This window comes from Variovorax sp. DAIF25 (genome assembly GCF_050711835.1).
GTDB lineage: Bacteria > Pseudomonadota > Gammaproteobacteria > Burkholderiales > Burkholderiaceae_C > Variovorax.
Genome location: NZ_CP136636.1, coordinates 5390862 through 5506204 on the forward strand (window position 1 = coordinate 5390862; position 115343 = coordinate 5506204).

66 protein-coding genes (2 of these 66 cut by a window edge) are annotated in these 115343 nt (G+C 69.8%); 29 read left to right on the forward strand and 37 right to left on the reverse strand.

The features are described from left to right. The 4 genes from R0232_RS24980 to R0232_RS24995 form a co-directional block, all read right to left on the reverse strand. Nucleotides 1-277 carry the 5' portion of a haloacid dehalogenase type II gene (locus tag R0232_RS24980; protein WP_431509797.1) on the reverse strand. It extends 455 nt beyond the left edge of the window, so the window shows 277 of its 732 coding nt (coding positions 1-277); the start codon lies at nucleotides 275-277; its stop codon lies beyond the left edge, outside the window. A 7-nt stretch (nucleotides 278-284) separates the two neighbouring features. Further along, complete coding sequence (eda, locus tag R0232_RS24985; RefSeq protein ID WP_203202136.1) at nucleotides 285-932, reverse strand: bifunctional 4-hydroxy-2-oxoglutarate aldolase/2-dehydro-3-deoxy-phosphogluconate aldolase; 648 nt, start codon at nucleotides 930-932, stop codon at nucleotides 285-287. Beyond that, a complete protein-coding gene (gene edd, locus R0232_RS24990; RefSeq protein WP_431509798.1) occupies nucleotides 923-2761 on the reverse strand; it encodes a phosphogluconate dehydratase in 1839 nt (612 codons plus the stop codon). Before edd ends, eda begins: the two co-directional genes overlap by 10 nt. A gap of 222 nt (nucleotides 2762-2983) precedes the next feature. Beyond that, nucleotides 2984-3538, reverse strand: coding sequence for an OmpA family protein (locus tag R0232_RS24995; RefSeq protein ID WP_431509799.1), 555 nt, complete (start codon nucleotides 3536-3538; stop codon nucleotides 2984-2986). A gap of 156 nt (nucleotides 3539-3694) precedes the next feature. Here R0232_RS24995 and R0232_RS25000 point away from each other — a divergent pair, with 156 nt between their 5' ends. After that, nucleotides 3695-4429: a gamma-glutamylcyclotransferase gene (locus tag R0232_RS25000; RefSeq protein ID WP_057597180.1), complete on the forward strand. Its 735-nt coding sequence runs from the start codon at nucleotides 3695-3697 to the stop codon at nucleotides 4427-4429. Then, entirely contained in the window at nucleotides 4426-4968 is a 543-nt protein-coding gene (locus R0232_RS25005; protein WP_057597176.1) for a superoxide dismutase family protein, read from the forward strand. The genes R0232_RS25000 and R0232_RS25005 overlap by 4 nt, the downstream gene beginning before the upstream one ends. A gap of 6 nt (nucleotides 4969-4974) precedes the next feature. On the opposite strand, the gene R0232_RS25010 is transcribed toward R0232_RS25005, so the two are convergent. Further along, nucleotides 4975-5559, reverse strand: coding sequence for a nucleotidyltransferase family protein (locus R0232_RS25010; protein WP_431509800.1), 585 nt, complete (start codon nucleotides 5557-5559; stop codon nucleotides 4975-4977). A gap of 32 nt (nucleotides 5560-5591) precedes the next feature. On the opposite strand from R0232_RS25010, the gene pdxH reads away from it, so the two are divergent. Then, nucleotides 5592-6245 carry a pyridoxamine 5'-phosphate oxidase gene (gene pdxH, locus R0232_RS25015; protein WP_057598633.1) on the forward strand — a complete coding sequence of 218 codons (654 nt, stop codon included), beginning with the start codon at nucleotides 5592-5594 and terminating at the stop codon, nucleotides 6243-6245. A gap of 4 nt (nucleotides 6246-6249) precedes the next feature. Here the strand turns inward: pdxH and R0232_RS25020 are convergent, their stop codons facing one another. From R0232_RS25020 to msrA, 8 genes are all read right to left on the reverse strand, one after another. Then, complete coding sequence (locus R0232_RS25020; protein WP_203202143.1) at nucleotides 6250-7458, reverse strand: OmpA family protein; 1209 nt, start codon at nucleotides 7456-7458, stop codon at nucleotides 6250-6252. Further along, the gene (locus tag R0232_RS25025) at nucleotides 7458-7844 is read right to left on the reverse strand and encodes a hypothetical protein (RefSeq protein WP_177239219.1); all 387 of its coding nucleotides are present in this window, start codon (nucleotides 7842-7844) and stop codon (nucleotides 7458-7460) included. The genes R0232_RS25020 and R0232_RS25025 overlap by 1 nt, the downstream gene beginning before the upstream one ends. 151 nt (nucleotides 7845-7995) lie before the next feature. After that, the gene (locus R0232_RS25030; RefSeq protein WP_093340103.1) at nucleotides 7996-8946 is read right to left on the reverse strand and encodes an AEC family transporter; all 951 of its coding nucleotides are present in this window, start codon (nucleotides 8944-8946) and stop codon (nucleotides 7996-7998) included. A 67-nt stretch (nucleotides 8947-9013) separates the two neighbouring features. After that, nucleotides 9014-11113: a TonB-dependent receptor gene (locus R0232_RS25035; RefSeq protein WP_431509801.1), complete on the reverse strand. Its 2100-nt coding sequence runs from the start codon at nucleotides 11111-11113 to the stop codon at nucleotides 9014-9016. A 77-nt stretch (nucleotides 11114-11190) separates the two neighbouring features. Next, nucleotides 11191-11601, reverse strand: coding sequence for a hypothetical protein (locus R0232_RS25040; RefSeq protein WP_431509802.1), 411 nt, complete (start codon nucleotides 11599-11601; stop codon nucleotides 11191-11193). After that, a complete protein-coding gene (locus R0232_RS25045) occupies nucleotides 11601-13790 on the reverse strand; it encodes a TonB-dependent receptor (protein WP_431509803.1) in 2190 nt (729 codons plus the stop codon). The genes R0232_RS25040 and R0232_RS25045 overlap by 1 nt, the downstream gene beginning before the upstream one ends. 81 nt (nucleotides 13791-13871) lie before the next feature. Continuing rightward, nucleotides 13872-14264 (reverse strand): hypothetical protein, encoded by a 393-nt coding sequence (locus R0232_RS25050; RefSeq protein ID WP_431509804.1) that lies wholly within the window; start codon nucleotides 14262-14264, stop codon nucleotides 13872-13874. Between the two features lie 19 nt (nucleotides 14265-14283). Further along, complete coding sequence (msrA, locus tag R0232_RS25055) at nucleotides 14284-14835, reverse strand: peptide-methionine (S)-S-oxide reductase MsrA (RefSeq protein ID WP_431509805.1); 552 nt, start codon at nucleotides 14833-14835, stop codon at nucleotides 14284-14286. Between the two features lie 100 nt (nucleotides 14836-14935). On the opposite strand from msrA, the gene R0232_RS25060 reads away from it, so the two are divergent. From R0232_RS25060 to R0232_RS25075, 4 genes are read left to right on the forward strand one after another with little or no spacing between them, the layout of a single operon-like run. Further along, entirely contained in the window at nucleotides 14936-15649 is a 714-nt protein-coding gene (locus R0232_RS25060) for a TetR/AcrR family transcriptional regulator (protein ID WP_093340115.1), read from the forward strand. 41 nt (nucleotides 15650-15690) lie between these two features. Beyond that, the gene (locus R0232_RS25065) at nucleotides 15691-16368 is read left to right on the forward strand and encodes a protein-L-isoaspartate O-methyltransferase family protein (RefSeq protein WP_093340116.1); all 678 of its coding nucleotides are present in this window, start codon (nucleotides 15691-15693) and stop codon (nucleotides 16366-16368) included. A 14-nt stretch (nucleotides 16369-16382) separates the two neighbouring features. After that, a complete protein-coding gene (locus R0232_RS25070) occupies nucleotides 16383-16721 on the forward strand; it encodes a rhodanese-like domain-containing protein (RefSeq protein WP_057596286.1) in 339 nt (112 codons plus the stop codon). Between the two features lie 24 nt (nucleotides 16722-16745). Further along, nucleotides 16746-18284 (forward strand): TolC family outer membrane protein, encoded by a 1539-nt coding sequence (locus R0232_RS25075; RefSeq protein ID WP_296781302.1) that lies wholly within the window; start codon nucleotides 16746-16748, stop codon nucleotides 18282-18284. A gap of 4 nt (nucleotides 18285-18288) precedes the next feature. Here the strand turns inward: R0232_RS25075 and R0232_RS25080 are convergent, their stop codons facing one another. Beyond that, entirely contained in the window at nucleotides 18289-19719 is a 1431-nt protein-coding gene (locus tag R0232_RS25080; RefSeq protein WP_431509806.1) for a 3-deoxy-D-manno-octulosonic acid transferase, read from the reverse strand. Between the two features lie 12 nt (nucleotides 19720-19731). Beyond that, on the reverse strand, nucleotides 19732-21114 hold the full coding sequence (locus R0232_RS25085; protein ID WP_431509807.1) for a phosphomannomutase/phosphoglucomutase: 1383 nt from the start codon (nucleotides 21112-21114) through the stop codon (nucleotides 19732-19734). A gap of 113 nt (nucleotides 21115-21227) precedes the next feature. Here R0232_RS25085 and R0232_RS25090 point away from each other — a divergent pair, with 113 nt between their 5' ends. The 3 genes from R0232_RS25090 to R0232_RS25100 all read left to right on the forward strand — a co-directional run bounded on the left by R0232_RS25090 (nucleotide 21228) and on the right by R0232_RS25100 (nucleotide 24342). After that, a complete protein-coding gene (locus R0232_RS25090; RefSeq protein ID WP_431509808.1) occupies nucleotides 21228-22841 on the forward strand; it encodes a DNA-3-methyladenine glycosylase 2 family protein in 1614 nt (537 codons plus the stop codon). 6 nt (nucleotides 22842-22847) lie between these two features. Beyond that, complete coding sequence (locus R0232_RS25095) at nucleotides 22848-23345, forward strand: methylated-DNA--[protein]-cysteine S-methyltransferase (protein ID WP_093340123.1); 498 nt, start codon at nucleotides 22848-22850, stop codon at nucleotides 23343-23345. Nucleotides 23346-23409: 64 nt separating this feature from the next. After that, on the forward strand, nucleotides 23410-24342 hold the full coding sequence (locus tag R0232_RS25100; RefSeq protein ID WP_296781298.1) for a DMT family transporter: 933 nt from the start codon (nucleotides 23410-23412) through the stop codon (nucleotides 24340-24342). A gap of 7 nt (nucleotides 24343-24349) precedes the next feature. Here R0232_RS25100 and R0232_RS25105 read toward each other — a convergent pair whose 3' ends face one another. Then, nucleotides 24350-25012 carry a DUF1345 domain-containing protein gene (locus R0232_RS25105; protein ID WP_296781297.1) on the reverse strand — a complete coding sequence of 221 codons (663 nt, stop codon included), beginning with the start codon at nucleotides 25010-25012 and terminating at the stop codon, nucleotides 24350-24352. A 190-nt stretch (nucleotides 25013-25202) separates the two neighbouring features. Between R0232_RS25105 and R0232_RS25110 the strand changes: the two genes are divergently transcribed. The 3 genes from R0232_RS25110 to R0232_RS25120 all read left to right on the forward strand — a co-directional run bounded on the left by R0232_RS25110 (nucleotide 25203) and on the right by R0232_RS25120 (nucleotide 28338). Next, a complete protein-coding gene (locus R0232_RS25110; protein WP_431509809.1) occupies nucleotides 25203-25943 on the forward strand; it encodes a c-type cytochrome in 741 nt (246 codons plus the stop codon). Between the two features lie 10 nt (nucleotides 25944-25953). Further along, nucleotides 25954-27246 carry a c-type cytochrome gene (locus R0232_RS25115; RefSeq protein ID WP_431509810.1) on the forward strand — a complete coding sequence of 431 codons (1293 nt, stop codon included), beginning with the start codon at nucleotides 25954-25956 and terminating at the stop codon, nucleotides 27244-27246. A 261-nt stretch (nucleotides 27247-27507) separates the two neighbouring features. Beyond that, nucleotides 27508-28338 carry a hypothetical protein gene (locus R0232_RS25120; RefSeq protein WP_431509811.1) on the forward strand — a complete coding sequence of 277 codons (831 nt, stop codon included), beginning with the start codon at nucleotides 27508-27510 and terminating at the stop codon, nucleotides 28336-28338. A 42-nt stretch (nucleotides 28339-28380) separates the two neighbouring features. Here the strand turns inward: R0232_RS25120 and R0232_RS25125 are convergent, their stop codons facing one another. From R0232_RS25125 to R0232_RS25135, 3 genes are read right to left on the reverse strand one after another with little or no spacing between them, the layout of a single operon-like run. Beyond that, a complete protein-coding gene (locus tag R0232_RS25125; RefSeq protein ID WP_431509812.1) occupies nucleotides 28381-29934 on the reverse strand; it encodes an AMP-binding protein in 1554 nt (517 codons plus the stop codon). Between the two features lie 5 nt (nucleotides 29935-29939). After that, nucleotides 29940-31076, reverse strand: coding sequence for a DUF5938 domain-containing protein (locus R0232_RS25130; protein WP_431509813.1), 1137 nt, complete (start codon nucleotides 31074-31076; stop codon nucleotides 29940-29942). Between the two features lie 55 nt (nucleotides 31077-31131). Beyond that, on the reverse strand, nucleotides 31132-31935 hold the full coding sequence (locus tag R0232_RS25135; protein WP_093340144.1) for an SDR family NAD(P)-dependent oxidoreductase: 804 nt from the start codon (nucleotides 31933-31935) through the stop codon (nucleotides 31132-31134). 213 nt (nucleotides 31936-32148) lie between these two features. Between R0232_RS25135 and R0232_RS25140 the strand changes: the two genes are divergently transcribed. Next, entirely contained in the window at nucleotides 32149-32832 is a 684-nt protein-coding gene (locus R0232_RS25140; protein ID WP_093340146.1) for a TetR/AcrR family transcriptional regulator, read from the forward strand. 1 nt (nucleotide 32833) lies between these two features. Here R0232_RS25140 and R0232_RS25145 read toward each other — a convergent pair whose 3' ends face one another. The 4 genes from R0232_RS25145 to R0232_RS25160 form a co-directional block, all read right to left on the reverse strand. Further along, complete coding sequence (locus R0232_RS25145) at nucleotides 32834-33796, reverse strand: LysR substrate-binding domain-containing protein (protein WP_093340148.1); 963 nt, start codon at nucleotides 33794-33796, stop codon at nucleotides 32834-32836. Between the two features lie 92 nt (nucleotides 33797-33888). Continuing rightward, nucleotides 33889-35514, reverse strand: coding sequence for a tannase/feruloyl esterase family alpha/beta hydrolase (locus R0232_RS25150; RefSeq protein ID WP_431509814.1), 1626 nt, complete (start codon nucleotides 35512-35514; stop codon nucleotides 33889-33891). 35 nt (nucleotides 35515-35549) lie between these two features. Next, entirely contained in the window at nucleotides 35550-36965 is a 1416-nt protein-coding gene (locus R0232_RS25155) for an FAD-binding oxidoreductase (RefSeq protein ID WP_431509815.1), read from the reverse strand. A gap of 73 nt (nucleotides 36966-37038) precedes the next feature. Next, nucleotides 37039-38355 carry an MFS transporter gene (locus tag R0232_RS25160; RefSeq protein WP_431509816.1) on the reverse strand — a complete coding sequence of 439 codons (1317 nt, stop codon included), beginning with the start codon at nucleotides 38353-38355 and terminating at the stop codon, nucleotides 37039-37041. Between the two features lie 209 nt (nucleotides 38356-38564). Between R0232_RS25160 and R0232_RS25165 the strand changes: the two genes are divergently transcribed. After that, nucleotides 38565-39521: a TIGR03571 family LLM class oxidoreductase gene (locus tag R0232_RS25165; RefSeq protein WP_431509817.1), complete on the forward strand. Its 957-nt coding sequence runs from the start codon at nucleotides 38565-38567 to the stop codon at nucleotides 39519-39521. Between the two features lie 3 nt (nucleotides 39522-39524). Here R0232_RS25165 and R0232_RS25170 read toward each other — a convergent pair whose 3' ends face one another. Together R0232_RS25170 and R0232_RS25175 are read right to left on the reverse strand one after the other, a co-directional pair. Then, nucleotides 39525-40766: a glutamate carboxypeptidase gene (locus R0232_RS25170; RefSeq protein WP_431509818.1), complete on the reverse strand. Its 1242-nt coding sequence runs from the start codon at nucleotides 40764-40766 to the stop codon at nucleotides 39525-39527. Between the two features lie 113 nt (nucleotides 40767-40879). Next, nucleotides 40880-41743, reverse strand: a complete 864-nt coding sequence (locus R0232_RS25175; RefSeq protein ID WP_431509819.1) for an IclR family transcriptional regulator — start codon at nucleotides 41741-41743, stop codon at nucleotides 40880-40882. Between the two features lie 171 nt (nucleotides 41744-41914). On the opposite strand from R0232_RS25175, the gene R0232_RS25180 reads away from it, so the two are divergent. From R0232_RS25180 to R0232_RS25215, 8 genes are all read left to right on the forward strand, one after another. After that, nucleotides 41915-42904, forward strand: coding sequence for a Bug family tripartite tricarboxylate transporter substrate binding protein (locus R0232_RS25180; protein WP_208514135.1), 990 nt, complete (start codon nucleotides 41915-41917; stop codon nucleotides 42902-42904). Between the two features lie 26 nt (nucleotides 42905-42930). Then, the gene (locus R0232_RS25185) at nucleotides 42931-45288 is read left to right on the forward strand and encodes a cytochrome P450/oxidoreductase (protein ID WP_431509820.1); all 2358 of its coding nucleotides are present in this window, start codon (nucleotides 42931-42933) and stop codon (nucleotides 45286-45288) included. Between the two features lie 221 nt (nucleotides 45289-45509). Continuing rightward, nucleotides 45510-47726 carry a type I secretion system permease/ATPase gene (locus tag R0232_RS25190; RefSeq protein WP_431509821.1) on the forward strand — a complete coding sequence of 739 codons (2217 nt, stop codon included), beginning with the start codon at nucleotides 45510-45512 and terminating at the stop codon, nucleotides 47724-47726. Beyond that, complete coding sequence (locus R0232_RS25195) at nucleotides 47723-49201, forward strand: HlyD family type I secretion periplasmic adaptor subunit (protein WP_431509822.1); 1479 nt, start codon at nucleotides 47723-47725, stop codon at nucleotides 49199-49201. Before R0232_RS25190 ends, R0232_RS25195 begins: the two co-directional genes overlap by 4 nt. A 71-nt stretch (nucleotides 49202-49272) precedes the next feature. Continuing rightward, nucleotides 49273-50088 (forward strand): hypothetical protein, encoded by an 816-nt coding sequence (locus tag R0232_RS25200; RefSeq protein ID WP_431509823.1) that lies wholly within the window; start codon nucleotides 49273-49275, stop codon nucleotides 50086-50088. Between the two features lie 3 nt (nucleotides 50089-50091). Then, nucleotides 50092-56850, forward strand: coding sequence for a calcium-binding protein (locus tag R0232_RS25205; RefSeq protein ID WP_431509824.1), 6759 nt, complete (start codon nucleotides 50092-50094; stop codon nucleotides 56848-56850). A gap of 10 nt (nucleotides 56851-56860) precedes the next feature. Further along, entirely contained in the window at nucleotides 56861-57676 is an 816-nt protein-coding gene (locus R0232_RS25210) for a tetratricopeptide repeat protein (RefSeq protein WP_431509825.1), read from the forward strand. Further along, nucleotides 57673-58266: an esterase/lipase family protein gene (locus R0232_RS25215; protein ID WP_431509826.1), complete on the forward strand. Its 594-nt coding sequence runs from the start codon at nucleotides 57673-57675 to the stop codon at nucleotides 58264-58266. Before R0232_RS25210 ends, R0232_RS25215 begins: the two co-directional genes overlap by 4 nt. Nucleotides 58267-58276: 10 nt before the next feature. Here R0232_RS25215 and R0232_RS25220 read toward each other — a convergent pair whose 3' ends face one another. The 6 genes from R0232_RS25220 to R0232_RS25245 form a co-directional block, all read right to left on the reverse strand. Next, nucleotides 58277-60760: a penicillin acylase family protein gene (locus R0232_RS25220; protein WP_431509827.1), complete on the reverse strand. Its 2484-nt coding sequence runs from the start codon at nucleotides 60758-60760 to the stop codon at nucleotides 58277-58279. 99 nt (nucleotides 60761-60859) lie between these two features. Beyond that, a complete protein-coding gene (locus R0232_RS25225) occupies nucleotides 60860-62338 on the reverse strand; it encodes an efflux transporter outer membrane subunit (protein WP_431509828.1) in 1479 nt (492 codons plus the stop codon). Between the two features lie 38 nt (nucleotides 62339-62376). Further along, nucleotides 62377-64362, reverse strand: a complete 1986-nt coding sequence (locus R0232_RS25230) for a MacB family efflux pump subunit (RefSeq protein ID WP_431509829.1) — start codon at nucleotides 64360-64362, stop codon at nucleotides 62377-62379. Between the two features lie 61 nt (nucleotides 64363-64423). Continuing rightward, nucleotides 64424-65581 (reverse strand): efflux RND transporter periplasmic adaptor subunit, encoded by a 1158-nt coding sequence (locus R0232_RS25235; RefSeq protein WP_431509830.1) that lies wholly within the window; start codon nucleotides 65579-65581, stop codon nucleotides 64424-64426. A gap of 165 nt (nucleotides 65582-65746) precedes the next feature. After that, complete coding sequence (locus R0232_RS25240; RefSeq protein ID WP_431509831.1) at nucleotides 65747-67426, reverse strand: cyclic peptide export ABC transporter; 1680 nt, start codon at nucleotides 67424-67426, stop codon at nucleotides 65747-65749. Nucleotides 67427-67463: 37 nt separating this feature from the next. Continuing rightward, on the reverse strand, nucleotides 67464-67703 hold the full coding sequence (locus R0232_RS25245; RefSeq protein WP_208513701.1) for a hypothetical protein: 240 nt from the start codon (nucleotides 67701-67703) through the stop codon (nucleotides 67464-67466). Nucleotides 67704-67880: 177 nt separating this feature from the next. Here R0232_RS25245 and fhuF point away from each other — a divergent pair, with 177 nt between their 5' ends. From fhuF to R0232_RS25275, 6 genes are all read left to right on the forward strand, one after another. Then, nucleotides 67881-68633 carry a siderophore-iron reductase FhuF gene (fhuF, locus tag R0232_RS25250; RefSeq protein ID WP_431509832.1) on the forward strand — a complete coding sequence of 251 codons (753 nt, stop codon included), beginning with the start codon at nucleotides 67881-67883 and terminating at the stop codon, nucleotides 68631-68633. An 80-nt stretch (nucleotides 68634-68713) separates the two neighbouring features. After that, entirely contained in the window at nucleotides 68714-70810 is a 2097-nt protein-coding gene (locus R0232_RS25255) for a GNAT family N-acetyltransferase (RefSeq protein WP_431509833.1), read from the forward strand. After that, nucleotides 70792-72102 carry a lysine N(6)-hydroxylase/L-ornithine N(5)-oxygenase family protein gene (locus tag R0232_RS25260; protein WP_431509834.1) on the forward strand — a complete coding sequence of 437 codons (1311 nt, stop codon included), beginning with the start codon at nucleotides 70792-70794 and terminating at the stop codon, nucleotides 72100-72102. Before R0232_RS25255 ends, R0232_RS25260 begins: the two co-directional genes overlap by 19 nt. A gap of 184 nt (nucleotides 72103-72286) precedes the next feature. Further along, the gene (locus tag R0232_RS25265) at nucleotides 72287-72883 is read left to right on the forward strand and encodes an RNA polymerase sigma factor (protein WP_296791139.1); all 597 of its coding nucleotides are present in this window, start codon (nucleotides 72287-72289) and stop codon (nucleotides 72881-72883) included. A 5-nt stretch (nucleotides 72884-72888) separates the two neighbouring features. Continuing rightward, nucleotides 72889-73926 carry a FecR family protein gene (locus tag R0232_RS25270; protein ID WP_431509835.1) on the forward strand — a complete coding sequence of 346 codons (1038 nt, stop codon included), beginning with the start codon at nucleotides 72889-72891 and terminating at the stop codon, nucleotides 73924-73926. Nucleotides 73927-74093: 167 nt separating this feature from the next. Next, entirely contained in the window at nucleotides 74094-76481 is a 2388-nt protein-coding gene (locus R0232_RS25275; RefSeq protein WP_093340181.1) for a TonB-dependent receptor, read from the forward strand. Between the two features lie 111 nt (nucleotides 76482-76592). Here R0232_RS25275 and R0232_RS25280 read toward each other — a convergent pair whose 3' ends face one another. The 6 genes from R0232_RS25280 to R0232_RS25305 all read right to left on the reverse strand — a co-directional run. Then, nucleotides 76593-95099 (reverse strand): non-ribosomal peptide synthase/polyketide synthase, encoded by an 18507-nt coding sequence (locus tag R0232_RS25280; RefSeq protein WP_431509836.1) that lies wholly within the window; start codon nucleotides 95097-95099, stop codon nucleotides 76593-76595. Continuing rightward, the gene (locus R0232_RS25285) at nucleotides 95099-98419 is read right to left on the reverse strand and encodes an amino acid adenylation domain-containing protein (RefSeq protein ID WP_431509837.1); all 3321 of its coding nucleotides are present in this window, start codon (nucleotides 98417-98419) and stop codon (nucleotides 95099-95101) included. Before R0232_RS25285 ends, R0232_RS25280 begins: the two co-directional genes overlap by 1 nt. 84 nt (nucleotides 98420-98503) lie before the next feature. Further along, nucleotides 98504-103117 carry an SDR family NAD(P)-dependent oxidoreductase gene (locus tag R0232_RS25290; protein ID WP_431509838.1) on the reverse strand — a complete coding sequence of 1538 codons (4614 nt, stop codon included), beginning with the start codon at nucleotides 103115-103117 and terminating at the stop codon, nucleotides 98504-98506. Further along, nucleotides 103117-106371 (reverse strand): amino acid adenylation domain-containing protein, encoded by a 3255-nt coding sequence (locus tag R0232_RS25295; RefSeq protein WP_431509839.1) that lies wholly within the window; start codon nucleotides 106369-106371, stop codon nucleotides 103117-103119. Before R0232_RS25295 ends, R0232_RS25290 begins: the two co-directional genes overlap by 1 nt. Then, nucleotides 106368-109472: a non-ribosomal peptide synthetase gene (locus tag R0232_RS25300; protein WP_431509840.1), complete on the reverse strand. Its 3105-nt coding sequence runs from the start codon at nucleotides 109470-109472 to the stop codon at nucleotides 106368-106370. Before R0232_RS25300 ends, R0232_RS25295 begins: the two co-directional genes overlap by 4 nt. Continuing rightward, nucleotides 109469-115343 carry the 3' portion of an SDR family NAD(P)-dependent oxidoreductase gene (locus R0232_RS25305; protein WP_431509841.1) on the reverse strand. Its footprint extends 1202 nt past the window's final position, so only the last 5875 of its 7077 coding nucleotides appear in the window; its start codon lies beyond the right edge, outside the window; it ends in the stop codon at nucleotides 109469-109471. Before R0232_RS25305 ends, R0232_RS25300 begins: the two co-directional genes overlap by 4 nt.

The following is a 115343-nucleotide window of genomic DNA, read 5'->3' on the forward strand; positions in this document are numbered from 1 at the left end:
CGCTGAGGCCGAAGTCGCGCAGCACCTGCTCGAGCATGCTCAGGTGCAGCTCGTCGAGCAGGGTGAAGCCGCCCTCGCCCGCGGCGATGCGCTCCATCACCTGCTTCATCGCGGGCTGGTAGCCGGCGCGCCAGGCCAGCGCGAAGGTCGCGCCGTCGACGCCCGGCAGGGCCTGCTCGGCCTCGGCGGCGATGCCGCTGTGCCAGTCGACCACGGTGCCGAAGACGTCGAAGGCCACGACCTTGAGGTCGCTGGCGTCGAAATCCGCGTTGCCCACGGCGGCCTCAGCGCGAAAGCTGGCTCGCGGCGCGCGCGAGCTGTTCGATGCGGGCCCAGTCGCCGTCGCGGATGGCGTCGGTCGGCACGATCCACGAGCCGCCCACGCAGGCCACGTTCGACAGCGCGAGGAACTCGGCCGCGTTGCCCGCATGGATGCCGCCCGTGGGGCAGAAGACGACATCGCCGAACGGACCCTGCCAGGCCTTGAGCATCGGCAGGCCGCCGGCCTGCAGCGCGGGGAAGAACTTGAGCTGGGTGTAGCCGTCTTCCTGCGCCGACATGATCTCGCTGCCGGTGGCCACGCCGGGCAACAGCGGCAGGCCGAGGTCGTGGCAGGCCTTGCCGACCGCGCGCGTGTAGCCCGGGCTCACGCCGAACTTCGCGCCGGCCAGCGCCGAGGCCTGGGCATCGGCCGCGCTGCGGATGGTGCCCGCGCCGGCCACGGCCTCGGGCACTTCCTTGGCGATGATCTCGATGCATTCGAGCGCCTGCGGCGTGCGCAGCGTCACCTCGAGCATGCGGATGCCGCCGGCGACCAGCGCGCGCGCGAGCGGCACGGCGTGCTTCACGTCGTTGAGCACGATCACCGGGATCACCGGCGCGTCGCGCATCACGTCGAGGGAAGTCAGTGCGTTCTTGTCGTTTACAGCCATGAGCAGGCTCCTTCTTCAGCAGTCAATGCATTGCGCCGCATGCCGGCGAACAGTTCGCGCCCCAGGCCGTGGCCGTCGGCGAAGCGCTGGGCCTCCGACAGCGTGGCGACCTCGCGCTCGGCCCACTCGTCGGCGGGCAGCAGGACCTCGAGCGTACCCGCGACCGCGTCCAGGCGTATGACGTCGCCGTCGCGCACCTTGGCCAGCGGCCCGCCCGCGGCCGCCTCGGGCGACACGTGGATGGCGGCCGGTATCTTGCCCGAGGCGCCGCTCATGCGGCCGTCGGTGACCAGCGCCACGCGGAATCCCTTGCCCTGCAGCACCGACAGCGGCGGCGTGAGCTTGTGCAGCTCGGGCATGCCGTTGGCCTGCGGGCCCTGCCAGCGCACCACGCAGACCACGTCGCGCTCGAGCTCGCCGGCCGTGAAGGCTTTCTGCAGCGCGGCCTGCGAATCGAACACCCGCGCGGGCGCCTCGACCACATGGCGGTCGTCGGGCACCGACGAGACCTTGATGACGCTGCGGCCGAGGTTGCCGCTCAGCAGCTTCAGGCCGCCGGTGGCGCTGAAGGGCGCGGCGGCGGGCCGCGTGACGGCATCGTTCTGCAGCGCGGCGGCCGGCGTCCAGCGCAGGCGCTTGGCATCGGCCTCGCCCTCGAGCGACGGCACGCCGGCGAATTCGCGGATGCCGCCCGAGCGCACCGTCAGCACATCGGCATGCATCAGGCCGGCCTCGACCAGCTCGCCGATCACGAAGCCGGGGCCGCCCGAGGCCTGGAACTCGTTCACGTCGGCGCTGCCGTTGGGGTACACGCGCGTGAGCAGCGGCACCACGTCCGACAGCTTCGAGAAATCGTCCCAGTCGATCACGATGCCCGCGGCGCGCGCCACGGCCACCCAGTGGATCAGGTGGTTGGTGGAGCCGCCGGTGGCGAGCAGCGCGGCCATGGCGTTGACGATGCAGCGCTCGTCGACCATCTCGCCGATGGGCGGGCACTGGAAGGCGGCTTCGCCGGCCTTGCCCAGCACCGTGCGCACGGCCTCGCGCGTGAGCGTCTCGCGCATCGCGTCGCCCGGTTGCACGAAGGCCGTGCCGGGCACGTGCAGGCCCATGGCCTCGAGCAGCATCTGGTTGCTGTTGGCGGTGCCGTAGAAGGTGCAGGTGCCGAGCGTGTGATAGGCGGCCATCTCGGCCTCGAGCAGGCCCTGGCGGCCCACGAGCCCCTGCGCGGCCTGCTCGCGCACCTTCGACTTCGCGTTGTTCGACAGGCCCGAGGGCATCGGGCCCGCGGGCACGAACACGGTGGGCAGGTGGCCGAAGTGCAGCGCGCCGATCAAGAGGCCCGGCACGATCTTGTCGCACACGCCGAGCATCAGCGCGGCATCGAACATGTCGTGCGTGAGCGCGACCGCGGTGCTCATCGCGATCAGGTCGCGGCTGAACAGGCTCAGCTCCATGCCGGGCGTGCCCTGCGTGACGCCGTCGCACATGGCGGGCACGCCGCCGGCCACCTGCGCGGTGGCGCCGAGGCGGCGCGCCTCGTGCTTGATGATGTCGGGGTAGCTCTGGTACGGCGCATGGGCCGAGAGCATGTCGTTGTAGGCGGTGACGATGCCGATGTTGGGCGCGCGCTCGGCGACCACGCGGAACTTGTCGTTGGCCGGGATGCCGGCCACGGCATGCGCCACGTTGGCGCAGCCCATGCGGTCGGAGCCGCGGTCGCGCTGCCGCAGCTCGGCGAGGCGCGCGAGGTAGGCGCCGCGCTGCGCCTTGCTGCGATCGCGGATGCGATCGGTGACGTCGAGGACGGTGGGGTGTGTGCTGCTCATGGGGATGTTGTCGGTGGCTCTGCCGATGGGGTCGCCACTGTCGCGTGGGCGACCTCGAGATGGGTTCATCGTAGCAAGGACGACGCCAGGCCTCGATGGAAATCGGGCACCGTGCCAATACGAATCCACGCCCGGATACGGATGCTTGCAAAACACCCGGACGCGGGCTCGCGCGAGCCCGCGTGGCGGCGCATTCCGCGCGCCGCGGCGGCTTGCCCGGCCTCAGTCGAGCAGCTTGACCTCGACCCGGCGCGCCTGCGCGTCGTTGCCGCTGCCGGCCGTGACGGGCGGGCGCAGCAGGTCGATCTTGTCGGCCGGCACGCCGAGGCCGACGAGCACGTCGCGCACCGTCTCGGCACGCTTCTTCGCGAGCTGTTCGTTGACCGCCGCATCGCCGGTGGTGTCGTGGAAGCCCGAGACCACCGCCTTGCGGCCGGCCTCGACGCCCTTGATGACCGCGGCCAGCGCTTCCGCGGCACCGGGCGCGAGGTCGGCACTGCCGGTGGCGAAGTAGAAGTTCACCACGCCGTTGGCGACGCGGATGCTGGCGCCGTCGGGGATCGTGACGGTGACCGTCTCGGTCACCTCGGCCACGGTGGTCTGGGTGGCTGGCGCCGCGGCCGGCACCGTGATGGCGGTTTGTGCCGTCGCGGAGGCCTTGGCGGGCGTCTTGTGCCACGCCGCGAAGCCGATCACCCCACCGACGATCAGCACCAGCAGGATCGCGATCAGCCCGAGGGCGAAATTCTGCTGGCTGTCGTCGGTGTTGTTCGTCACGCGTGCTCCGTAGGATGAAAGCGGCCGGTAAATAATGGGGTGGTCAACCATGATCAGGAAATTGTAGGCATGGGTCCTTCTCCCGACACTGTAGGCGCTGGCCCCACCTCGGGCTCGGACCCGGCGCCCAATCCCGGGCCGCCGGGTCTGGATCCGATGCCCAAGCCACTGCGCGACCCTCAGCCGATGCTCGAGCGCACCATCGCCGAATGGGGCGGCCACGAGGACCTCTGGCTGTTCGGCTACGGCTCGCTGATCTGGCGGCCCGAGTTCGATTTCATCGAGCGTCGCCCGGCCTGGGTGCGCGGCTGGCACCGCGCGCTGAAGATGTGGAGCCGCGTCAACCGCGGCAGCGTGCAGACGCCGGGCCTGGTGTTCGGCCTGCTCTCGGGCGGCAGCGTGCGCGGCATGGTGTTCCGCGTGCCGGCCGCGCAGGGCCTGGACACGCTGCGCCGGCTCTGGCTGCGCGAGATGCCCACCGGCGTCTACGACCCCAAGTGGCTGCGCTGCACCACCGCCTCGGGGCCGGTGAGCGCGCTGGCCTTCACGCTGTCGCGGCGCAGCCCCAACTTCACGGGCGAGCTCAGCGACGAGCGCTACCGCCACATCTTCGCCAATGCCGTGGGCCGCTACGGCAGCTCGCTCGACTATGCGCAGCAGACGCTCGAGGAGCTGCGCCGCCATGCGATCCACGACGTGGCGCTCGCGCGGCTGGTGGCGCTGGCCGTCCCGCCTGCCGTGGCCTCCGACACATCGACCGGGCACACTGCATCGCCGGCCCCGACCGATTGCGATGTGGTGCCGCCTCCGGTATACGTCGCAGGGTCTTCCGACAAGAAATCCTCTCAACCTTCCGGACCCTCCGGATCTCCCGACAAGGACCAACAATGAAGAACTCCTCCCGCCGCCTCGCCGGCGCCGCCACCGCCGTGCTCGCGGCCTCGCTGCTGGCCGCCTGCGGCACGCTGGGCGGCAAGCCCGCCACCACCGTCGAGCTGGTGCCCACCGGCGCGATCACGCCGAACCCGACCACGGGCACCGTCACCTTCACCGCGCTCGAGCATGGCGTGCGCGTGGCCGGCATCGTGCGCGGCCTGCCGCCGAACACCGAGCACGGCTTCCACATCCACGAGAAGGGCGACTGCGGCGACAACGGCAATGCCTCGGGCGGCCACTTCAACCCCAGCGGCGGCACGCACGGCAAGTTCGCCGCGCCGGGCAGCCATGCGGGCGAACTGCCGAGCCTGGTGGCCAACGGCGCCGGCGAGGCACGCTTCAGCGTCGAGAACCATGCGATCTCGCTGACGCCGGGCGCCGCCAACAGCGTGATCGGCCGTGCGCTGGTGGTGCACCGCGACAAGGACGACTTCACGACCCAGCCGGCCGGCAACTCGGGCCCGCGCATCGCCTGCGCGGTGATCGGCAAGTAAGAAGGCTCAGCCGGCGTCGGGTGCGCCGGCCGCCTCGCGCGCGCGCCACAGCGCCTCGGCGCGCGCCAGGGCCTCGGGGGTGTCGATGTCGGTCACGACGCCGGCATCGTCGAGTGCCAGGTCAGCTACCGAATCCATAGCACGCAAAGCCCGCAGGACGGGCGCCGCGCCAAAGTTGCCTTCGAGCGCGGCGAGCGCCGCCTGGCATCCGGCGGCAAAGCCCACCGGATGGCCGCGCTCCCCCTGGTAGCTCGGCTGCGCCGCCTGCACGCCGCCCGCGAGCGCCGCGGCCACGGCGCGCATCGTCCGCGGCAGCACCAGCGGCAGGTCGCCCGGCAGGATCAGCCAGCCGGCCGCGCCCGCCGTGGCGCGCACCGCGGCCGCGATCGAATCGCCCATGCCCGGATGGCCCGCATCCTCCACATGCCAGGGCAGGCCGCTCGCGCGCACGGCGTCGAGCGTGCGCTCGAGCACCGGCCTGCCGGCCAGCGGCGCGCGCAGCTTGGAGCCGCTGCCGCCGGCGGCCACGAAGCGTTCGCCGCGGCCCGAGGCCAGCACGATCACGGTCGGGGGATTCGCGAGGGAGGTCACGGCGCGAGTATCGCTTGGGCAACAATGCCGCCATGACTTCCCCGACTTCCCAAGAATCGCTGGCCGCGCTGCGCAAGAGCTACGAGCGCGCCGAGCTCGGCGAGGCGCACAGCGCCGACGATCCGCTGCGCCAGTTCGAGCGCTGGCTCGACGAGGCCATCGACGCCCAGGTGCCCGAACCCAACGCGATGACCTTGTGCACCGTCGGCAGCGACCTGCGGCCCTCGAGCCGCATCGTGCTGATCAAGGGCTACGACGCGCGCGGCCTGGTCTGGTACACCAACTACGAGAGCCGCAAGGGCCGCGAGCTCGCGGGCAACCCCTATGCCTCGCTGCAGTTCCACTGGGTCGAGCTCGAGCGCGTGGTGCGCATCGAGGGCCGGGTCGAGAAGGCCGGCGCCGACGAGAGCGACGCCTACTACGCGAGCCGCCCGCTCGATTCGCGCCTGGGCGCCTGGGCCAGCCCGCAAAGCGAGGTGATCGGCGGGCGCGAGGTGCTGGTGAAGAATGCCGCCGTCGCCGCGGCGAAGTACCTGCTCTCGCCGCCGCGCCCGCCGCACTGGGGCGGCTACCGGCTGGTGCCCGACCGCTGGGAGTTCTGGCAGGGCCGCAAGAGCCGGCTGCACGACCGGCTGCGCTACCGGCTCGAGGCCGGCCAGTGGGTGCGCGAGCGGCTCGCGCCCTAAACCATCAGGCCTCGCAGGCCGTCACCTTGAATTCGACGCGGCGATCGAGCGCGTCGCTCGCATCGTCGGCGCCCGTGCCCACGATGTTCTCGCGGAAGCCCGCGCCGGCTTCGCGCAGCTTCTTCGCCAGCGGCGGGGCCTCGCCCACCAGCCGGGTCTTGACGGTCACCGCGCGCTGCAGCGACAGCCGCTCGTTGACCGCCTCCGAGCCCGTGCGGCTGGTGTGGCCGGTCACGACCACGCAGGAATCGATCTGCGCCGCCTGGCGCGCGATCTGGCGCAGCCACATCGGGTAGGCGGCGCTGATCTTCGGGTCGGCCAGGAAGTCGGTCGAGCCCGGCTTGAACAGGAACTTCACGCTGAGGTTGTTGGTTTCGAGCCCCAGCCGCGCGAGCGTGCCGAAGGTCTTCTCGGCATCGGCGGTGCGACCCAGCTGCGACTGCGTGAGGTACAGGCCGCTGTAGACGCGCAGCTGCTGCCCGTCGGGGCGGCGCGAGGCGGCGTCGTAGCGCGCCAGCGCCTCCTGCAGCCGGCCGGCCTCGTAGGCGGCGGTGGCCTCCTGCATCACGGTCGCGGTCGGCAGGCGCTCGAGGTAGAGCGCGTCGGCGGCCTGGCCCGGCTGGGTCTCGGCGGTGCGGATGTAGCCCTCGACGCCGCGGTCCTTGCCGTTGACCGGGCTGTCGCGGAAGAAGGCCGTGGGCCGGGTGTCGAGCGAGGCATCGCTGATGCGCGCCACCGACTGCGCGATCACCACGCCGCTCTTGATCTCGGTCAGCGCGAGGTTCAGCCGGTAGGGCGAGCCGCCCGCCTCCTTGTCGCGCACCAGCGTGCCGTTGAGCACGTACTGCGCGGTGGCGATCTCGGTGCTGTTGAACGGCGTCACGGTGAACTGCTTGAACTGCGCCTGCATGCGCTGGACGATGCGCTGCTCGGCCACGCGCGTGACCTCGGTCTGCTGGCCGCTGGCACTCTCGAGCAGCGGGTCGATGACGATGCGGCTCTGCTTCATCGAGGACTCGACCTTGGCGAGGAAGCCCGGCAGCTTCTTGGTCTGCACCATCAGGTCGTCCACGGCCTGGTCGACGGCCTGTTCGAAGGGCATCGCGTTGCCCGGCTGCGGGCGCTGTGCCGCGCAGGCCGCGAGCAGCACGGCGGCGGCGCCGAGCGCCATCGCGCGCAGCGCGCCGCGCAGGCTGGAGGGGATCTTCATCATCAGCATTGGCTCCTCAAGTACGTCATGTCCTGGTCCGACAGCGGCTCGCCCACGGCGGCGCGCATGTTGATCTCGGTGCAGCGCTTCGTCGGCGCCGGCCGGCGCACGGGCGCGGGCCGGTCGGCCTCGTGCTCCGCCACGCGGGCCGGCGGCGCCTCGGCCGGCGCGCGCGGCTTCGGCGGCGGCCGCGCGGCCGCCTTCTCGCTCGGCCGGTCGACGGCGGCCGGCGGCTTCGCCGGTTCGGGCGCCGGTTTCTCCTCCGGCTTGGGCACGGCCAGACAGGGCGTGCGGCACGGCTTGGCCTGCGCCGCCGCCGGCGTGGCGGCGCCCAGCAGCAGCCATGGCGCGATCGCCGTCGCGATCAGCACCATCGCAGCAACGGGCATGGATCGCGTCTGGCAAATCATCAGCGGGGAAATGTAGAGCGGCCGGCGGCGCTCCACATCTCGCCAAACGGCCACCCTGCCGAACGGCATAGGGGGCGCGGGGCGGGCAGGAGATCGAAAGGCTACGGTTTCGCGTGGCCCGGGACGGATGTCAGGGCAACCACTGCACCCAGAGCATCACCAGCGTGAGCGTGACCAGCGCCAGCAGCGTGGAGACCGCGACGCTGGCGGTCACCAGGTCCTCGGCGCTGCGGTAGCGCTGCGAGAACAGGAACACGTTGGCGCCGATCGGCAGCGCGGCCGCGACCACCATCACCGTGAGCGGAATGCCGCGCACGCCGAGCGCCCAGCCGATGATCGCCACCAGCAGCGGATGCAGCAGGTTCTTGACGCCGGCCTGCACCATGGCACTGCGCCAGTGGCGCCCCACCGGCGTGAGCGCCAGCGTGATGCCCACCATCACCAGCGCCACCGGGCCGAAGGCCTGGCCCAGCAGCTCGATGGTGCGGTCGACCGGCTGCGGCATGACCCAGCCGCTCTGCGCGAACAGCAGGCCCGCGATGATCGGCAGCGGCACCGGATGGATGATCGCATTGCGCAGCGCGCGCAGCACGGTGCGCAGCATCGAGCGCTTCTCGGCGCCGCCGACCACCGCATGCTCGCGCGCCACCGCGAGTTCGAGCACCACGGTGGCGCTGGTCATCAGCACCAGCGAATGCAGCGAGATCAAGGTCAGCAGCACCACCATGCCGGCCTCGCCATAGGCCAGGCCGACCAGCACGATGCCGATCATCACGGTGTTGCTGTAGGTGTTGGCGAGCGCGAGCACCGCGCCCGTGCGATTGAAGCCGCGCAGCGCCAAGGTGGCCGCGAACAGCAGCCCCGAGGCGATGAAGTAGGCGGCCACCGGCTTGAAGCGCAGTTCCTCGACGTGCACGCCGCTCATCGCGCGGAACAGCAGCGCCGGCGCGAGCAGCAGGAAGATCAGGTTGGAGAGGTCCTTGACCGCGGGGCCGCCGATCCAGCGGCGCCTCCCGGCCAGGTAGCCCGCCGCGATCAGCAGCACGACGGGCAGGAGGGATGAGATGACGAACGAATTCACCGGTCGAGGATAGCCGAGCGTTCTCGCCCGCCTCCCTCCCCCGCCGGGGGAAGGAGGCCCCGTCCGGTCAGAAGGTCACGCGCACGCCCACCTTCAGCGACCGCCCCGGCAGCGGCGCGGCCGGGTACACCGTCGTCGTCAGGATCGAGGTCGCGCTGTAAGCCAGCTTGTTGCCGATGTTGTCGACGCGCGCATACCAGGTGAGGTTGGCGCGCTGCACCTTCATGCGGTAGGCGATCGAGGCGTTCCACAGCGTGTAGGCATCGGTCTCGCGCGCGCCGACGCCCGGCACGCGGTGCTGCGCGGCGTTGTAGTCGAAGCCGACGCGGCCGCTCCACGGGCCGTTGCCGTAGACCAGCGTGGCGCCCACGCGGACCGGCGCGATGCGCGGCAGCGGCTCGCCGGTGTCGGTGTTCTTCGCGCGCACCAGGTCGCCGCGCCACTCGAGGTCGAGCGTGCCGGCGTCGGCCATGCGCGCGAAGCCGTCGCTGCCCAGCAGGCGCAGGTTGCCGCTGGCCTCGATGCCGGTGAAGCGCGCGCGCACGCCGTTGTAGAGGTACTCGGCCAGCGTGTCGCTGACCTCGGGGTCGGTCACGACCTGGCCTTCCTCGTCGAGCGTGCGGCCCGAGGCGGTCAGGCCGATGTAGTTGCGAAAGCGCGTGACGTAGGCGTTGACGCGCGCCGTGTTCGGCCCCGACTTCCATTGCGCGCCGAGGTCGAAGCCGGTCGACTGCTCCTTGCTGAGGTTCGGGTTGCCGACCTCCCACGCGGCCGTGGCCACGTGCGGGCCGTTGGCCAGCAGCTCGTAGTCCTTGGGCGCGCGCTCGGTGTAGGCGATGTTCGAGGTCAGCTGCCACTGCGGCGCGAGGTTGACCAGGGCGCCGAAGGCGGCGCTGTTCGGGTTGAAGGTGCGCTCGCCGATCGCGAAGCGGTTGATGCTGGGATCGTCGGGATAGCCGAGCGAGCGCACCGTGACGCGCTCGGTGCGCGCGCCGAAGCTCAGTTTGCCCCACGAGGTGCCCATCTCCTCGTAGAGGAACAGCGCGCGCGAGCGCGTGCGGCTGTGCGGCGCGAAGGCTTCCTCGCCGTCGGCGGCGAAGCGGTTGGTCTCGGCGCTGAAGCCCATCAGGCCTTCCAGCGGGCCGATCTTCTCGTGCCGCACCTCGACGCGCAGGTCGTTGCTCATGTTCGAGAAGGTGGTGCCGGCCTCGGCGCCCTCGAACTCGGTGTGGCGGTAGTTGGTGTGGCTGAGCTTGGCGTGGACGCTGCGGATGATGCCGCCCGGGCGCCATTCGCCCTCGATCGCGTAGCGGTCGGACTTCATCGCGATGGTCACGTCGTCCTCGGCCACGGTGCCGTAGTTGCTGCGGTAGGTGCTGGCCGAGGCACCGATCCAGCCCCGGTCGAAGAACAGCGTGCCGCCGATCGCGCCGCCGTGCGCCTCGTTGGCCGAGTTGCAGATCTTGCGCGCGCGCCAGGGCGAGCCGGGCTTCTCGCAGTTCAGGTCGATCGGCGCCGAGACGTCGCTCGAGTCGCGCTTGAAGGCATCGGCATGCAGCGCGAAGCGGCCGTTGCCGCCCTCGAGCATCACGGCGCCGTTCTTCTCGCGGTTGCCGGTGGCATAGCCGAGGTCGGCACGGCCGCCGAAGCCCTCGATCGGCTCGCTCGGGATGCGGTTGTCGATCAGGTTGACCACGCCGCCGACCGCGCTGCCGCCGTACTGCAGCGCCGACGGGCCGCGCAGCACCTCGACACGCTCGGTGACCAGCGCGTCGACCGGCACCGCGTGGTCGTAGCTCAGCGCCGAGGCGTCGGGCGCGCCGCCGCCGTTCTGCAGGATGCGGATGCGGTCGCCGTCCTGGCCGCGGATGATCGGCCGGCTGGCGTTGGGGCCGAAGTAGGTGCTGCTGACGCCGGGGATGTTGTCGAGCGTCTGGCCCAGCGTGGACTGCGAGCGCAGCAGCAGTTCGTCGCCCGAGAGCGTGGTGGTGGGCGCGATCAGGTCGCTGGCGCCCAGCGGGTTGCCGGTGACGGTGATCTCGCGCAGGCTGGTGGTGGGTTGCGGGTTCGGCGAGGGATCGGCGGGTGCAGTCTGGGCCAGGGCCGCGGCCGAGGCGAGCGAGAGGACGGCAGCGCCGATGGCGTTGCGACGGAATTGGGGGGTCATGATGAAAACTCGTTGAATCGATGAGCGACCGCCGGCCACCCGTGCGCGACGGGGGCGGCGAATCGGAAACGGAAAATTCAGCGAGCGACAGGCGGCCCGCGGGCCTCGAACGGCGCGACCCAGCGGACGATGGCCTCGCCCTGCAGGTAGGCGAAGCTCGCCGCCGGCAGCTGCATCGGCAGCAGCACCAGCGGCACGCCCAGGGCGCCGGAGCCGTGCGCGAGCCGGTCGTACAGCCGGCATTCGGCGTCGGTGCGATCGCCGAACAGGGCATGCAGCCAGCCGTGCCGCGCGGCGGAAGCATGCGCCTGCGCCTCGTGCACGCCCTGCGTCGCGCCGGCGGCCGCGGCCGTGCGCCGGGCCTCCACGGTCCGGGTCCAGTCGCCCGGCACGTGCAGCGTGGCATGCACGAGCCCGAGGGTCGACGCCGCCCACACCGCAAGCAGCAGCGTGAGAACGACGGCGCGCGACAGCCTCGAGTGCTTCATCAGAAGTGCGTGGTCATGCTCATGTAGACGCTGCGCCGCGTGCCGTATTGCGGTGCGCCCACGCCGACGCCGGTGCCGTCGCGCAGCAGGTAGCTCTTGTCGAACAGGTTCAGGATCGCGACGCGGCCGACCACGTCGCTGCCCGAGGCGTACTTCCAGGTGTGGGCGTAGGCGGCGTTGACCACCGTGTAGTTCGGCAGCGCGGCGCTGTTGGGCGCACCGCCGTCGGGCGTGCGGCGCAGGCCGCTGCCGAAGATCACGTCGCCGCTGATCTGGTCGTCGCCGAAGCGGTAGCTGGCGCCGGCCGAGGCCGTCCAGGTCTGGTCATGGTCCAGGTACACGTCATGGTTGGCGATGTAGCCCAGCTCGTCGGCGCCGAACAGCGACTGGCTCGACACGATGTTCCTGCCCATCGCCTTCTGGTGGGCCAGGTTCGCATAGGCCGACCAGTGCTCGTCGTTGTAGCGCGCCGACAGCTCCACGCCGCGCGCGAAGCCATCGGCGTAGTTGAACGGCGACAGGATCAGCGCCTGGCCGAACTGGCCTTCGTCGACCAGGTTCGTGATGTTCTTGTAGTAGACGTCGGCCGACAGCGACAGGTTCGGGCTCAGCTTGTGGTCCACGCCCAGGTCGAAGTAGTGGGTGCGCTCAGCCTTCACCGGATCGGAGACCGCGATCTCCGGCTGGTTGCTGGTGCCCGCGTAGAGGTTGATGCTCTGCTGCGACGCCAGCTCCTGCGGCGGCGGCGTGAAGTAGCGCGCGTAGCCCGCGTGCAGCGCCGTGTCGTCCGACAGCTTGTATGCGAGGTTCAGCCGCGGGCTCCACTGGTGCTCCTTGGTGAAGGCATCGACGCTGTCGTAGCGCAGGCCGTAGTTGAGCGTGAGCTTCGGGTCGATGCGCCACTCGTCCTGCAGATAGAGGCTGGCGAGCTGGCCGACCTTGCCGGAGTCGTCGTTGATCAGCAGCGGCGTGTCGCCGGCCTGCGCGCCGCTGTCGTCGACCGGGAACACGTTCACCGCATTGATGCTGCGCGTGGTCTGCCGCGTGTAGGCGCCGCCGAAGCGCAGCGTGTGCGCGCTGCCGAGCTTGTACGAGGCATCGGCCTGGAGGCCGTTGGACGAGTTCGAGCGCAGGGTGTCCGAGGCCACGCCGTTGTAGACCAGGTCGCCCACGGGGTCCGGCAGGTAGTGCAGGTTCGAGTACTGGTGGAAGGCCGAGACCTGGAAGTCGAGCGCGCCGAGCGTCTTCTGGAACGACAGCGCGACGAAGCGCGTGGCCTCGGTCTGCCGCTCGCGCACGTCGGACGACGGCAGCGCGTTGAAGCCCGAGCCCAGGTCGCTGAAGCCGGCGAGCGAGAAGGCCGGGGCCTGGCCGGGGTTGGTCGGGATCTGGAACTTGCCGTTGTAGGTGCCGAACATCAGGCCCAGCCGCGTGTCGGCGTCGAGGTAGTAGGACAAGGTGCCGAAGGTCTTGCCCTGGCGCGTGCGGTCGTTCTGCGCGTTGAGCGTGGGCTGGGGGTTCTCGATGCCGCTGGTGTTGGACACCAGGCTGCCCGACAGGTAGTAGCTCAGGTTGCCGCTCGTGCCGTAGAACGATGCGTTCTCCTCCAGCGTGTTGTGGCTGCCGAAGGTGAAGCCGAGCGAGCCGCCGGGCTTGCCGAGGCCCTGCCTGGTCTGGATGTCGACGATGCCGGCGGTGCGCAGGCCGTACTGCGCGGGCAAGGCGCCGGTGAGGAAATCGACCGAGTCGATGTAGCGCGTGTCGAGCGACTGGCCGAAGCCCGAGATGCCCTCGGGCAGCTGCACGCCGTTGACGCGGTACTGCACGTTGCCGTGGTCGTCGCGCACGTGCAGCGAACCCGAGGCCTTGGAATCCTTGGCGACGCCCGGCAGGGTCAGCAGCACGTCGTCCAGCGGCGTGGCGTCGCCCTTGCCGAGCGCGTCGATGGCCGAGCGGTCGATGCGGTAGACGGTGGCGCCGACCGCGGGCGACAGCTCCATGCGCGCTTTCTTGAGGCGCTCGGACTGCGCCTCCACCGTCACCGCCGGCAGGGCGCCGGCGGCGGGCAGCGCGCCCGCGGAAGCATCGGCGGCAGGCGCCGGCGCGGCGAGCTCCTGCGCGACGGCTGCCAGCGAGAGCAGGGAAAGAACGGCAACGCCGATGGCATTGCGACGGAAATGGGGAATCATGAATGGACACTCGTTGAATCGATGGGCGACCCGCCGCCACCCGTGGCGAACGGGTGCGGCGAGCCGGAACACAAGGGGGATTCAGCGAGAGGAAGGCGGGCCGCGCGCGTCGAACAGCGCGACCCAGCGGGCGAGAACCTCGCCCTGCAGGTAGGCGAAGGTGGCCGTCGGCAACAGCATCGGCAGCACCACCAGCGGCACGCCCGGTGCGCTGGAGCCATGCGAGAGCTGGTCGTACAGGCGGCACTCGGCATCGGTGTGCTCGCCGAACAGGCTCGCCAGACCGTGCGCGGCATGGTCGTGCCCGGCGTGGTCGTGGTCCACGTGCGCGGCCGCGGCCGCCGCGGGCAGGCCCGGCGCGTGCAGCGAACGGTGCATCAGCCCGAGCGTGCCCGCGAGCCACAGCGCGATCGCCAGCGCGAAGACGAGCACGCGCTGCGAGCGGGTCGGGCCGGACGAAAGGGCGAGGTGCACGGGCGCGGCGGAAAGAGGATCAGGCCTTGACGCGCGCGGCGAAGGTCTTCTGGAACTTCTCGACCTTCGGCCCCACGACGAAGGCGCAGTAGCCCTGGTTCGGGTGGTTCAGGAAGTAGTCCTGGTGGTAGGCCTCGGCGGTCGAGTAGTTGTCGAGCGGCTTGACCTCGGTCACCACCGGCGAGGCGTAGGTCTTGCCGGCCTCGATCTCGCGGATGACCTCGTCGGCCACCTGCTTCTGCGCCTCGGTCGTGTAGTAGATGCCGCTGCGGTACTGGGTGCCGAGGTCGTTGCCCTGGCGATTGAGCGTCGTGGGGTCGTGAACCACGAAGAAGATCTCGAGGATCTCGCGCAGGGCGATCTGCGCCGGGTCGAAAGTCAGCTTCACCACCTCGTTGTGGCCGGTGCGGCCGGTGCAGACCTGCTCGTAGCTGGGATTGACCGTCTGGCCGTTCGAATAGCCCGATTCCACGTCGACCACCCCCTGCACGCGGTCGAACACCGCCTCGGTGCACCAGAAGCAGCCGCCGCCGAGCACGATGGTTTCGGTGGTGGAAGGCGAAGAGGTCATGGGGGACTCCAGGAACGGACTGACAAGGGAACCCGATATTGTCGCGGCTTGACGCATTCGATGCGGCTCACTACATTACTAACCCGCGAGTCATTAAATAATGCCCACTCCCCGATTCCTTGCCGACAAGATCTGCCCGGTCCGCGCCAAGCGCGAGCGGCGCAAGGAGGCGCGCCCCGGCGAACTGCTGGCGGCGGCGCTCGATCTGTTCGTCGAGAAGGGCTATGCCGCCACCCGCTCGGAAGAAGTGGCGGTGCGCGCCGGCGTCTCCAAGGGCACGCTGTTCCTCTATTTCCCGAGCAAGGAAGAGCTGTTCAAGGCCGTGGTGGTCGAGAACCTCGGCGGCCGCTTCACCGAGTGGAACCAGGAATTCGAGACCTTCGAGGGCACCACGGCCCAGATGCTGCGCTACTGCATGCGCGTGTGGTGGGAGCGCGTGGGCCTGACCCAGGCCTCGGGCCTCACCAAGCTGATGATGAGCGAAGGCGCCAACTTCCCCGAGCTGGCCGACTTCTACCGCCAGGAGGTGGTGCGGCCGGGCCATGCGTTGCTTCGGCGCATCATCCAGCGCGGCATTGACCGCGGCGAGTTCCGGCCGGTCGACGTCGACCACACCATCTACTCGGTGGTCGCGCCGATGATCTTCCTGATGCTCTGGAAGCACTCGGCCAACCTGTGCGTCGACGAGGGCGACAACTTCGACCCGCTCAAGTACATCGAGATGCAGGCCGACGTGGTGCTCTACGGCCTCAGCACCCAGCCGCGGGCGCAGGCGGAACCCGACGAAGCCGCTGGCCCGTCGGGTGCCGCCTAAAATTGAAGGTTTGTCCTGACCCGCCCCCAGAAGGAAAACCCATGAGCACCGCCCCCACCCTCGAGCGCTTGCGCTTCAACATGATCGAACAGCAGATCCGCCCCTGGGATGTGCTGGACCTGGAAATCCTCGACCTGCTGGCGGTCATCCGCCGCGAGGACTACGTGCCCGAGGCGCACCGCGCGCTGTCCTTCTTCGACATGGAGCTGCCGCTGCTCGACGGCTCGGTGCCCGGCGAATTCATGCTGTCGCCCAAGGTCGAGGCGCGCACGCTGCAGGACCTGCACGTGCAGAAGCACGAATCGGTGCTCGAGATCGGCACCGGTTCCGGCTTCATGGCCGCCCTGCTCGGCGCCCGCGCCGCCAAGGTGCTGTCGCTCGAGATCAACCCCGAGCTGGCCGCCCGCGCCGCCGAGACCCTGCGCCAGAACGGCGTGACCAATGTCGAGGTGCGCCATGCCGACGGCGCCGTGCCGCTGCCCAGCGGCCCGAGCTTCGACGTGATCGTGCTCAGCGGCTCGGTCGCGCGCATTCCGCAGAACCTGCTCGGCTCGCTCAAGGTCGGTGGCCGCCTGGCGGCGATCGTCGGCGACGAACCCATGATGCGCGCCCACTTCGTGACCCGCAGCAGCGAGAGCAAGTGGGACACGATCCAGCCCTGGGACACGGTGGCGCCGCGCCTGCTGAACTTCCCCGAGCCGTCGCGCTTCGCGTTCTGATCCGGGCCCACCGCATGATCGATCAAGTCCGCCCCGCCGACCTCGCCGCCTGGTTTGCACAGGACGCCGACGCACCCGCCGTGCTGCTCGACGTCCGCGAGCCCTGGGAGCTGCAGACCGCGAGCGTCGCCCCGGCGGGCTTCACGCTGCTGGCGATCCCGATGAACGAGATCCCCGCGCGCCTGTCCGAGCTCGACGAGAACCAGCGCATCGCCTGCCTGTGCCACCACGGCGCCCGCAGCCAGCGCGTGGCCGCCTTCCTGCACCAGAACGGCTTTGCGCAACTGGCCAACGTGGCCGGCGGCATCGACGCCTGGTCCGCGCAGCACGACCCCGCCGTGCCGCGCTACTGATTCTTCCGCTCCCAAGGACTTTCAATGCCTCCCAGGCCCCGGCTCCTGCCTCTTTCCGCAGCCATCGCAAGCCTTCTTGCCACGCTGCTCGCATCGCCGGCCCAGGGCCAGACACTGAACGAACTCTACGAATCGGCGCGTGGCTTCGATGCCACCTACCAGGGCGCGCGCGCCCAGTACGACGCCAGCGTGGCGCGCGCGGCGCAGGCCAAGGCCGGCATCCTGCCGGCCGTCGGGCTCAGCGCGGGCGTGAACCGCAACAACCTCGACATCGACGTCATCACTGGCAACCAGCAGGGCAGTTCCTCGCGCGACTTCACGCAGCAGAACGTCGGCATCAACGCCACCCAGCCGCTGTACCGGCCCGCCAACTGGGCCACCTGGGAGCAGGGCAAGCGCCAGGCCGAGATCGCGCAGTCGGTGTTCACCATCGCCGAGCAGGACCTGATCGTGCGCGTGAGCCAAGCCTATTTCGACGTGCTCGCGAGCCAGGACAGCCTGTCGCTGGTGCGCGCGCAGAAGGCGGCCGTGTCCGAGCAGCTCGCCTCGGCCAAGCGCAACTTCGAGGTCGGCACCTCCACCATCACCGACTCGCGCGAGGCCCAGGCCCGCTACGACCTCGTGGTGGCGCAGGAGATCGCGGCCGAGAACGACCTGCGCGTGAAGAAGATCGTGCTCGACCAGCTGGTGGGCCGCCCCGGCAGCGTGCCGGTGCCGCTGGCCGTGCCGGTGGTGCTGCCGACCGCGCAGCCGGCCGACATCGAGGCCTGGGTCTCGCAGGCCGACGCCGGGCATCCGGCGATCCGCCAGGCGCAGCTCGGCGTCGACGTGGCGGGCCTCGAGATCGAGAAGGCGCGCGCCGGCCACAAGCCCACGCTGGACGCCAACCTCGGCTACAACGTCACGCGCAACCCGAACGGCACCAGCACCAGCACCGTGGGCACGCGCATCAACGCCGCCACCGTGGGCGTGACCTTCAACCTGCCGCTGTTCGCGGGCTTCGCGACCGAGAACCGCATCAAGGAAACGCTGGCCCTCGAGGACCAGTCGCGCAGCGTGCTCGACGGCACGCGCCGCAACGTGGCGCAGGCCACGCGCGCGGCCTACCTCGGGCTGGTCTCGGGCGCGGGCCAGGTCAAGGCGCTCGAGGCCGCCGAGGCCTCGAGCCAGAGCGCGCTCGACGCCAACCGCCTGGGCTACCAGGTGGGCGTGCGCATCAACATCGACGTGCTCAATTCGCAGAGCCAGCTCTACCAGACCAAGCGCGACCTCGCGCAGGCGCGCTACAACGTGCTTTTGGGCAACCTGAAGCTGCGCCAGGCCAACGGCACGCTGACCGTGGCCGACATGGACGCCATCAACGCCACGCTGGCGAAGAACGGCAGCGTGCCCGCGGTGCCGGCCCCATCGACCACGCCGGCCGATCCGAACGCCGTGGCCGTGCCGCCCGCGCGGCCCAGCGTGCCGGTGGTGCCGCCGGTGCCGGTGGCGCCGTTCAATCCGCCGCCGCCCGCGATCCCCGTGGCACCGCCGCCGCCGCCGGTGCTGAACCCGGGGCGCTGAAACCCTAGTCGAGCGTGGGCTCCGCGCGTTCGCGCGGGCCTTCAGCTGCCGGCTGCGCAGCCTGGGCCGGCGGCTTCGCCGGCTCGTCGGCCAGCGCCGGCTCCACCGGTTCCTCGGGCTCGGCCGCCATCGCGATCGTGAGCACCGCGGCCGCCGTGCGCTCGGCCGCGCCGCGGTTCGAGGACGAGAAGGCCTGCGCGGCCTGCGACATCGCCTCGCGGCGCTCGCGGTTCTCGACCAGCTTGAGCGCGCTGGTCACGGCCTGTTCCATGGTCTCGACACGCAGCGAGGCACCGGCCGCGAGCGACAACTGCGCGGCCTCCGCGAAATTGAAGGTCGACGGTCCCATCACGACCGGGCAGCCGCAGGCCGCGGGCTCGATCAGGTTCTGGCCACCCAGGGGTTCGAAGCTGCCGCCGAGCAGCGCGACGTCGGCCAGGCCGTAGTACAGCGCCATCTCGCCGAGCGAATCGCCGAGCCAGATCTCGGCCTCGGCCGGCTGGCCCGCCGTGCTGCGGCGCGCCACCGCGAAGCCCTCGGCCTCGATCAGCGCAGCCACCTCGTCGAAGCGCTGCGGATGGCGCGGCACGATCATCCACTGCACGTCGTGCACCCGCTTCGAGATCGAGCGGACCGCACCCTGCTCGGGCGGCACCGGCGCGGTGGCGCCGAAGCGCCGCAGCACCTCGAGCAGCAGGCGTTCCTCGCCGTCGCGCGAACTGGCCAGCACCACGATCGGCTTGGGCAGCGTGCCGCGCAGCTTGGCGGCCGCATGCAGCTGCCGCACGTCGGGCGTGGCGTCGAACTTGAGATTGCCGTAGATGCCCGAGACCTTGGCGCCCAGCGACACCAGCCGGTGCGCGTCGGCCTCGGTCTGGGCCCAGACCGCGCTCAGCGCCGAATAGGCCGGCCGCGCCAGCCAGCCCAGCCGCTCGGCCGAAGCCAGCGATTTCTCGTTGAGCCGCGCATTGGCCAGCACCAGCGGGATGCGGCGCTCGGCGCAGGCCGCGGCCATCTCGGGCCAGACCTCGGTTTCCATCAGCACGCCGATGCGCGGCTGGAAGCGGTCGAGGAAGCGCGCCACGGCGCCCGGCGTGTCCCAGGGCTGCCAGACCTGCGTGTCGCCCTCGCGCAGCAGCTTGGCGCCCTCCTCGCGGCCGGTGGCGGTGCCGTGCGTGAGCAGGATCGGGATCTCGGGGAACTGGCGCCGCAGCTCCTCGATGAGGATGGCGGCGGCGCGCGTCTCGCCGAGCGAGACCGCGTGCACCCAGCACTGGGCGTGGCCGGTGGTGGCGGCGTCGTAGTGGCCGAAGCGCTCCTCGACCGCCACCGCGTAGCCGGGCTCGGCCGCCGCGCGGCGCCGCAGCTTGCGGCGCACCAGCGGCTGGGCCAGGGTGGTGAAGGCGCCGTACAGGCGCAGCAGCAATGAACGCACGGTGCTCTTGCCCTAGTGCGCCGCGGCGGCGAGCGCAGCGTCGGATTTGACGGTCTGGAGCAGCGCCAGCATGCGGGCCTGGATGCGTTCGAGCGCCGCCTGGGTCTGGCCCTCGAAGCGCAGCACCAGCACCGGCGTGGTGTTGGAGGCGCGGATCAGGCCGAAGCCGTCGGGCCAATCGACGCGCAGGCCGTCGATGGTCGACACCTGCGCCGGAGCCTCGAAGCTCGCCGCCTTCAGCAGTTGTTCGACCACCGCGTGCGGCTCGCCCTCGGCGCATTTCACGTTGAGCTCGGGCGTGGAGAAACTCGTGGGCAGCGCGTTGAGCACGTCGCTCGCGTTCGGGCTCCTGCTGAGGATCTCGAGCATGCGGCAGCCGGCATAGGTGCCGTCGTCGAAGCCGAACCAGCGTTCCTTGAAGAAGATGTGGCCGCTCATCTCGCCGCCCAGCGGCGAATCGAGTTCCTTCATCTTCGCCTTGATCAGCGAATGGCCGGTCTTGAAGATCAGCGGCTTGCCGCCCGCGGCCTCGATCGCCGGGCCCAGGCGCTGCGAGCACTTCACGTCGTAGACGATGGTGCCGCCCGGCACGCGCGACAGCACGTCCTGCGCGAACACCTGCATCTGGCGGTCGGGGAAGATGTTCTGGCCATCCCTGGTGACGATGCCCAGCCGGTCGCCGTCGCCGTCGAAGGCCAGGCCCAGCTCGGCGTCGCCCTGTTGCAGCGCGGCGATCAGGTCCTTCAGGTTCTCGGGCTTGCTGGGGTCGGGATGGTGGTTCGGGAAGTTGCCGTCGACCTCGCTGAACAGCTCGGTCACCTCGCAGCCCAGGGCGCGGAAGATCGCGGGAGCCGTCGCACCGGCGATGCCGTTGCCCGAATCGACCACGATCTTCATCGGCCGCGCGAGCCGCACGTCGCCCACGATGCGCTGCACGTAGGCCTCGGTCACGTCGACCCGGCGCACGCTGCCGCCGGGCGCGAGCGTCGCGCTGCCGTCTTCCATGGCCTTGCGCAGCGCCTGGATCTCGTCGCCATGGATCGCGCGGCCAGCCAGCACCATCTTGAAACCGTTGTAGTCCTTGGGGTTGTGGCTGCCCGTGACCTGGATGCCGCTGGTGGCAAGCGTGTGGGCCGCGAAGTACAGCATGGGCGTGGTGACCGCGCCCACGTCGATCACCTCGATGCCGGCGGCCACCAGGCCACGGATCAGCGCTTCGGAGAGCGCAGGGCCCGACAGGCGGCCATCGCGCCCCACGGCCACGGATTTTTCGCCGGCGGCGCGGGCCGCGCTGCCGAAGGCCCGACCCAAGGCTTGTGCCACTTCGGCGTCCAGCGTGGAGGGCACCACGCCGCGAATGTCATAGGCCTTGAAGATCGAGGCGCTGAACTGCATGAAAAAGGATTCCCCTCAGGATTCGTGGACCCGGGGATTGTAGGCATCGCCAGGGGTACCCACATGTCCGAAAACGGCCAGTCGAAACGCCTCGAAACCTTAATATTTGGCCCATGACAAACGCCAACGCCTCCCCCGACGTGCTCGAGAGCGATGCCTGCTACCTGGCGCTGAAGACGCACGACGCGCGCTTCGACGGCTCGTTCTTCACCGCGGTGACCTCCACCGGCATCTACTGCCGCCCGGTCTGCCGCGTGAAGCTGCCGCGGCGCGAGAACTGCCGCTTCTTCCGCCATGCGGCCCAGGCCGAGGCCGAGGGCTTCCGCCCCTGCCTGCGCTGCCGGCCCGAACTGGCGCCGCGGCCCATGGGCACGGCCAACTGGTCGACCGAGGATGCCTCGCGCATCCTCGCGCAGCAGGCGGCGCGGCTGATCGACGAGCCCGACGCCTGGACCGACGAGGGCCCGGGCGCCGCGCAGATCGCGGCCCGGCTCGGTGTCAGCGACCGCCACCTGCGCCGCATCTTCGAGGCCCAGTTCGGCGTCTCGCCGCTGCAGTACCTGCAGACGCGCCGCCTGCTCGCGGCCAAGCAGCTGATCGCCGACACCCGCCTGCCGATGACGCAGGTGGCGCTGGCCAGCGGCTTCGCGAGCGTGCGCCGCTTCAACGCGGCCTTCGTCGAGCACTACGGGCTCAATCCGAGCGCCTTGCGGCGCGCCGGCGGCGCCGAGGGCGGCGACGGCCGCGCGATCGAGGTGCGGCTGGGCTTTCGCCCGCCCTACGACCCGAACGCGATGCTCGGCTTCTTCGCGCGGCGCGCGCTGCGCGGGGTCGAGAGCATCACGGCCGAGGACGGCAAGGTGCCCACCGCCGGCAAGAACGCCAAGGCGCCGGCCCCGGCCTTCACGCGGCTGGCGCGCACGCTGCGCGTGCAGCACGGTGCGCAGGTGCATGCGGGCTGGCTGCAATTGCGCTTCGACATGGCGCGCGAACAGATGCTGCTGTCGGTCAGCAATTCGCTGGCCCCGGTGCTGCCGGTGGTGATCAGCCGCGCCCGCGCCATGCTCGACATCGACGCCGACCCGATGGCCATCAACGCCGCGCTGCACGACGCCTTTCCGCATGGCGACGGGCTGCGCGTGCCGGGCACGGTCGACGGCTTCGAGCTCGCGGTGCGCGCGGTGCTGGGCCAGCAGATCACGGTGGCCGCGGCGCGCACGCTGGGCTCGCGGCTGGTCGAGGCCTTCGGCGAACCGATCGCCACGCCCATCGACGGGCTCGACCGCCTGTTCCCCACGCCCGCCGCCATCGCGGCCGCCAGCGGCGATGCGCTGGGCCAGCTCGGCATCGTGCGCCAGCGCCAGGCCGCGCTGCATGCGCTGGCGCGCGCCGCGGCCGAAGGCCGGCTGCCGCTGCACGCGGGCGCCGACGTGCCCTCGACCATCGCCGCGCTGCAGGAACTGCCGGGCATCGGCGCCTGGACCGCGCAGTACATCGCGATGCGCGCGCTGCGCTGGCCCGATGCCTTTCCGGCCGGCGACGTCGCGCTGCAGAAGGCGCTGGGCGTGAGCACCGCGCGCGCCGCGAGCGAGGCCTCGCAGGCCTGGCGCCCGTGGCGCAGCTATGCGGTGCTGCGCGCCTGGCACGCACCCGTCCCTTCCACGCCGTCCGTCGAGCCAGCCGCCGCGGATATCCCTTCCAACCCAACGGCAGGCCTCACCGCCTGAAAAGCCATGAAGTTCAAGAAGACCGTCATCTACACCTCGCACTACGACAGCCCGCTCGGCGGCATCACCATGGCCGCCACCGACGCCGGCCTGGCCGGTGTCTGGTTCGACCAGCAGCGCCACTGGCCCGACACCACGGGCTGGCAGACGCGCGACGACCACCCGGTGTTCGTCGAAACGGCCGCACAGCTGCGCGACTATTTCGCCGGCAAGCGCGACCGCTTCGAGCTGCCGCTCGACCTGTCGCACGGCACCGCGTTCCAGCAGAGCGTGTGGCAGGCGCTGCTCGCGATCCCCGCGGGCGCCACCACCAGCTACGGCGCGCTGAGCGCGAACGTCGGCAACCCGGCCGCGGTGCGCGCGGTGGGTGCGGCCGTGGGCCGCAACCCGATCAGCGTGATCGTGCCCTGCCACCGCGTGCTCGGCGCCAACGGCTCGCTGACCGGCTATGCCGGCGGGCTCGAGCGCAAGAGCGCGCTGCTCGAGCTCGAAGGCGTGCGTTAGGCTCGCGGGTCGGGAACGCCTGGCCCACGGCCAGGCGCAAGAGAACACACAACGACAACACCGCATGACCACCTCCACCACCACTGCCGCCGGCGCACCCAAGCCCAAGGGCTGGCTCGTCGACCTCGTGCTGCTCGGCGCGCTCTGGGGCGCCTCCTTCCTGTTCATGCGCATCGGCGCCGCCGAGTTCGGCGCGCTGCCGACCGCGGCGGTGCGCGTGAGCATCGCCGCGCTGTTCCTGCTGCCGATCGCGCTGCTGCGCGGCCAGGGCCCCGCGCTCGCGCGCCACTGGAAGCCCAGCTTCTCGGTCGGCGTCTTCAACTCGGGCCTGCCCTTCGCGCTGTTCAGCTTCGCGGTGCTCAGCATCAACAGCAGCCTCGCCGCCGTGCTCAACGCGGCCACGCCGATGTTCGGCGCGCTGGTGGCCTGGGCCTGGTTCCGCGAGCGGCCCGACGGCTCGCGGCTGGTCGGCCTGGTGATCGGCTTCATCGGCGTCGCCATGCTCGCCAGCGGCGGCGCCGGCCTGCACACCGGCGCCAGCAACCTCGCGGCGCTGTGGGCCATGCTGGCCTGCCTCGCGGCCTGCCTGTGCTACGGCATCTCGGCCAGCGCCACGCGGCGCTTCCTCACCGGCGTGCCGCCGCTCGCCACTGCCACCGGCAGCCAGATCGGCGCTTCGCTGTTCCTCGCCGTGCCCGCGATCTGGCTCTGGCCCGCGCAGATGCCCGGTGCGCGCGCCTGGCTCGCGCTGCTCGCGCTCGGCATCGCCTGCACCGGCGTGGCCTACATCCTGTTCTTCCGGCTGATCGAGCGCGCCGGCCCTGCGCGCGCCTTGACCGTGACCTTCCTGGTGCCGGTGTTCGCGGCCTTCTACGGCGCCGTGTTCCTCGGCGAGACCATCACGCAGTGGATGCTGACCTGCGCCGTGGTGATCGTCTGCGGCGTGGCGCTGTCGACCGGCCTCGTGAAGCTCTGGCCCCGCCCCGCCAAGGCCTGAGCCGAAATCAGATCGCGCCGGCCACCACGTTGACCGACAGCGCGAGCACCAGCATGTTGAAGGCGAAGGCCAGCACGCTGTGGATCAGCGTGATGCGCCGCATCTCGCGCGAGGTGGCCTGCACGTCCGACACCTGCGAGGTCATGCCGATCACGTAGGCGTAGTAGAGGAAGTCGAAGTAGTCGGGGTCCTGCTTGCCCGGGAAGTCCAAGCCGCCCGCGTCGGGCCCACGGTGCTTCTCGTCGTTGTAGTAGCGGTGCGCGTAGTGGAAGGCGTAGATGGAATGCATCATCAGCCACGAGCCCGCGAGCGCCACCAGCCCGAGCCCGATGTGGACCGCGCGCTCGATGCCGCTCAACTGCTTGACCTGCTGCAGCAGCATCGCGATCGCCACCACGCTCGCGCCCACCACCACCAGCATCGACACCAGGATCATCAGGTTCGGCTGGTCGAGCGACTGCGCGCGTTCGCGCGTGCGCTTGGCGTCGAAGGTGTCGGCCAGCCACCAGGTCAGCACCTGGTAGACCAGCACGGCCGCGCACCAGCCGGCCAGGCCGCGCGCCATCAGGCCCAGTGGCCAGGGGATCGCCGCGATGGCGACGCCGACGATGCCGCCATACAGCAGGCGCTGCGGACCGGTGGTGGTGGACAGGGGGTGGAGCGTGGACATGGGACGCAGCTTAGCGCCGTGGCTACGGCGCTGCGCGGTGCGGCGCGCCCGATGGGACTTTTTGTCCCAGCGTACGCCGCGGCGTGCGCGCGCTGGTATGGTCACGACGTCCCCGGGGCACCGCGCCGGGCCCGACGACGTTTTCCCACGAAGCAACGACGTGCGGCCGATGCAGCCGCGCCCTTCCGCCATGAGACACGTGCGACTTCCTTCGCGACCACTGCACCACGGGCTGCGCGCCACGCTGGCGGCGCTGGCCGTTGCGACCTTCGGCCTGCAGCCCGCGCGCGCGGCCGAACCGGCCGGCGTCCCCGACACCATCGAGCAGCGCGTGGCCGCCTGCATCGCCTGCCATGGCCGCCAGGGCTCGACCGGCAACGCGGCCTTCTTCCCGCGGCTGGCCGGGAAGCCCGCGGGCTACCTGTTCAACCAGCTGCGCAGCTTCCGCGACGGCCGGCGCTCCAACACCGACATGAACTACATGGTGCGCCACATGTCCGACGCCTACCTGCAGGAGATCGCGGACTACTTCGCCGGCCTCGACCTGCCCTATGCCGCGGTCTCGCCGACCAGCGATGCGCCGCCCGCCCAGCTCGCGCGCGGCCGCCAGCTCGCGCTCGAGGGCGACGCCACGCGCAACATCCCGGCCTGCGTGCATTGCCACGGCGCCGCACTCACTGGCGTGCAGCCCGCGATCCCGGGCCTGCTGGGGCTGCCGCGCCTGTACGTCTCCTCGCAGCTCGGCGCCTGGCTCACCAACGAGCGCCATGCGCTCGCGCCCGACTGCATGGCCGAGATCGGACGGCGCATGACCACCGCCGACATCAACGCCGTCGCGAGCTGGCTCGCGGTGCAGCCGATGCCCGCCAACCCCAAGCCGGTGTCCGCGCCGGCCGCGCCGCTGCCGATGGCCTGCGGCGGCATGCAGTGAGGCCGCGACGATGACCGCGCTCAAACGCCTGTTCTGGACCCTGCTCGTGCTCGTGCTGCTGCTGGCCGCCGTGGCCGGCGGCGTGGTCGCGCTCAACCTGCGCGGCGAAGCCGCCATTCCCGAGCAGGCCGAGGCCTTCGAGGCCACGCCGCAGCGCATCGAGCGCGGCCGCTACCTCGCGCTGGCCGGCAACTGCGCGGGCTGCCACACCACGCGCGGCGGCCAGGCCTACGCGGGCGGCCTGCCGATCGAGACGCCCTTCGGCACCATCCACTCGACCAACCTCACGCCCGATGCCCAGCACGGCATCGGCGGCTGGAGCAGCGCGCACTTCTGGCGCGCGATGCACAACGGCCGCTCGAAGGACGGCCGGCTGCTCTACCCCGCCTTCCCGTATCCGAGCTTCACGCGCGTCACGCGCGAGGACTCCGACGCGATCTACGCCTACCTGCGCAGCCTGCCGGCCGCCGACACGCCGAACCGGCCGCACCGCCTGCGCTTCCCCTACGACACGCAGGCCGCCCTCGGCGTCTGGCGCGCCCTCTTCTTCACGCCGCAGACCTTCGTCGCCGACGCGGGCAAGCCGGCCGAATGGAACCGCGGCGCCTACCTGGTCGACGGCCTGGGCCACTGCATCGCCTGCCACGGCAGCCGCAATGCCTTCGGCGCCACCGAGACGCAGCGCGGCCTCTCGGGCGGCCTGATCGCGGTGCAGAACTGGTATGCGCCCTCGCTGGCCGATCCGCGCGAGGCCGGCGTGTCCGGCTGGCCCGCCACCGAGGTGGTGGCGCTGCTGAAGAACGGCAGCGCGCCGCGCGGCTCGGTGATGGGCCCGATGGCCGACGTGGTGTTCGAGAGCACGCAGCATCTGTCCGAGGCCGATCTGTCGGCGATGGCCGCCTACCTCAAGGACCTGCCGGCCGTCGCGCAGGAGGCCGCAGACGCCAAGCCCGCGCGCCCCTCCACCTACCGGCGCGATGCCGGCGAGATGGCGCGCGGCAACCGCATCTACGACCAGCGCTGCGCCTACTGCCATGGCGACCAGGGCCAGGGCGCGCCGGGCGCCTACCCGCCGCTCGCGGGCAGCCGCGCCGTCAACATGGCACGACCCGTCAACCTGATCCAGGTCGTGAGCCATGGCGGCTTCCTGCCGACTACCGCGGGCAATCCGCGCCCCTACGGCATGCCGCCCTTCGGAGAGACGCTCGACGGCACCGACCTCGCGGCCGTGCTGACCTACATCCGCGGCTCGTGGGGCAACGACAGCGCGCCGGTCACGCAGCTCGACATCGCGCGGCGCTGAGGCGCGAACCGCGTCGCGCCCTAGGCTGGCGCGCGGCACATCGCCGTCGGCTGAAGGCGAACGCGGGCATGGCGAATCTCCTACAGGCGCTGACGGCTTCGACGCATACGCGCGGGGAGCCGCACCTAATAACTTGGGGGTCAACAACAGGGAGCAGCGCCCCGGAACCCCGAGCGACACCGCAGGCCGACCGGCCTCGCGGCGTAGCGAACGCAGGTCCGAGGGTTTCAGTTTTTGCCTCTTCTTCGAAGGACCTTCTTCATGCCCTTGCTCCGTTCGCGCGCCCGCGGCCACGCCACCCTCGTCGCCGCCCTGGCCGGCGGCGGCCTGCTCGCAGCCGCCACGCCCGCCCTCGCCGACCCGTCGCCGGCGCTCGACCGCTTCAGCCTTTCCGTCGGCGCCTATGCCGCCGATCCCAAGTTCGACGCCTCGGTGGGCACGCCCTACGGCTCGCTGCGCACCGGCGACATCAAGCCCGGTCGCGTGACCATGCCGCGCATCACGGCCGACGTGCTGCTCGGCGACACGCAGGGCCTCTCGTTCGACTACTTCCGCTACAAGCGCGACTATTCCGGCGGCCTCTCGGGCGGCACCTCTCTCGGCGGGCTCGGCACCATCGCGGCCTTCGGCAATGCCAACGTCGACACGCAGGTCGATTTCGCCAAGCTCTCGTACAAGTGGTGGATCGGCTCGGGCAACACGGTGCTGGGCCTCGGTGCCGGCGCGGCCTACTACCGCATCAAGCTCGGCGTGAGCGCGCTCGCGGGCGTCAACGGCCAGTTCGGCACGCTCAACGAGAGCTCGAGCCGCGATGCGATCGCACCGCTGCTCGAGATCGGCGTGCGTCATGCGATCACGCCCGACCTGCGGCTGTTCGCCGACGCCTCGGGCGTGTGGAAGAACGGCGGCAGCTCGCACGGCAACATCTACAACGCCGCGGCCGGCGTGGAGTGGTTCCCGGTCAAGAACGTGGGCCTGGTGCTGGCCTACAACGTGACCAACATCGACATCACGCGCGACAGCGGCACGGCCGACGCGCGGCTGAAGATTCGCCTGCAGGGGCCGACGGCCTCGCTCAAGGCGCGCTTCTGATCGCGGGGAGATCGGCAGCGCAGTGCCGCCGATCTCCCGCCTCTATTCGCCCGGCTCGCGCGTCGAGGCCGCGAGCAGGATGGTGCGCACGTCCTTCTTGAGCACCTTGCCGACCTTCGAGCGCGGCAGGTCGCTCCACACCTCGACCTGCTTGGGCGCTTTCACGCTGCCGATGCGCGCCTTGACGAAGGCCTTGATCGCCTCGGCGTCGATGCTGCGGCCCGCCTGCGGCTGCAGCACCGCCACGACGCGCTCGCCCCACTTCTCGTCGGGCAGGCCGATCACCGCGCTGTCCTGCACGTCGGGGTGCTGCATCAACGCCTGCTCGACCTCGGCCGAATAGACGTTGAAGCCGCCCGAGATGATCATGTCCTTGGCGCGGTCGACGATGTAGAGGAAGCCGTCGTCGTCGAGCCGGCCGATGTCGCCCGTGTGGTGCCAGCCGAAGCGCGAGGCCTCCTGCGTGGCCTTCGGGTCCTTGTAGTAGCCCTGCATCACGAGCGAGCCGCGCACCACGATCTCGCCGCTCTCGCCCGTGGGCAGCAGCTCGCCCTCGGCGTTCATCACGCCCACCTGCACCAGCGGCCCGGGCCGTCCCGCCGAGGCGAGGCGGTGCTTCGCCACCGAGCCGTCGGCATTGAAGTGCTCGCGCGGCGACATCATCGAGATCATCATCGGCGCCTCGGTCTGGCCGAAGAGCTGCGCCATCACCGGGCCGATCTTCGTGAGCGCCTCCTCGAGCCGCGCGGCCGACATCGGCGCCGCGCCGTACCAGAAGCACTGCAGCGAATCGCGCTTCGTCGCCGCGAGTTCCGGATGCTGCAGCAGCATGTAGATCAGCGTCGGCGGCAGGAAGGCGTGGGTGATGCGGTGGCGCTCGATCAGCGCGAGGAACTCGCCGAGGTCGGGCTTGGGCATGATGACCACGCGCCCGCCGAGCGCCATCACCGGCAGGCACAGCACGCCGGCCGCGTGCGTGAGCGGCGCGAGCGCGAGGTAGGCGGGCCGGCCCTCGAAGGGATAGCCCATCAGCGTGAGCGCCGACATCGCCTCGAGGTTGCGCCCCGTGAGCATCACGCCCTTGGGCTGGCCCGTGGTGCCGCCGGTGCCCGCGATCATCGCCACGTCGTCGGGCGGCGCGATGTCGAGCGGCGCGTCGTCCAGGCCCTCGAGCCAGTCGTCCATCGAAGGCGCGAAGGGTTGCCGCGCATCGAGGCAGACCAGCGCACGCAGCTTGGGCAGCTGCGAACGCATCTGCTCGACCATGGGCGCGTAGTTGCCGTGGAACACCAGGCAGGCGCAGTCGAAGGCATCGAGCACGAAGGCGTTCTCGCTCGCTTCGTTGCGCGGGTTGATCGGGCACCACACGCCGCCCGCGCGCGAGATGCCGAACACCGTCGCGAAGGCCATCGCATCGTTGCTCGAGAGCACGGCCACCTTGTCGCCGGGCTGCAGGCCGGCGCGCTGCAGGCCGCGCGCCACGCGCCAGCTGATGCGCTGCACCTGGGCATAGCTGAGGTCGGTCTCGCCCAGGGTCAGGCAGGGCGCATCGGCGCCCAGCTGGGCGCCCTTGTCGAGGTAGTCGACGAGACGCATCGGGGTCAGCCCATGCGCGTGAGCACGGGTTCCTGCACCAGGCCGAAGCCGCGCAGCGCGCCCAGCAGCTCGCGATGCCCGAAGGCCTGGCAGCCCGAGGCGAAGCCGGCGCGGCGCGGCGGCTGCTGCAGCAGCGAGGCCGCCGCATAGGCCTGCAGCAGGCCGGTCTGCTTGTAGTTGCAGTTGCCGAAGATCACGCAGTGCACGCGGCCCAGCGGACCGGAGGCATGCACCGAATCGACCGACTTGTTGATGCGCGGGTTCTCGCGCGGCGGCATGGTGTTCATCACGCTCGAAGCCGTCTGCGCCAGCGCCGCGTAGCGGTCCTCCTCGTTCATGCCCTCGGTGGCCTTGAGCGCGGCCGCCACGATCTGCGGCACGCCCATCATCAGCGGCTTGTTGAAGACGCCGCCGAGCACCTTGACGTTGGCCACGCGCGGATCGCGCTTGAACCACACGGGGTGCGAGGTGCCGCCCCAGGGCAGCGCCAGCGCGGCCTCGTGCTGGCCCGGGATCGACAGGTGGTAGAGACCGGCATCGGGCTGCCACTCGACGTACTCGTTCTGCTCGAGGTAGTAGGCCTTCGACGTCGCTGCATTGACCAGGATGGTCTGCGTCGACGCGATGGTCGGGCTGCCGCCCCAGAACACGGCGATGTCGAGCGTGTCGAGCCCGGGCGTCTCGAGGCACAGCTGCGCCGCGATCTCGCCCGTGGTGTACATGTGGGCCAGGCCCGGCGACAGCAGCAGCCCCGCGGCGGCGAACTTGGCGCCCCATTGCTGGTCGAGCGTGATCAGCCAGTCCTGCTCACCCGTGGTGTCGGTGTAGTGGCAGCCGGCGTTGAGGCAGGCCTCGACCACCTCGGGGCCGAACTTGGCGAACGGCCCCACCGTGTTGAGCACCACCGAGGCGCCGGTGAAGAGCTCGGTGAGCGCCTCCACCGAATGCGCCACCTCCACCACCTCGTAGCGCGCGGTCTCGATGCCGGGCACGTTCGATTTCATCGCGGCGTCGAGCTTCTCCTTGCTGCGGCCCGCGGCGATGAACGGGATGTTGTACTCGCGCAGGTACTCGCAGACCAGCCGCCCGGTGTAGCCCGAGGCGCCGTACACGATGACCGGCTTCTTGTTCTTGCTGCTCATGTCGTCTCTCCTTTTTCTTGCCTGATGTGTGACTTGTTCTGTTCGCGCATGGCCTTCACATGCCCATGCCGCCGTCCACCGCGAGGCCGGCGCCGGTGATGAACCGGGCCGCGTCGGAGCAGAGGAAGACCACCACGTCGGCCATGTCGCCGACCTCGCCGAGCCGGCCCAGCGGCGTCTGGCCGATCACGTCGCCGACGGCCGCCTCCACGCTGGGCGCGAGGCCCGCGGCGACGATGTCGTTCGCGAGCTTCATGCCCATGTCGGTGGGCACCAGCCCCGGGTAGATGCAGTTGACGCGCACGCCGTAGCCCAGCTTGCCGGACTCCATCGCGGCCACGCGGGTCGCGCGGTCGACAGCCGACTTGGTGGCCGAGTAGCCCGCGATGGCGGGAAAGGCGATGGTCGCGGCGACCGAGGCGATGTTGACCACCGCGCCGCCCGCGCCCGCGGCGCCGCCGGGGCGCATCGCGCGGAACGCGTGTTTCATGCCCAGCAGGGTGCCGGTCACGTTCACGTCGAGCATGCGGCGCAGGTCCTCGGCCTGCACGTCGACCACCAGCGAGGTGATCTCGATGCCCGCGTTGTTGACCACGATGTCGAGCCCGCCGAGCTCCTTCACCGTGGTCTCGACGGCGGCGGCCCAGGCCGCATCGTCGGTGACGTCGAGCGGCACGAAGCCCGCCTTCGCCCCGCCGGACGAGAGGCGCTGGGCGGTCGCCCGCCCCACGTCGGCGAGCACGTCGCCGATCATCACCGCCGCGCCGGCCTCGGTCAGCGCCTGCGCAATGCTGGCGCCGATACCGCGCGCGCCACCCGTCACGAGCGCCTTGCGCCCCTTCAGATCGAACTGTCCCATCGCTTGTCTCCTGTGGTCTGGTTGTGAGATGGAGCGGCCATCCTAGAAATCGTCTTGACGAGTGTCAAGATTTTCTTTGACGACCGTCCAGATTTTTTAGAATGGTGCCCGGAACAGGCTGGAACGCCGTTTCGCACGGGCGTGCCATGCGTGCTATGGTTTGCAGATCAACGGACAACGAGAGCGGCTCGCGCATCGCGCGGCGCGGTGGAAATGACGACACGACAGCAGGAACAACCGTCGACGGCCCGGGTGCCGAAGGCCAGGGTCGACAAGTTCGAGGAGCGGCGCGCCGAGCTCGGCGAGGCCGCGCTGACCACGCTCGCCACGCTCGGCTACGCACGCACCAGCCTGCGCGAGATCGCGCAGAACACCGAGTTCTCGCACGGCGTGCTGCACTACTACTTCACCGACAAGGTCGACCTGATCGTCTGCAGCGTGAAGCAGTACAAGGCGCGCTGCGTCAAGCGCTACGACCACGCGGTCGACAGCGCCACCAGCTTCGACGAACTGACGGAAGGCTTCCTGCAGAGCCTGGCCGACACGCTGCGCGACGAGGGCCACATGCACCGCCTCTGGTACGACCTGCGCTCGCAGGCGCTGTTCGAGGCCGCCTTCCGCGACGACGTGACCGAGATCGACAAGAGCCTCGAGGCGATGATCTGGCGCATCATGGTCCGCTTCGAGGAGCTCGCGGGTGTGCCCACGGGCCTGCCGCCCGCCGCGGCCTATTCGCTGTTCGACGGCCTGTTCCAGCAGGCGCTGCTGCGCCACCTGTCGGGCGAGGCCGATGCGGCCGAGCGCATGAAGGACGACGTGCGCGCGGCGATCCTGCGTCTCTTCCCGAGGCCTGCCGAGCTCCGCAAGCCGGCCGCCGCGCGCAAGCGTCGCGCCTGACTCAGGCCTTCGTCTTCTTCGCGGCCTGCACGGCCCGCGCGCCGGCCCATTCGCCCGACGCGCACAGGCCCTGCATCACCTCGGCGATCAGCGCGCAGATCGCGCGCTTGGCATTGCCGGTCGGCAGGTGCACCGACACGCACAGCCCCAGCGTGCGAAACATCGCGCCGGAGGCGATGCGGTGCGCCGCGAGTCGGCCTTCGCTGACTTCGCGCTGTGCGAGTCCCAGCGGCATGATGGTCGGCCCCAGCCCCGCCTCGACCGCGGCCTTGAGCGTGTAGACCGAATTGATCTCGGCCGCCACGCGCGCGGCCGGCTGGCCCGCGGCCTCGAGCACCGCGTCGACCAGCCAGCGCGTGCAGTGCCCGTGCGCATTGGCGGGCCACACCAGCGGCCGCGCGGTCGCCTGTTCGATGCTCACCTCGCCCTCGGGCAGCGCATGCGGGCTCTGCGGCGATTCGAGGAATACGAAGTCCTCCTCCACCAGCGGCGTGAAGGCCACGTCCTCGGCGGGCATGGTCGGCGAGAACACGGCCACGTCGACGCGGCCGCGCGTGAGCTGGTCGGCCATGTTGCCCGTGAGCTCCTCGTTGAGGTGCAGCACCACGTCGGGATAGCGGCGCGCGGCCGCGCGCATCAGCGGCAGCGCGATCATCGGCGACACGCTCTGCGGCAAGGCCGCCACCACCGAACCCACCACCGAGTCGGCCGCCACGTGCACCGCGGCGCGTGCATCGCTGACCTGCTTGGTGATGCCCTGCGCGTATTCGTAGAACACCTTGCCGGCCTCGGTCATCGCCACGCCGTTGCGGCTGCGCAGCAGCAGCTGGGTGTCGAGCTCGGCCTCGAGTTCGGCCATCTGTTTGCTCAGCGCCGACTGCGCCACGTAGAGCTGCTGCGCGGCGCGCGAGAGGCTGCCGCAGTCGACGATGGCAACGAAATACTTGAACTGGCGCAGTTCCATCGGCGGGGGGTCTCCGGCCATTCGCCACAGGGTTGCGGGAACGGCCGGCCATTCTAGGCCGCGCGTTCGCGGCCTATGGGGCGGACAAGGCTTCAATTCACGCAGTCGAAGCTCTTCGCATCCTTCGTGTCGCCCGCGCCCTTGTAGCGCGGGTACGCGGGGTATTTGCACATCGGCCGCGCGAGCGCGGTGGCGCCCGTGGCCGCGTCGAGCTTGCGCTGCACCAGGCCTTGCGCCGACGCGGGCACGCCCTGCTCGACCCAGGTCGCCATCGCCTTCAGCAGGTCGACCTTGTCGGCGCCCGGCCCGCCCGCGCAGTGGCCCACGCCCGGCGCGAGGAACAGCTCCACGGTCTGGGCGGCCTTGGGCTGCCCCAGCTTGCCAACCACCTGGTCGTAGTAGCGCGAGGTGTCGCGCGCGCTCACCGAGGTGTCGTTGGTGCCGTTCCACAGGATCAGCTTCGCGCCGCGCGCATGCAGCCGCTCCAGGTCGGGGTCGGCCGCGCTGAACAGGCCGCCGACCACGCCCATGCGCGCGAGCCACTGATCGGGGTTCCAGGCCAGCGTGTCGAAGGCCGGGTCCTGCGTGATGAACGAGCGCACGAAGCCGTCCGAGAACATGCCCTGGATCGAGTTGCCGCCGAGCGCCGCCTGCGGCCAGATGTAAGAGCCCCAGCCATCGGCCGTGTTCTCGAGGCCGAAGTTGTAGCCCGGGTGCGACCAGGCGCCGTCGGCGGTGGCGACCGGCGAGGTGATGGTCTTCACCGTGGCGATCTGCGCGTCCGACAGGCAGGCATCGCCGGTGTCGGCGCCACCCGCGCAGCGCAGCGGCGCGGGGTCGTAGTTGCAGGCCGCGGGCTTCGAGACGATGCCGTCGGCCACGCCGTCGAGCGCATCGCACTGCGCGAGCACCGCGTTGGCCAGCAGGGTCTGCTTGGCCGGGTTCAGCGTGTTGGCCGGCACGCGCACCTGCTTCGAGATGCGGTTGAACTGCACGAACAGGCCCATGATATTGCCGGCCGGGGCGCGCGCCACGATGCCGTCGAAGTCCTCGGGGAAGCGCTGCGCGAGCATCAGCGCATCGTGGCCGCCCATCGAGCAGCCCTCGAAGTAGCTGCGCGCGGGGCCGCTGCCGAAGAAGGCCGCGATCAGTTCCTTGCCCGGCGGCAGCGCGCGGTGCTCCGATTGCTGCGTGAAGTCGAGCAGCTTCTCGGGATCGGCCGCGAAGCGCGCCGCGAAGTAGCCGGCGTCGCGCACGCCGGGGTAGTCGTAGCCGCCGTTGGTGCCGATCGTGGCGTAGCGCTCGCTGAAGATCGAGGCGCTGAACTGCGGATCGGCCGCACTCGGCAGCGCGCCGTCGAAGCCACCACCGCCGATGAAGGCCAGCTTGCCGTTCCAGCCCGAGGTCGGCAGCCGCGCCTCGAAGCGCAGGCTCGAACCCTGGAAGCTCGCGGTGAGCACGCAGTACTCGGGCTGCACGCCGGTGGCGGCCACCACCTTCGCATCGTCGACGCGCACCGCGCCTTCGGCGACGGATCGGCCCTTGAATGCGGGGCATTTCTCGGCCAGCGACTGCGCGGGCGGCGGCGGCGCCGCCGGCGGCGCGCTCGCCGGTGGCACCAGCGGCACGAAGCCGCCGCCACTGCCCCCGCCGCCGCATCCCGCCATCAACGCTGCCGCGGCCATCGCGACCCATGTGTGCTTGTGCGAACCCTTCATCGTCTTGTCTCCTGTGTTGTCGTATTCGGGGGTACTCAGTCCGCGGCCTGGCCCACGACCTTGCCGGGATTGAAGATGTCGTGCGGATCGAGCGCGCGCTTGATCGCGCGCATCAGCCCCACCGCCTGCGCGCCGTGCTCCTCGACCAGGTACTGCATCTTGTGCAGCCCCACGCCGTGTTCGCCGGTGGAGGTGCCGCCATGGCGCAGCGCGCGCTGCACCAGCCGGTGACTGAAGGCCTCGGCGGCCGCGTTCTCGGCGGCATCGTCGGGATCGACCAGCACCAGGCAATGGAAGTTGCCGTCGCCCACATGCCCGAACACCGGCGCCAGCAGCCCGTGTTCGGCGATGTCGGCCTGGGTCTCGTCGATGCATTGCGCGAGCGCCGACAGCGGCACGCAGGCATCGGTCGTGAGGCTGCGGCTGCCGGCCTTGAGCTGCAGGCAGGCGAAGTAGGCGTGATGGCGCGGCGTCCACAGCCGCGAACGCTCTTCCTGCCGCAGCGCCCACTGGAACGCGCCGCCACCATGGCCGGCCACGATCTCGCGCACCAGCTCGGCCTGTTCGTCGATCTGCGCCTTGCTCGCGCCGAACTCGAGGAACAGCGTCGGCTGCTCGGCCAGCGTGGTGCGGCTGTGGGCATTCACGGCGCGGATCGTCAGCGCGTCCAGCATCTCGGCGCGCGCGAGCGGCACGCCGAGCTGGATCGCCTCGATCACCACATCGACCGCCGCGCGCACCGAGGGGAAATGCACCACCGCCGCCGCATGCGCCTCGGGATGCGGATGCAGGCGCACCGTGGCCTCGGTGATCAGGCCCAGCGTCCCTTCGGAACCGCAATAGAGTTGCGTGAGGTTGTAGCCGGCCGAGCTCTTGCGCGCCTGCGTCGCGGTGCGCACCACCTCGCCGTCGGCCGTCACCACCGTGAGGTTCACGAGGTTGTCGCGCATGGTGCCGTAGCGCACGGTGTTCGTGCCCGAGGCGGCGGTGGCGACCATGCCGCCGATCGAGGCGTCGGCACCGGGGTCGACCGAGAAGAAGAAGCCCGTATCCGCGAGCGCCGCGTTGAGCTGGCCGCGCGTCACGCCAGCCTCGACCGTGGCCGTCAAATCGCCGCTACGGATCGCGAGCACGCGGTTCATGCGCGAGAAGTCGATGCACACGCCGCCCTGCACCGCAAGCAGGTGGCCTTCGACCGACGAGCCCACGCCGAAGCCGATCACGGGCACGCGCTCTCGTGCGCAGGCGCGCACCACGAAGGCGACCTCGTCGGTGCTCTGCACGAACACCACCGCGTCGGGCGGTTGCGGCGCATAGGCCGATTCGTCGGTGCCGTGCTGCAGCAGCACGGCCTGGCTGGTCGACAGGCGTTCCTCGAAACGCCTTTGCAGGAGCGCGAGCAGTTCGGCCGAGGGCGAACGACGCGCAGGGGAGATCACGACCGCATCCATGGGGTGGGACTTTCTGTGGGGAACCGGGAATGAAGCGCCACGGGCGAACGCCGCGGCGCGGAAAGACGAAGGCTCAGCGGCGCGCGGCGGCCGGCTTGACCAGCAGCACCAGCACCGCGCCCACCACCAGCAGGCCCGCGAGCATGTGCAGGCCCGCGTCGGTGCTCTGCGTCGCGTCCTTGATAAGGCCGATGAGGAAGGGCGCGCTGAAGCCCGAGAGGTTGCCGAAGGAGTTGATCAGCGCGATGCCCGCGGCGGCGGCCGCACCGCCCAGGAAGGCCGTCGGCATGCCCCAGAAGATCGGCAGGGTCGACATGATGCCCATGGTGGCGAGCGTGAGCCCGGCCATCGCGAGCACCGCGTTGCCGTGGAAGGCCACGCTGAGCACCAGCCCGATCGCGCCCACGATGGCGGCCAGCGCGCTGTGCCAGCGGTACTCGAGCCGGCGGTCGGCGCTGCGCGCCATCAGGTACATCGCGACCACGCCGAAGGTCCAGGGGATCGCGCTCAAGAGGCCGATGTCGAGCGCGCCCTTCACGCCGATCGCCTTGATGATGCTCGGCAGCCAGAACGAGATGCCGTACAGGCCCGAGGTGTAGGCGAAGTACACCAGCGCCAGCAGCCAGACGCGGCCGTTGCCCAGCACCTCGAGGATGCGCGGCTCGGCCTTGCCCTGGTTCTCGGCCGCGATGTCGCGCGCGATCAGCTCGCGCTCGGCGGTACTGAGCCATTGCGCGTCCTTCACGCGGTCGTCGAGGTAGCGCCACACGACCAGGCCCAGCGCCACGGTCGGCAGGCCCTGCAGCAGGAACAGCCATTGCCAGCCGGCCCAGCCGTTGACGCCGCCCATGCCCTGCAGGATCCAGCCCGAGATCGGGCCGCCGAGGATGCCCGCGAACGGGATCGCCGCGAGGAACAGCGAAGTCGCCTTGCTGCGCCGCGCGGCCGGGTACCAGTAGGTCAGGTACAGGATGATCCCGGGGAAGAAGCCCGCCTCTGCCGCGCCCAGCAGGAAGCGGATCACGTAGAAGGACATCGGCGAGCTCACGAACATGGTGCCGGCCGACAGCAGGCCCCAGGTGATCATGATCCGCGCGATCCAGCGGCGCGCGCCCACGCGGTGCAGCACCACGTTGCTCGGCACCTCGAACAGGAAGTAGCCGATGAAGAAGATGCCCGCGCCCAGGCCGTACACCGCCTCGCTGAACTGCAGATCGCCCTGCATCTGCAGCTTGGCGAAGCCGACGTTGACGCGGTCGAGGTAGGCCACGATGTAGCAGACGAAGAGCAGCGGGATGAGCCGCCAGCCGACCTTGCGGTAGACGGCATCGGCGCCGCCGTCCTCTTGCGCCGCCGCTGCCCGGGGCCGTGTGATCGCGCTCGTGTTCATGGAATGGGTGTCTCGCTGTGCTTGTGATTCGGTGCGCCGATGGTCGCGGCGGCACGCGAAGGCACCGCAGCGGGTTTACGCGCAAGATTCATATGGATTGAAGATCGGCGCATCTCCGATCGAGATGCTTGGCGCGGCGGCCTTGTCCCCACGCGACGCCGGCCGCGATGCGCGTGCGATCATTTCCTTCGCCCCACCTCCTGCCGCCCATGCCCTCCTTCAACCGCGCCTACCAGCAAACCCTCCAGGCCGGCCGACTCACGCTCGGCCTCATGACACCGATCGCGCGCCCCGACGAGGCGATGGCCGACCTCGCCGTCGAGCGCGATCTCGCGCAGCGTGCCGACGCACTGGGCTTCGCGGCGCTGTGGACGCGCGACGTGCCGGTGCTCGCGCCGCAGGGCGAACGGATGATGCCGACGGCCCCGCTCGACGAGCCCTTCCTCTGGCTCGCCACGCTGGCCGCGGCCACGCAGCGCATCGCGCTCGGCACGGCCGCCGCGGTGCTGCCGCTGCGCCATCCGCTGCACCTGGCCAAGGCCGCGCTGTCGCTGAACCGGCTGTCGGGCGAGCGCTTCATCCTCGGGCTCGGCTCGGGCGACCGTGAAGCCGAGTTCGCGATCTTCGGCGAGGACATCGCGCAGCGCGCCGAGACCTTCCGCGAGCGCTGGACGCTGGTGCGCTCCGCCCTCTCGCCGCTGGCTGCCGAACGCGCCGTGCTGCGCGAGGCCGCGGCGGGCCACGAGCTGATGGCGGCGCCGGCCGAACGCATCGGCATGGTGGTGGTGGGGTCGGCGCGGCAGTCGCTGCAGTGGACCGCGGCCCATGCCGACGGCTGGGCCACCTATCACCGCGACGAGGCGCGCCAGCAGGGCCGCATCGGCCTGTGGCAGACCGCGCTGCGCGAGCGCGCGGGCGGCGAGGCCAAGCCCTTCATCCAGTCGCTGCAGCTCGAATTGCTCGAGCGCGCCGATGCGCCGGCCGAGCCGATCGAGCTGGGCCTGCGCACCGGGCGCGACGCGCTGGTGGCCTACCTCGACCGGCTCGAAGATGCGGGCGTGGCCCACGTGCTGATGAACATCGCGCGTGGACCGCGCGACGCGCGCGAGATCGTGGAAGAACTCGGGCGCGAAGTGCTGCCGCGCCTCCAGAGCGCGGCCGCCTGAAGCTCAGTTCGCGCTCAACGCCATCAGCATCCGCGACAGCAGGTACAGCCGCGGCACGATGCTCTCGACCTCGGCGTACTCCTCGGGCGTGTGGATGCCGCCGCCCACGATGCCGAAGCCGTCGAGCACCGGCACGCCGACGCCGGCCACCAGGCTCGCATCGGCGGCGCCACCGCTGCTCTCGATGGTGAGCTTCTTGCCGATCTCGGCGTAGATGCCCTCGGCGGTCGCCACCAGCTTGTCGGAGGCGGGCGAACGCGGCATCGGCGGCAGGCCGCGGATCAGGCGCACCTTGACCTCGGTGTCGGGGATCAGCTTGTTCTGCGAGATGCGCTGCAGGTCCTTCTCGACGCGATCGAGCTCCTCGGGCGTGGCGGCGCGCACATCGCCGCGCGCGCTGGCGGTGGCGGGGATCACGTTGGTCGGGCCGTTGGCGGTCAGCACCGTGAAGTTGACGGTGGTCTTCTTCGCGGCATCGGCGGTCTTCGACAGCTGCAGCACCTGGTGCGCCACTTCCATCGCGGCATTGCGGCCGGCCTCGGGCGCCACGCCCGCGTGCGCGGCCAGGCCCTTGACCTCGATCAGCGCGGTGGCCGAGCCCTTGCGCTCCACCACCAGGCCGTCGGCCGGGCGGCCCGGCTCGAGGTTCAGCGCCACGTCGTGCTGCTTCGCCACGCGCTCGATCAGCGCGCTGGTGCCGACCGAGCCGGTCTCCTCGTTGGTGTCGATCAGGAAGGTGAGCTGGCCGTAGTCCTTGAAGCCCAGCTGCTGCAGGATCTTCAGCGCCTGCAGGCCCGCGACCACGCCGCCCTTGTTGTCCATCACGCCCGGGCCGTAGGCGCGGCCGTCCTTCACGTAGAAGGGCTTGGCGGCGGCGGTGCCGTCCTTGAACACGGTGTCGATGTGGGCCAGGATCAGGATCTTCTTCTTGCCCGTGCCGGCGAAGGTCGCGACCACGTTGCTGCCCGGATGCGGCTCGGCCGGGAAGGTCTCGATGCGCGCGCCGAGCTGGCGCAGTTCGTCCACCACCAGCGTGCGGACCTTCTCCAGGCCCTCGGTATTGGTCGAGCCCGAGTCGATGTTGACCAGGCGCTCGAGCAGCTTGAGCGATTCCTCCTTCTTCTGCGTGGCGGCATCGAGCACGGCCTGGTTCGGCTGCTGCGCCGAGGCGGCGCCCGCGAACGCGAGCGCGCAGGCCAGCGCGATGGCCGGGGTGCGAAGGGAGGGGAAGGCAAAAGTCTTCATGTCTTGTTGTCCGTTCTTTGTCGATGGCTGGTGGCTCCGCGAGGAGGCGCGGCACTCCCTCGCACCGCGCGGGCGCAGCCTATCGCCGGGATCGCGCGCGGGTCAAGCGCGGCTCAGCATTCCTTCGCCGCGACATGGCCCAGCACCTCGCTGGTGGCCGCCGCCTCGCGCAGCACGGCGGTCGCGATCTCGCCATCGGCCGAGGGATCGAAGCCGCCGCTCGCGCCCAGCGCGGTGATGACGGCGCACACGCGCCCCGTGAAGTCGTAGACCGGTGCCGCCACCGCGCTGATGCCGCGCAGGTAGGTGTCGCGCACCACCGCGCAGCGCAGCGCGCGCACCTCGGCGCGCAGGGCCTCGATCGGCTGCTTCGCGTCGAGCTGCGCGCGCATCTCGCGCGGCGCCGCGGCGAGCTCCTGCTCGGCCAGCTCGCGCACGCGGCGCTCGTTGAGCAGGCCGAGGAAGGCGCGGCCCGTGGCCGACCACAGCATCGACATCACCGAGCCCGCGCGCACGTTGACCGTGACCGGCAGGCCCGGCTCCTCGAAGCGCATCACGGTCGGGCCCTTGTTGCCCATGACGGCGACGAAGCAGGTGACCTCGAGCCCTTCGCGCAGCCGCACCAGCGCGGGCTCGGCCGCGCGCACCGGGTCGGACTGGCGCATCGCGGCCAGCCCGATGTTGATGGCCTCGGGGCCGAGCCGGTAGCGCTGCGAATCGACGTCCTGCGCCACCAGCCCTTCCTGCACCAGGCTCGCGAGGTAGCGGTGCACCTTGGCCGGGCTCTCGCCCACGTGCGCCGCGAGGCCCGACAGGCCCGCGTTGCCGCCCATGCGCGCCAGGCCCTTGAGCACCGCCATGCCGGTCTCGGCCGACTGCACGCGCTGGCGCCGCTCGCGCGGCGCGGGCGTGGCGGACGACCTTGCGACTGCGGCCTTCGGCTTGGCGGGGGCGCTTTTCTTCGGGGTGGAAGCCATGTGCTGATCGTCTCGTTCTCGAAAAAAGTGGCGGGCACCCGATGGTAAGTACGGTGGCACCAGGGCTTGCCTCGCGATTTACGCTATGCGTACAATCATTACGCAAAACTCGCCGTCGCGGATTTTGACCCCGGATTGCGCTTCCCAGAACCCTAGAAACCAGGAGACACGATGAAGAAGTTCCTGGCCGGCTGCCTGCTGGCCCTCCCCGCGCTCGCCGTCACGAGCACCGCCTTCGCCCAGGCCGCCGCTCAACCCACCGCATATCCCGCCAAGCCCATCCGCTGGCTCGTGCCCTATGCCGCCGGCGGTGGTTCCGACTTCCTCGCGCGCACCATCGGCCAGACGCTGTCGACGCAGGCCGGCCAGCCGGTGCTGGTGGACAACAAGCCCGGCGGCAACACCGCCATCGCGGCCGCGGAAACCGCGCGCTCGGCGGCCGACGGCTACACCGTGCTGTCGGCCGACAACGGCACCATGGTGTTCAACCCCTCGCTCTACAAGTCGCTGTCGTACAGCCCCACCAAGGACCTCGCGCCGGTCACGCTGATGGGCCGCTTCCCGATGATCCTGGTGGTCAATCCGGCCAGCGGCATCGCCGACGCCAAGACCTTCATCGCCCAGGCCAAGGCCAAGCCCGGCAGCTTCTCGTACGCCTCGGCCGGCGCGGGCAGCCCGCACCACCTGGCGATGGAACTGCTCAAGACCGAAGCCGGCCTGTTCATGGTGCACGTGCCCTACCGCGGCGCGGCACCGGCCCTCACCGACGTGGCCGGCGGCCAGGTGCAGGCCATGATGGTCGACCTCGCCGCGGGCGCGGGCTTCATCAAGGGCGGCAAGGTCAAGGCCATCGCCGTGGCCAACGCCACGCGGCTGCCGCAGCTGCCCGACGTGCCCACCTTCGCCGAGCTCGGCCACAAGGGCGTGGAAGCCGCCGCGCTGGTCGGCATGGTGGTGCCCGCCGCCACGCCGCCCGAGGTGGTGAACGCCCTCAACAAGCGCGTGGTCGCGGCCATCAACGAACCCACGGTGCGCAAGCGCCTCGAGGACTTCGGCGTCGAGCCCGTGGGCAACACGCCCGCGCAGTTCGGCGAACTGCTGCGCAGCGAGACCGTGCGCTGGCAGAAGCTGATCCGCGACCTGAAGATCACCCTGGACTGACGCGCCGCGCGGAAGGAGCCTTCTCGATGTCCACCGTTTCCGAAGCCGCCGCCGCGCGCACCGGGGGTTGCCCCGTGGCGCACGGCGACCTGTCCGCCGAACGCTCGCCCACCGGCTGCCCGGTGAGCCGGCGCGCCGCCGACTTCGATCCCTTCGAGGACGGCTACCAGCAGGACCCGCCCGAATACGTGCGCTGGGCGCGCGAGCAGGAGCCGGTGTTCTACAGCCCGAAGCTCGGCTACTGGGTGGTCACGCGCTTCGAGGACATCAAGGCCATCTTCCGCGACAACCTCACCTTCAGCCCCTCGATCGCGCTCGAGAAGATCACGCCCACCGGCCCCGAGGCCAACGCGGTGCTCGCGAGCTACGGCTTCGCGCTCAACCGCACGCTGGTCAACGAGGACGAGCCGGCCCACATGCCGCGCCGCCGCGTGCTGATGGACCCGTTCACGCCCGAGGCGCTCAAGCACCACGAGCCGATGGTGCGCCAGCTCGCGCGCGAGTACGTCGACCGCTTCATCGACGACGGCCGCGCCGACCTGGTCGACCAGATGCTGTGGGAGGTGCCGCTGACCGTGGCCCTGCACTTCCTCGGCGTGCCCGAGGAGGACATGGACACGCTGCGCCAGTACTCGATCGCCCACACCGTCAACACCTGGGGCCGCCCCAAGCCCGAGGAGCAGGTGGCCGTGGCACACGCGGTCGGCAACTTCTGGCAGTTCGCGGGCAAGGTGCTCGACAAGATGCGCCTGAACCCCGACGCGCCGGGCTGGATGCCCTACGGCCTGCGCAAGCAGAAGGAGCATCCCGAGGTCGTGACCGACTCCTACCTCCACTCGATGATGATGGCCGGCATCGTGGCCGCGCACGAGACCACCGCCAACGCCACGGCCAATGCGATGAAGCTGCTGCTGCAGCATCCGCAGGCCTGGCGCGACATCTGCGAGGACCCGGGCCTGATCTCGAGCGCGGTCGAGGAATGCCTGCGCCACAACGGCTCGGTCGCGGCCTGGCGCCGTCTCGCGACGAAGGACGTGCAGGTCGGCGGCATCGACATTCCCGCCGGCTCGAAGCTCTTGATCGTCACCTCGTCGGCCAACCACGACGAGGCGCATTTCGCCGATGCCGACCTGTTCGACATCCGGCGCGACAACGCCAGCGACCACCTGACCTTCGGCTACGGTTCGCACCAGTGCATGGGCAAGAACCTCGCGCGCATGGAGATGCAGATCTTCCTCGAGGAGTTCACGCGCCGCATCCCGCACATGAAGATCGCCGAGCAGCAGTTCAGCTACGTGCCCAACACCTCGTTCCGCGGCCCCGAGCACCTGTGGGTCGAATGGGACCCGGCCCACAACCCCGAGCGCCGCGATGCCGCGCTGCTGCAGCAGCAGGTGCCCGTGCGCATCGGCGAGCCCTCGAAGCATGCGATCTCGCGCCAGATGGTGGTGCAGAGCGTGACCCCGGTCGCCGAGGGCGTGGTGAAGCTGCGCCTCGCCACGCCCGACAGCCGCCCCGTGCCGCGCTGGACGCCGGGTTCGCACATCGACATCGAATGCGGCTCGCCCGAGCGCTCGCGCCAGTACTCGCTGTGCGGCGACCCGGCCGAGGCCGACGTGCTCGAGATCGCCGTGCTGCGCGAGGACGAAGGCCGCGGCGGCTCGGCCTGGGTGCATGCCAACGTGCGCCCCGGCGACAAGCTCAAGGTGCGCGGCCCACGCAACCACTTCCACCTCGACGAGAGCCGCCAGCGGCTCATCCTGATCGCCGGCGGCATCGGCATCACGCCCATCGCCGCGATGGCACGCCGCGCCAAGGCCTTGGGCCTGGCCTACGAGATCCACTACAGCGGCCGCAGCCGCGCGCGCATGGCCTTCGTCGACGAGCTGGCGGCGCTGCATGGCGAGCGCCTGCATGTCTACGCGAAGGAGGAAGGCCTGCGCTGCGACCTCGCCGCGCTGCTCGCCACGCCGCGCGAAGACACCCAGGTCTATGCCTGCGGCCCCGCGCGCATGCTCGACGCCCTCGAGGCCTGCTGCGCCGCCTGGCCCGAGGATTCGCTGCGCGTGGAGCACTTCGAATCGAAGCTCGGCACGCTCGATCCGTCGAAGGAACATGCCTTCGAGGTCGAACTCAAGGACTCGGGCATCGTCGTGCCCGTGCCGGCCGACCGCACCGTGCTCGACGCGCTGCGCGCCGCCAACATCGACGTGCAGAGCGACTGCGAGGAAGGCCTGTGCGGCTCGTGCGAAGTGCGCGTGCTGGCCGGCAAGGTCGACCACCGCGACGTGGTGCTGACGCGCTCGGAGCGGGAGGCGAATGGACGGATGATGACTTGCTGCTCGCGGGCTTGTGCGGGGGAGCGGTTGGTGTTGGAGCTTTGACCGAGGATCGATAGTTCTCAGGCTCTAGGACCTTGCCGACAGGCCTTTACAGGACACTTGTCAAGAGCTCCGGAGCTTTTGTCATTGAACTGTCGTTGTAGTTCGATCCATCTTCCGCTACCGTCCCCGGCACAAGAATGTGCAGGGAGTGAAAAGTGGGAGAACTGGGCCAAACGGGTGCCAGATCGGCATCGGCCGTGGACAGCGCGGCCATATCCAGCATGGAGGATGAGGTGCGATCCGAGGCATCGCCGTCTCTGGCGATGCTGTGCACGCTCGCGCGCTTCCACCAGATCGCAGCAGACCCTGCCCTGCTGGCCCACCAACTGGGCCTGGCATCTTCCGAGCCGATCGATACCGCAACCCTGTTGCGCGCAGCCCGCCACCTGGGCCTGAAGGCCAAGTCCAGCCGCAGCGGCATCGAGCGCCTGGCCCACACGCCCCTGCCCGCCCTCGCGGCACTGCGCGATCCCGACGGCAGTGAGCGCTTCGTCATCCTCGCCCAATGCGACGGCCAGCGCGTCCTGCTGCAAGACCCCGCCGCACCTACCCCGCGCCCCGTCATCGAACCCCTGGAAGTCTTCGCCACCCGCTGGAGCGGCGAACTCATCCTCGTCACCAGCCGCGCCAGCCTCGTGGGCGAGCTCGCCAAGTTCGACTTCTCCTGGTTCATCCCCAGCCTGGTGAAGCACCGGCGGCTGCTGGGCGAGGTGCTGCTGATCTCGTTCATGCTGCAGCTGTTCGCACTGGTCAGCCCGCTGTTCTTCCAGGTCGTGATGGACAAGGTGCTCGTGCACCGCGGCCTCACCACGCTGGACGTGCTGGTCGTGGGCCTGGTGGTGGTGGTCATCTTCGAGTCGCTGCTCAACGGCCTGCGCAGCTACGTCTTCAGCCACACCACCAGCCGCATCGACGTGGAACTGGGCGCGCGGCTGTTCCGCCACCTCGTGCAACTGCCCCTGGCCTACTTCCAGGCCCGGCGCGTGGGCGACTCCGTGGCGCGCGTGCGCGAGCTCGAGAACATCCGCAGCTTCCTCACCGGCAACGCCCTGACCGTGCTGCTGGATGTCGTGTTCTCGGTCGTCTTCGTGGCCATCATGCTGTTCTACAGCGTGCCGCTCACGCTGATCGTGCTGGTGAGCCTGCCGCTGTACTTCGGCCTGAGCCTGGCGGTAGTGCCGATCCTGCGCCGACGCCTGGACGAGAAGTTCGCGCGCGGCGCGGAGAACCAGGCCATGCTGGTGGAGACGGTGGGCGCCATCCAGACGGTCAAGGCCACCGCGCTGGAGCCGGCCTTCGCGCGGCGCTGGGACAACCAGCTCGCGGCCTATGTCAGCGCGAGCTTCCGCACCCAGAACCTCGCGAGCTGGGCCCACGAGGGCGTGAACCTGATCGGCAAGCTGGTCAATGCCGCCACCCTCTGGTACGGCGCCCACCTCGTGATGAACAACGACGCCACCGGTGCAGGTCTCACCGTGGGTCAGTTCGTCGCCTTCAACATGTTCGCCCAGCGCGTGTCGCAGCCCATCATGCGCATGGCACAGCTGTGGACCGACTTCCAGCAGACCGGCATCTCCATGGCCCGGCTGGGGGACATCCTCAACACGCGCACCGAGGTGCCGCCGAGCACCGCGGCCCAGCTGCCCGCGCTCAAGGGCCGCGTCACGCTGGAGGGGCTCACCTTCCGCTACCGCCCCGAGGCCCCGCCCGTGCTGCACGGCGTGAGCCTGGACGTGCGCCCCGGCGAAGTCATCGGCATCGTCGGGCGCTCGGGCTCGGGCAAGAGCACGCTGACCAAGCTCGTCCAGCGGCTGTACACGCCCGAGCAGGGACGCTTGCTGGTCGACGGCATCGACATCGGCCTGATCGACGCGGCGCAGCTCAGAAGACAGGTGGGCGTGGTGCTGCAGGAGAACACCCTGTTCAACCGCAGCGTGCGCGAGAACATCGCGATCGCCGACCCGGCCGCACCGCTGGAGGCGGTGCTGCATGCGGCGCGGCTGGCGGGTGCGCACGAGTTCATCAGCGAGCTGCCCGAGGGCTACGACACCGTGGTGGGCGAACAGGGCGCGAGCCTGTCGGGCGGCCAGCGCCAGCGCATCGCCATTGCGCGAGCACTGTTCACGCAGCCGCGCATCCTGATCTTCGACGAGGCCACCAGCGCGCTGGACTACGAGAGCGAGGCCATCGTGCAGCGCAACATGGCGCACATCTGCAAGGGGCGCACGGTCTTCATCATCGCCCACCGCCTGAGCGCCGTGCGCCATGCCGACCGGATCATCGTGATGGAGAAGGGGCGCATCGTGGAGGGCGGCACGCACGAGGCGCTGCTCAATCGGCCCAAGGGCATCTATGCCTACCTGTGGAACATGCAGGGCGGTGGGCACATGGAGGGCAATAACGGCGGCAAGCCCGCGGGTATGGAGGTGCCGGCATGACCGTCCCCATCCAGCGCACCGACGCGGCCAATCAGCCGAGCGTGCATCCACAACCGATGCACCCGGTCTTCGAGCTGCTGGGACGCTACCGCGCGGTCTTCCAGGCCGCCTGGCGGCACCGCCATGAGCTGGCGGGCCCGAAGCGCCTGAGCGACGAAGCCGCCTTCCTGCCGGCGGCGCTGAGCCTGCAGGACACGCCCGTGCACCCCGCGCCGAGGCGACTGGCCTTCGCGCTGATCGCGCTGTTCCTGATCGCGCTGGTGTGGTCCATCGTCGGGCAGGTGGACATCGTGGCGGTGGCGCCGGGCAAGATCGTGGTGAGCGAGCGCACCAAGCTGATCCAGCCGCTGGAGGTCAGCGTGGTCAAGCGGGTGCTGGTGAAGGATGGGGACCATGTGGAGGCCGGACAGGCATTGGTCGAGCTCGATCCGACCAGCGCCAATGCAGACAAGACCAGCATCGACGAGCAGCTGAAGTCGGCGCAGTCGGAGGTTCTAAGGACACGGGCCTTGCTGCAGGCACTCAATGCCTCATCTCCCCGAGCGCCCGAGCTGGGCACGAACCTGCCGGCCTGGAGCGAGGTGGACGTTGCCGCGGCGAAGCTCCAGCTGAGCGACGAATGGAGCGACATCACCGCCAAGCTCGCGAAGGCGGCGGCCGAACTGCAGCGCCGCCAGGCCGAGATCGCCACCGTGCGCGAGATGGTGGCCAAGCTCGAGACCACGCTGCCAATTGCCAAGCAGAGAGAGGCCGACTTCCATCAGCTGGCCAACCAGGGCTTCATGTCCAGCCATGCGAACCAGGACCGCACGCGCGAGCGCATCGAGCTGGAGCGCGACCTCGCCACCCAGCGCGCGCGGCTGGCCGAGGCGAACGCGACGCTGCGCGAGAGCGAGAACACCCGAGCCTCCTACATCGCCGAGACCCGCAATGCACTGCGCACCAGGGAAGCCGCGGCCGAGCTCAAGCGCCAGCAGGGCACGCAGGAACTCGCCAAGGCGGGGCAACGAGAGCGCCTGACGACCTTGAAGGCGCCGGTGGCCGGCACGGTGCAGCAGCTGGTGACGCACACCGAGGGTGGCGTGGTGACCGAAGCGCAGCCGCTGATGGTGATCGTGCCGCACGACGCGCAGGTCACGGCCGAGGTGACGCTGGAGAACAAGGACATCGGCTTCGTGAGCCCGACGCAGGAAGCGCGCATCAAGCTGGAGACCTTCCCGTACACGCGTTACGGAACGGTGGATGCGACGGTGAAGACGGTGACGGCCGATGCGGTCAATGACGAGAAGCGCGGGGCGATCTTCCCGGTGACGCTCAACCTCAACGCCACCAGCATCGATGTGGATGGCAAGCCGATCAGGCTCTCTCCGGGGATGAATCTGACGGCGGAGATCAAGACGGGGAAGAGGCGGGTTATTGAGTTCTTGCTCAGTCCGGTGGAAAAAGCCACTAACGAAAGTTTGAGGGAAAGATAGAGGCCCTAAATATGAATACTCATGTGCAAAACACACTTGGACGGAAGGACGGACTTGATATGAGGCATCTCGTGAACTGGCACCGCCTTCTACACGCAGGGGGTATCGTGGCATTGGCCGTGTGCATCACCTCGGTGACAGCGGCAATGGGACTGGTCGTGGCATCGGCGCAGACCCGTGAAGTACCCGCAACTGGGATCAGCTCTTCGGAACCGTCGACGCAGGCAAGCACACCTGCCCCGCCACTGCCAATGCCGCCCACACGGCTGGTGCCCCAACCTGAGGGCACGCCGCTGCCGCCACGGGACCCCACCATCGCCGATACATGGCCGCCCGAGTTCAAGCAGTTGATTGACAACATGATTACGTTGTTTCCGAAGAATACGGTCGATCCTGCGCCTAATGTCGAAGAGGTCCAACGAAGGATAGGGATCACGCTGACTGAAGAGAAACTAGATTTCTGGGATCAACGGAATTGGTACAAGCTGTATGGGGTCAGTGGAACTCGCTACGTAAACCCAAAAGATTCGATCGTTTTCAGATCGTTCTATGGAATCAGAAAATCAATAACTGACGATGGCAATCGATCTCAGCAGTTGCAATTGCAGATTGGCCCTAAATTGAGCGGGTTTTGCCTCAATCCCTACGATCTGGCAGTTTATACAGGGTGGAAATTCGTGAATGCAGATACTTCACCGCACGTCAATAAACGGTACTGGCCCCCTGCATACGTCTGGGGAATGTTTGCATGGAGTAACACTGGGCGCTATGGCGGGCCAGGCTATACCATTCTCGTGAGCATCACTGAAGACGCCACTGGAAAAATCGTCGGCGCCGATTGTGTTTCATCGATCACCGTTACCGGTCGTTATCCCAAAGAGGAATAAATCATGGCTGAAATCAAAGCGGAGATGTTTTCGGGTTTGAAGGATGCCAATGCGGCCCTCATCAACGATGTTGTAAGAATTTTGAATGATCCTCGATTTACGTTCGCCGAGCCTTTGCGACAAATTTTCCTTCAAAACAAATACATCTTGCGAACGGAGCAATCCGGAGACAGCATCGGATCGAATGACGCTGGATTATTCATCGACCCCAAAGACGTCGCCGGAATCAAGACGCTTGGCCAAATTGTTATTCAATCCAAGGATGTAAAAGACAGCGGTCTCCTTGGCGCCGTCAATCTCATCGAGATCATCATTCATGAAGGAATGGGTCATGGAAATGACGGAAAAATTCGAGAGCGCGCTGCAGCATCTAATGCAATAACAAATTCGGAAGGAACGCCGACAGAGCGTGGCGACAAATACATTAAATCCTTGTTGGACGACGAAGCTTTTTCTCGTTATCAGTCCTACCAAGCATTGACACAGATGATGGAGCTCAAGCTTTGGGAGCCGGGGAGAATCAAGGCATTTCTCGATGGCAATCCGTTGTTTCAGCAGTTTCAGCGCCTGGAATCTGAAGCGGCGATAAAGAACCTCACTGGAGACGCCAAGACGAGCTTCATGATCGAGGGAGTGCGTCCCATCATGGGTAGCTATAACAATGGGGTCTATACCGATAACGGCACCAGAGACGTTTTGAAGGCGCAGGGATTCGTTGAAGGAACGCCACAGGCGACGGAATTCCAAGCCTACATTAAAAAAATATACGGGGGTCTTGTCAGATTTACCCCGAACGATCTTGTGATGCACGATGACGGCTCCTTCAGCAGTAGCGTCGATTTCGCAAACAAGTCCAGGATGGAGTCGTTTTTTGATGCATCGGGAAAGCTATTCCGCCATATTCAGACCATCCCCGGTGACGCGGAAAAGGGACGGGCAACCATCATCAGCACCTATGGTCCGGATTCAGAGTATCCCGAGCGCATCGAGGTGCAGGAGCTCAGTGCGAATGGTCAAGTTTCATCGACCTATACGCTAGGCTCCGACGGTAGCTGGGACCCGACGTCCTGGATGCAGGACGGCCAGACCTACACCGGGGACGATCTGGGCGCGTTCATCTCGAATCTCCAGAACAATTCCGATGCAGCCGATTTGAGCAGCAGCGAGTCGGCGACCTATGGCCGCTACGACCAGCAGTTCGCCAGTTCCGGGGGCAACAACGCCGCTGGCGTCAGCAATGCCAAGGACACGGGCGCATCGTTGGACACGCTGGCCAAACGTCTCGGGATGCCTTCGGTCGGTGATCGATGGGCGCCGTACTTCCTCGGTGCCGGCATCCCCTCCACGCTGCTGCTGTCCAGCGGAATGGACGCAGCCGTCAGACAGGCATTGGGCATCTTGTCGCAAAGCCGCGTCAGCACATTGCGCCAGCAGACGCCCTCCTACTTCACGGTCACAGTGAACGGATATACCGCCAATCCGCTTCGTCCTCCCCCGCCGCCTCCGCCTCGCCCAACATCCGCCAACCTTTCGCTGCCGCTTGTGCTCGATCTCGGCGACGACGGGCTTGAACTGACGGCACTGGACCGCAGCAACGCCACATTCGACGTCGATGCGAATGGCCAGGTCAAAACAGTGGGCTGGGTAGGACGCAAGGAAGGCATCCTTGTGTTCGACAAGAACGCCAACGGCGTTGTTGACAATGCCAGCGAATGGTTCGGTCAGCAGTTTGCTGCCTCTGGCACACCGCCGGCGAACCAGGACGGCTTCAAGGCCCTGGCCACGCTGGCCAACGCCGGAGCGACGTCCTTCTCGGCAACCACCTCCAAGATCAATCCGGCCACGGGCAAACGCTACTTCGACGAATTGCAAGTCTGGATCGACGCCGACCAGGACGGCAAGACGGATGCGGGCGAGTTGCGCACCCTCGCGAGCCTGGGCATCACCTCCATCGATCTCGCCTCCCAGGCGGTCAACCGCAACGACGACGGCAACGTCATCCTGAGCAAGGCGAGCTACACGACGGCCGACGGCAAGCGCCACACGATCAACGATGTGGGATTGGCCACGGAACTGACAACACTCACGGACGGCGTGCGGCCAGTATCGGCCGCCGCGCTGGCCTTCGCGGAGTATGCGGGCAAGGGCTACGCGGCGATGGCAGCTGGTCAGGCCAAGGCGACCGCCATCCTCGCGATGAGCCGCCAGGCCAACGAGCAGTCGGCGATCTCGGCACTGCAGCGCACGTTTGGGATACCCCCGGGTACACCGCCTCTCGGTTCGGCCATGATCGAGTACCGTATCAAGGCGAGCTGGTCCCAGCAGGCAGGCCTGGGCCCGACGGGGCTGAACGACAAGATCACGTATTACTTTGCTCCGCCGGGGAGCGATCTGACGAGGATCGACCCCGCATTCCGGCGCATCAATAGCGCTCCAGCGGATATCGTCAATGTGCTCAACGGCATTGCCTCGCTGCGCCAGGGAGAGATCAAAGCAGCGCAGGCCATCGAATGGGCCGGAAACAAGCAAGCCGAGGCGCAGCGCAAGGCGCAGGTGGCCAATGCCACGCAGACAAGCGGTGCACGAAATGATGCCTCCGCAGCCGCACGGGTCGTCGCCGAGGCCTGGGATAACTCCATCGTCAACTACCTGGACGTGAGGGACCAGATCGAGGCCATGACGGCCCGGCTGCCAGACATCCAGAACAAGCTCAACGAACTGGTGCCGCAGAACCTCAATGCCAACGGACATCTGCCCAATGGGTGGACCTTCTTGACGCGCGCGGATGCCACGATGGCAGCCGAGGCGTTCCGGGCGTACGCGGCGGCGTTGCAACCGATGGCAGAGCTGAAGATCCTCGGCGACCAGATGCTCGGTGCCATCGCGCAGTCCAACGGCTACTCCAAGGCCTACGTCGGCAAAGACGGCCAGACCACCGCGGTGGACAACGGCTACAACCTGTTGATCGCCAACAGGGGCAACCAGACCTTCGTTCTCAACTCGGGCGTGGACAACGTCGCGGTGACCAACGTGTCTGGCCACATCACGGTCAGTGGCTTCCAGACGGGGACCAAGGGCGATCAGATTCAGTTCATCAACAGGCGCGGCAACAATGACTACATCACCATCGTCGATGATGGCCGAGGCAACACACTCCTGTACTTCAACGGTCAGCCCAAGGTGACCTTGCTGGGGGTGGATGCGGCGACGTTCAACCTGTATGCCAATCTGACGGGAGTCAATCACGTCGGATTCAGAACCTCCAAAAGTGGCGTGCGCAGCCTTCAAGGAGAAAACACCTTCGACGGACAAACCCACGTGACGTCGATCTCCGCCTCTGACGCTGGCGATACCTTGATCGGCGGCGAGCGCGATACCACCCTCGTCGGAGGAGATGGGCGCGATACCTTTGTTATCACGGGGGTGGGAACTCGCGTGGATGGTGTTGGGGGCAACGACACCGTGTCCTACAAGGAAATCAATGCTGGCGTCAAGGTTCGAGGTGAGAGAAGTCTGTCGCATTGGGATGACGGCGATCCGATCTATCGCGACACCATCGTCGATTCGCTGGGAAGCCAGATCAAGGATGTGAAGAACGTCATCGGGTCGCAGTTCAACGACCAGATTTCCACCAACGACTTCGACAACGTGATCGACGGTGGAGCTGGCAACGATGTGCTGGATGGCGGTTTGGGCAACGACACGCTGATCGGCGGCACCGGCAACGACACCTTCGTGGTGGATGCGGTGGGTGACGTCGTCACCGAACTGGCCAACGAAGGTACCGACTTGGTCCAGAGCGCCATCAGTTATACGCTCGGTGCTAACGTCGAAAACCTAACCTTGACAGGAACGGCGGCCATCAACGGCACGGGCAATGCCCTCGACAACGTGATCACCGGCAATGCTGCCAACAACACGCTGACGGGCGGTGCTGGCAGCGATACGCTCATCGGAGGGGCTGGGATCGACACGTTGATCGGCGGCGCAGGCAACGACACCTACGTGATCGACACTACGGCCGACGTGATCACCGAACTGGCCAACGAAGGTACCGACTTGGTCCAGAGTGCCATCAGTTACACGCTGGGTGCGAACGTCGAGAACCTTCATTTGACCGGCACCGCGGCCATCAATGGCACCGGCAACACGGCGAACAACATCCTCTTCTCGGGCGCCGGCAACAACGTGCTCAATGGCCTGGCCGGAATCGATACGGCCTCCTACCAGTACGCGCTCTCCGGCGTGACGGTCAGCCTGGCGGTGACCACCGCACAGGCCACGGGTGGCTCCGGCAGCGACACGCTGCTCGAGATCGAGAACCTCACGGGCAGCGCATTCAACGACAAGCTCACGGGCAACGCGACGGGCAACGTACTCGACGGCGGAACTGGCGCGGACACGCTGATCGGTGGAGCAGGCAACGACGTCTACGTCGTGGACAGCGCAGGCGATGTCGTGACGGAGCTGGCCAACGAAGGCTCGGATCTTGTGCAGAGTGGCACCACCTACACGCTTGGAGCCAACGTCGAGAACCTGACGCTGACCGGCATTGCAGCCATCAACGGCACGGGAAACGCCCTCGACAACGTGATCACCGGCAACGCCGCCAGCAACACGCTGACCGGCGGCGCCGGCAACGACACCCTCAACGGCGGGGCCGGTACGGACACGCTGATTGGCGGCGCAGGCAACGACACCTATGTGGTCGATGTCGCTGGCGACGTGGTCACCGAGCTGGCCAACGAAGGCACCGACCTCGTCCAAAGCGCCATCGCCTACACGCTCGGCGCCAACGTCGAGAACCTCACGCTCGCGGGCACTGCCGCCATCAACGGCACCGGCAACGCCCTGGACAACGTGATCACAGGCAATGCCGCCAACAATACCCTGACCGGCGGCGCCGGCAACGACACCCTCAACGGTGGGGCCGGTACGGACACACTGATTGGCGGCGCAGGCAACGACGTCTATGTGGTCGATGCCGCCGGCGATGTCATCACCGAACTGGCCAATGAGGGTACGGACATCGTCCAGAGCGCCATCACCTACACGCTCGGCGCCAACGTCGAGAACCTGACCCTCACGGGCAGCACGGCAATCAACGGCACCGGCAATGCTCTGGACAATGTCCTCACCGGCAACGCCGCCAACAACACCTTGACCGGCGGTGCAGGCAACGACACGCTGAACGGCGGAGCCGGTATAGACACGCTGATCGGCGGCGCCGGCAACGATGTCTATGTCGTCGATGTCGCCGGCGACGTGGTCACCGAACTCGCCAACGAGGGCACCGATCTCGTCCAGAGCGCCATCACCTACACGCTCGGCGCCAACGTCGAGAACCTCACGCTCACGGGCACCGCCGCCATCGACGGCACCGGCAACGCCCTCGACAACGTGATCACAGGCAACGCCGCCAGCAACACGCTGACCGGCGGCGCGGGCAACGACTCCCTCAACGGTGCAGCCGGCATCGACACCATGCTCGGCGGCGCGGGCAACGACACCTACTACGTCGACAACGCCGGCGACACGGTCACGGAACTCGCCAACGAGGGAACCGACATCGTCTACGCCTACGTCAGCCATGCGCTCGCCGCCAACGTGGAGAACATCCGCCTGCACACCACCGGCAACATCGACGCCACCGGCAATGCGCTGAACAACATCATGTACGCGGGAGACGGCAACAACGTGCTGAATGGCGGCGACGGCATCGACACGGTGTCGTATGCCTACGCAGCCTCGGCCGTCACGGCCAGCCTGGCCATCACCACAGTTCAGGCCACCGGCGGCTCCGGCAGCGACACGATCCTCAACGTCGAAAGCCTCGTGGGCAGCAACTTCAACGACAAGCTCACCGGCAATACCGCAGCCAACAGCCTGAACGGCGGTGTTGGCGCGGACACGATGATCGGCGGCCTGGGCAACGACGGCTACTACGTCGACAACATCGGCGATGTCGTGACCGAACTGGCCAACGAAGGGATCGACACCGTCTACAGCACGATCAGCTACACGCTGGGCGCCAACCTCGAGAACCTCTACATCAACACCACCGGCGCGGTGAATGCCACGGGCAATGCGCTCGCCAACGTGCTGTATGCCGGCGCGGGCAACAACGTGATCGACGGACTGGACGGCTCCGACACGGTGTCGTACGCCTATGCCGCCTCGGGTGTCACGGTCAGCCTGGCCAGCACCGCGGCGCAAGCCACCGGCGGCTCGGGCACCGATACGCTGCTCAACATCGAAAACCTGGTCGGCGGCAGCTACAACGACATCCTGATCGGCAATGCCGGTGCCAATGGCTTGACCGGCGGCGCGGGCAACGACACGCTCAACGGCGGCGCCGGCGCGGACACGCTGGCAGGCGGTGTAGGCAACGACACCTACGTGCTTGGCCACGGCTACGGCATCGACACCATCACGGAGAACGATGCCACGGCGGGCAACACCGACGTGGCGCAGTTCGCCGCCGATATCGCCATCGACCAGCTCTGGTTCCAGAAGGTCGGCAACAACCTGGAAGTCAGCGTCATCGGCTCCACCGACAAGTTCACGCTGAGCAACTGGTATCTGGGCGATCAATACCAGGTCGAGCAGTTCAAGGCCGGCGGCAAGACCCTGTTGGACAGCCAGGTGCAGAACCTCGTGCAGGCGATGGCGGGATTCGCGCCACCGGCGGCTGGGCAGACGACCCTCCCGGCCAACTACCAGAGCAGCCTGGCACCGGTGCTGGCAGCCAACTGGACCTGAGACCGGGACGATGTCGAACATCCCGAAGGGCGGCAGGACCTCCGCGGCACTTCTTCTGTCGCTGCTGCTGGCCGCATGCGCGACACAGCCCGAAGGAAAGGTCGAGCCGGCCGCGCAGGCCACGGCTTCGGCCAAGCCTGCGCCCACCACATCCGATGAAGACAACGACGCCAACGCGCAATTGGTGCTGCGCGCGCTGTCGTTGATCCAGGCGAAGAAGCCGGCCGAGGCCCTGCCGCTGGCGCAACAGGCCGTCGCCGAGTACGAGAAGCGCTATCGCGAGAGCGGCGTCATCTCGTTCTCGTCGCGGTCCCTGGTCGAAACCCTCGTCTACCTGGGCCAGGCCGCGAGCGCGAACACGCCGGCCAAGGTTCATGGCCCCTGGTTCGGCCTCGCCTACTTCACGCAGGGCTTCGCGCTGGTCGACCTGCACCGGATTCCGGAGGCCAGGCAGGCCTTCGATGCCGCCATCCTGCTGTCGCCGCAGAACTCCAAGTACCTGTCGGAGCGCGGCAACATCGATGCGCTCGAGAAGAACTGGCGCGCATCGTTCGACCGGTTCAAGCAGGCACTGGACGCAGCACAGCTCAGCCCGGAGCAGGTGAAGACCTCGGAGACCACGCGCGCACTGCGCGGCATGGCCTTTGCCGAGGTCGAGCTCGGCGATCTCGATGCCGCCAAGGCGCTGCACGAGCGCGCCCTGGCACTGGACCCCACCAACGCGATGTCGCGCAGCGAACTGCGCTACATCGAGCGCCTGAAGCAGCGCGTACCCAAGGTGCGCGCCCCCGACGAAGAAGCGAGGCCGAAGGAACGCACGGCATGAACGTGGTGCTGGTGCACGGCATCTTCGACGACGGCGCGATCTTCCGGCGCCTCGAGCGCAGCCTGCGCGACACCGGCCATCGCTGCTGGGTACCCGCGCTCAAGCCGGCGGATGGACGCCGCGGCATCCATGACCTTGCCTGCAAGCTGAAGGCCTACGTCGACGATCGGCTCGGCCCGACCGAGCCGATCGCCATCGTGGGCTTCAGCATGGGCTGCATCGTCTCGCGCCATTACCTGCAGCTGCTCGACGGGCACGCGCGCTGCGAGGCCCTGTTCGCGGTCTCGGCGCCGCACCAGGGGACGCTGCTGGCCTACCTCTATCCAGGAAAGGGCGCCCGCGACATGCGGCCCGGCAGCCCGGTGCTCGAGGAGCTTCGGCGCACCGAGCATCGGCTCGCACGGATGGCGGTGTTCGGGTACTGGACGTCTTTCGACGTGACGGTGTTCCCGGCCCGAAGCTCCCACTGGCCTCGTGCATCGAGCAGCCTCGATGCGCGGGCCCTGCTGCATCGGTTCATGCCGGGCAACACGCGCGTCTGCGCAGACATCGTCCAGCGGATGGGCGCCCTGGACGCAACGCGCGCCTGAAGCGCGTCGTTCAGGGCCGCAGCGTCTCGCGCACCAGCTTCGGATCGCGCGCGATCTCTTCCTCGCGGAACGGGAAGCGCAGCCAGTCCTTGCGCGCATAACGCAGCACGGGTGCGGCGCCCGCGCCGTTCGTCACCGCGGTCTCGCGCTCGCCGTGCGCGAGCAGCGTGCGGGCCTGCACGCCGCGTGCGTCGAAGTGGACGATCTGCAGGTAGGTGTTTCCGTGCGAGTCGGGTCCCATGCGGTAGCTGCCTTCGGCATCGGCGCAAGCGACCGTGAAGTAGCCCTCCGCATCGCAGCCGCCGAACAAGGGCACGCTGTTCCCGCCGCTGCGCACGAAGCGTTGGCCGCCCAGCGGTGCGTCCAGCGGCCAGCCCTTCCTCCTCATGTCCTCGACGGCGCCGGCAAGGGCTTGCGCGATACGCGGATCGCCTTCACGGATACCGGACGGCGTGGAAAGCGGGGCCTGCGCAGAAAACGGCGTGGCGTAGAGCTCGTCCACCGGCATCGCGCTCAGCCGCGTCCAGAAGAAGTCCCACAGCAACGCGCCGCGCGCGTCCGCATCGGCGCGGTTCGACCAGCGGCGCAGCACGTGGCAGGCAGGGCCGGTCGCCACCGAACGCGCCGCGCCGCCGGCATCGGTCGGGATCTCGACCGATGCGGGTCCGCAAGCGCTCCGCAGCAGCGGCACCTTGAACAGATCGGCGCTGTAGGCGCGCGATTCGAGCACCTTGCGCGACAGCCGCTCGGCCAGGCGGCTCACGGAAGTCTCGCGAGCCCGCAGCAGTTCTCCGGCGATCCGGTGGCCCTCGCGGCCGCGCAGCGACAAGGGCTCGGGCTCCGCACCGAGCACGCTGGCGAAGCCCACGAGCGGCTGCGCCGGATTGCTGAGCCAATGGCTGTCGTTCATGTTGGCCACGTAGTCCTCGCGCAGCAGCGCGGGCATGCGAGCGGCCGGCATCGCCGCAGCCTGCACGGCGGCCGGATCGCGCCGCCAGTCGCAGACCGATCGGCTGCCGTCGAGCATGGGCGTCTCGGCATCGAGGGCCGCGAAGGCCTTCGACAGCGGCGTGGCACAGGCGGCGCGCAGGTCGTCGGGCACATCGGGCGCCGCGCCGATCTCCGAATACCAGGCGCGGTTGTCGCCGCGCCCGATCGCCACCGTGTTGACCCAGGGCATGGCGGCCTCTTCGCGCTGGATCGCGATGAACTCGTCGAGCGAGTGCGCACGGTTCCAGCGCAGGAAGTTGCGGAAGATGCGCGGGTTGTCGGCGTTGATGTCGCGGATCGCGAGGGCCTTGCCCGCGCGCCAGCCGAGCGCCGGATTGCGCGCGCCGAGATCGATGACGGGACCGAAGCGCGTGCGCCAGAGCGTGCGCCGCACGGTCTCGACGCTGCCGTCGGCACGGCGCACCTCGACCGCGAGCGGCTGCGCCTGCATCGGCTGCGAGACGCCGTCGACCATGTAGCGCGTGGCGTCCGCGGGATCGAGCGTGAGGTCGAACAGCCCGAAGCGCCGGGCCGCCGACACGGTGTGGCTCCAGGCGATGTCGTTGTTGAAGCCGATCATGACGACCGGAATGCCGAGGAAGGCGATGCCCGCCACGTCGATGGCGCCCGGCAGCGTGAGATGCGCCTGGTAGAAGCGGTCGGGCCCGCCCCAGTACCAATGCGGATTGCCGAACAGCACGCCGCCCTGCCCGCCCGTGGCGGCGCCGCCGAAGCCGAGCACGTTGCTGCCGATGCCCTGCGCGTCGCCCACCGGGATGCGCAGCCGCGAAAACAGCGAGAGCCGGTCCGCCGAGGCCGGCGGCGCCGCGGCCGCGGGCTGCGCCTGCGCGATCTCGGTGACGAAGCGCGTATACCCGCCCGCGAGAGCGGCCGCGATCATGCGGCGGTGCACGTCGTCGGGGCCGATGGGCTGGACCCATGCCGCATCCGCGCAGGCGGGCCGCGCGTCGACGGCGGCCTTTCGTGGTGCTGGCTGGCGGAGCGTGCCCACATAGCGGTTGTACCCCTCGGCATAGCCTTCGATGAGCTGTTCGAGCTCGGGGGGATTCGCCTGCCGCAGGCTTTCGATGGCGGGGGCGCCGGCGAATGCCTTGAAGAAGAAGTCGAGGTCGAGGTTGGCTGGCGTGCCGAAGGTGGAGCGCGTGGCCGGTTTCGCGTCCGGTCCGAAGTGGAAGGAGCGCTCGCCGCGGTAGGTGACGAAGGCATCGGCGAGCGTGCACAGGGCGTCTTGCGCCTGCGCATAGCCCTGGCCGAAGCCCAGGCCGCGCCAGTCGGCGGCGCGGATGTGGGGAATGCCGTCGGTGGTGCGGCGGATGTCGATGGCCGCTTGGGCCTCGGTCTGCGGTGCCGGGCGCCGAGCCTGCACGCCCGAGCCGAAACCGAGTCCCAGCATCAGCGCCGCCACGGCCAGCACCAGGCTGCTCGATCGGCGGGCGCGCCGGCTTGCGGGCCGCGAGGCGGCCGCTGTCGAAGAATGAGTCACGCGAATTCCAGGAAGGTACGGCCAGAACGATCCGGAAGAAATTCCTGCGCGACCGCTGCTCCGCTGCAAGAAGTACAGACGCGCGAGCGCCTGCTTTGTTTAGCGCAGCGGGCTGCTGCGCTCCTGCGCCAAGGCCGAGTCCTCTGCATCCGCGCGCCATCCGCCGCCGAGCGCCCGGTACAGCGCGACGCGCGCCTCCAGCCTTGCCTGCATCAACTGCACCTCGCGATCGCGCGCCTCGTGCAGCGTGCGTTGTGCGTCGAGCAGCACCAGCAGGGTTTCGGCACCGGCCCGGTAGCGCGACTCGGCCAGCGCCTCGGCACGCCGCGCCTGGTTCAGTTCCTCGGCCTGGGCGATGGCCTGGGCATCGAGGCCCGCGACGCCGGTCAGCGCCGTCTGCGCATCGGCCAGGGCGGCGGCGATGGCCGCGCGGTACGACTGCAGGAGCTCCTCCCGGCGCGCCTCGGCAAGGCTGCGCTCGCCCGCGAGCCGCCCGCCGTCGAACAGCGGCGCGGCCACGCCGGCCGCGAGCCGGTACACCGGATCGCCGAACAACCCACCGGCCCCCGACCCGCCGAGCGAAGCGTTCAGCGAGACGCTCGGCAGCAGCGCGGCGCGCGCGGCGTACACGTTCTGGTCGGCCGCGGCCAGCCGGGCCTCGGCGCGCGCGATGTCGGGCCGGCGCACGAGAAGCTGCGATGGCAGGCCGGGGTCGATCGGCGGCACGCGCAGTTGGGCGAGCGGTACCGCAGCGCCGCCGGCATCGCCCTGCCGCGCCATCGCGTCGAGTCCGCGCAGCAGCGCCAGCGCCGTGAGCGCTTCGTCCGCACGCTGGCGCATCGCCGCGAGTTCACGCTCGCGCGCGGCCACCAGACCGCGCTGCTGGGCGAGCTCGAGCGCGGTCGCGGCGCCCGCCGCCTGGCGCGACGACACCAGTCGCAGCAGCCGTCGCGCGTTATCGAGGCTGTCGTTCGCGATCGCCGCGCGCTCGCGCAGGCCGCGCAGCCGCAGCCACGCCGACGCCGCCTCGGCGCTCAGGCCCACGCGCACCGCGTCGCGGTCGAAGACGCTGGCGCGCCAGCCTTGCAGGCCTTCCCGCCGCAGCGCGGCCTGACGTCCCCAGAGGTCGAATTCGTAGCGGGCCGCGAAGCCCGCGAGATGTTCGCTGCCCGCGACCGAGGCCTGGCCACCGAGGCGCCCCTCGCGGCTGGCATCGATGTTGGCGCTCAGCGTGGGCCAGCTCGACGCGCCGGCCACGCGCGCCTGCGCGCGGGCCGCCTGCACGCGCGCAACCGCCATCGCGAGATCGTGGCTGCCGGCCTGGGTCTCCACGATCAGCGCATCGAGTTCGGCGCTGCCGAAGGCGCGCCACCACTGCGCGTCGGGCGCATCGGCTTCCACCGGCGGCGCGGTGGGTGCCGCGGACAGCGATGCCGGTGCACGCCATGCGGCGGGCACGGGCACCGCGCGCTCGGAAACTTCGAGCGGCAGGGCGCAGCCGGCCGCGAACAGCGCGCCGAGCAGCGCGCCGATCCTCCACGGGAGGTTGGCTGGGCTGGAGGTCGATGGGTCGGGCATGCGAAACAGAAAAAAGGACGTCGTGCGATCGGGCTTCGCTACTGCGAGGCCAGCGCCACCACCGGATCGAGCCGCGCCGCGTGGCGTGCGGGCATGAAGCCGAACACCAGGCCGGCCAGCACCGCACAGCCGAAAGCGCCGAGCACCGCCAGCGGCGAGAACAGCACCGGCACGCTGGCCAGCATCAGTGCCGCCACGACCAGCAGGCCGACCGCGACACCGACCGAACCGCCGACAGCGGTCACCAGCACGGCCTCGGTCATGAACTGGCGCTGGATGTCGGTCTGGCGCGCGCCGGTGGCCATGCGGATGCCGACCTCGCGCGTGCGCTCGCGCACGGTCATCAGCATCACGTTCATCACGCCGATGCCGCCGACCACCAGCGAGATCGCCGCGATCAGGCCCAGCATCAGGGTCATCGCGCGCGCGGTCTCGGACTGCGCCCGGATCGCCTCGACGCGGTTCCAGACCTGCACGTCGTTGACGCGGCGGCGCGCGGCCAGGCTGGACTCGATCGCGCTGGCCGTCGCGATGGCCCGCTCCATGTCCCGGACCTGGACGCCGACCCAGGTCGGATTCGCATGGCCGGCCAGCCGCGCGGCGGCGGCGGAGAACGGCACGATGATGCGGTTGTCCTGGTCCTCGCCGTCGGTGGTGCCCTTGGCGGCCAGCACGCCGATCACCTCGAACGGCACCTTCTCGATCAGCACGTTCTGGCCGATCGGGTTGCTGCCATCGGCAAACAGCGCCTTGCGCACCGTCTGGCCGATCACCGCGACCTTGGCGACGCTGCGCTCGTCCTGCGCATCGAACATCTGGCCCTCGCTCACGGCCCAGCCGAGCACGCGCGAGAAGTCGACCGTGGTGCCGCCGCTCTCCGTGGCGAGATCGACGTTGCCGCGGCGCGCGACCACCCGGTCCTCGATGTACGGCGCGACGGCCTCGACGTTGGGCAGGTCGCGCACGATGTCGACGTCGGCCAGCGTGAGCGGGGTGGTGGGCGAACGGCTGCTGCCCTCGCGCGCCGCCATGTACATGGTGCGCACGCCGAAGGTCTCGAACTGCGCGAGCACCTTCTTCTGCGAGCCGCCGCCGACCGCGAGCATCGCGATCACCGAGGCGACGCCGATCACGATGCCCAGCAGCGTGAGGCCGGTGCGGAAGCGGTTGATCCACATCACGCGCCAGGCGGCGCGCGCGGCTTCCCGCAGGTCGGCGGCCATCGAGGCCTGGCCGGCGCGCGGCCCGCGCGACGCATCCCACGCCGGGCGCGGCCCGTCGGCGGGACGCGCGTCGCCGGAGTCGGCCACGATCTCGCCGTCGCGAATCTCCACGATGCGGCGGGCCTGCGCGGCGACCTGCCGGTCGTGCGTGATCAGGATCACCGTGTGCCCCGCGTCGGCGAGTTCGTGCAACAGCTTCATCACCTCCGCGCCGCTCTGGCTGTCGAGCGCGCCGGTGGGCTCGTCGGCCAGGATGACGCGGCCGCCGTTCATCAGCGCGCGCGCGATGGCCACGCGCTGCTGCTGGCCGCCCGACAGCTGGCCCGGCCGATGGTCGAGGCGGGCGCCCATCGCCAGCCGTTCGAGCAGCGCGGTGGCGCGCACGCGGCGCTCGTGCTCGGGCATGCCGGCATAGAGCGCGGGAATCTCGACGTTCTCGCGCGCCGACTCGGTCTGCACCAGGTGATAGCCCTGGAACACGAAGCCGAAGGTCTCGCGGCGCATGCGCGCGAGCGCGTCGGCATCGAGGTCGGAGACGTCGCGCCCCTCGAACAGGTAGCGCCCGTCGTTCGGCCGGTCGAGGCAGCCGAGGATGTTCATGAGCGTGGACTTGCCCGAACCGGACGCCCCCATGATGGCGACGAACTCGCCCGCGTGGATCTTCAGCGAGATGCCGCGCAGCACCGGCGTGGGCGCGGGATCGTCGGGCGTGCGCTGCGGCAGCCCGTACGACCTGCGGATGTCCTGCAGCTCGACCAGCGGCGGCGCGTTCGCCGCCTCCGGGCCCGGCGTCGCGCTCATTGGAGTCCCTTCGTGCTTCGCACTGCGGCGCGAGCTTGCTGGGGGCGGCCCGGCGCTGCGCTCATGGCTTCGCGGTCTTGCCGAAGGCCGCGTCGGCCACGATGCGCTCGCCAGCCTCGACGCCGTCGAGGGCCTGCGCAAAGACGCGATTGCGCACCCCGATGCGCAAGGGCCGCGTCTCGACGCTGCCATCGGGCCGCAGCACGCGCACGGTGTAGCGATCCGCGGCATCCGCCACCGGTACGAGCGCCGTGGCCGGCACGATCAGCGCATCGGCGGCGGCGGCTTCGACGAAGGTGACCTGCGCGGTCATCTGCGGCATGAGTTCGCCGTCGGCGTTGTCGATGTCGAACAGCGCCGTGTAGACCACGACCTTGTTCGGCGTCGCGGGGGCCGCGGCGGTGCTGTCGCTGCCGCCGGTCTTGGCCGTCGGCGACGGCGGGGCCGGCAGCACCTGGCGCACCTTGCCCTGCCAGCGGCGCTGGTTGTTGCCCAGGGTCGTGAAGTAGACCGGCATGCCGGCCTTGACGCGGCTCACATCGGCCTCCGACACCTCGGACCACACGGTCATCGCCGACAGGTCGGCGATGCGCAGCACGTCGGGCGTCTGGTAGGTGGCGTTGAGGGTCTGGCCCTCGCGCGCGGTCACCGACACCACGGTGCCCGCCATCGGCGCGAAGATGCGCGTGTAGCCGAGCCGCGCCTCGTCGGCCTGCAGCGTGGCCTGGGTCTGCGCGATCTGGGCTTCGAGGTGCTCGATGCGTGCAGCCGCCGAGGCGAACGCGGCCTCGGCGCTCTGCACGTCCTCTTCGCGGGTGGCGCCGTCGGCGGCCATCTGGCGCTGGCGCGCATGCTGCTGGCCGGCCAGCCGGTGCTGCGCGCGCTGGTCCGCCAACTGGGCACGCAACCCGGCCAGCGAGGCCCGGCCCGCATCGACCGTGGCGCGCTGCACGCTGGGATCGATCTCGACCAGCAACCGCCCCTTGTCGACCACGTCGCCGGGCTGGACGTGCAGCCGCAGGATCTGACCCGAGACCTGGGCGCCGACATCCACGTAGCGCCGCGGCTGCAGCGTGCCGAAGGCGGTGACGCTCGATTCGATGGCACCGCGCCGCACGACCGACGACTCCACCGCGCTCGCGGGCCGGCGCGCCCAGAGATAGCCCGCGGTCGCCAGGGTCAGGAAGAAAACGAGGAGGATGGAAACGATTCTGCGCATGTCGAGGAAAGGGAGCGTGCGGACCATTCGCGCTTGCGCGGACGCCGCGAGCGGAGTTGTCTTCTTGGAGTTCGCGCGTATTCTGTACGGTCCGAAATCGGCCACACGCGGCGCAAGGTCGATGCCTTCACGGGCCGCAGACGGCCGGGTGGCGGCTCTCTCTTTCTACGCGGCCGCCTTCTGCGGTGCACGCACGCGCTCTTCCGCGATGCGGCCGGCCTTCATGGTGATCACGCGGTCGGCGATGTGGAAATACCGGTCGTCGTGCGAGATGACCACCAGCAGGTGGCCCTTGGCGCGCAGCTCGGGCAGCAGCTCGGTGTAGAAGAGATGGCGGAAGGTCGGGTCCTGGTCGGCGGCCCACTCGTCGAACACCAGCACCGGACGGCCCTCGAGGTAGGCATGCACCAGCGCGAGCCGCTTGCGCTGGCCGGTGGACAGGTCGGTGGTGGTGAAGGCGCCGTCCTTGACCGAGACCTTGTGCGCGATCTCGAGGCGCTGCAGGTAGGGCAGCGCGGTCTCGGGCAGCGTCTGCCGGCCTCCTTCGCCGCCAGCCACCAGGTCCTCGAACAGGTAGAAGTCGGAGAACACGGTAGTGAAGAGCTGCCGGTAGTCGTCGCGGGTCTCGGGCGTGACGGCCTTGCCGTCGAGCACCACCTCGCCCTGCTGCGGCGCATAGAGGCCGAGCAGCAGCTTGATGAGGGTGGTCTTGCCCGAGCCGTTGTCGCCGACGATGAAGACGATCTCGCCGCGCTCGATCCGCAGGTCCACCGGACCGAGCACGAAGGCATCGCTGCCCTCCGGCGTGTCGAATGCGTAGCGCACGCCGCGCATCTCGATGCCCTCGCGCATCGGCGGCGAGGTCGGCGGCGAATCGAGATGCAGGTGCGGCTCCGGCGTGGCGAAGCGGGCCGACAGGTCGGCGATGCGGCCGAAGGCCACCTTGGCGCGGCCCACGTGCGGCAGCGCGCCGACGATCTGGTCGATCGGCCCCTTGATGAACAGCAGCACCAACACGAAGCCGCTGAGCACCGCGGGCTCGGTGGTGCGCCACGCCGCCCAGCCGAGGATCATCGCGATCAGCAGGAAGAACAGCGCGGAGCCGAAGGAAGTGGCCAGCACGAAGATGTTGATCGCGCGGCGATTGATGTCGCGGATGGCATCGACGGTGCGCGCGATCTGCCCTTCGTACACGCGGGAGCGCCGCGCGCGGTGCATGCGCAGTTCCTTGGCACCCTCGCTGATGCCGCGGTAGGCCTTGTGCAGCAGCTCCTCCTGCTCGCGCGACTCGAAGAAGCCCGCGATGCCGCGTGCATGGGCCCAGGTCTGGACGGCCACGCCGATCAGCATCGCCACCACCAAGAGGCCGAACAACGGCAGCGACAGCCAGGCCAGGTAGCTCAGGCAGCCGAGTGCGATGGCGGTCGAGATCATGGTGGCGGCCAGCATGAAGGCCACATCGCTGATCATGTCCACGTCCTGCGTGAGCACGGGCATCAGGCGGTGCATCCGATAGCGCTCCAGCGCATCGATCGGGGCCGCGAGGATCTTCAGCGCCAGATCCTTGCGCACCTGCGCGACCAGGCGCTGGCCCACGATGTTGTTCGAGATGTCGGAAGCCGCGCGCCCGATCAGCGCGATGCCGCACAGCACGACGAAGGTCAGCAACAGCCCTCCCGCCATGCCCCCGGGCCGGCTCAGCACCTCGTTGATGGTCGCCAGCAGCGCCACCGTGGCCACCCCCGCCCCGATGCCGGTGGCGGCGGACAGGGCGATCCAGGGAGTGAAGGGTTTCAGCAGCCGAAGCAGGTCGGATGCCTTGGCGTTGGAGGGTCGGGTTTCCATGCCCGTATGACGGACCGGAAGCCCCGATGTTTAGTCGCTACTGCAGCAGCGACGACTTTCGCGATTCGTCGTCGGCCGCGGAGCCGACCATGGCGGCGCCGGCCAATGCCCAGAGCGTGAGGGCCTCGTCGAAGGCGCGCACATGCTTCGCATCGCTGCCGAGCCACAGGACCAGCCTCTGTGCGCGCTCGAGCGACGGTGCGTCGTGCAGTTCGCGAAAAAGCCGCCAGGCCTCTTTGCAGGCCGGATCCGAAGTAACTTGGTGACTGGAGCTCATCGTGACAGGACGCCTGGATGGGTGTGATGCGCAGTTAGACGCGGTTCGCCTGCGGATGTTTAGCGCCTGTCATCCCTGCGTCTCAATTCCGCGGGTCGCTTCACGGCACTAAACCTTCGTGCGCGCCAACCGTCTCCCATCGATGAGCCATTGCGCGACGGCCCGCGGCCCCTTCCCATGATTTCGCTTCTGGCGCCGATATTCCAGGGCGAATGGGCAGCCTACGGCGAAACCCTGGCCTGCTCGCCACGCGTGCCCGCGGACGCCGTGCGGGTGGCCGACCTGATCGCCGATGCGGCCCTGCTGGCCGGACTGCTGCGCCAGCACGCCCGCCACCTGCGCGTGCACGGCGCCGACCTGCGTCCGGTGGCCTCCGCCTGGAGCCTGCACTATTTGAACGCCCTGCTGCCCCCGGTCGCGGCGGCGGCCAGCCTGCTGCAGCATGGCTTTCCGATGGCACCTGCGCGGGTCTGGCTCACGTTCGCGGAAGGCGCCGTGCCGCAGTGCTTTCACATCACCGACGAAGGCCAGCCCCTGCACGGCGCCGGCACGGCCGAACGCTATGCAGCACTGCTCCAGGAGCATCTGGCGCCGCTGTTCCTGCAACTGACCCGCTTGACGCGGATCGCGCCCAAGATCCTCTGGGGCAATGCCGCGCGCTACCTCGAGCCGGTGCTCGAGCAGGGCCTGGCGGCGAGCGGCCAGGCGCCCTCCGTGGCGCAGGACCTGGACCACCTGCTGCACCGGCCGCACTGGGGCCGCGACGACAACCCGATGTTCACGCCACCGCGCCGGGCCGTGCGCCTGGAGGCCGGCGTGCCCGCGCCCATCGCGCTGCACCGGCAGTGCTGCCTCTACTACCTGCTGCCCGAGGAAGGCTATTGCGCCGCCTGCCCGCTGGCCCCGGCGTTCCGCAAGACGCCAAGCTGAACGGCCACGCTAAACAAACCGGCCGGCCACGCGTCTTTTGCGGATATGCATCCGTTCATGGATGCGATTGCGACGCCCACATGCCACTGCATCCCGATCTCGAAGCCTTCCTCGAACTGGCCGCCCTCGCCGAAGAGGATGGGCGCGCACCGATGTGCGAGCTGGAGCCCGCGCAGGCGCGCGCCAGCTACGACCAGTCGACCCTCGCGCTGGACGGCGTCGGTCCCGAGCTTCCGGTCGAGGACATCGGCTTTCGCGCCCGCGACGGCGCGACGCTGCGCGCCCGGCTGTACCGGGGCGCCGATGCGGGCACGCCGCTGCCGACCCTGCTGTACTTCCACGGCGGCGGCTACGTCGTCGGCGGGCTCGATTCGCACGACGCGCTGTGCCGCGCGCTGGCGCAGCGAACGCCCTGCGCGGTGCTGGCCGTGGACTACCGGCTCGCGCCGGAACACAAGTTCCCGACGGCCTTCCACGACGCCGAGGATGCCGCCCTGTGGCTCGCGACGCAGGGCGCATCCCACGGCCTGGACCCCACGCGCGTGGCCTTCGCCGGCGACAGCGTCGGCGGCACGCTCGCCACCGCCCTGACGCTGGCCGCGCGCGATGCCGGACGCCCGCAGCCGCTGCTGCAGGTGCTGCTCTATCCCTGCACCAGCATCCGCCAGGACAGCGATTCGCACCGGCGCTACGCGAGCGGCCACCTGCTCGAGCAGCGCACGCTGCAATGGATGTTCGGCCACTACCTGCGCAGCGAGGACGACCGCACGGACTGGCGCTTCGCCCCGCTCGCCGCGCAGGACCTGTCGGGTCTCGCGCCCGCGCACCTCGTGCTGGCCGAGTACGACCCGCTGGTCGACGAAGGCCGGGCCTATGCCGGGCGGCTGCAGGCGGCCGGCGTGCGCACGCAAGTGCAGGTGCACGAAGGCATGGTCCACGACTTCGCCCGCCTGAGCCAGGTGGTGGAGGAAGCCGACACCTTGCGCTCGTCGATCGCGCGAACGCTCGCCGAGGCATTCGGACGCGCACGCGTCGCCGCAGCCGCACCGGCACCCGTGCCGGCATCGGCGATCGGCGCCTGGGTGTTCCATGCGCACCCCGACGGCGAGCCGCTCGAGGTGCGTCTCGACACCTCGAAGCTCACGGTCGGCCCGCAGGCCGGCCAGGGACCGACCAGCCATTGGCTGCTGCACGAGCAGGCCGGCACGCTGCGCCTGGACGGGTCGGACAGCCACGGCGTCGAGCCCGCGCAGACCCATCTGCTGGCCGCCATCGAAGCCGCCTTCGTGCGCCATCCGCAACGCGCCACGCTGTCCCTGCGGCGCGCGCCGTCGAACCCGGCAGGCCTCGCGCGGCTGGTCGATGCCGGCGCGGCGAGCCTGCCGCCGGGCCCCGATGCGATCGTGGCGCGCGAAGCCTTCTGGCAACTGCCGCGCGTGTGGCAGCGCGGGCCGCGCGAGCCCTTCGCGCAGCGCTACACGCTGAGCCAGGGCCGCCGCCATCCGCTGCGGCCGGCCAAACCGGCCGGCACCGTCTACCAGCGCCACATCCCCTGGCTGTCGCAGACGCTGTCGCTGGACACGGTCGACATCGAGCGCGACCTGCCGGCCTTCCATCGCTGGATGAACGATCCGGTGGTGGCGCGCTTCTGGGAAGAACAGGGCGAGCTCGCCAAGCATCGCGTCTACCTCGAAGGGATCGCGGCCGACCCGCGCGTGACGGGGCTGATCGGGCGCCTCGACGGCGAGGCCTTCGGCTACTTCGAGGTGTACTGGGCCAAGGAGGACCGCATCGCGCCCTTCTACGACGCGGGCGACCACGACCGCGGCTGGCACGCGCTGATCGGCGAGGCGCGTTTTCGCGGCAAGCCCTTCCTCACGGCCTGGATGCCTTCGGTGTCGCACTACCTGTTCCTCGACGACTGCCGCACGCAGCGCATCGTGATCGAGCCGCGCGCGGACAACCACAAGATGATCAAGAGCCTGGGCCGCTGCGGCTACGCCCACGTGAAGGAATTCGACTTTCCGCACAAGCGCGCGATGCTCGGCATGCTGCTGCGCGAACGCTTCTTCGGCGAAGCCCTCTGGATTCCCCAGGGGGACGCCACCGTCTCGCCACCGTCGGCCGATCGCGCCGAACCTCCCCTCAAGGACATTCCATGCAAATCCACGACCTGATCGGCATCGGCTTCGGCCCGTCCAACATCGCGCTGGCGATCGCGCTCGACGAGAAGCGCCACCACGGCCAGTTCGTGGATGCCTTGTTCATCGAGAAGCAGCAGGGCTTCGTCTGGCACAAGAACATGCTGCTCGACAACGCGCACATGCAGATCTCGTTCATCAAGGACCTGGCGACGCTGCGCAATCCCTCGAGCCGCTTCACCTTCCTGAACTACCTGCACGAGAAGCAGCGCCTGCAGGACTTCGTCAATCTCAAGACCTTCTTCCCGAGCCGGCACGAGTTCAACGACTACCTGGGCTGGGCCGCGGCGCAGTTCGAGGACCGCTGCGCCTACGGCGAGAGCGTGTTCGAGGTGGTGCCTGAGATGCGCGGCAGCGAAGTGCAGCTGGTGCGCGTGCGCTCGCGCCAGGCCGACGGCAGCGTGCGCGAGCGGCTGGCGCGCAACCTGGTGGTGAGCGTGGGCGGCGTGCCGAAGATCCCGGCGCGCTTCCAGCCCTTCAGGGACGACCAGCGCGTGTTCCATTCGAGCAGCTACCTCGAGGCGATCGCGCGGCATCCGAAGGCCGAGCGCATCGCCATCGTGGGCGCGGGCCAGAGCGCGGCCGAGATCTTCATGGACCTGCAGAGCCATCCGAACAAGCCCGCGGTCGACCTGATCATGCGCGCCCGCTCGATCAAGCCCTCGGACGACAGCCCCTTCGTCAACGAGATCTTCAACGCCGACTTCACCGACTTCGTGTTCAACCGCTCGCAGCCCGAGCGCGCCGAGCTGCTGGAAGAGTTCTGGCACACGAACTACGCGGCGCCGGACCTGGAGCTGATCCAGCAGATCTTCAACGTGTTCTACCGGCAGCGCGTCGCGGGCGTGGCGCGCCACGGCTTCCTGCGGCGCCACGAGGTGACCGCGGTGCGCGCGGCCGCGGACGGCGTCCACCTGTGGCTGCACGACCTCAACACCGACCAGCGCGGCGAGCATGGCTACGACGTCGTGATCCTCGCCACGGGATACGAGCGCGACGGACACAAGACGCTGCTCGATCCGCTCGCGCCGTACCTGGGCGACTTCACGGTCGACCGCAACTACCGGCTGCAGGGCACGCCGGAACTGAAGCCGGGCATCTTCCTGCAAGGCGCCTGCGAAACCAGCCACGGGCTCAGCGACACGCTGCTGTCGGTCACGGCCATCCGGTCCGACGAGATCGGGCAGGCGCTGCTGGAAGCGAATCCACGGCCGGCGCAGCAGGCGCATGCCTCAGGGCGTACGTCGCTGCCGGCCGCCGTGATTTAACGCTTTGGACATCGCGCGGTGATACACTTAATAAGAATCGTTCTTATTACAGATCCCCGGGATCGACCCAGCGCGCTGCCGTATCGCCGGCTCGTCATTCCTAGCCGGAGCTGACGAGCCCGAAGGCAAGACCAGCGACCGGGCTCCCGGGGCCCATCGTCGATGCTTGCGAGAAGGCGGCCGGATGCGCGACCTCGTCCAGGAACTTGTAGCTCACTATGCGGACTTGCGCCGACAGCTCACTCGCGACCTGAGGGATCCCCACTACGCGGCGGACATCGCGCAGTCGAGCTTCGAGCGGGTGTTCGTCCAGGCCACGAAATCGTCGGGCAGCGACGACGCGAAGGACGGCTCCGGCATCGAATCGCCGCGTGCCCTGCTGTTCCGCGTGGCCCGCAACCTGTGCATCGACGAGGCGCGCCGGCGCAAGGTGGCGCAGGAATGGATCGGCACGCAGGCAGCGGTCGGCGCGCACCTCGCGGCACCTTCCAGCGAGTACCTGCTGGCGCAGCAGCGCGTGCTCGCACGCGTGGTTGCGACGCTGGAGAAGCTCACGCCCCGGCGGCGCGAAGTCTTCCTGCTCTTCCGGGCCTACGGCCACACGCGCGCGGAGATTGCGCAGCAGCTCGACATCACCGAGATGGCCGTGGCCAAGCACCTGCTGCGCGCCACCATCGACTGCTCGCGCGTGTTCGCCGAACTGCGCGAAGAGCTGATCGCGCCGCCGCACGTGCAGAACCACGCGAGCTTCGACGGCACGCTGGCCGAAGACTTCTCGTGAACGGCATGGCGATCGGAGCGCCGCGCGAACGGCTGGTCGAGCGCGCCCTCGCGCTGATCGTGGAGAGCGAGATCGCGCCGGGCGAGATCTCGCAGCACAGCCGCGTGGCGCTGAACCAGTGGCGCAGCAAGTCGCCCGAGCATGCGGCGGCGCTGCTGGAGGCACGCCATCGCTGGAATGTGCTCGGCGGCATGGCCGACGACCTGCGCGCGCACTTCGACGCCCCCGAAGCCAACATGGCGGCCAACGCCGCCGCATCGGGCCGCGGGCCGCAACGGCGCAAGCTGCTGCTGTCGATCGCGGGCCTGCTGGGCAGCGGCGTTCTCGCCGGCCGCGGGGTGCAGTGGTATTGGCAACAGCCGGTCTTTCAGGCCTCCTACGACACCCGCACCTCGCAGATGCTGAAGCTGGCCCTGCCGGATGGCGTCGACGGAATGCCGGGCAGCCAGCTCGACATGGCGCCGCGCAGCAGCATCGGCATCACGCTGTATCGCCAGCGCCGCGTCGTCGAGATGGCGCAGGGCGAGGTGCGATTCGAAGTGGTGCACGACGACAAGCGGCCCTTCCAGGTGCGCACGCGCGGCGCTGTGATCAAGGTGGTCGGCACGGTCTTCACCGTGCGCGACCGCGGCGGGCCGATCACCGTCGGGGTGGAGCAGGGCCATGTCCGCGTGCAGATCCGTACCGACCGGCAGGACGGCAACGCATCCTCGGTGCAGGTCATCGACCTGCGCGCGGGGGAACTCGTGGAAGTGAAAGACGGCCACGCCAACGCGGTCAGGCAGTCCGATACCCGCGCACTCTCGGCGTGGCGCGACGGCTGGCTGGTGTTCGACAACACGCCGTTGGGCGATGCACTGGCGTCGGTCAACAACTACCGCACCCGGCCGATCGTCAGTTCCAGCACGCGCATCGACGCCCTGCGCCTCTCGGGCCGCTTCCGCACCACGGATTCGGCGGGACTGGTGGCGCTGCTGCCGACGATCCTGCCCGTCACGACCGCCACCCTGCCCGATGGCAGCGTGGAATTGCGGGCGCGCTGAGAGAAAGAGCGTCGCACAGGCCTCGCGGTGGGCCACGGCCGAAACAGGCTGTCTCTGTTTGGCGAGTTCGAACGTCTTACTTTGAGAAGCGGCGGATCTCCAATTTTCTGGAGTCCTGCCGCCAAAAGTACGAATACGTCGCATTTACTTAACTGGAGCCCTGACCCATGCGTTCTTCGCCTCGACACCGTATCCTGAGTGCCGCCATCGCCACAGCCTTCGGGACCACCTTCGTCAGCTGGAGCGACCCGGCTTCGGCCCAGGCAGCCGCACAGGCGACCGCGCCAACCTTCGACATCAGCGTGCCGGCGCAGCCCCTGGCAGCGGCATTGAACGAGCTGTCGCGTCAGACCGGCACCCAGGTGCTGGCATCGGGGGACACGGTCTCCCGGATCAACGCGCCGGCCGTATCGGGTCGCCTGACGCTTCAGGAAGCGCTGGACAGGCTGCTGGCAGGCAGTGGCCTGAGCGCCGTGCGCGAAGGCCGCGCCGTCGTGATCCGTACCGCGACGGCCGCCGACGCCGGCAAGACCTTGCCGCAGGTGATCGTCACGGCCGCGCTGGAATCCGACTCATCGGCGGCGCTCCAGAAGGACGGCACCGCAGCGGACGGCTATCGCGCCAAGACCGTGTCCTCGGTCGGCGCCCTGGGCAGCATGAGCCTGCAGGACACGCCTTACTCGATCAGCGTGGTCCCGCGCGAACTGATCCAGAACATCCAGGCGCAATCGCCCGACGACATCTACAAGCTCAATCCATCGACCCGCACTGCCACCCCGCAGATCACGAGTTGGAGTCCGCTGGTGAGCATCCGCGGTTTCGACGGCTCCAACGTCGCGGAAGACGGCATGCGCCGCAACTACAACCATGCCGCGGTGATCGAGGACAAAGAGCGGGTCGAAATCCTCAACGGGCTGTCGGGCTTCCTCTACGGCTCCGCCACGCCGGGCGGGATGATCAACTACGTCTACAAGCGCCCGACCATCGAACGCCTCAACAGCATCACCGTCGGCAACTACGGCGGGAACCAGGCGTATGTCCACGGCGACTTCGGCGGCCGTTTCGATGAGGCCGGCCGTGCGGGCTACCGCCTGAACGTCGTGAAGCAGGATGGCAACACGCCCATCGACGACCAGCGGATCAACCGCGAACTGATCAGCGCCGCCGTCGACTGGCAGGTCACCGACAAGCTGCTGCTCGAATTCAACGCGGTCTACAACAAGTACAAGACCTCCGGCACTTCCGCCTATTGGTCCTACGACATACCGCATGGCCGCGCGCCGGATGCCAGGAAGAACTGGAGCCAGCCGTGGATTCGCGACGAGTTCGAGAACACCAAGCTCATGGGCAAGGCCACGTACCGCATCAACGACAACATCACTTTGCGCGGCACCTACATGCGCGACGGCATCGACCGCCCCACGCAGGATCACTCGCTGAACAGCGTCAGTTCGCCCGGCGAGTTCACGCAGATCCGGCTGCGCTCGGGCCGCACGAAAGACACCTTCGATGCTGCCTCGGCCCTGGCCGACATCAGCTTCGACACCGGCCCGATCTCCCACAAGATGACCCTGGGCTACTACATGTTCTCCGACAAGTCCTGGGGCACGCGCAGCAACCCGAACACGGGTTACGAGGGTCCGTACCCGATCTTGCAGCCGACCTACGTGCCCGAGCCGTATTTCCCGCCCAGCCTCTATTCGCCTTACTACTCGGGCCGGGTCCGGAACAACAACCTCGTCATCGGCGACAACATCAAGTTCAACGACCAGTGGTCGATGCTCGTCGGCATCAACCGCAGCAATATCCGCACCGAGGCCCGGACCTCGGACGGCGACCGCGCGCAGCCTGACTACAACAAGAGCCGCAACTCGCCATCCGTCTCGCTCATGTTCAAGCCCGTGCCATGGCTGACCACCTATGCCAGCTACATCGAAGGCCTGGAACCGGGTGGCATCGCCCCCGATACCGCCGTCAACTTCGGTGCCGTGCAGGCCCCCATGGTCAGCAAGCAGAAGGAGATCGGCGTCAAGGCCTCCGTCGGCAACATGCTGCTGACCGCAGCGCTGTTCGACATCGAGAAGGCCTACGAATTCATCGACAGCGACAACGTGTACACGCAGAGCGGGCGCCAGAACCACAAGGGCTTCGAGTTCAATGCCTCCGGCAAGCTCACCGACAAGCTCACCATCGTGAGCGGCATCACGGCGCTGAGCGCGAAGGTGAAGGGCTCCGAATTCAACGGGAAGAGTCCGCTGAACGTGGCGAAGGTCCTGGCCAAGATCTACTCCGAGTACGAGCTCCCGGTCCCCGGCCTGAGCCTGACCGGCGGCATCTACTACACCGGCCGCCAATGGGCCGATGCGGCCAACACGGACCGGTTGCCGTCCGTGACCACCGCCGATGTCGGCCTGCGCTATGCCACCAAGGTGTCTGGGAAGCCGCTGACGCTGCGCCTGAACGTGAGCAACGTCGCCAACAAGAGCTACTGGCTGAACGCCTACTATGTCGGTGCGCCGCGCACCGTCGCCTTCTCGGCGCAGATGCAGTTCTGACGCACGCGCACCCGGTAAAAAAACCCGTCCATCGCTGGACGGGTTTTTTTTCGGCTCCTGGCCGGGCACCGGGAGGGCTGCGAGGCCCCTGCGGCATCCGGTCGATCGCCGTCAGGCCGACACTTCGTTCGCCGCAGGCCGCCGAGCCGCCTGCAACGCCACGTCGACGCCCTCCAGCAACGCCTCGCTGCGAACGATCTCGAAATGGCCCAGCGCCAACTCGTGACACTCGACCGGCACGCGACCCAGTTGCCGCGTCAATGCCGCGCGCTCGGATGGCGCACGCCCGGTGATCCACCAGCAGTGCGACGCGCACCGCAGCGCCGAAAGTTCGTCGGCCCGCAGCGCGAGGCTCTTCAGGTGCCGGGCCACGGTGAAGATGCGCGCGAGTTCCTGGCTGCCAAGGGCCGCGTAGCCGACCTCGCCGGTCCTGGCAGCGCGCTCCTCCTTCACCAGCGCCAGCACGCGCTCGAGCGCCGCGGCCACGGCTTCCTCGCCCATCGCGCCGAGCCCGTTCGCTTCGACCACCGGCTCGACGGGGCGAAACTCGGACAGGACCGTCGCGACGAAATCGGCGAAATCCCGCTGGCCATCCCGCTCGCCACCGGCCTCCTTCGCGCGGTCGACCTGCACGTGCGGATCGACCAGCCCCAGGAAGCCGACCTCCTGCCCCTGCGCCTCGAACTCCGCGGCCATCGCGGCGGCCAGCGTACCGCCCAATGACCAGCCGAGCAGGTGAACCGGCCCTTCGGGCTGCACCTGCCTGACCATCCGGCAGTAGTCCTGCGCCATCTGTGCGATCGACACATCGCGGTGCGCCGCGTCGGTGAGGGAGCGACACGGCAGCCCGTAGACCGTGCGGCGGCCCTGGAGATGACTTGCGAGCGGGCGGTAATCGAAGATCGTGCCCATGCCCGCATGGATGCAGAACAACGGCGCCGTTCCCGCCGCCTCTCCATTCAGCGCCACCAGGCCGGTCTCGGGACGTGCCGGCTCGGTCGCGACCGAGCGCAGCAGGCCGGCGATGGTCGGCCAGCGCATCAGGTCGCGCAGCTTGAAGTCGAGCTTCGGATCGCGCAGGCGCCGTGTCTGCGCAATGACCTTCAAGCTCAGCAGCGAGTCGCCTCCCAGCTCGAAGAAGTTGTCGGTTTCGCCGACCTGAGCCACGCCCAGAACCTGCTGCCAGATCTCGGCAAGCTGCCGCGCCTGCGGAGTGGACGGCGGTACATGGACACGGTTCGCGTCACCCGCCTCGGGCGCCGGCAGCGCGCGCCGGTCGAGCTTGCCGCTCACGAGCCGCGGCAGGCTGGCGAGCACGACCACATGCCCCGGCACCATGTACTCGGGAAGACTCTCGCCGAGCAGTTGCCGGATCCGCGCTGCCCATTGCGGCGGAATGTCGCCCTCCTGCGCCACCACGTAGCCAACGAGCTGCCGCCCCGCAGCCCCGTCGTGGGTGACCACCGCCGCCTCGCGAACGCCGGGAATGGAGAGCAGCCTCGCTTCGATCTCGCCCAGCTCGATGCGGAAGCCGCGCACCTTGACCTGGTTGTCGACCCGGCCGATGTACTCGACGTTGCCGTCGCCCATCCAGCGCACCAGGTCTCCGGTGCGGTACAGGCGGCTGCCGGCCGGGCCGAAGGGATCGGCCACGAAGCGTTCCGCCGTCAGTGCGCTGCGGCCGAGATAACCCCGCGCGAGGCCATAGCCACCGATGTAGAGCTCACCGGCCACGCCCTCCGGAACCGGCTGCATGTCCGCGTCCAGCACATAGGCCGTGCGCTCGCCCACGGGCCGGCCGATCGGCGCGTAGGCGCACTCGAAGGTCCGGCTGGCTTCGGCTCGCCAGATCAGTGGCGTCACCACCGTCTCCGTCGGCCCATAGCCGTTGATGAGCATCTGCGGCTTCAGGTGCAGGCGCACCTTGTCGTACGCGGCCTTCGGCATGGCCTCGCCACCGAACACGTAGAGCTCCACGGGAGGCGCATCGTCGCGCGGCGCGGCCCAGTCGGCGATCTGATTCAGGTAGGCCGGCGGGAAGGCGGCGGTCGTGACGCCGTAGCGGTGCAAGGCCTCGTAGGTCTGCTCCGCCGTCCACAGTTCGTTGTCCCGCAACGCCAGGCCGGCCCCCACGCACAGCGGCGTCAGCCAGCGCTCATGCGCTCCGTCGAACGAGAAGGACATGAAGTGCAGTTCGCACGAATGCGAAGCGAGGCCGTATATCTGCGCCGTCGCCAGGCAATGCATCGCCAGCGGCCCGTGCGTCACGGCCACCCCCTTGGGCATGCCGGTCGAGCCCGAGGTGTAGATCACATAGGCAAGGTTGTCGACGTCCACGGTGGTCGCAGGATCGGCGGCGTTCAGCGCCTCGATGGCCAGGCCCTCGAGCAGGAGCTGCGGCACGGCGGTCTGCGGCAGGCGCGGCTGCACGCTGTTCTGCGTGATCAGCAACGTGGCACCGCTGTCCTGCAGCATGAACGCCAGCCGGTCGGCGGGATAGGCCGGGTCCAGCGGCACATAGGCGCCGCCGGCTTTCAGCACCGCCAGCAGGGCAACGATCGTGTCGAGCGATCGCTCCAACGCCACGGCCACCAGCCGGTCCGGCCCCACGCCGAGGCCGACCAGGTGATGCGCGAGTCGGTTGGCTCGTGCATTGAGCTGGGCGTAGCTCATCTCGTCGTCGCCCAGCAGCAAGGCGATCGCCTCGGGACGCTCGCGTGCCTGCCGTTCGATCAGGCGATGCACCATGCCGCGCTCGGCCGGCGCATCGAGCGCTTCGGTACGTCCGAGCGCCAGCACCGCCGTCTCCAGCGAGGAGTCCAGCCAGCCCAGTTCACCCACCGGGCGCGAGGCACCGGTCGCCATGCGGCGCAGCAGATGCTCCATCTGCTGACGCTGTGCCTGCACGGTGGCGTCGTCGAAGGACTGCCGTGCGTAGCAATACTCGATCTCCAGCGCATCGCCCACCGTGACCTGCAAGTCCATCGCATAGCCGGTCAGACCGCCGCTGGACGCGCTGCCGAATTCCAGGCCGAAGCGATCGAGTTGCTTCATGGCCGCGTCGATGGGGAAGTTCTCGAACACGATGATGCTGTCGAACAGCGGCCGGCCGGCCGAGCCGGTCCAGCGCTGGACATCGGCCAGCGCCGAATGCTCATAGTCCCGCGCGCGCAGATTCTTTTCCTGCACCGCGCGCAGGTAGTCACCCACACTCTGCTTCGCAAGCGGCGTGACCCCGATCGGTATGGTGTTGATGAACAGGCCCATCATGTCTTCGGCACCGTGCAGGCTGGCCGGGCGTCCGGCCACGGTGGCGCCGAAGATCACATCCTCGCGCTCGGTATGGCGCTGCAGGAGCAACGCCCAGGCCGCTTGCACGAGCGTGTTCATGGTCACGCGCTCGCGCTGCGCGAAGCGCTGCAGGCTCGCCGTCTCCTCCGCGCCGATGCGCGTGTAGATCTTCTCGTAGCCCTCGCGCCCACCGGCATCGCGGTTCGGGTCCGCCAGCAGCGTCGGGCCGTCATGGCGCGCGAGTTCCGATTTCCAGAAGTCCTCCGCCAGGCTGGCGTCCTGACGCTGCAACCAGCGCACATAGTCACCATAGAGCGGCAACGCCGCCGACGGCGTCTCCCCCGCGTAGTGCTGCAGCCACTCGCCCATCAGGCGAGAGTCGGTCCATCCGTCGGAAAGGATGTGATGGTGGGTCCACACCAGTTGATGACGCTGGTCGTCCAGCCGGATGAGGCTGACGCGCGCCAGCGGAGGCCGCAGCCAGTCGATGGGCTGTACCAGTTCCTGCTCCTCGTGCGCCGCCAGTCGCTCCCGGACATCGGCCGCGCCGCGCCAATCGAGGCGCGTGAGCCGTGCCGTGGCCTGTCGCAACACGAGCTGCAGCGGCCGCTTCATGCCCGCCTGCCAGAGGAAGCAGGTGCGCAGCATGGCATGGCGCTCGACCATGGCCTGCCAGGCCTGCTCGAAGCGTTCGGCGTCGATATGGCCGACCTCCACGCTGAGCTGGTTCACGTAGAGGCCCGAGCCCTGTGCCTCCATTGAATGGAAGAACATGCCTTCCTGTGTCGGCGCCAGCGGGTAGACATCCTCGACCGTGTCGGCATCGAACGGCAGGTCCCTCAGCATTCGCGGGTCCAGGAAATCCTGGAGCCTGCCGCGCGCGACCGGAGCCTCGTCGCCGGCGGCCGTCGTCTCCGGCATCGCCACGGCCACTTCGGCAAGGCGAGCGACCGTTTGGCGCTCGAACAACTGTCGCGGCGTAAGCCCCAGGCCGACACGTTGCGCCCGCGTGACGATCTGCAGGCTCAGGATGGAATCGCCGCCGAGCTCGAAGAAGTTGTCCCCGCGCCCCACGCGCTCCACACCCAGCACCTGCGCCCACACCGCCGCCAGCGCCTCCTCCGTCTCCCCCCGCGGCGCCTCGTACGCCTGCGTACCCGCGCGCTCGGGCTCCGGCAGCGCCTTGCGGTCCACCTTCCCGTTCGCATTCAGCGGCAGCCCCTGCGCCATCACCACCCACGCCGCCGGCACCATGTACTCCGGCAGCACCGCCCCCAGGCCCGCCTTCAGCTCGTCCGCATCCAGCTCCTGCCCCGCCTGCGGCGACACATACGCCACCAGCCGCGCACCGCCCACCCCCTCCCTGGCCAGCACGATCGCCTCGCGCACCCCCGCCTGGCCCAGCAACTGCCCCTCGATCTCCCCCAGCTCGATGCGGAAACCCCGGATCTTCACCTGGTGGTCGATGCGCCCCAGGTACTCCAGCTGGCCGTCGTTGCGCCAGCGCACCAGGTCTCCCGTGCGGTACAGCCGCTCGCCCTGCCGCCCGAACGGGTCCGCGATGAAGCGCTCCGCGCTCAGCCCCGCCCGGTTGCCGTAGCCGCGCGCCAGCCCCCCGCCCGCCACGTACAGCTCGCCCGCCACGCCCACCGGCAGCCGGTTGAGCTCGCCGTCCAGCACATGCATGCCCAGGTCGGGAATGGCGATGCCCACGGGACTGCGCTGCCCCTCCCGAAGGTCCGCCCGCGTGATCGGCCGGTAGGTCACGTGCACCGTGGTCTCGGTGATGCCGTACATGTTGATCAGCCGCGGGCTCGCGTCGCCGTAGCGCTCCATCCAGGGCCGCAGGCTCTCGGGCTCCAGTGCCTCGCCGCCGAAGATCACGCAGCGCAGCGCCAGGCGCTCGCCCGTGTCCAGCGACGGTGCGTGAACGAGCTGCCCGAAGGCCGAGGGCGTCTGGTTGAGCACCGTGACCTTCTGGCTGCGCAACAGCGCCAGGAAGTCGTCCGGCGAACGGCTCACCCAGTACGGCACCACCACCAGCCGCCCGCCCGTGCACAGCGCACCGAAGATCTCCCACACCGAGAAGTCGAAGGCGTAGGAGTGGAACAGCGTCCACACGTCCTCGGGACCGAAGCCGAACCACGGCTCTGTCGCGCCCAGCAGGCGCGCGACGTTGCGGTGGCACAGCTGCGCGCCCTTGGGCCGCCCCGTCGAGCCGGAGGTGTAGATCACGTAGGCCAGGTTGTCGGCGTGCACCGCCACCCCGGGATTGGTCGCCGGCTCGCCGGACACGTCCAGCGTGTCGAGTTCGAGCATGCGCAGGCCCTCGCGAGCCTCGATGCAATCGCGCACGCCGCTGTGGGTCAGCAGCAGCGAGATCGCGCTGTCCTCGACCATGTACGCCAGGCGCTCGGGCGGGTACTTCGGGTCCAGCGGCACGTACGCTCCACCGGCCTTCAGGATCGCCAGCAGCCCCACCACCATCTCCAGCGAACGCTCCACCGCCAGGCCCACCCGGCTCTCGGGCCTCACCCCCAGTGCGATCAGCCGGTGCGCAAGGCGGTTCGCCCTCGCGTTCAGCTCGCCGTAGCTCAGCGACTCATTCTCATACACCACCGCCTGCGCACCCGGGCGCAACAGCGACTGCGCCTCGATCATCCGATGCACCGCGACCGTGTCGGCGATGCGCAGCGGCGCCTGGCCCTGCAGCTGCGCATGCTCCCGCGCGCTCAGCACATCGAGTGCCAGCACGCGTTGCTCCGGCTGGTGAAGCAATGCCTCGACGAGTCCTTGCAGAGCGGCATGCATGTAGTCGCACAGGCGCTGCGCGCCAAGCGGCCGTACGGCCTGGCCGACCAGCTCGAAGCCGTTGCCCAGATCGTCCACGTTCATCGCGAACGGATAGTTGGTCCGTTCCTCGGCGCCGAGCACCTCGACGCCGTCCCATCCCTTCACCTCGCCGGTGTCCGGCTCCGCGCGTGGCGTGTGGCGATAGTTCAGCAGCGCCGAGAACAGAGGCGCACCGCCCGACAGCGCACTGCAGCGCTGTGCCAGCGAGAGGCTCGCATGCTCGTGGTGCATCAGGCCGGTCAGGGCCTCGTGAGTTTCCTTCAGGCTGCCGAGCACGCTCCGCGAGCGCATGCGCACGCGCACGGGCAGGGTGTTGATGAACATGCCGAGCGCGCGCTCGGCGCCCTCGCCGCCGTGCATGCGGCCGAACAGCACGGTGCCGAACACCACGTCGTCCCTGCCCGTGGTCCGGGCCAGCACCAGCGCCCAGGCCAGATGGAAGAGCGCGGCGGCACCGACTCCGTGCCGCTGCGCCTGGCGCCGGATCTGCGCCGACAGCTCCGCCACCAACGGCACGCGCAGTTCCTCCACCGAGGTGCCGTCCCCCTGCACGTCGAGGATGTTGAAGGGGGCCGTCGGCTCCTCGACGTCGGCCAGCATCTTCGAGAAGAAGGCCTCGTGCTCGGCACGTCCCAGGCCCAGGCGGGCCTGCGCCACGTAGCGGCGGAACGGTACCGGCCTGGCCAGCTCGTCTTGCCGGCCCTGCTGGATCAACGCGATCTCCTCGATGATCAGTTCCACCGTCGTGTGGTCCAGCACCAGGTGATGGCACGGCAGCTGCAGCACCCAGCGATCGCCCTCGGGGTCATGCGCGGCAATGGCGCGGACCATGGGTGCTTGGCGCACGTCGATCCGGTAGCGGCGTGGATCGACGCAGGCCTGGAGGCGCTCGACCACGCCGCCTTGCGCCAGCGCGGCGTCCTCGACCTCATGCAGCCACTGCAATTGCAGGCGGGCTTCCCGGCAGACCACCTGCACCGGTTCGTCGAGCTGCTCCCACAGCACCGCCGTGCGCAGGATGTCGTGCCGCGCGATGACCTGGTTGAAGCTCTCGATGAACTGCGTGAGCCGCGTCTCGCTGTCGAAGGCCAGCAGGCACAGCGTGACGTAGGCATCGCCCTCGGATTGCAGAAGGTGGTGAAACAGAATCCCCTCCTGCAGGGGCGCCAGCGGGTAGATGTCCTGGATGTTCGCCGCGCCGCCCGCCACGGTCGCCTCGATGCGCCGGATCCGCTCGGCGTCGAGCGTCACCAGCGGGAGCATGTCGGAGCGGATGGCCGTACAGCCCGCGGGAATGCCATTCGGAGGCACCGCGATCTCGCTCGGCGCCGCCGCCTGCGCCTCGGCCACGGCCGCTGCGAAGTCCGCCAGCCTCGGGTTCTGGAACAGGGTCCGCACATCCACGCGCCAGCCTTGCCGGCGCATGCGTTCCAGCACCTGGATGGCCAGCAGCGAATGCCCCCCGAGTTCGAAGAAGCTGTCTCCACGGCCAACACGTGCCACGCCCAGCACATCGCGCCAGATATCGGCAAACGCCTCCTCCATGGCGCCCTGCGGCGGCTCATGGACGTCCTCGCCCACCGTTGTTTCCAGCGGCGGCAGCGCCTTGCGCTCCACCTTGCCGTTGGGGTTCAGCGGCAGGGCGGCAAGCACCACGATCGCGCCGGGCACCATGTAGTCCGGCAATGCGCTCGCGAGCGCGGACCGGATTTGCTGCGGGTCGAGGGCACCCGCACCCGACGTTTCGCCGGCCACGTAGCCGACGAGCCGCGCGCCCGCCGGCCCCTCGAGCGCCACCACCACCGCCTCGCGCACACCGGGCTGCGCCAGCAGGCCCGCCTCGATCTCACCGAGCTCGATGCGGAAGCCCCGCACCTTCACCTGGTGGTCCACGCGCCCCAGGTATTCGAGGTCGCCGCGCACATTCCAGCGCGCGATGTCGCCGGTGCGGTACAGGCGCCCGCCCGCCGCGGCCGTGCCGTCCGGTCCGCCGAACGGATCGGCCACGAAGCGTTCGGCAGTCAATGCCGGGCGGCCGTGGTAGCCGCGGGCCAGCAGCTCTCCGCCGATATAGAGCTCCCCCGCCACGCCAGGCGGCACGCACCGCAGTTCCGCGTCCAGCACATGGAGCTGGCGCCCGCCCAACGGCTGGCCGATGGGCATCTGCGCCGGCAGGGCCTCGTCGCCCGCGAGATACGCGCTGCAGTCATGGCCCGTGGCGCTGACCACCGCCTCGGTGGGACCGTAGGTATTCAACAGCCTGATATGGCCCATGCCGGCCTCGCGCCACGCCTTGACGCCTTCGGTCGGCATCGCTTCGCCGCCGGCTTGTATCTGACGCAGGTCGCCGTAGTCGCGCGGGCCGTGCCGCGCAAAGTCCTGCACCAGCAGGCTCCAGTAGGCCGTGGGCAGATCCGCGATGCTGATGCGGCGCGCGATGAGCTCTCGGTAAAAGGTTTCGCTGTCCCACAGCACCGGACCGCGCAGCACGATGGCCGCGCCAGCCATCAGCGGCGGAAAGACCTGCTCGACGAAACCGTCGAAATTGATGGTCGAGAACTGCAGCATCCGGTCGCGCGGGCCGAGTCCGAACAGCCCCATGGCCACGCGGCCGTGCTCGGCCAGCGCGGTGTGCGCGATGCCGATGCCCTTCGGCCGGCCCGTGGAGCCGGAGGTGTAGATGACGTAGGCCAGATGATGCCCATGCAGGGCGACCTGGGGGTCGTGCGCGGGCTGGCCTTCCAGGTCGAGCGTGTCGATCTCGAGAACGTCGAGCGCCTGGCCGCCCGTGGCGGCCCTCGCCATGCGCTGCACGAGACGGCGCTGGGTGAGCAGTAGCGAGATGGCACTGTCCTTGACCATGTAGGCCAGCCGGTCCGCAGGGTACTCAGGGTCCAGCGGGACGTAGGCTCCACCGGCCTTGAGGATGCCCAGCAGCCCGACGATCATGTCCGCGGAACGCTCCACGGCAAGGCCGACCCGGACATCGGGCCCCACGCCGAGGCTTCGCAGATGATGCGCGAGGCGGTTGGCCTTGCCGTTCAGTTCGCCATAGGTCCATTGGGCTTCGCCGTGGACCAGCGCCAGCGCATCGGGCTGCCGCGCCGCCCACTGCTCGAACTGCCTGTGCGCGCTCTCTCCCAGGCCGTGATGCTCGGGGTTCGTGCCCCACTGCGCGAGCTGGCGCTGCTGCGCGGGCTCCAGCATCTCGAGGGCGTGCAACGTGCGGCCGGCGTCCAGCGTCAAGGCCTCGAGCAGTCGCGCCAGATGCCGCGCGATGTCCGCCACGGCCCCGTCGCCGATCAGCGCACGGTGGTAGTCGAACTGCAGCATCAACGTCTGCGCCACCTCGACCATCACGGTCAACGGATAGTGGGTCTCGTCGCGCTGCGCGACCACGGTGGCCGCGACGCCGTCCGGCAGCGCCTCCCGCATGGCCTGGTCGACAGGGTAGTTCTCGAACACCAGGATCGTGTCGAACAGGCCGGGTCCGCTCTGATCCACCCAGCGCTGAATCTCGTAGAGCGGCGTGTGCTCGTGCTCCCGCGCCTCCAGGTTCCGGGCCTGCAGCGCGCGCAGCCAGTCGCCCACGCTCTGCGCCACGCGCGGCGTGCAGATCACCGGCAGCGTGTTGATGAACAGGCCCAGCATCCGCTCCGAGCCGGCCAGCTCGCCGGGACGCCCCGCCACCGTGGAGCCGAAGGTCACGGTCCGCTGGCCGGTGTAGCGCTGCAACAGCAAGGCCCAGGCCGCCTGCACCAGCGTGTTCATCGTGACCCGCTCGCGTTTGGCGAACTCGGCGAGCCGCCGCGTCGCCTCGGCATCGAAGCCGTGGTGGACGCTGCCGTGGCCGGCCGCCGTCGTGCTCCGGGGCAGCGCGTCGGCCAGGCGCGTGGGACCTTCGACATGCCGCAGTTCGCCGCGCCAGTAGCTCTCGCTGGCCCCGGCGCTCTGCGCCTGCAGCCAGCCGATGTAATCGCGATAGCGGCCGGCGATCGCGGGCAATGGCTGCCGGCCATAGTGGCGCAGCACCTCGCCCATGAGCTGGGACGTGCTCCAGCCGTCGAGCAGCAGGTGATGCACCGTCCAGATGAAATGATGTTGCGACGGGCCGGTGCGCACCAGCAACAGCCGCATCAACGGCGGTCGGGCCAGGTCGAAACGCTGCGACATCTCGGCCTCGGCCAGCGCGCCGAGCGCCTCGCCCGGCGCTCGACGGTCGCTCCAATCGTGCTCGCGCCAAGGCAACGCCGCATGGCGGCTCACCCATTGCAGCGGACGGCGTTCCTGCGGCAGGAAGCCGGTGCGCAGCACCTCATGGCGCGGAAACACCGCTTCCCACGCGGCCCGAAAGCGCTGCGCGTCGAGACCGTCGAGGTCCACGCGCAGCTGCGTCAGGTAGGCCGTGCCCTCGGGTTCGTAGAAGCTCTGGAACAGCATGCCCGCCTGCATCGGAGACAGGGGATAGAGGTCCGCGAGGTCTTCGCGCGGCATCGGCAACCGGTCGAGTTCCGCCTGGCCGATTCCCGCCAACGGAAAGTCCGAAGGCGTGACGCCGGAAACTCCGCTGGTGCAATGCGCAATCAGGTCCTCCAGCTCCGACTGGAACCGTTGCACCCATGCCTGCACCGCCTCGCGCGCGTGCCGCGCGCGGCTGAAGCTCACGCTCAGCGCCAGCTCGCCGTCGTAGACCTGCCCGTTCACCGAGAACTCGTGTTCGCGCGGCACGGCTTCGTCGACCGAGGCACCGGCCGACTCCGCGGCCGGCACCCACGGCGCCTGCTCGTCGAAGCTGCCGTCGAACTGCCCCAGGTAGTTGAAGACGACCTGCGCGCGCGGCACCGCCTGCAGGGCCTGCTGCTGCGCATTGCTGCCCATGTGCCTGAAGATGCCGTAGCCCAATCCCTTGTTCGGGACTTGGCGCAGGCTCTCCTTGACGCGGCGGATCGCCTCGCCGGGCTCGCCCAGCGGCTCGATCGCCACCGGGAACAGGCTGGTGAACCAGCCCACCGTGCGCGACAGGTCGACCGGATCGAAGAGGTCTTCGCGGCCGTGTCCTTCGAGGTCGATCAGCACCGAGGCGTGACCGCTCCATGCGCACAGCGCACGGCCGAGCGCCGTCAACAACAGGTCGTTGACCTGCGTGCGATAGGCCGCCGGCGCATCCTTCAACAGCGCCTGAGTCCGGACGCGGTCGAGCCGCAATTCGATGCTCTCCATGTCGGCCGTGCGATTGCCCGCCTCGGGGTCGGCACAGGGCAACGCGACCGGTGTCCCGGCCAGCGAGCGCCAGAACGCAAGCTCCTCGTCATGCGCCGCCGCATAGACCTGCAGCGCGAGCGCCATCTCCTTGTAGCTGCTGGTCTTCGCCGGCAGCACCACGGGTTCGCCGGCGCGGCACTGCGCGTAGGCCGTCTGCAGGTCTTCCAGCAGGATGCGCCACGACACGCCGTCGACCGCCAGGTGATGGATCGCCAGCAACAGGCGCCAGCCGCCATCCGGGGTTTCGATGGCCAGCGCGCGGATCAACGGGCCCTGCCCGATGTCCAGGCTGCGCTGCGCCTCGTCGCACAGACGTTCGATCTCCGCCGCATCGCGGGCTTTCCGCACCCACAGCACGGTCTGCGTTTCGCATTCGGACAAGGGCGCATAGGCCTGGCGCCATGCACCCCCGGCCTCCTGCGTGAAGCGCAGGCGCAAGCTGTCGTGGTGGCGCACCAGCGCGGCCAGGGCTTGCTCCAGCGAGGCCGGATCCAGCGGCTCGCGGCTTTGCAGCAGCACGGCCTGGTTCCAGTGGCGCGAAGGCATCGCCTGCGCGAAGAACGCCGCCTGGATCGGCAGCAGCGGCACGGCCCCTTCGGCCGGCGCGCGACCGTGCGGGCCCGATGCCGCCACGGGTTCGGCCACCGTCGCGAGTTGCGCCACGGTCTGCCGCTCGAACAGCTGGCGCGGCGTGAGCTTCCACCCCGCCTGCCGCGCGCGCGCGACGATCTGCAGGCTCAGGATCGAATCGCCACCCAGCTCGAAGAAGTTGTCGCCGCGCCCCACCCGAGGCACGCCGAGCACGGCCGCCCAGATCCCGGCCAGCATCTGCTCGACATCGCCTTGCGCATCCTCGTGCTGGTCCGCCCCCGGGAAAGTCGGCTCCGGCAACGCCGCGCGGTCGACCTTGCCCGCGCCGTTGAGCGGCAGCGCATCCATGACGACGATCGCGACCGGCACCATGTAGTCGGGCAACACCTGTCCCAGCCGTTCGCGCAGGATCCGCGCGTCGATCACCTCGCCCGGCAGTGGGGCCACGTAACCCACCAGCCGTGCGCCGCTCGCACCCTTGCGCGCCACGACCACGGCCTCCTGAACTTCGGGCTGCGCGAGAAGCTGCGCCTCGACCTCGCCCAGCTCGATGCGGAAGCCTCGGATCTTCACCTGGTGGTCGATGCGGCCCAGATACTCCATCTGTCCATCCACCCCCCAGCGCACGAGGTCGCCGGTGCGGTAGAGCCGCCCGCCCTTGTCGGCGAACGGGTCCGCCACGAAACGCTCCGCACTCAGGCCGGCACGGTTGAGGTAGCCGCGCGCGAGGCCCTCGCCACCCAGGTAGAGTTCGCCGGCCACGCCCGGCGGCACCAGGGACAGGCCCGCGTCCAGCACGTACGCTGTGCGGTCGCCGACCAGCCGCCCGATGGGCATGTAGGCGCTGTCGAAACCGGTGCCGTCCTCGGCTTTCGCGATCATCGGCGTGATGACGGTCTCGGTCGGGCCGTAGCCGTTGATGACGCGACGCGGCTTCAGCACCTTCTGCACGAGCTCGAGGCTGGTGCGCGGCATCGCCTCGCCACCCACCGTGTACGAACGGATGGGCAGCGCGCTCGCCGACTCCCCCATCAGCTCGGCGATCTGGTGCAGGTAGCTCGGCGTGAAGCAGGCGATGGTGATGCCGTGCCGCTCGATCTCGGCGCAGGTGCGCTCGACCGACCACACCTCCTCGTCGCGCGGCATCAGCGCGCTGCCGAAGACCAGCGGAACCCAGGTGCGCTCGTGCGCGCCGTCGAAGCTGATGGAGGCGAACTGCAGCTCGCGGTCGTCCGGCGTCATGCCGTAGGCCTCGCCGATGGACTGCACGTGCATCGACAGCGGCCCGTGCGCCACGGCCACGCCCTTGGGCTTGCCGGTGGAGCCGGAGGTGTAGATCACGTAGGCCAGATGTTCGCCGTGCACCGGCACGCCCGGGTCGTGCGACGGCTCCGCGGCCAGGTCGAGCGCGTCGAGTGCCAGCTTGCGCGGCGCCGGAATCTTCCGGCCCGCCTCGCTGTTGGTCAGCAGCAGGCCGATGCCGCTGTCCTCCACCATGTAGGCCAGGCGGTCCAATGGATAGGTCGGATCCAGCGGCACGTAGGCGCCACCGGCCTTCAGGATGGCCAGCAGCGCGACGACCATGTCGGGCGAGCGCCGCACGGCAAGGCCGACCTTCGTCTCGGGCTCGACCCCCAGCGCGACCAGCCGGTGCGCCAGACGGTTGGCCTGTGCGTTCAGCGCGGCGTAGCTCAGTTGCAGTTCGCCGAAGATGAGTGCCGTCGCGTCCGGCCGCAGCGCGGCTTGCCGCTCCACCAGCCGGTGCACGGGCTCGGCATCGGGCCAGGCCGGGATGTTCGCGCCCCAGGCGCCGAGGCATTCGCGCTCCGATGCGGTGAGCAGGTCGAAGCCCGCCGCGGGCCGCGCCGAACCGGACACCAGTCCCTCGATCACGCGGCGCACCGCGGCCTGCATGTAGTCGCACACGCGCTGCGCGCCGACCGAGGCGTCGACCTGCGCGATCAGTTCGAAGCCATCCGCGCGATCGTTCACCGACATCGCGAACGGGTAGTTCGAGGACTCCTTGAAGCCCAGGTTGTCGATGCCGCTCCAGGCGGCCTCATGGCTCGCGTCGATTTCGCGGTGCGCGATGTGGCGGTAGTTGAGCAGCGTCGAGAACAGCGGCGTACCCTTGGGCAGGCCGCTGCATCGCTGCGCCAGCGACAGGTGCGCATGCTCGTGGTGCAGCAGGCCGGTCAGCGCGGCATGGGTTTCGCGCACGCAGTCGGCCACGCCCCGCGTGCCCAGGCGTACGCGCAGCGGCAGCGTGTTGATGAACATGCCCAGCGCGCGCTCGGCACCCTCGCCGCCCTGCATGCGGCCGAACAGCACGGTGCCGAACACCACGTCGTCCCTGCCCGTGGTCTTGGCCAGCACCAGCGCCCATGCCAGATGGAACAGCGTGGCGGCGCTCACACCCGTCCTGCGAGCCTGCCGCCGCAATTCCTCCGTCAGGTCGGCGTCGAGCAGCAGGCGGGCCTCGGTCAGCTCGCTGCCGTTGCCACGCACGTCGAGCAGGTCGAACGGTGCCGTGGGCTCGGTCACGTCGCCGAGCATGGCGCCGAAGAATTTCTCCGCCTCGGCCGGGCTCGCGCCGAAGCGCGCCTGGGCCACGAAGCGGCGGAACGGAACGGACGGCGACAGGGCGTCGCGCCGCCCCTGGAGGATCAACGCGATCTCCTCCACCAGCACCTCTTCCGAAGCATGGTCCAGCGCCAGATGGTGGCTGGGCACCTGGAGCAGCCAGCGGTCGTTGGCCGGGTCGTGCGCGGCAATGGCGCGCAGCATCGGCGCGCGGCGCACGTCGATGCGATAGTGCGCGGGATCGACATGGGCCTCGAGGCGCGCCGCGACGTCGCCCGCACCCTCGCCACCGCCCTCGAGCCACTGCACCTGCAACCCGGCCCGCCGGTACACCACCTGCACCGGTTCCGGCAGGCCCTCCCACAGCACCGCGGTACGCAGGATGTCGTGGCGTGCAACGACTTCGTCGAGGCTCGCGACAAAGCCCGCGAGCCTTGCCTCGCTGTCGAAGCTCAGCAGGAAGGAATTGACGTAGACGTCGCCCTCGGTCTGCATCAGGTGGTGGAACAGGATGCCTTCCTGCAGCGGCGCGAGCGGATAGATGTCCTGGATGTTGGCCGCACCGCCCGGCACGCTGGCCTCGATGCTGCGCAGGTGTTCGGGCAGGAGCTCGATCAACGCGAGCATGCCGGGCTCGATGGCGCGGCAGCCCTCGGGAATGCGGCTCTCGGAAGCGATGACCTGCGGCGCGGCCTCGGCACCGCCGCTGCCGGCGGGAGCGAGCGCCTGCGCGAATTCGGCCAGCCTGGGCTTCTGGAACAGGGTGCGCACCTCGACGCTCCAGCCCTGGCGCCGGATCCGCTCGAGCAACTGAATCGCCAGCAGCGAATGCCCGCCGAGCTCGAAGAAGTTGTCCCCGCGTCCCACGCGCTCCACGCCCAGCACCTGCGCCCACACCGCCGCCAGCGCCTCCTCCGTCTCCCCCCGCGGCGCCTCGTACGCCTGCGTACCCGCGCGCTCGGGCTCCGGCAGCGCCTTGCGGTCCACCTTCCCGTTCGCATTCAGCGGCAGCCCCTGCGCCATCACCACCCACGCCGCCGGCACCATGTACTCCGGCAGCACCGCCCCCAGGCCCGCCTTCAGCTCGTCCGCATCCAGCTCCTGCCCCGCCTGCGGCGACACATACGCCGCCAGCCGCGCACCGCCCACCCCCTCCCTGGCCAGCACGATCGCCTCGCGCACCCCCGCCTGGCCCAGCAACTGCCCCTCGATCTCCCCCAGCTCGATGCGGAAGCCCCGGATCTTCACCTGGTGGTCGATGCGCCCCAGGTACTCCAGCTGGCCGTCGTTGCGCCAGCGCACCAGGTCTCCCGTGCGGTACAGCCGCTCGCCCTGCCGCCCGAACGGGTCCGCGATGAAGCGCTCCGCGCTCAGCCCCGCCCGGTTGCCGTAGCCGCGCGCCAGCCCCCCGCCCGCCACGTACAGCTCGCCCGCCACGCCCACCGGCAGCCGGTTGAGCTCGCCGTCCAGCACATGCATGCCCAGGTCGGGAATGGCGATGCCCACGGGACTGCGCTGCCCCTCCCGAAGGTCCGCCCGCGTGATCGGCCGGTAGGTCACGTGCACCGTGGTCTCGGTGATGCCGTACATGTTGATCAGCCGCGGGCTCGCGTCGCCGTAGCGCTCCATCCAGGGCCGCAGGCTCTCGGGCTCCAGTGCCTCGCCGCCGAAGATCACGCAGCGCAGCGCCAGGCGCTCGCCCGCGTCCAGCGACGGTGCGTGAACGAGTTGGCCGAAGGCCGAGGGCGTCTGGTTGAGCACCGTGACCTTCTGGCTGCGCAACAGCGCCAGGAAGTCGTCCGGCGAACGGCTCACCCAGTACGGCACCACCACCAGCCGCCCGCCCGTGCACAGCGCACCGAAGATCTCCCACACCGAGAAGTCGAAGGCGTAGGAGTGGAACAGCGTCCACACGTCCTCGGGACCGAAGCCGAACCACGGCTCTGTCGCACCCAGCAGGCGCGCGACGTTGCGGTGGCACAGCTGCGCGCCCTTGGGCCGCCCCGTCGAGCCGGAGGTGTAGATCACGTAGGCCAGGTTGTCGGCGTGCACCGCCACCCCGGGATTGGTCGCCGGCTCGCCGGACACGTCCAGCGTGTCGAGTTCGAGCACGCGCAGGCCCTCGCGAGCCTCGATGCAATCGCGCACGCCGCTGTGGGTCAGCAGCAGCGAGATCGCGCTGTCCTCGACCATGTACGCCAGGCGCTCGGGCGGGTACTTCGGGTCCAGCGGCACGTACGCTCCACCGGCCTTCAGGATCGCCAGCAGCCCCACCACCATCTCCAGCGAACGCTCCACCGCCAGGCCCACCCGGCTCTCGGGCTTCACCCCCAGTGCGATCAGCCGGTGCGCAAGGCGGTTCGCCCTCGCGTTCAGCTCGCCGTAGCTCAGCGACTCATCCTCATACACCACCGCCTGCGCACCCGGGCGCAGCAACGACTGCGCCTCGATCATCGTGTGCAGCGGCCGCGCGCGAGCCCCCTCGCCCGGTTGTCGCACGCCGCTCCAGCGCTCCAGCTCCGAAGCCTCGGCGTCGGACAGCAGGTGCACGTCGCCCACGGCGCGCGCCGGATCGTCCGCCAGCGCCTCGAGCAGCGCAAGGTAGTGCGCGCCCATGCGCGCGATGGTCTCCCGGTCGAACAGTTCGCTCGCATAGACGAACTTCAGCCGCAGTTCGCCGGCCTCGTCCTGCACGGCATCGAGCGTCAGCTCGAACTGCGCGGCCTGCCCGCCCAGCGCATATGTCTTCGCCGAAAGCCCGGGCAGCGGTTGCGCGGCCTGCAGCCCGCCACCCTTGGCGTCGCGCTGGAAGTTCAGCATCACCTGGAACAGCGGGCCATGGCTCATGCTGCGTTCGGGCTGCAGTGCTTCGACCAGTTGCTCGAAGGGCAGATCCTGGTGCGCTTGCGCGCCGAGCGCGGCCTGCACCGCCTGCTCGAGCACCTGGCGCAGCGGCATGCGCGCGTCGATACGATTGCGCAGCACCTGCGTGTTGACGAAAAAGCCGACCACGCCTTCGGTTTCCACGCGGTGGCGGTTGGCCACGGGCACGCCCACGCGAATGTCGTCCTGCGCCGCATGGCGATGCAGCAGGGCCTGAAAGCCCGCGAGCAGCGCCATGAAGAGCGATGCGCCTTGCGCCTGTGCGCGCTGCTGCAGGCGCAGCGCCAGCGCCGCCGGCACCACCAGGCCATGGTGCGCGGCCCGGTAGCTGCCCTCGGCCTTGCGCGGATGGTCGGTGGGCAGTTGAAGCACCGGGTGCTCGGTGCCGAGCTGCTCGCGCCAGTAGTCGAGCTGCCTGTCGCGCTCGCCGGCCTCCATCCAGTGGCGTTGCCAGGTCGCGTAGTCGGCATATCCCACGGGCAGCACCGGCAGGGCGGACTCCCTCCCCTGCACGCCGGCGGCGTACAGCGCCATGAACTCATCGACGAGGATCTGCATCGACCAGCCGTCCGAGACGATGTGATGCATCACCACGACCAGCACGTGCTCGTTCGCGTCCAGGCGGATCACACTCACGCGCAGCAGCGGGCCGCGCGTGAGGTCGAAGGGCTGGCCGTTCACGCGGCCGGCTTCTTCCGCCGCCAGCGCTTCGCGACGCTCGGCGCCTTCGATGGCGCTCAGGTCGACCCGCGGAATATCCAGTACCGACGCCGGCATGACCACCTGCTCGGCCAGGCCGTCGTCCGTGGGCGCGAAGACCGTGCGTAACGACGCATGGCGCGCCACCAGGGCCTGGAATGCGGCATCCAGCGCGTCGATGTCGAGCGCGCCGCGCAGCCGCAGGCCGCCGCAGATGTGATAGGCCGTGCTCGCCGCATCGAGCTTCCAAAGGAACCACTGGCGGCGTTGCGCGTACGACAGCGTTCGCGCCTCGTCCGGCATGGCGCTGCCGGCCACGATGGGGAACTGCCCGATGCCCAGGCCTTCAGCCCGGATCTTCTGGAACACCGCGCGGCGTTGCTGCGCGGACAACTGCGCAAAGCGCTCGGCGATGCGTTGCGTCGTCGTGTTGCTGTTGTTGCTGCTGCTGCTCATCAAACCTCTCCCAAACTGTCGATGAAGGAGTCGACGGCCGAAAGCGCGTCGTCGGCGCCTCCCTGGAGGGCCGAAGCTCCGGTGCGCGACGCCACGTCCTTGAGGACCGGGTGGCGGAATACGTCCTGGATGGCGATGTCGGCCCGCATCGCGGACTGGACGCGCGCCACCATCTGGACCGCCAGCAACGAATGGCCGCCGAGGTCGAAGAAACTGTCGTGCCGCCCCACCCTGTCGAGGCCCAGCACCTGCGCCCAGATGGCCGCGAGCGCCTGTTCCACATCGCCTTGCGGTGCTTCGTAGACCTGTTGCGTGCCCTGCGCCAGCTCGGGCAGCTGCTTGCGGTCGACCTTGCCATTCACATTCAGCGGCAGTGCCGGCAGCACGGCGATGGCCGCGGGCACCATGTATTCGGGCAGCACCTGCGCCAGCCGCATTCGCAGGCCAGCGGCGTCCACGTCCTGCCCGGACCGTGGCGACACGTAGGCCAGCAGCCGTGCGCCGCCCGCCCCCTCCTTCGCCACCGCCACGGCCTCGCGCACTTCCGGCTGCGCCAGCAGTTGGGCCTCGACCTCGCCGAGCTCGATGCGGAAGCCGCGGATCTTGATCTGGTGATCGACCCGGCTCAGGTAGTGCAGCCGGCCGTCGACGCTCCAACGCACGAGGTCGCCGGTGCGGTAGAGCCTGCCACCCGTCTCGTCGAACGGATCCGCGAGAAAGCGCTCGGCGCTCAGGCCCGCGCGATGCAGGTAACCGCGCGCCAGCCCCACGCCGCCGATGTAGAGCTCGCCCGCCACGCCACGTGGCACCGGCCGCAGCCCGGCGTCGAGCACGCGCAGCTGCGTCGCGGCGATGGCTTCGCCGATGCCGGGATGGCCATCCGCCACGCGCTGCGCGCTGGACCAGATGGTGGTTTCAGTCGGGCCGTACATGTTCCAGAGTTCGACGCCCAGGCCGTGCAGGTCGTCGGCCAGGTCGGGTTGCAGCGCCTCGCCGCCGCACAGGCCCTTGAACCCGCGCAAGGGTGCCGACGGCCAGCCCGCCGCGCGCAGCAGCCGCCAGCCTGCGGGCGTCGACTGCACGACGGTCGCGCCGCTGTCTTCCACCAGTCGCGCCAGCGCACGGCCGTCGCGCACCGTTTCCTGCGAAGCCAGCACGATGCGCGCACCGCAGCTCAGTGGCAGGTACAGCTCCAGCGCCGCGATGTCGAAGGACAGCGAGGTCACGGCCACCAGCACATCCTTCTGCGTCATGCCCGGCGCGGCCTGCATGCTGCGGATGAAGTGGGACAGCGCCTCGTGGCGCACCATCACGCCCTTGGGCTTGCCCGTGGAACCGGAGGTGTAGATGACGTAGGCGAGGTGCTCGGCATGCAGCGGCACATCGGGATCGTGCACCGGCTCGTTCGACAGATCGAGCGCGTCGACGGACAGCACGCGGAAGGCCGCGTCGACCGCGATGCGCGCCCTCAGGCTGTCCTGCGTCAACAGCAGCGACAGGCCGCTGTCGCTCGCCATGTAGGCCAGCCTGTCCTGCGGATGCTCCGGGTCCAGCGGCACGTACGCCGCGCCCGACTTGAGCACGGCCAGGACGCTCGCCACCATGCCGGCATTGCGCTCCATCACGATGCCGACCTGGGTCTCGGGCCCCGCGCCCGAGGCGATCAGCCGGTGCGCGAGCCGGTTGGCGCGCTCATTCAGCTGCGCGTAGGTCAGCGACTCCGCGCCGCACACCAATGCCACGGCCTCGGGATTCGAGCGGACCTGTTGCTCGATCAGCCGGTGCACGGGTTGCGCGTTCGCGAAGCGCAGCACGTTGAGGCCGCGCTGCGGCGCCCCGGGGCGCACCGGCTCGTCGTGCAGCGGCACGTCGCCCACCGCCTGCCCGGGCGCATCGGCCAGTGCCTGCAGCAGTGCCAGGTAGTGCCCGGCCATGCGCACGACGGTGCCGGGTTCGAACAGCTCGCGCGCGTAGCCGAAGACGGCCTTGATCCCTCCCTTCGAATCCTCGATGGCCGTGAGCGTCAGTTCGAACTGCGCGGCCTTCTCGCCGAGCGGGCAGCCCTCCATCCGCAGGCCCGGCAGCGTGCGCAACGCTTCGTAGCCGCCGCGCAGGTAGTTGAACATCACCTGGAACAGCGGCGAATGGCCCATGCTGCGCTCGGGCTGCAGGGCTTCGACCAACTGCTCGAAAGGCAAATCCTGGTGCGCCTGCGCGCCGAGCGCCGCCTCGCGGACACCCGCGAGCAATTGGGCGAACGGCATGCGGCCATGGACCCGCGCGCGCAGCACCTGCGTGTTGACGAAGAAGCCGATGACGCCCTCGGTCTCGGACCGGTTGCGGTTGGCCACCGGCACGCCCACGCGGATGTCCTCCTGCCCGGTGTAGCGGTGCAGCAGCGCCTGGAAGGCGGCGAGCAGCAGCATGAACGGCGTGGTGCCGCGCTCCTGCGTCTGGCGCCGCAGCGCCTGCGCCAGCGCGGCCGGCAGTTCGACGACATGGCTGGCCGCGACATAGCCGCCCTCGGACTTTCTCGGATGGTCGACCGGAAGCTGCAGCACCGGTTGCTCGGCGCCCAGTTGCTCGCGCCAATAGGCGAGCTGCCGCTCGCGCTCGCCCGCCTCCAGCCAGCGCCGCTGCCACGCGGCGTAGTCGGCGTACTGCACCGGCAGCGGCGACAGGCCGGGCGCGACGTCGCCCTCGGCGATGGCACGGTACTGCGCCACGAACTCGTCGACCAGGATCTGCATCGACCAGCCGTCCGACACGATGTGGTGCATCACCACCACCAGCATGTGCGCCTGTTCGCTCTCTCGGATCACGCTCAGGCGCAGCAGGGGGCCGCGCAGCAGATCGAAAGGCTCCCGGCTCACGCCGCGCGCGGCCTCACCGGCCAGCCCGGCGCGCAGCGCCTCGGGGGCGCCGCTCAGGTCGACGAGCGGAATCTCCAGCACGAGACTGGGCAGCACCACCTGCTCGGCCAGCCCGTCATCGCCGGCCCTGAACACCGTGCGCAGCGACTCGTGGCGCGCCACCAGCGCCTGGAACGCCGTCCTCAGCGCATCGACATCGAGCGCACCCTCGAGGCGCAATCCTTCCGCGATGTGATACGCGGTGCTGGCGGGGTCCAGCTTCCAGAGGAACCACTGGCGGCGCTGCGCGAAGGACAGCATCGCGCGGTCCGCGGCGTCGGTGCTCGGGACCAGCGCCGGCTCTCGCGCTTCGGATGCCGGCAGCCCCTTCAGGCGGCTCGCCAGCAGGGCTTGCTGCGCCGGCGTGAGGCCGGCGCGTCGATCGGACAGTTTTCGGGATGTGGACATGGGGTGAGGAAGATTCGGTCTGCGCGATACGCGCGACCCGCGTGGCGGGCCTCACCCCTGATGACGTATACGGTGCCGCTTTGTTCAGGCCACCCCTTCCGCCTGACCTTGTGCCCGCCCCTCGCCCTGCTCGATCTGCTCGATCACGTGCAGCTCCACCAGCGCGGCCAGCGCCGCCACCGTCGGCTCGTTGAAAAGCGCCGCCGGATGCAGCACCACGCCGAACTGCTTGCGCACCCGGCCCAGCAACTGGATGGCCGTGAGCGAATCGCCGCCCAGCTCGAAGAGGCTGTCGTCGACGCCGATGGACGAGAAACCCAGCGCCTCGGCCCACATCCGCGCGATGTCGGCCTCGAGCTCGCTCCCGGGCGGCGCGAAGGGCGTCGCCAGCGCGGGCCGCTCATGGGCCGAACCCATGGGACGTGCCGGGGCCCGCGCGTCGGGTTCCACGTCGAAGTCGAGCGAAACCAGGCGCGCGCGCTTCTCCTCCACGCTCAGCGGCGAAACGAAGAGCTGGGGCAGCACCGCGCCGGCGAGCACGCGCTCGAAGGCCAACACCCCCATCGCCGGCGGGATGCCGACGCCTTCCGGATGATCGCGGTGCGCGGCCATGCCGACCTCGCGCCAGGTGTCCCAGTTGAGCGACCAGACCGGAAAGCGCGACTCGCGCAGCGCGAGCCGCGCCGTGGCATCCAGATAGCAGTTGGCCGCGCAATAGTCGGCATCGCCGAAAGCGCCCAGCGCGGCGGCCGTGGACGAGCACAGCAGCACGAAGTCGGGCGCCTGTCCTTCGAGCGCCGCCATCAGGGCCCGCGTGCCCTGCACCTTGGGCGCGCACACGGCCTTCACGGCCGCACGCTCGCGTTGCGCCATGACACCGCCGCCCGGCAGGCCGGCCGCATGGACCACGCCGTGCAGCGCACCGAACTTCGCCACGACCTCGCCCACGACCTCGCGCATGCGCGCCGCATCGGCCACGTCGGCCTGCAGCACCAGCAGCTCGGCCCCGGCCTGCGACAGCTGCGTCAGCTTCTGCAGGCGTTCGCGCAGCGCCGGGGCGGTGGAGGGATCGGCGATGACCTCTCCCCACAGATGGCGCGCCGGCAGCGCCGAGCGCCCCACGAGCACCAGCCGGGCCTGCCACTCGCGCGCGAGGCGCTCGGCCAGCGCGAGGCCGATGCCGCCCAGGCCACCGGTGATCAGGTAGACGCCCTGCTTCCTCAGTCGCTGGACCGAAGCGCCCTCGTCGCCCGCCGCGGGCTCGAAGGCCAGCTGCCAGCGGTGGGGCCCGCGGTAGGCCACCAGCGCCGGCGGTTCGGCTGCGCGCGACTCGGCCAGCACCTGGCCCGCCAGGCGGTCCAGCGCGACACCGTCGCCCTCGGGCAGCACCACGTCGATCAACTGGCAGTCGATGTCCGGAAACTCCTGCGGCAGCACCTTGCAGGGACCATGCAGCATCGACTTGGCCGGATTCAGGCTCTCCAGGCCCGTGACGTCCTCCGCCTGGCTCGCGACCGCGGTCACGCGCAGGCGGCCTCCCTGGCCGGAGACGCCTGCGCCGTAGAGCGCCTGCACCAGCGCCAGCATGCTGTGGAAACCGCGCGCCAGAACCGGTTCCAGCGGGCCGCGCGCGTCGTGCTCCTCCAGGCTCCAGAGATGGAACACCTGCCGTAACGGCCCATGCGCCGCGCCGGCTTCACCGAGCAGGCGGGCCAGGTCCTCGCGCGCGTCGGTGCGCAGGCGGTAGTGCCGTGCGTCCACGGCGTCGAAGGCCTGCGCGCTTTCCGCCACGACGATCGGCAAGGACGACGCAGCCAGCGCCGCAACCAGCGCCGCGCGGAAGCCGCCCGCGTCGCCGAGCACGAGGCAATAGCCGGCTTCGATCTCGGCGGCCTGCGGCGCAAGCCGCGAAGGCAGCGGCGCCGCGCGGCGCCATGCCGGTGCCTGGAACCAGTCGGCGAGCTCCCTGCGCGCGGGCCCGCCCTGCGGCGGCGCACCGGCCACGGGCGCGTTGCCCGGTTCGATCCAGTAGGAGCGGCTCTCGAACGGATAGGTGGGCAGCGGCACGCGCCGCCGATCCGTGCCGGCATGGCAGGCCTGCCAGTCGACCGGGACGCCGGCCACCCACAATTGCGCCAGCGCGCGAGCACATTGCGCGTCGCCCTCGCGCCATTGCTGCGGGCGCGGCTGCGAAGCCACGATGCAGGCGGCCGATGCCGCGCGGGCATGGCGCCGCGCCAGCGAAACCAGCACCTCCCCCGGCCCCGCCTCCAGCAGCGCGACACGGCCCGGCATGTCCAGCACCTCGCTCAGGCCCTGGGCGAAGCGCACCGTGCCGCGCAGGTGACGCACCCAGTACTGCGCGCTCATGGCCTCGGCATCGGTGATCGGACGGCCCGTGACGTTGGACACGAAGGGAATCGAAGGTGCGTTCCTGCGCACGCGCTCGACCAGCGCCTGGAAGGCCGGCAACGCCGGTTCCACCATCGACGAATGGAAGGCATGGGACACGTGCAGCCGGCGCGCCACCGTGCCTTGTGCGGCCAGTGCCTGTTCCACGGCGGCAATGGCCGCGGGCGTCCCGGACAGCACGCAGAGCTTCTCGTCGTTGACGGCCGCGAGGCTGCAGTCCTGCGAGAGCCACGGCTGCAGCTCGGACTCCGACATCGCGACGGCGATCATCTCGCCGCGCGGCAGCTCCTGCATCAGGCGCCCGCGCGCTGCGATGAGCGCCAGCGCGTCATCGAGAGCGAACACGCCGGCGATGCACGCGGCCACGTACTCGCCGACGCTGTGCCCGAGCATGAGGGCAGGCTGCACGCCCCGGTGCATCCACAGCCGCGCCACCGCGTACTCGACGACGAAGAGCGCGGGCTGCGTGATGGCCGTCTGCGACAGCCTGTCCTGAGCGGCCGCTTCGTCGGCCTCCGCCGGGAACAGGCATTGCCGCAGGTCCATTCCGAGCAGGGGCTGCAGGATGCCGCAGCATTGATCGACCACCTCGCGGAACAGCGGCTCGCTCTCGTAGAGCCTGCGGCCCATGTGCGGATGCTGTGCACCCTGCCCCGGAAAGAGGAAAGCGACCTGGGGTGCTTCGGCGGGGCACGCATCGGTCCAGCCATGCGCCGCATCGGGCGTCTCGAGCCGGCGCACGGCCTGCGCCGCGCTCGATGCCAGCACGGCGCGGCGATGCGCGAAATGCCTGCGGCCGGTCTGCAGCGTGTAGGCGACGTCCGCGAGCGGCTGCTCGCCGTTGTCCGCGATGTGCCGTGCCAGCCTCGCCTGCGCTGCCTGCGCCGCGTCGGCGCTGCGCGCCGACACCGGCAGCACCTGCCAGGCGCGCGCCGCACCGGACGAGGCCGCGACGGGCGCCTCCTCCAGCACCACGTGCGCATTGGTCCCTCCCATGCCGAAGGAGCTCACGCCCGCGCGGCGCGGCGTGGCACCGGCGGGCCAATCGCGGGCCTCGGTGTTGACGTAGAACGGACTGCCCGCGAAATCGATCTGCGGATTCGGCCGCTCGTAGTGCAGGCTGGGCGGCAGCGTCCGGTGGTGCAGCGCGAGCACCGCCTTGATGAGGCCGGTCACGCCGGCCGCCGCGTCGAGGTGGCCGATGTTGGTCTTCACCGAGCCGATGGCGCAGTAGCCGGTGCGCGCGGTGCCGCCGCGAAATGCCTGCGTGAGCGCGGCGATCTCGATCGGATCGCCCATCGGCGTCGCGGTGCCGTGCGCCTCCACGTAGCCGATGCTGTCGGGATCGACGTCCGCGATCATCTGCGCGGCCAGGATGGCCTGTGCCTGCCCTTCCACGCTGGGCGCGGTGTAGCCCACCTTGCCCGAACCATCGTTGTTGATGGCCGAGCCCTTGATGACGGCGTGGATGGTGTCGCCGTCGGCCACCGCGTCGGCCAGCCGCTTCATCGCCACGATGCCCACGCCGCTGCCGCTGATGGTGCCGGCCGCGCGCGCGTCGAAGGCACGGCAGTGGCCATCGGGCGACGCGATGGACCCGGCCTGGTATCGATAGCCCAGCCCCTGCCCCAGGTTCAGCGACACGCCGCCGGCCAGCGCCATGTCCGCCTCGTGGTTCAGCAGCGCCTGGCAGGCCATGTGCACCGCCACCAGCGAGGTCGAGCAGGCGGTCTGCACCGTGACGGCGGGGCCCTGCAGGTCGAGCTCGTAGGCCACGCGGGTGCACAGCGCGTCCTTCTCGTTGCCGTTGAGCAGCGTCTGCAGCGAGGCCTCTTCGCCCTTGCCGCCCAGCACCCCGGCCGGCAGCAGGTTGCGCCACGCGTACTGGTTGGTGCTCGCGCCGCCGTAGATGCCGATGCGCCTGGGCTGCCGCTCGCCGTAGTACCCGGCATTTTCCAGCGCCTCCACCGCGGTCTCGAGGAAGAAGCGCTGCTGCGGATCGAGGTACTCGGCCTCGCGCGCCGAGTAGCCGAAGAAGCCCGCGTCGAAGCGGTCCATGCCGTCGAGCACGACACCGGCCTTCACGTAGTCAGGGTCGGACAGCGCTTCGGACGGCACGCCGCGCGCGCGCAGTTCATCGTCGGAGAAGAAGCTCACCGACTCGACCCCCTCGCGGATGTTGCGCCAGAAGGCGTCGATGTTCGGCGCGCCAGGATAGCGCCCGGCCAGGCCGACGATGGCGATATCGATCTCGCCGATCGCGCCGGGTTCGATGGCATCGTTCATCAGTGCATTCCTCCCGCGGCTCTTTTTCGCCGCAACATGGCCTCGCGCTGCCTGCGCGCACCGTCGCGCGCGAGCTGCATGGCGGGTTCTTCCGAATGGGCCGGGCTCAGGCGCTGCGCCTGCGACGCGACGGTGGAATGCCGGAACAGATCGACCAGCGGTACCGCGAAGCCCAGCCGCGACTGGATCTGCGACTGCACCTGCACCAGCAGCAGCGAATGGCCGCCGATGTCGAAGAAGTTGTCGTGGATGCCGAAACCGTCCTGGCCCAGCACCTCGCCCCAGATGGCGCAGATCGCCCGCTCGATCTCGCGCGCGGGGGCCACGCGGGTGGCGGCGCCGGGAGCCTCGGGCAAGGGCAGGGCCTTGCGGTCGACCTTGCCGTTGGCATTCAACGGCAGCGTCTCCAGCACCACGATCGCCCCCGGCACCATGTACTCGGGCAGCACCTGCAGCAATCGCTGCTTCAGCGGCGCGGTCTCCAGCACCTGCAAAGGCGTGGTCGAGACATAGGCCACCAGCCGTGGCCCGCCCGTCGCCGGCTGCGCGACCACCACCGCCTCGCGCACGCCGGGCTGCGCCAGCAGTTGCGCCTCGATCTCCCCGAGCTCGATGCGCAGTCCCCGGATCTTCACCTGGTGGTCGATGCGGCCCAGGTACTCCAGCTCGCCGTCGTCGCGCCAGCGCACCAGGTCTCCCGTGCGATACAGCCGCTCGCCCGTGTCGCTGAACGGATCGGCGACGAAGCGTTCCGAGGAAAGCGCACTCCTGCCCAGATAGCCACGCGCCAGCCCGATGCCGCCCAGGTACAGCTCGCCCGGCAGGCCCGCCGCCGCGAGATTCAGCCCGTCGTCGAGCACGTAGGTCTTCGTGCCCGCGATCGGGCGGCCGATGGCCACGTGATTGCGGCCGTCCGCCCTGCAGCGCCAGTGCGTGACGTCGATGGCCGCCTCGGTCGGGCCGTACAGGTTGTACAGATCCGCGCCCGGCAGGCGTTCGAACACCCTCGCCTGCACTTCCGCCGGCAGCGCCTCTCCGCTGCACACGATGCGCCGGAGGCTGCCGCACGCCTGGACACCGTCGTGGGCCACGAAGGCCTGCAGCATCGAAGGCACGAAATGGAGGGTGGTGACACCGTGCCGGCGAATGAGATCGACCAGCCTGGCCGGTTCGCGGTGATCGCCTGGCCTGGCCACCACGAGGCGGGCGCCCTGCATCAGCGGCCAGAAGAACTCCCAGACCGAGACGTCGAAGCTGAAGGGGGTCTTCTGCAGTACCGTGTCGGCCTCGCCGAGCGCGTACGCGTCCTGCATCCACGCGAGGCGGTTGTACAGCGAGCGGTGACGATTGGCCGCGCCCTTGGGACGACCGGTGGAACCGGAGGTGTAGATGACGTAGGCCAGGTGCTCGCCGTGCAACTCCACGCCGGGGTCGGTGTCCGGCCCCGCTTCCAGGTCCAACAGGTCCAGTTCGATCGTCCGCACGCCCTCTCGGGCGGGCAGCGTCGCGTGGACGTGACTCTGGGTGAGCAGCAGCACGACGCCGCTGTCCTCGAGCATGTAAGCGATGCGGTCCTTCGGGTATTCGGGGTCGATGGGCACGTAGGCGCCGCCGGCCTTGAGGATGGCCAGCAGCCCTACCACCATCTCGAAGCCGCGCTCCAGCGCGATGCCGACCGGGGTGTCGGGACGAACGCCGAGCCCGATCAGGCGATGGGCCAGGCGGTTCGCCCGCGCGTCGAGCTGGGCATAGCTCCATGCGCTGTCACCGAACACCAAGGCCACCGCATCGGGTGTACGACGCGCCTGGCGAGCGATGAGGCGGTGCACCGGTTCGGCGTCGTCGCGGTGCGGCAGGTTCTCGCTCCAGCGCATGAGCTGTGCGCGCTCGTCGCCACCCGTCAGCACCAGGTTCGCCAGCAGGCAGTCGGGGTCGGATGCCAGTGCCTGCAGCACCCGCAGGTAGCTGTCGACCAGCCGCTGCGCGGTGCGCGCCTCGAACAGGTCCGTGTTGTATTCGAGCCGGCCGCGAACGCCCTGCGCTGCGATGTAGAAGTCCAGCGAGAGGTCGAACTTGGCGCCCGCGTCATCGAACTCTTCCATCTCGGCCCGCACGCCTTCGAGATCGAGCGCCACGGCCTCGCCCGACATCTGCACGCCGAACATCACCTGGAACAACGGGCTGCGCGCCGGGTCTCGCCGGTCCTTGCGGCTCGCGAGCAGCACCTCGAAGGGAAGGTCGGCGTTGTCGAGCGCGGCCAACGCGTCGGAGCGGACCTGCCGGCAGACCGCGCGCAGGCTCTGCCGGGGCGAGAGCCGCGCGCGAAACACCTGCGTGGTCACGAAGAAGCCGAGCAGCTCGCTCACTTCCTCACGATGCCGCCCGGCATTGGGCACGCCGATGGCGAAATCGCCCTGACCGCTTTGCCGCGACAGCAGGACCTGCCATGCCGCCAGCAGCGCGACGAAAGGCGTGCACTTCTCGGCGCGGCAGAACTTCTGCACCGCGAGCGCCAGCGCCGGCGGGAGTTCGAAGCCCAGCGCCGTGCCCGCGAAGGTCTTCTGCGCGGCGCGCGTGCGATCGGTCGGCAGGTCGAGCGCTGGAACTTCCGGGCCCAGGTGCCGGTTCCAGTGGTCAAGTTGCCCTGCCAGCGCCCCGCCCTGCACGCTCGCGCGCTGCCACACCGCATAGTCGGCGTACTGCACGGGCAGCGACGGCAGCTCGACCACGCCGCCAGCGCGCAACGCCAGCCTGTAGGCCTGGGCCAGGTCGCCGGCGAGGATCGGGTTCGACCATGCATCGGACACGACGTGATGCAGGCACACGGCCAGCACATGCCGATCGTCGCCCAGCGTCACCAGCTGGGCGACCAACGCGGGCGCGGTGCCCAGATCGAACACATGCGCGGCGGTGCGGCGCACGGCCTCGGCCAGCGCCTGCTTTCGCGCGTCGGCCGGCAGCGCCGTGAGATCGATGCGCTCCAGCGAGAACGGCGCACAGGCGTGCACCCTCTGCATCGGCACGCCGTCCTGCTCGAAAAAGCTGGTGCGCAGAATGGCGTGGCGCGCAATCACCGCGTGGAACGCGCGCTCCAGCGCATCGGCGTCGAGCGCCCCCTCGAGGCGGAAGACCCGCGGCAGGTTGTAGGCCGTAAGCCCAGGTTCGAGCTTCTGCAGGAAGCAGAGTTGCTCCTGCGCGTAAGAGAGCGCGACGGCGTCGCCGTCGCGCACCGCGGGGACGATGCCGATGCTCATGCGACCTCGCCCACTTCGCTCTGCTCGGGTCGCCGCGCCGCTTGCGCCAGCCGCTCGAGCGCCTGCGCATCGCCGCTCGCCTCGCGCAGCGCCGCTGCCAGCGCCGCCGGCGTCGGATGGTCGAACACCAGGCCCGCCGCCACCTCCACCTGCAGCAGCTTGCGGATGCGCGCGACCAGCTTGATGACCTGCAGCGAATGGCCGCCGAGTTCGAAGAAGTCGTCCTCCACGCCGATCGGGTCGCTGCCGAGCAAGGTGGCCATGCCCTCGGCCAGCACGGCCTCGAGCGCATCGCGCGGCGCGACGTGGACCTTGCGTTCGGCCGCGGCCGGTGCGAGCGCGCTCAGCGCGAGCCGGTCGATCTTTCCGTTCGGCAGGCGCGCGAAGGCCTCCACTGCGGTCAAGCTGGCCGGCACCATGTGGGCGGGCAGCAGCGCGGCCAGGCGTTCGCGCAGCGCGCGGCCGTCGGTCGAGGCGCCATCGGCGACGAAGAATGCCGACAGCGCCGTCGCGCCCGCCGCATCGGGCGCGGCGAGCACCACGGCCTGCCGCACGCCGGGCTGCGCCAGCAGCACCGCCTCGATCTCGGCCGGCTCCACGCGAAAGCCATGCACCTTGACCTGGTGGTCCGCGCGCCCCGCGAGGCACAGGCCGCCGTCGGCCAGCACATGGGCCAGGTCGCCCGTGCGGTAGAGACGCTCGCCGGGCGCGAACGGATCGGCCACGAAGGCATCGCCGGGCTCACGGTTGAGGTAGCCACGGCACAGCTGCGCGCCGCCGACATAGACCTCGCCGAGCCCACCCGCCGGCACCAGGCCCAGCGCGGCGTCGAGCACGCGCACGCGGTTGTTCGCGAGCACGTGGGTCAGCGGCAACTGCGCGGGCAGCGGCGCGCCCGCCGCCACGGCATGGACCATCACGCCGACCGTGGTCTCGGTCGGCCCGTAGTGGTTGTAGATGGCGCATTGCGGCGCGAGCGCCGCGATGCGCTCGACCAGCGCGCGCGGCGCGGCCTCGCCGCCCAGCACCAGGGTGCGCGGCAGCTGCGGCGCTTCGCATTCGAGCAGCGCTTCGAGGTGCGAAGGCACGATCTTGAGCGCGTCGATCGCGTACCGTTCCATGAAGTCGGCGAAGGCCCGCGCGTCCTTCGCCTCCTCCTCGGACGCCACCACCAGGCAGGCGCCGTTGAAGAAGGCGCCGAACAGCGCGGTGTTGCCCAGGTCGGCCACGACCGAACTCGTGAGCGCCCAGCGGCGGCAGCCGTCGAGCTTCATCGCGGCCGAGGCGGCCGCCACGTAGTTCAGCAATTGGCCGTGCTCGATGGCCACGCCCTTGGGCGTGCCGGTGGAGCCCGAGGTGTAGAGCACATAGGCCAGGTCGCCCGGCGCGATGCGGTGCGCGGGTGCATGCGCGGGCAGGCCGTCGAGCGCGGGCAGCGCGCCCTCGAGCACCAGCGCGGGCCGGGCATCGGCGAGCACTGCGGCGCGCCGCGCCTCGGGCCAGCCCGGCTCCAGCGGCAGGTAGGCGGCGCCCGCGCGCCAGGCGGCGAACATGGCCAGCGGCAGGTCGACCGAACGCGGCAGGTTGAGCGCGACGATCGTGCCCGGCGTCACGCCCTGCGCCACGAGCCAGTGCGCAAGGCGGTTGATCCGTTCGTCGAACTCGCGATAGTTCAGGCGCTGCGCCCCGGCCTCGAGCGCCGCGGCGTCGGGCGTGGTCCGGGCCCAGTGCGCGACGCGCTCGGCCACGGTCCGCGTGCCGACATCGAGCGGCGGCGTGTCGTGCGCGAGCAGCAGCGCGCGTTCGCGCGGTCCGACCAGCGGCAGCGTGCCGACCGGTGCATTGGGTTGCGCGACGGCGGCCTCGAGCAGCGTGGCGAACTGCAGCAGCAGGCGCTCGAGCGCGGCACGGCCGTGGCGCGCGGCATCGGCGTGCAGCGACAGCTGCGCGCCGTCAGTGCCCCATGCGGCCTGCAGCGCGAGTTCGAAGCCGGGCATCGGGCCCGGCAATCGGGTCAGGCGCCAGCGCACGGAGGAACCATGCTGCCGCGGTGCCTCGTGCGAGACGAAGCCGATCACAGCCTGGGCCGTGATCGGCGGTGCATCGACCGGCCAATACTCCTGCACCTCGACGTGCGCAGCCAGGGCGGCGTCGAGCCGGCCGGTCCAGTTGGCGAAGGACTCGTCCTCTGCCACGTCGACCAGCACCGGCAGCACCTTGTCGAACAGGCCGACCGCCCCCTGCATCGGTGCGTAGTCGCGCCGGCAGTCGTGCTGCCAGCCGCCGACGAAGCGGCCCGCACCGTGCAGGCGCGCCAGCAGCAGCCACCAGGCGGCCTGCAGCAGGGTCTCGGGCTGCGTGCCGAGAGCCTCGGCAAGTGCCGTCATGCGCGTCGCCAACGCGGCGTCGATGGCGGCCTCGGCCACGATGCGGCGTGCGGCATCGGCCGGGGCACCACCGCGTCCAGTCTGCAGGCGCGGCGGCGCGAGCGCGGCGGCTTCGACCGCCAGCCGCTGCCAGTAGGCGCGGCCCTCGGCCGCGTCCTCGCCCTCGAGCAGGTCCTCGCGCCACTCGACGAAGCGCGCGTGCTGGAAGATGTCCTCGGGGTCGAGCGCGCCCTCGCCGAGGCTCGCGGTGGCGATCTGATCGAACAGGTTCTGCAGGCTCTCGCGGTCCGCCACCAGCGGGCTCAGCGACAGCGCCAGCGTGTGGCTCGCCGCGCCCGTGCGCAGCAGCGCGGCGCCGACGAGTTCGCCGCGTTCGATCGCCAGCGGCTCGGCATTGAGGGCCTCGAGCCATGCGTCGAGCGCGCCATCGGCCGCGCCGCCGAGGTCGGCCGAGCGCCATGTCAGCGGCGGCATCTCTTCGAAGTACTGCTGCCGCGGGCCGCGGTAGCCGGGCACCTGCCGGATCGCCGCGCACAGCGCGCCATGGGCGCGCAGCACGCTCTCGACGGCGATGCGCAGGGCCGCGGCATCGATCGTGCCGTCGATGCCCACCGACAGCAGCAGGCGGGTCGCGCCCGCGGGCACGGCACGCTGCTCGGCGCTCAGCGGGAAGGTGGTGTCGGAGGTGGGGGCGATGGTGCTCGTCACGCTCATGCTCCCTGCTCGTCGGCCAGGCGGGTCTCGGCCGTCGCCGGCGGTGCGCCCTCGAGCGCGGCGCGGTCGAACATCGCGCCCATCGCCACCACGATCTTGCGCGGTCCCTCGTAGGGGTCGCGCGCATGGGCCGCGAGCATGTTGTCGAGCATCACGATGTCGCCCTGCCGCCAGTCGAAGCGCACCGCGCACTCCTCGTAGACGCGGCCCACCACGGCCATGGTCTGGTCCGCGATCGGCGAGCCGTCGCCGTACATCACGTGGCGCGGCAGGCGGTCGATGCCGCCGATGGCGAGCAGGTCCTCGCGCACCTGCGGCTCGAGGCAGGCCACGTGGTGCAGCTGGATCTGGTTGAAGAACACCTTCTCGCCGGTGATCGGATGGCGGATCACGGCGGGGCAGCGCGTGCGCGTCTGCAGCGTGTCCTCGTCGAGCCAGCGCCAGGCGATGCCGGCGGCGGCCAGGCGGGTTTCGACCTCCTCGCGGCGATCGGTCTTGTAGAAGTCGCGCCAGCTCACGTCCAGGCCGGGCGTGAAGGTGCGCACGTACAGCAGTTCCTTGCGCTCGAACTCGGCCACCATCTCGGCCGGCAGGCGGCGCAGCATCTCGCGGCAGTCGACGATCGGCGTGGCGCCGCCCACCGGCGAGGGCAGCTCGCAGAAGAACCACTGCTTGCGCGGCCAGCGGTCGAGGTGCGAACTCTCGTTGTGATAGAGGATCATCTGCCGCTCGGGGTACGGCGTGGAGCGGTAGGTCTTCTTGCCGCCCTCCTTCTTCGGCAGGTCGCCATAGCTGCCGTAGAGCTCGGGCTCGATGGCCTCGGCGAAGGCCTCGAAGTCCTGCGGCGTCTTCAGGCCGAAGTCGCGGAACAGCACGCCGCCATGCCTGGCGACCAGCATCTCGATGTAGTCGGCCTGGCTCCGGGCCCAGGCCACGGTGTCGAGGTCGCCGGTGGTGGCCTGCAGCACGATCGGGAATTCCGCGCCGGGCCGCAGGAAGGAGGTCTGGACCACGGGGCGCGCGGCGGCGCGCGGCGCCTCGCGGCCGGTGGCGCCACGGCCGAGCTTGTCCAGCTTGCCGAGCTTGTCCATCTTGCCGGCGGTGCCGGTGGTGCCAAGGGGTCTTGCGGTGTTCATGGTGAATCGCTCCTGCATTTGCTTGGGGGCCAGCGCGTCGATGGCCTGGCCCGGTGTTGCGACGATCCGCTCCAGCAGCGCATGCCACGAAGCGGTGAACTGCTCGACGGTCTCGCGCCGGTACAGGTCCGTGGCGTACACCCACTCGACGGCGAGCGCACCGGCCTGTTCCCTGGCGAAGACCGCCAGGTCGAACTTGGATTCGTTCATCTGCTGGGGCAGCACCTCGACCTCGGCGCCTTCGATGGAGAACCGGATCTCGGGTGTGTTCTGGAGGACGAAGAGCACCTGCACCAGCGGATTGCGGTCGCGCGCGCGGCGGGCGCCGGCGAGCTCCACGATCTGGTCGAAGGGCACGTCCTGGTGGTCCATGGCGGCGAGCGCCTGCTGCTTCGTCCGCGCGAGCCATTGCCGGAAATCGGCCTTCGGGTCGGCCATGCGCGAACGCAGCGGCACGACGTTGACGAAGAAGCCCAGCAGTTGCTCGAGGTCGGGGTGACCGCGTCCCGCCACGTCGGTGCCGATGACGAGGTCGTCGGCACCCGCGGCCTGGTGGAAGAACAGGAAGAAGGAGGCGAGCAGCAGCGTGAACAGCGAGGCGTCGGATTCGCGCGCCAGCGCGCCCAGGGCCTGCGACAGCGCCGGCGACAGTTCGAGCAGCACCGAGTTGCCCGCGTGCGAGGCGGTGGCCGGGCGCTCGTGGTCGGGCTTCAGGCCCGAGACCTGCGGCGCGTCGCGCAGGTACGCCCGCCAGAACTCGGCCTTGGGAGCGAAGGCGGGCGAGGCCAGCGCGCGGCCGTACCACGCGGCGTAGTCCACGTACTGCACGGGCAGCGGCGCGAGCGCGAGCGGCTGGCCGCGCAGCGCGCGCTGGTAGAACTCGCCGAGCTCGCGCGCGAACACGGCAATCGACCAGCCGTCGAACACGATGTGGTGCACCACGAGCACCAGCACATGCTCGCGTTCGCCCAGGCGCACCACGGTGGCCTTGAGCAGCGGCCCCTCGGCCAGCACGAAGGGCTGGCGCACGAGCGCGTCGAACAGCGCGGCATAGCGCCGCGCGCGCACGGCCGGGTCGGCTTCGGCGATCTCGACGAGCGGAATGTCGAGCCGCTGCCCGGCGCGGATCAGCGCGGCGGGCTCGCCCTCCTCGTCCTCGGCGAACACCGTGCGCAGCACCTCGTGCCGCGCGGCGATGGCGTCGATGGCCGTGCGCAGCCGCTCGACATCGAGCGCGCCATGCAGGGCCAGCCCGGCCGACATGTTGTAGGCCGCGCGGCCCGTCAGGTTGCCGGCATCGGTGAGCCGGTCGACCAGCCAGAGGCGGCGCTGCATCGGCGACAGCGGCAGCGCGCCGCCGCGCGGCACGGGCGCGATCTCCATCGCGGCGGCCGGTTGCGGCGGGACCGCGGCGTCGCGCGCCGGCAGCTTCGCGATCAGGCCGGCGAGGGTCGGCGCCTTGAAGAACTCGCTGGGATGCAGCTCGACCGCGTAGGCCTTGCGGATGCGCGACAGCAGCTGGATCGCCACCAGCGAATCGCCGCCGAGCTCGAACAGGTTGTCGTCCATGCCGATCGGCGCGATGCCCAGGCGCTCGGTCCACAGCGCGGCCAGCGCGTTCGCGCGTTCGCCCTCGGGCGCGACGAACGGGGTCGACAGCGCGGGACGCGGATGGCTGCCGCCGGCCGCCGCGGGCGGCGCGCCGCCGTCGTCGAGCAGCTCGAGCATGCCTGCGTCGAGCGGGCCGAGGCGCTGCGCGAGGTCGGTGGTCGAGATCACGGTCTGCGGGCGCAGCGGGCCGTTGACGATGCGCTCGAAGGTGCGCGCGCCCTCGGGACCGTCCATGCCGATGCCTTCGGGCACGACCATGTGCTCGGCCATGCCGAGGCCGCGCCAGGCATCCCAGTTGACCGAGAAGACGGGCCAGCCGCCCACGCGCGCCTGGGCGATCGCCACGGCGTCGAGGTAGGCGTTGGCCGCGGCGTAGTCGCTCATGCCGAGGCCGCCGGCCACGCTCGAGATCGAGGAGCAGAACTGCACGAAGTCGAGCGGCTGCCCGCGCAACGCGTCGAGCAGTGCGCGGGTGCCGCGCACCTTGGTCGAGAACACGGTGTCGACCTGCGCGCGCGTGCGCTGCGCCATGAGGCCGCCGCCCGCGTCGCCCGCCGCATGCACGATGCCGTGCAGCGCGCCGAAGCGCGCGTTCGCCTGCGCGAGCGCCGCCTGCAGTTGCGCGGGATCGGACACGTCGGCCGACAGGGTCAGCACCTGCGCGCCCAGCGCCTCGAGCGCCAGCAGCTGGCGCAGCCGGTTGCGTTGTGCCTCGGGCTGGCCGGCATCGGCCGCGAGCGCGGCCCATGCGTCGCGCGCCGGCATCGCGGTGCGGCCCAGCAACACCAGCCTGGCCTGCCAGTGCTGCGCCAGGTGCTTCGCGATGGCGAGGCCGACGCCGCCGAGGCCGCCGGTGATCAGGTAGACACCCTCGCGGCGCAGGCGCGGCTGCGCCGCGGCCGGCAGCGGCGCGGGCTCGTAGGCCTTCACCCAGCGGTGCGCGCCACGGTAGGCCGAGAGCGGCTCGCCGGGCTCGGTGCGCAGCGCAGCGGCCTCGGTGGCGATCTGCTCGACCAGCAGGGTCTCGGCCTCGCTCTCGGGCGCGGCCAGCATGACGTCGATCACGCGGCAATGAATGCGCGGGCACTCCTGCCCGATCACCTTGGCGATGCCCAGCAGCGTGGCCTTCTCGGGGCACAGCGCCTCGGCGCCGGTGATGTCCTCGATCTGGTTGGCAACGATCGCGATCGGCAGCGTGGCAGTGGCCGCGCCGCCACCGTCGAGCGCCTGCACCAGCGCCAGCAGGCTGAAGAAGCCGCGCTCGAGCAGCTCGGGCTGCGGTTGCGCGGCCGGCACTTCGTCGAGGCACCAGAGGTGATGGATGGCGCCGACGGTGCCGAGCTCGGCCTCGACCTCGCGCAGCAATCGCGCATGGTCGTCGCGCTCGCCGGGGCGCAAGGTCCAGCCTTCGCGGCCCGTGCGCGCGAACGAGAGGCCGCGCTGCGCCAGCGCCACCGCATGCCCTTGCGCGCGCAGGTGGCGCGCGAGATGGCCCGTGAGGCTGCGCTCGTCGCCGTACAGCAGCACGCAACCAGCGCCGACCGCTGTGGCAGGCATCAAGGGCTCGCCGCGCTTCCACACGGGCACGTAGAAGGCATCGGGCGCCGGCGTGCGCGCGGACGGCGCCGACGCGGACGCCTCGACCCAGTAGCGGCGGCGCTGGAACGGATAGGCCGGCAGCGGCACGCGGCGCGGGGCCTGGCCCGCATGGCAGGCCGCCCATTCGATCGCCACGCCCGCGAGCCACAGGCCGGCCAGGGTCTGCGCGAGCTGCTGCGCATTGCGCGCCTGCTGCTGCGGATGGGCCTGGCTCGCGCACACGCCGGCGGCCGATGCCGCCATCGGGTGCTGGCGCGCGAGGCCGGCGAGCGTTTCGCCGGGGCCGACCTCGAGCACCACGCGGCCGGGCCGCTCGAACAGCGTGCGCAGGCCGGCTTCGAACTGCACCGTGCCGCGCAGATGCTGCGCCCAGTAGTTCGGGCTGGTCGCCTGCTCGGCCGTGATCAGCCGGCCGGTGACGTTGGAGACGAAGGGAATCTTCGGTGCCTGCCTCGGCACCGAGGCAACGAGCCGTTCGAGCTCGGCGAGCAGCGGCTGCGTCATCGCCGAGTGCGAGGCGATCGACACGTGCAGGCGGCGCGGCAGATGGCCCTGCGCGCGCAGCCGTTGCTCGGCGGCCTCGACCGCCTCGATCGGACCGGACAGCACGCACAGCTGCTCGCCATTGGCGGCCGCGAGGTCGCAGCCGTCCTGCAGGAAAGGCGCGAGCTCGGCCTGCGACAGCGGCACCGCGGTCATCGCGCCGGGCTGCATCGATTGCAGCAGGCGGCCGCGCAGGGCCGCCACGCGCAAGGCGTCCTCGAGCCGGAACACGCCGGCCAGGCAGGCCGCGACGTACTCGCCGAGGCTGTGGCCCATCATCGCGGCGGGCCGCACGCCGCGGCGCATCCACCACTGCGCCAGCGCGTACTCGACGACGAACAGCGCCGGCTGGGCCATGGCGATGTCGAACAGCCGCGCATCCGCCTCGGTCTCAGCGCCCGGCGCGGGGAACAGCAGCTCGCGCAGGTCGAAGCCGAGTTCGGGGCGCAGCAGCTCGCAGCAGCGGTCGACGTCGGCGCGGAACGCATCGTCGTCGCGATAGAGCGCGAGGCCCATGTTGGCGTGCTGCGTGCCGCCGCCCGGGAACAGGAACACCACCTCGGGCGCTTGCTCGGGCACGGGGGCCGATGCCACGACGAGGCCCTCGCCCGTGGCGAGCATGCGCGCGGCGGCGGCCGGTCCGTCGGCCACGACGGCGCAGCGATGCGCGAAGGCACGGCGGCCGGTCTGCAGCGTGTGGGCGACATCGGCCAGCGCGAGCTCGGGATGGCTCTCGAGGTGCGCGCCGAGCCGCTGCGCGGCCTGCCGCGCGGCGGTGGCGCTCAGGGCCGACAGCGGCAGCACCTGCCAGTCGGGTTCGCGCCGTGTCGGCCCGCGCGCGGCAATGGCCGGCGCCTCCTCGAGCACCACGTGCACGTTGGTACCGCCGATGCCGAAGGAGCTGACACCCGCGCGGCGTGGCGCGGCGCCCTGCGGCCAGGGCCGGGCCTCGGTGTTGACGTAGAACGGACCGCTCGCGAAA

Coding starts and splice junctions, on each gene's coding strand:
- eda (WP_203202136.1), bottom strand. CDS start 932: ATGGCTGTAAACGACAAGAACGCACTGACTTCCCTCGACGTGATGCGC.
- edd (WP_431509798.1), bottom strand. CDS start 2,761: ATGAGCAGCACACACCCCACCGTCCTCGACGTCACCGATCGCATCCGC.
- R0232_RS25000 (WP_057597180.1), top strand. CDS start 3,695: ATGCCCAAGCCACTGCGCGACCCTCAGCCGATGCTCGAGCGCACCATC.
- R0232_RS25005 (WP_057597176.1), top strand. CDS start 4,426: ATGAAGAACTCCTCCCGCCGCCTCGCCGGCGCCGCCACCGCCGTGCTC.
- pdxH (WP_057598633.1), top strand. CDS start 5,592: ATGACTTCCCCGACTTCCCAAGAATCGCTGGCCGCGCTGCGCAAGAGC.
- R0232_RS25020 (WP_203202143.1), bottom strand. CDS start 7,458: ATGATGAAGATCCCCTCCAGCCTGCGCGGCGCGCTGCGCGCGATGGCG.
- R0232_RS25025 (WP_177239219.1), bottom strand. CDS start 7,844: ATGCCCGTTGCTGCGATGGTGCTGATCGCGACGGCGATCGCGCCATGG.
- R0232_RS25035 (WP_431509801.1), bottom strand. CDS start 11,113: ATGACCCCCCAATTCCGTCGCAACGCCATCGGCGCTGCCGTCCTCTCG.
- R0232_RS25040 (WP_431509802.1), bottom strand. CDS start 11,601: ATGAAGCACTCGAGGCTGTCGCGCGCCGTCGTTCTCACGCTGCTGCTT.
- R0232_RS25045 (WP_431509803.1), bottom strand. CDS start 13,790: ATGATTCCCCATTTCCGTCGCAATGCCATCGGCGTTGCCGTTCTTTCC.
- msrA (WP_431509805.1), bottom strand. CDS start 14,835: ATGACCTCTTCGCCTTCCACCACCGAAACCATCGTGCTCGGCGGCGGC.
- R0232_RS25060 (WP_093340115.1), top strand. CDS start 14,936: ATGCCCACTCCCCGATTCCTTGCCGACAAGATCTGCCCGGTCCGCGCC.
- R0232_RS25065 (WP_093340116.1), top strand. CDS start 15,691: ATGAGCACCGCCCCCACCCTCGAGCGCTTGCGCTTCAACATGATCGAA.
- R0232_RS25070 (WP_057596286.1), top strand. CDS start 16,383: ATGATCGATCAAGTCCGCCCCGCCGACCTCGCCGCCTGGTTTGCACAG.
- R0232_RS25075 (WP_296781302.1), top strand. CDS start 16,746: ATGCCTCCCAGGCCCCGGCTCCTGCCTCTTTCCGCAGCCATCGCAAGC.
- R0232_RS25085 (WP_431509807.1), bottom strand. CDS start 21,114: ATGCAGTTCAGCGCCTCGATCTTCAAGGCCTATGACATTCGCGGCGTG.
- R0232_RS25090 (WP_431509808.1), top strand. CDS start 21,228: ATGACAAACGCCAACGCCTCCCCCGACGTGCTCGAGAGCGATGCCTGC.
- R0232_RS25095 (WP_093340123.1), top strand. CDS start 22,848: ATGAAGTTCAAGAAGACCGTCATCTACACCTCGCACTACGACAGCCCG.
- R0232_RS25100 (WP_296781298.1), top strand. CDS start 23,410: ATGACCACCTCCACCACCACTGCCGCCGGCGCACCCAAGCCCAAGGGC.
- R0232_RS25105 (WP_296781297.1), bottom strand. CDS start 25,012: ATGTCCACGCTCCACCCCCTGTCCACCACCACCGGTCCGCAGCGCCTG.
- R0232_RS25110 (WP_431509809.1), top strand. CDS start 25,203: ATGAGACACGTGCGACTTCCTTCGCGACCACTGCACCACGGGCTGCGC.
- R0232_RS25115 (WP_431509810.1), top strand. CDS start 25,954: ATGACCGCGCTCAAACGCCTGTTCTGGACCCTGCTCGTGCTCGTGCTG.
- R0232_RS25120 (WP_431509811.1), top strand. CDS start 27,508: ATGCCCTTGCTCCGTTCGCGCGCCCGCGGCCACGCCACCCTCGTCGCC.
- R0232_RS25125 (WP_431509812.1), bottom strand. CDS start 29,934: ATGCGTCTCGTCGACTACCTCGACAAGGGCGCCCAGCTGGGCGCCGAT.
- R0232_RS25130 (WP_431509813.1), bottom strand. CDS start 31,076: ATGAGCAGCAAGAACAAGAAGCCGGTCATCGTGTACGGCGCCTCGGGC.
- R0232_RS25135 (WP_093340144.1), bottom strand. CDS start 31,935: ATGGGACAGTTCGATCTGAAGGGGCGCAAGGCGCTCGTGACGGGTGGC.
- R0232_RS25140 (WP_093340146.1), top strand. CDS start 32,149: ATGACGACACGACAGCAGGAACAACCGTCGACGGCCCGGGTGCCGAAG.
- R0232_RS25145 (WP_093340148.1), bottom strand. CDS start 33,796: ATGGAACTGCGCCAGTTCAAGTATTTCGTTGCCATCGTCGACTGCGGC.
- R0232_RS25150 (WP_431509814.1), bottom strand. CDS start 35,514: ATGAAGGGTTCGCACAAGCACACATGGGTCGCGATGGCCGCGGCAGCG.
- R0232_RS25155 (WP_431509815.1), bottom strand. CDS start 36,965: ATGGATGCGGTCGTGATCTCCCCTGCGCGTCGTTCGCCCTCGGCCGAA.
- R0232_RS25160 (WP_431509816.1), bottom strand. CDS start 38,355: ATGAACACGAGCGCGATCACACGGCCCCGGGCAGCGGCGGCGCAAGAG.
- R0232_RS25165 (WP_431509817.1), top strand. CDS start 38,565: ATGCCCTCCTTCAACCGCGCCTACCAGCAAACCCTCCAGGCCGGCCGA.
- R0232_RS25170 (WP_431509818.1), bottom strand. CDS start 40,766: ATGAAGACTTTTGCCTTCCCCTCCCTTCGCACCCCGGCCATCGCGCTG.
- R0232_RS25175 (WP_431509819.1), bottom strand. CDS start 41,743: ATGGCTTCCACCCCGAAGAAAAGCGCCCCCGCCAAGCCGAAGGCCGCA.
- R0232_RS25180 (WP_208514135.1), top strand. CDS start 41,915: ATGAAGAAGTTCCTGGCCGGCTGCCTGCTGGCCCTCCCCGCGCTCGCC.
- R0232_RS25185 (WP_431509820.1), top strand. CDS start 42,931: ATGTCCACCGTTTCCGAAGCCGCCGCCGCGCGCACCGGGGGTTGCCCC.
- R0232_RS25190 (WP_431509821.1), top strand. CDS start 45,510: ATGGAGGATGAGGTGCGATCCGAGGCATCGCCGTCTCTGGCGATGCTG.
- R0232_RS25195 (WP_431509822.1), top strand. CDS start 47,723: ATGACCGTCCCCATCCAGCGCACCGACGCGGCCAATCAGCCGAGCGTG.
- R0232_RS25205 (WP_431509824.1), top strand. CDS start 50,092: ATGGCTGAAATCAAAGCGGAGATGTTTTCGGGTTTGAAGGATGCCAAT.
- R0232_RS25210 (WP_431509825.1), top strand. CDS start 56,861: ATGTCGAACATCCCGAAGGGCGGCAGGACCTCCGCGGCACTTCTTCTG.
- R0232_RS25215 (WP_431509826.1), top strand. CDS start 57,673: ATGAACGTGGTGCTGGTGCACGGCATCTTCGACGACGGCGCGATCTTC.
- R0232_RS25225 (WP_431509828.1), bottom strand. CDS start 62,338: ATGCCCGACCCATCGACCTCCAGCCCAGCCAACCTCCCGTGGAGGATC.
- R0232_RS25230 (WP_431509829.1), bottom strand. CDS start 64,362: ATGAGCGCGACGCCGGGCCCGGAGGCGGCGAACGCGCCGCCGCTGGTC.
- R0232_RS25235 (WP_431509830.1), bottom strand. CDS start 65,581: ATGCGCAGAATCGTTTCCATCCTCCTCGTTTTCTTCCTGACCCTGGCG.
- R0232_RS25240 (WP_431509831.1), bottom strand. CDS start 67,426: ATGGAAACCCGACCCTCCAACGCCAAGGCATCCGACCTGCTTCGGCTG.
- R0232_RS25245 (WP_208513701.1), bottom strand. CDS start 67,703: ATGAGCTCCAGTCACCAAGTTACTTCGGATCCGGCCTGCAAAGAGGCC.
- fhuF (WP_431509832.1), top strand. CDS start 67,881: ATGATTTCGCTTCTGGCGCCGATATTCCAGGGCGAATGGGCAGCCTAC.
- R0232_RS25255 (WP_431509833.1), top strand. CDS start 68,714: ATGCCACTGCATCCCGATCTCGAAGCCTTCCTCGAACTGGCCGCCCTC.
- R0232_RS25260 (WP_431509834.1), top strand. CDS start 70,792: ATGCAAATCCACGACCTGATCGGCATCGGCTTCGGCCCGTCCAACATC.
- R0232_RS25265 (WP_296791139.1), top strand. CDS start 72,287: ATGCGCGACCTCGTCCAGGAACTTGTAGCTCACTATGCGGACTTGCGC.
- R0232_RS25270 (WP_431509835.1), top strand. CDS start 72,889: ATGGCGATCGGAGCGCCGCGCGAACGGCTGGTCGAGCGCGCCCTCGCG.
- R0232_RS25275 (WP_093340181.1), top strand. CDS start 74,094: ATGCGTTCTTCGCCTCGACACCGTATCCTGAGTGCCGCCATCGCCACA.
- R0232_RS25280 (WP_431509836.1), bottom strand. CDS start 95,099: ATGAGCAGCAGCAGCAACAACAGCAACACGACGACGCAACGCATCGCC.
- R0232_RS25285 (WP_431509837.1), bottom strand. CDS start 98,419: ATGTCCACATCCCGAAAACTGTCCGATCGACGCGCCGGCCTCACGCCG.
- R0232_RS25290 (WP_431509838.1), bottom strand. CDS start 103,117: ATGAACGATGCCATCGAACCCGGCGCGATCGGCGAGATCGATATCGCC.
- R0232_RS25295 (WP_431509839.1), bottom strand. CDS start 106,371: ATGAGCATCGGCATCGTCCCCGCGGTGCGCGACGGCGACGCCGTCGCG.
- R0232_RS25300 (WP_431509840.1), bottom strand. CDS start 109,472: ATGAGCGTGACGAGCACCATCGCCCCCACCTCCGACACCACCTTCCCG.